The 108,754-nt window shown below is 66.8% G+C and carries 119 protein-coding genes, 1 tRNA gene and 1 other RNA gene (1 of these 121 cut by a window edge); 65 read left to right on the top strand and 56 right to left on the bottom strand.

What is annotated here, in order from left to right:
* Window positions 1-184: the end of a glutamate-cysteine ligase family protein gene (locus tag U858_RS0112875; protein WP_025137566.1), read on the top strand. It extends 1,289 nt beyond the left edge of the window; only the last 184 of its 1,473 coding nucleotides appear in the window; the start codon falls outside the window, past its left edge; the stop codon is at window positions 182-184.
* Between the two features lie 173 nt (window positions 185-357).
* Window positions 358-801, top strand: coding sequence for a CesT family type III secretion system chaperone (locus tag U858_RS0112870; protein WP_025137565.1), 444 nt, complete (start codon window positions 358-360; stop codon window positions 799-801).
* Window positions 802-832: 31 nt separating this feature from the next.
* Here the strand turns inward: U858_RS0112870 and U858_RS0112865 are convergent, their stop codons facing one another.
* Genes U858_RS0112865 through sctW form a run of 8 tightly spaced genes read right to left on the bottom strand, consistent with a single transcriptional unit; the run spans window position 833 to window position 7,211 of the window.
* Window positions 833-1,099: an EscF/YscF/HrpA family type III secretion system needle major subunit gene (locus tag U858_RS0112865; protein WP_025137564.1), complete on the bottom strand. Its 267-nt coding sequence runs from the start codon at window positions 1,097-1,099 to the stop codon at window positions 833-835.
* A 10-nt stretch (window positions 1,100-1,109) separates the two neighbouring features.
* Window positions 1,110-1,379 (bottom strand): hypothetical protein, encoded by a 270-nt coding sequence (locus tag U858_RS0112860; protein WP_025137563.1) that lies wholly within the window; start codon window positions 1,377-1,379, stop codon window positions 1,110-1,112.
* 37 nt (window positions 1,380-1,416) lie between these two features.
* Window positions 1,417-2,808, bottom strand: coding sequence for a type III secretion system inner membrane ring subunit SctD (gene sctD, locus U858_RS0112855; protein ID WP_025137562.1), 1,392 nt, complete (start codon window positions 2,806-2,808; stop codon window positions 1,417-1,419).
* A 25-nt stretch (window positions 2,809-2,833) separates the two neighbouring features.
* On the bottom strand, window positions 2,834-4,927 hold the full coding sequence (gene sctV, locus U858_RS0112850; RefSeq protein WP_025137561.1) for a type III secretion system export apparatus subunit SctV: 2,094 nt from the start codon (window positions 4,925-4,927) through the stop codon (window positions 2,834-2,836).
* A gap of 8 nt (window positions 4,928-4,935) precedes the next feature.
* The gene (locus U858_RS0112845; RefSeq protein ID WP_025137560.1) at window positions 4,936-5,295 is read right to left on the bottom strand and encodes a M48 family metallopeptidase; all 360 of its coding nucleotides are present in this window, start codon (window positions 5,293-5,295) and stop codon (window positions 4,936-4,938) included.
* Between the two features lie 8 nt (window positions 5,296-5,303).
* Window positions 5,304-5,711: a hypothetical protein gene (locus U858_RS0112840; protein ID WP_025137559.1), complete on the bottom strand. Its 408-nt coding sequence runs from the start codon at window positions 5,709-5,711 to the stop codon at window positions 5,304-5,306.
* Window positions 5,712-5,730: 19 nt separating this feature from the next.
* Window positions 5,731-6,111 carry a hypothetical protein gene (locus tag U858_RS0112835; protein ID WP_025137558.1) on the bottom strand — a complete coding sequence of 127 codons (381 nt, stop codon included), beginning with the start codon at window positions 6,109-6,111 and terminating at the stop codon, window positions 5,731-5,733.
* Window positions 6,108-7,211 (bottom strand): type III secretion system gatekeeper subunit SctW, encoded by a 1,104-nt coding sequence (gene sctW, locus U858_RS0112830; RefSeq protein WP_025137557.1) that lies wholly within the window; start codon window positions 7,209-7,211, stop codon window positions 6,108-6,110. The genes U858_RS0112835 and sctW overlap by 4 nt, the downstream gene beginning before the upstream one ends.
* A 229-nt stretch (window positions 7,212-7,440) precedes the next feature.
* On the opposite strand from sctW, the gene U858_RS0112825 reads away from it, so the two are divergent.
* The 23 genes from U858_RS0112825 to sctC all read left to right on the top strand — a co-directional run bounded on the left by U858_RS0112825 (window position 7,441) and on the right by sctC (window position 24,807).
* Window positions 7,441-8,166 carry a hypothetical protein gene (locus tag U858_RS0112825; protein ID WP_232786528.1) on the top strand — a complete coding sequence of 242 codons (726 nt, stop codon included), beginning with the start codon at window positions 7,441-7,443 and terminating at the stop codon, window positions 8,164-8,166.
* A gap of 34 nt (window positions 8,167-8,200) precedes the next feature.
* Entirely contained in the window at window positions 8,201-9,004 is an 804-nt protein-coding gene (locus U858_RS0112820; RefSeq protein ID WP_157838796.1) for a hypothetical protein, read from the top strand.
* Window positions 9,005-9,093: 89 nt separating this feature from the next.
* Window positions 9,094-9,684 (top strand): hypothetical protein, encoded by a 591-nt coding sequence (locus tag U858_RS34795; RefSeq protein WP_198529720.1) that lies wholly within the window; start codon window positions 9,094-9,096, stop codon window positions 9,682-9,684.
* 38 nt (window positions 9,685-9,722) lie between these two features.
* On the top strand, window positions 9,723-10,034 hold the full coding sequence (locus tag U858_RS0112810) for a hypothetical protein (protein ID WP_025137553.1): 312 nt from the start codon (window positions 9,723-9,725) through the stop codon (window positions 10,032-10,034).
* A 24-nt stretch (window positions 10,035-10,058) separates the two neighbouring features.
* Window positions 10,059-10,559, top strand: coding sequence for a SycD/LcrH family type III secretion system chaperone (locus tag U858_RS0112805; protein ID WP_025137552.1), 501 nt, complete (start codon window positions 10,059-10,061; stop codon window positions 10,557-10,559).
* 1 nt (window position 10,560) lies between these two features.
* Entirely contained in the window at window positions 10,561-11,379 is an 819-nt protein-coding gene (sctB, locus tag U858_RS0112800) for a type III secretion system translocon subunit SctB (RefSeq protein WP_025137551.1), read from the top strand.
* A 22-nt stretch (window positions 11,380-11,401) separates the two neighbouring features.
* Window positions 11,402-12,685 (top strand): type III secretion system translocon subunit SctE, encoded by a 1,284-nt coding sequence (gene sctE / locus U858_RS0112795; protein WP_025137550.1) that lies wholly within the window; start codon window positions 11,402-11,404, stop codon window positions 12,683-12,685.
* 25 nt (window positions 12,686-12,710) lie between these two features.
* The gene (locus U858_RS0112790) at window positions 12,711-13,190 is read left to right on the top strand and encodes a regulatory protein (RefSeq protein WP_025137549.1); all 480 of its coding nucleotides are present in this window, start codon (window positions 12,711-12,713) and stop codon (window positions 13,188-13,190) included.
* 12 nt (window positions 13,191-13,202) lie between these two features.
* Complete coding sequence (locus U858_RS0112785; RefSeq protein ID WP_029953791.1) at window positions 13,203-13,640, top strand: tetratricopeptide repeat protein; 438 nt, start codon at window positions 13,203-13,205, stop codon at window positions 13,638-13,640.
* 7 nt (window positions 13,641-13,647) lie between these two features.
* A complete protein-coding gene (gene sctI / locus U858_RS0112780; protein ID WP_025137547.1) occupies window positions 13,648-14,076 on the top strand; it encodes a type III secretion system inner rod subunit SctI in 429 nt (142 codons plus the stop codon).
* Window positions 14,076-14,912 (top strand): type III secretion system inner membrane ring lipoprotein SctJ, encoded by an 837-nt coding sequence (gene sctJ / locus U858_RS0112775; RefSeq protein ID WP_025137546.1) that lies wholly within the window; start codon window positions 14,076-14,078, stop codon window positions 14,910-14,912. The genes sctI and sctJ overlap by 1 nt, the downstream gene beginning before the upstream one ends.
* Before the next feature lie 2 nt (window positions 14,913-14,914).
* Complete coding sequence (locus U858_RS0112770) at window positions 14,915-15,571, top strand: SctK family type III secretion system sorting platform protein (RefSeq protein WP_025137545.1); 657 nt, start codon at window positions 14,915-14,917, stop codon at window positions 15,569-15,571.
* Window positions 15,541-16,179 carry an HrpE/YscL family type III secretion apparatus protein gene (locus tag U858_RS0112765; protein ID WP_025137544.1) on the top strand — a complete coding sequence of 213 codons (639 nt, stop codon included), beginning with the start codon at window positions 15,541-15,543 and terminating at the stop codon, window positions 16,177-16,179. The genes U858_RS0112770 and U858_RS0112765 overlap by 31 nt, the downstream gene beginning before the upstream one ends.
* Window positions 16,180-16,181: 2 nt before the next feature.
* Window positions 16,182-17,513 carry a type III secretion system ATPase SctN gene (gene sctN / locus U858_RS0112760; RefSeq protein WP_025137543.1) on the top strand — a complete coding sequence of 444 codons (1,332 nt, stop codon included), beginning with the start codon at window positions 16,182-16,184 and terminating at the stop codon, window positions 17,511-17,513.
* The gene (locus U858_RS0112755) at window positions 17,510-18,016 is read left to right on the top strand and encodes a YscO family type III secretion system apparatus protein (protein ID WP_025137542.1); all 507 of its coding nucleotides are present in this window, start codon (window positions 17,510-17,512) and stop codon (window positions 18,014-18,016) included. Before sctN ends, U858_RS0112755 begins: the two co-directional genes overlap by 4 nt.
* Complete coding sequence (locus U858_RS0112750; RefSeq protein WP_025137541.1) at window positions 18,013-18,579, top strand: hypothetical protein; 567 nt, start codon at window positions 18,013-18,015, stop codon at window positions 18,577-18,579. The genes U858_RS0112755 and U858_RS0112750 overlap by 4 nt, the downstream gene beginning before the upstream one ends.
* Before the next feature lie 12 nt (window positions 18,580-18,591).
* Window positions 18,592-19,656 carry a type III secretion system cytoplasmic ring protein SctQ gene (sctQ, locus tag U858_RS0112745; RefSeq protein WP_029953790.1) on the top strand — a complete coding sequence of 355 codons (1,065 nt, stop codon included), beginning with the start codon at window positions 18,592-18,594 and terminating at the stop codon, window positions 19,654-19,656.
* The gene (gene sctR, locus U858_RS0112740; RefSeq protein ID WP_025137539.1) at window positions 19,653-20,321 is read left to right on the top strand and encodes a type III secretion system export apparatus subunit SctR; all 669 of its coding nucleotides are present in this window, start codon (window positions 19,653-19,655) and stop codon (window positions 20,319-20,321) included. The genes sctQ and sctR overlap by 4 nt, the downstream gene beginning before the upstream one ends.
* A 7-nt stretch (window positions 20,322-20,328) precedes the next feature.
* Window positions 20,329-20,595 carry a type III secretion system export apparatus subunit SctS gene (sctS, locus tag U858_RS0112735; protein WP_008163300.1) on the top strand — a complete coding sequence of 89 codons (267 nt, stop codon included), beginning with the start codon at window positions 20,329-20,331 and terminating at the stop codon, window positions 20,593-20,595.
* A 15-nt stretch (window positions 20,596-20,610) separates the two neighbouring features.
* Complete coding sequence (gene sctT, locus U858_RS0112730; protein ID WP_025137538.1) at window positions 20,611-21,411, top strand: type III secretion system export apparatus subunit SctT; 801 nt, start codon at window positions 20,611-20,613, stop codon at window positions 21,409-21,411.
* On the top strand, window positions 21,408-22,466 hold the full coding sequence (sctU, locus tag U858_RS0112725) for a type III secretion system export apparatus subunit SctU (protein ID WP_025137537.1): 1,059 nt from the start codon (window positions 21,408-21,410) through the stop codon (window positions 22,464-22,466). The genes sctT and sctU overlap by 4 nt, the downstream gene beginning before the upstream one ends.
* Window positions 22,463-22,855, top strand: coding sequence for a CesT family type III secretion system chaperone (locus tag U858_RS0112720; protein WP_025137536.1), 393 nt, complete (start codon window positions 22,463-22,465; stop codon window positions 22,853-22,855). Before sctU ends, U858_RS0112720 begins: the two co-directional genes overlap by 4 nt.
* A gap of 47 nt (window positions 22,856-22,902) precedes the next feature.
* Window positions 22,903-24,807 (top strand): type III secretion system outer membrane ring subunit SctC, encoded by a 1,905-nt coding sequence (sctC, locus tag U858_RS0112715; protein ID WP_025137535.1) that lies wholly within the window; start codon window positions 22,903-22,905, stop codon window positions 24,805-24,807.
* A 73-nt stretch (window positions 24,808-24,880) separates the two neighbouring features.
* Here the strand turns inward: sctC and U858_RS0112710 are convergent, their stop codons facing one another.
* The 4 genes from U858_RS0112710 to U858_RS0112695 all read right to left on the bottom strand — a co-directional run bounded on the left by U858_RS0112710 (window position 24,881) and on the right by U858_RS0112695 (window position 29,723).
* Window positions 24,881-25,492, bottom strand: a complete 612-nt coding sequence (locus tag U858_RS0112710; RefSeq protein WP_025137534.1) for an RNA polymerase sigma factor — start codon at window positions 25,490-25,492, stop codon at window positions 24,881-24,883.
* Between the two features lie 255 nt (window positions 25,493-25,747).
* Window positions 25,748-26,317, bottom strand: coding sequence for a hypothetical protein (locus U858_RS0112705; protein WP_025137533.1), 570 nt, complete (start codon window positions 26,315-26,317; stop codon window positions 25,748-25,750).
* Window positions 26,318-26,517: 200 nt separating this feature from the next.
* On the bottom strand, window positions 26,518-27,723 hold the full coding sequence (locus U858_RS0112700; protein ID WP_025137532.1) for an ABC transporter substrate-binding protein: 1,206 nt from the start codon (window positions 27,721-27,723) through the stop codon (window positions 26,518-26,520).
* Window positions 27,720-29,723, bottom strand: a complete 2,004-nt coding sequence (locus tag U858_RS0112695) for a SpoIIE family protein phosphatase (protein WP_025137531.1) — start codon at window positions 29,721-29,723, stop codon at window positions 27,720-27,722. The genes U858_RS0112700 and U858_RS0112695 overlap by 4 nt, the downstream gene beginning before the upstream one ends.
* A 109-nt stretch (window positions 29,724-29,832) precedes the next feature.
* Here U858_RS0112695 and U858_RS0112690 point away from each other — a divergent pair, with 109 nt between their 5' ends.
* Window positions 29,833-32,301 carry an MFS transporter gene (locus U858_RS0112690; RefSeq protein ID WP_051593559.1) on the top strand — a complete coding sequence of 823 codons (2,469 nt, stop codon included), beginning with the start codon at window positions 29,833-29,835 and terminating at the stop codon, window positions 32,299-32,301.
* 36 nt (window positions 32,302-32,337) lie between these two features.
* On the opposite strand, the gene alr is transcribed toward U858_RS0112690, so the two are convergent.
* Both alr and U858_RS0112680 read right to left on the bottom strand, forming a co-directional pair.
* Window positions 32,338-33,489: an alanine racemase gene (alr, locus tag U858_RS0112685; RefSeq protein WP_025137529.1), complete on the bottom strand. Its 1,152-nt coding sequence runs from the start codon at window positions 33,487-33,489 to the stop codon at window positions 32,338-32,340.
* 134 nt (window positions 33,490-33,623) lie between these two features.
* A complete protein-coding gene (locus U858_RS0112680; RefSeq protein ID WP_025137528.1) occupies window positions 33,624-34,055 on the bottom strand; it encodes an ATP-binding protein in 432 nt (143 codons plus the stop codon).
* A gap of 194 nt (window positions 34,056-34,249) precedes the next feature.
* Between U858_RS0112680 and U858_RS0112675 the strand changes: the two genes are divergently transcribed.
* Window positions 34,250-34,585 carry an STAS domain-containing protein gene (locus U858_RS0112675; protein WP_025137527.1) on the top strand — a complete coding sequence of 112 codons (336 nt, stop codon included), beginning with the start codon at window positions 34,250-34,252 and terminating at the stop codon, window positions 34,583-34,585.
* Window positions 34,586-34,612: 27 nt separating this feature from the next.
* Here the strand turns inward: U858_RS0112675 and U858_RS0112670 are convergent, their stop codons facing one another.
* Window positions 34,613-34,843 carry a hypothetical protein gene (locus U858_RS0112670; protein ID WP_025137526.1) on the bottom strand — a complete coding sequence of 77 codons (231 nt, stop codon included), beginning with the start codon at window positions 34,841-34,843 and terminating at the stop codon, window positions 34,613-34,615.
* Between the two features lie 187 nt (window positions 34,844-35,030).
* On the opposite strand from U858_RS0112670, the gene U858_RS0112665 reads away from it, so the two are divergent.
* From U858_RS0112665 to U858_RS0112650, 3 genes are all read left to right on the top strand, one after another.
* Complete coding sequence (locus tag U858_RS0112665) at window positions 35,031-35,966, top strand: membrane protein (RefSeq protein WP_025137525.1); 936 nt, start codon at window positions 35,031-35,033, stop codon at window positions 35,964-35,966.
* A 128-nt stretch (window positions 35,967-36,094) separates the two neighbouring features.
* Window positions 36,095-36,976, top strand: coding sequence for a carboxylating nicotinate-nucleotide diphosphorylase (nadC, locus tag U858_RS0112655; protein ID WP_025137524.1), 882 nt, complete (start codon window positions 36,095-36,097; stop codon window positions 36,974-36,976).
* 30 nt (window positions 36,977-37,006) lie between these two features.
* Window positions 37,007-37,993, top strand: coding sequence for a tripartite tricarboxylate transporter substrate binding protein (locus tag U858_RS0112650; RefSeq protein ID WP_025137523.1), 987 nt, complete (start codon window positions 37,007-37,009; stop codon window positions 37,991-37,993).
* 65 nt (window positions 37,994-38,058) lie between these two features.
* Here U858_RS0112650 and U858_RS0112645 read toward each other — a convergent pair whose 3' ends face one another.
* Window positions 38,059-38,736 carry a tellurite resistance TerB family protein gene (locus U858_RS0112645; protein ID WP_025137522.1) on the bottom strand — a complete coding sequence of 226 codons (678 nt, stop codon included), beginning with the start codon at window positions 38,734-38,736 and terminating at the stop codon, window positions 38,059-38,061.
* 182 nt (window positions 38,737-38,918) lie between these two features.
* Between U858_RS0112645 and U858_RS0112640 the strand changes: the two genes are divergently transcribed.
* Window positions 38,919-39,317: an OsmC family protein gene (locus U858_RS0112640; protein ID WP_025137521.1), complete on the top strand. Its 399-nt coding sequence runs from the start codon at window positions 38,919-38,921 to the stop codon at window positions 39,315-39,317.
* A gap of 87 nt (window positions 39,318-39,404) precedes the next feature.
* On the opposite strand, the gene fabI is transcribed toward U858_RS0112640, so the two are convergent.
* The 3 genes from fabI to gloB form a co-directional block, all read right to left on the bottom strand.
* Window positions 39,405-40,190 carry an enoyl-ACP reductase FabI gene (fabI, locus tag U858_RS0112635; RefSeq protein ID WP_029953785.1) on the bottom strand — a complete coding sequence of 262 codons (786 nt, stop codon included), beginning with the start codon at window positions 40,188-40,190 and terminating at the stop codon, window positions 39,405-39,407.
* Window positions 40,191-40,324: 134 nt separating this feature from the next.
* Entirely contained in the window at window positions 40,325-41,740 is a 1,416-nt protein-coding gene (locus tag U858_RS0112630; protein ID WP_025137520.1) for a transglycosylase SLT domain-containing protein, read from the bottom strand.
* A gap of 7 nt (window positions 41,741-41,747) precedes the next feature.
* Window positions 41,748-42,569, bottom strand: a complete 822-nt coding sequence (gene gloB / locus U858_RS0112625; protein WP_025137519.1) for a hydroxyacylglutathione hydrolase — start codon at window positions 42,567-42,569, stop codon at window positions 41,748-41,750.
* 20 nt (window positions 42,570-42,589) lie between these two features.
* Between gloB and U858_RS0112620 the strand changes: the two genes are divergently transcribed.
* The 7 genes from U858_RS0112620 to U858_RS35330 all read left to right on the top strand — a co-directional run bounded on the left by U858_RS0112620 (window position 42,590) and on the right by U858_RS35330 (window position 49,631).
* Window positions 42,590-43,369, top strand: coding sequence for a class I SAM-dependent methyltransferase (locus U858_RS0112620; RefSeq protein ID WP_025137518.1), 780 nt, complete (start codon window positions 42,590-42,592; stop codon window positions 43,367-43,369).
* A 51-nt stretch (window positions 43,370-43,420) separates the two neighbouring features.
* On the top strand, window positions 43,421-43,882 hold the full coding sequence (gene rnhA / locus U858_RS0112615) for a ribonuclease HI (RefSeq protein ID WP_025137517.1): 462 nt from the start codon (window positions 43,421-43,423) through the stop codon (window positions 43,880-43,882).
* A 199-nt stretch (window positions 43,883-44,081) separates the two neighbouring features.
* Complete coding sequence (locus U858_RS0112610) at window positions 44,082-45,161, top strand: efflux RND transporter periplasmic adaptor subunit (protein ID WP_025137516.1); 1,080 nt, start codon at window positions 44,082-44,084, stop codon at window positions 45,159-45,161.
* A gap of 25 nt (window positions 45,162-45,186) precedes the next feature.
* Entirely contained in the window at window positions 45,187-48,309 is a 3,123-nt protein-coding gene (locus U858_RS0112605) for an efflux RND transporter permease subunit (RefSeq protein WP_025137515.1), read from the top strand.
* Between the two features lie 4 nt (window positions 48,310-48,313).
* Window positions 48,314-49,036 carry a DNA polymerase III subunit epsilon gene (gene dnaQ / locus U858_RS0112600; protein ID WP_025137514.1) on the top strand — a complete coding sequence of 241 codons (723 nt, stop codon included), beginning with the start codon at window positions 48,314-48,316 and terminating at the stop codon, window positions 49,034-49,036.
* Window positions 49,037-49,096: 60 nt separating this feature from the next.
* Window positions 49,097-49,171: transfer RNA gene (locus U858_RS0112595), tRNA-Val, on the top strand.
* A gap of 292 nt (window positions 49,172-49,463) precedes the next feature.
* Entirely contained in the window at window positions 49,464-49,631 is a 168-nt protein-coding gene (locus U858_RS35330; RefSeq protein WP_025137513.1) for a hypothetical protein, read from the top strand.
* A gap of 43 nt (window positions 49,632-49,674) precedes the next feature.
* Here the strand turns inward: U858_RS35330 and U858_RS0112585 are convergent, their stop codons facing one another.
* From U858_RS0112585 to U858_RS0112565, 5 genes are read right to left on the bottom strand one after another with little or no spacing between them, the layout of a single operon-like run.
* Window positions 49,675-50,142: a YaiI/YqxD family protein gene (locus tag U858_RS0112585; protein WP_025137512.1), complete on the bottom strand. Its 468-nt coding sequence runs from the start codon at window positions 50,140-50,142 to the stop codon at window positions 49,675-49,677.
* Window positions 50,142-50,405 (bottom strand): hypothetical protein, encoded by a 264-nt coding sequence (locus U858_RS0112580; protein WP_025137511.1) that lies wholly within the window; start codon window positions 50,403-50,405, stop codon window positions 50,142-50,144. The genes U858_RS0112585 and U858_RS0112580 overlap by 1 nt, the downstream gene beginning before the upstream one ends.
* Window positions 50,406-50,447: 42 nt before the next feature.
* Window positions 50,448-51,977, bottom strand: a complete 1,530-nt coding sequence (locus U858_RS0112575) for a TAXI family TRAP transporter solute-binding subunit (RefSeq protein WP_025137510.1) — start codon at window positions 51,975-51,977, stop codon at window positions 50,448-50,450.
* Window positions 51,974-53,182: a sodium/glutamate symporter gene (gene gltS, locus U858_RS0112570; RefSeq protein WP_025137509.1), complete on the bottom strand. Its 1,209-nt coding sequence runs from the start codon at window positions 53,180-53,182 to the stop codon at window positions 51,974-51,976. Before gltS ends, U858_RS0112575 begins: the two co-directional genes overlap by 4 nt.
* A gap of 33 nt (window positions 53,183-53,215) precedes the next feature.
* Window positions 53,216-53,719: a GNAT family N-acetyltransferase gene (locus U858_RS0112565; RefSeq protein WP_025137508.1), complete on the bottom strand. Its 504-nt coding sequence runs from the start codon at window positions 53,717-53,719 to the stop codon at window positions 53,216-53,218.
* Window positions 53,720-53,999: 280 nt separating this feature from the next.
* Between U858_RS0112565 and U858_RS0112560 the strand changes: the two genes are divergently transcribed.
* A complete protein-coding gene (locus U858_RS0112560) occupies window positions 54,000-55,052 on the top strand; it encodes a glycosyltransferase family 2 protein (RefSeq protein WP_025137507.1) in 1,053 nt (350 codons plus the stop codon).
* Window positions 55,052-56,641, top strand: coding sequence for a glycosyltransferase family 39 protein (locus U858_RS0112555; protein ID WP_029953780.1), 1,590 nt, complete (start codon window positions 55,052-55,054; stop codon window positions 56,639-56,641). The genes U858_RS0112560 and U858_RS0112555 overlap by 1 nt, the downstream gene beginning before the upstream one ends.
* On the opposite strand, the gene U858_RS0112550 is transcribed toward U858_RS0112555, so the two are convergent.
* Window positions 56,598-56,993 carry a GtrA family protein gene (locus U858_RS0112550; RefSeq protein WP_029953778.1) on the bottom strand — a complete coding sequence of 132 codons (396 nt, stop codon included), beginning with the start codon at window positions 56,991-56,993 and terminating at the stop codon, window positions 56,598-56,600. The genes U858_RS0112555 and U858_RS0112550 overlap by 44 nt on opposite strands.
* A 36-nt stretch (window positions 56,994-57,029) precedes the next feature.
* Between U858_RS0112550 and U858_RS0112545 the strand changes: the two genes are divergently transcribed.
* Window positions 57,030-57,896 (top strand): ChbG/HpnK family deacetylase, encoded by an 867-nt coding sequence (locus U858_RS0112545; protein WP_029953776.1) that lies wholly within the window; start codon window positions 57,030-57,032, stop codon window positions 57,894-57,896.
* A gap of 42 nt (window positions 57,897-57,938) precedes the next feature.
* Here the strand turns inward: U858_RS0112545 and U858_RS0112540 are convergent, their stop codons facing one another.
* A complete protein-coding gene (locus U858_RS0112540) occupies window positions 57,939-58,802 on the bottom strand; it encodes a LysR family transcriptional regulator (RefSeq protein WP_025137504.1) in 864 nt (287 codons plus the stop codon).
* A 103-nt stretch (window positions 58,803-58,905) separates the two neighbouring features.
* Between U858_RS0112540 and U858_RS0112535 the strand changes: the two genes are divergently transcribed.
* Window positions 58,906-59,385 (top strand): multidrug/biocide efflux PACE transporter, encoded by a 480-nt coding sequence (locus tag U858_RS0112535; RefSeq protein ID WP_025137503.1) that lies wholly within the window; start codon window positions 58,906-58,908, stop codon window positions 59,383-59,385.
* On the opposite strand, the gene U858_RS0112530 is transcribed toward U858_RS0112535, so the two are convergent.
* The 9 genes from U858_RS0112530 to U858_RS0112490 all read right to left on the bottom strand — a co-directional run bounded on the left by U858_RS0112530 (window position 59,372) and on the right by U858_RS0112490 (window position 67,812).
* The gene (locus U858_RS0112530; protein WP_025137502.1) at window positions 59,372-60,022 is read right to left on the bottom strand and encodes a GntR family transcriptional regulator; all 651 of its coding nucleotides are present in this window, start codon (window positions 60,020-60,022) and stop codon (window positions 59,372-59,374) included. The genes U858_RS0112535 and U858_RS0112530 overlap by 14 nt on opposite strands.
* Window positions 60,022-60,987, bottom strand: a complete 966-nt coding sequence (locus U858_RS0112525) for a branched-chain amino acid ABC transporter permease (protein WP_025137501.1) — start codon at window positions 60,985-60,987, stop codon at window positions 60,022-60,024. Before U858_RS0112525 ends, U858_RS0112530 begins: the two co-directional genes overlap by 1 nt.
* 1 nt (window position 60,988) lies before the next feature.
* Window positions 60,989-61,891: a branched-chain amino acid ABC transporter permease gene (locus U858_RS0112520; RefSeq protein WP_025137500.1), complete on the bottom strand. Its 903-nt coding sequence runs from the start codon at window positions 61,889-61,891 to the stop codon at window positions 60,989-60,991.
* A 115-nt stretch (window positions 61,892-62,006) separates the two neighbouring features.
* Complete coding sequence (locus U858_RS0112515) at window positions 62,007-63,212, bottom strand: ABC transporter substrate-binding protein (RefSeq protein WP_025137499.1); 1,206 nt, start codon at window positions 63,210-63,212, stop codon at window positions 62,007-62,009.
* A gap of 82 nt (window positions 63,213-63,294) precedes the next feature.
* On the bottom strand, window positions 63,295-64,044 hold the full coding sequence (locus tag U858_RS0112510) for an ABC transporter ATP-binding protein (RefSeq protein ID WP_081821597.1): 750 nt from the start codon (window positions 64,042-64,044) through the stop codon (window positions 63,295-63,297).
* Complete coding sequence (locus U858_RS0112505; protein ID WP_025137497.1) at window positions 64,037-64,792, bottom strand: ABC transporter ATP-binding protein; 756 nt, start codon at window positions 64,790-64,792, stop codon at window positions 64,037-64,039. The genes U858_RS0112510 and U858_RS0112505 overlap by 8 nt, the downstream gene beginning before the upstream one ends.
* 74 nt (window positions 64,793-64,866) lie before the next feature.
* A complete protein-coding gene (locus tag U858_RS0112500) occupies window positions 64,867-65,778 on the bottom strand; it encodes a dihydrodipicolinate synthase family protein (RefSeq protein ID WP_025137496.1) in 912 nt (303 codons plus the stop codon).
* Between the two features lie 187 nt (window positions 65,779-65,965).
* Complete coding sequence (locus U858_RS0112495; protein WP_025137495.1) at window positions 65,966-66,853, bottom strand: alpha/beta hydrolase; 888 nt, start codon at window positions 66,851-66,853, stop codon at window positions 65,966-65,968.
* 71 nt (window positions 66,854-66,924) lie between these two features.
* Window positions 66,925-67,812, bottom strand: coding sequence for a LysR family transcriptional regulator (locus U858_RS0112490; RefSeq protein ID WP_025137494.1), 888 nt, complete (start codon window positions 67,810-67,812; stop codon window positions 66,925-66,927).
* Window positions 67,813-67,906: 94 nt separating this feature from the next.
* Here U858_RS0112490 and U858_RS0112485 point away from each other — a divergent pair, with 94 nt between their 5' ends.
* Together U858_RS0112485 and U858_RS0112480 are read left to right on the top strand one after the other, a co-directional pair.
* Window positions 67,907-68,326 (top strand): CidA/LrgA family protein, encoded by a 420-nt coding sequence (locus U858_RS0112485; protein ID WP_025137493.1) that lies wholly within the window; start codon window positions 67,907-67,909, stop codon window positions 68,324-68,326.
* Entirely contained in the window at window positions 68,316-69,008 is a 693-nt protein-coding gene (locus U858_RS0112480) for an LrgB family protein (RefSeq protein WP_025137492.1), read from the top strand. Before U858_RS0112485 ends, U858_RS0112480 begins: the two co-directional genes overlap by 11 nt.
* 66 nt (window positions 69,009-69,074) lie before the next feature.
* On the opposite strand, the gene U858_RS0112475 is transcribed toward U858_RS0112480, so the two are convergent.
* Together U858_RS0112475 and U858_RS0112470 are read right to left on the bottom strand one after the other, a co-directional pair.
* Window positions 69,075-69,719, bottom strand: coding sequence for a LysE family translocator (locus U858_RS0112475; RefSeq protein ID WP_025137491.1), 645 nt, complete (start codon window positions 69,717-69,719; stop codon window positions 69,075-69,077).
* Window positions 69,716-70,642, bottom strand: a complete 927-nt coding sequence (locus U858_RS0112470; protein WP_025137490.1) for a DMT family transporter — start codon at window positions 70,640-70,642, stop codon at window positions 69,716-69,718. Before U858_RS0112470 ends, U858_RS0112475 begins: the two co-directional genes overlap by 4 nt.
* Window positions 70,643-70,779: 137 nt before the next feature.
* Between U858_RS0112470 and U858_RS0112465 the strand changes: the two genes are divergently transcribed.
* The 4 genes from U858_RS0112465 to fusA all read left to right on the top strand — a co-directional run bounded on the left by U858_RS0112465 (window position 70,780) and on the right by fusA (window position 75,575).
* A complete protein-coding gene (locus tag U858_RS0112465; RefSeq protein ID WP_042884889.1) occupies window positions 70,780-72,210 on the top strand; it encodes a PLP-dependent aminotransferase family protein in 1,431 nt (476 codons plus the stop codon).
* 50 nt (window positions 72,211-72,260) lie between these two features.
* Window positions 72,261-72,605: a TIGR01244 family sulfur transferase gene (locus tag U858_RS0112460; RefSeq protein ID WP_025137488.1), complete on the top strand. Its 345-nt coding sequence runs from the start codon at window positions 72,261-72,263 to the stop codon at window positions 72,603-72,605.
* A gap of 87 nt (window positions 72,606-72,692) precedes the next feature.
* Complete coding sequence (locus tag U858_RS0112455) at window positions 72,693-73,157, top strand: universal stress protein (protein WP_025137487.1); 465 nt, start codon at window positions 72,693-72,695, stop codon at window positions 73,155-73,157.
* A gap of 306 nt (window positions 73,158-73,463) precedes the next feature.
* Entirely contained in the window at window positions 73,464-75,575 is a 2,112-nt protein-coding gene (gene fusA, locus U858_RS0112450) for an elongation factor G (protein ID WP_025137486.1), read from the top strand.
* 43 nt (window positions 75,576-75,618) lie between these two features.
* On the opposite strand, the gene U858_RS0112445 is transcribed toward fusA, so the two are convergent.
* Window positions 75,619-76,575, bottom strand: a complete 957-nt coding sequence (locus U858_RS0112445) for a DMT family transporter (RefSeq protein ID WP_029953774.1) — start codon at window positions 76,573-76,575, stop codon at window positions 75,619-75,621.
* A gap of 243 nt (window positions 76,576-76,818) precedes the next feature.
* Between U858_RS0112445 and U858_RS0112440 the strand changes: the two genes are divergently transcribed.
* Window positions 76,819-77,289, top strand: a complete 471-nt coding sequence (locus U858_RS0112440; RefSeq protein WP_025137484.1) for an Lrp/AsnC family transcriptional regulator — start codon at window positions 76,819-76,821, stop codon at window positions 77,287-77,289.
* 58 nt (window positions 77,290-77,347) lie between these two features.
* Here U858_RS0112440 and U858_RS0112435 read toward each other — a convergent pair whose 3' ends face one another.
* Entirely contained in the window at window positions 77,348-78,157 is an 810-nt protein-coding gene (locus tag U858_RS0112435; RefSeq protein ID WP_025137483.1) for an alpha/beta fold hydrolase, read from the bottom strand.
* Window positions 78,158-78,242: 85 nt separating this feature from the next.
* On the opposite strand from U858_RS0112435, the gene U858_RS0112430 reads away from it, so the two are divergent.
* Entirely contained in the window at window positions 78,243-78,740 is a 498-nt protein-coding gene (locus U858_RS0112430) for a YbaK/EbsC family protein (protein WP_025137482.1), read from the top strand.
* Window positions 78,741-78,812: 72 nt separating this feature from the next.
* Here U858_RS0112430 and U858_RS0112425 read toward each other — a convergent pair whose 3' ends face one another.
* From U858_RS0112425 to U858_RS0112380, 10 genes are all read right to left on the bottom strand, one after another.
* Entirely contained in the window at window positions 78,813-79,619 is an 807-nt protein-coding gene (locus U858_RS0112425) for an ABC transporter ATP-binding protein (RefSeq protein WP_025137481.1), read from the bottom strand.
* Window positions 79,616-80,659, bottom strand: a complete 1,044-nt coding sequence (locus tag U858_RS0112420; protein ID WP_025137480.1) for an iron ABC transporter permease — start codon at window positions 80,657-80,659, stop codon at window positions 79,616-79,618. The genes U858_RS0112425 and U858_RS0112420 overlap by 4 nt, the downstream gene beginning before the upstream one ends.
* Window positions 80,659-81,351: a tol-pal system protein YbgF gene (gene ybgF, locus U858_RS0112415; RefSeq protein WP_025137479.1), complete on the bottom strand. Its 693-nt coding sequence runs from the start codon at window positions 81,349-81,351 to the stop codon at window positions 80,659-80,661. The genes U858_RS0112420 and ybgF overlap by 1 nt, the downstream gene beginning before the upstream one ends.
* A gap of 85 nt (window positions 81,352-81,436) precedes the next feature.
* Window positions 81,437-81,934, bottom strand: a complete 498-nt coding sequence (gene pal / locus U858_RS0112410; RefSeq protein WP_025137478.1) for a peptidoglycan-associated lipoprotein Pal — start codon at window positions 81,932-81,934, stop codon at window positions 81,437-81,439.
* 31 nt (window positions 81,935-81,965) lie between these two features.
* Window positions 81,966-83,288: a Tol-Pal system beta propeller repeat protein TolB gene (gene tolB, locus U858_RS0112405; protein WP_025137477.1), complete on the bottom strand. Its 1,323-nt coding sequence runs from the start codon at window positions 83,286-83,288 to the stop codon at window positions 81,966-81,968.
* A 20-nt stretch (window positions 83,289-83,308) separates the two neighbouring features.
* A complete protein-coding gene (tolA, locus tag U858_RS0112400) occupies window positions 83,309-84,424 on the bottom strand; it encodes a cell envelope integrity protein TolA (RefSeq protein WP_025137476.1) in 1,116 nt (371 codons plus the stop codon).
* A 39-nt stretch (window positions 84,425-84,463) separates the two neighbouring features.
* Entirely contained in the window at window positions 84,464-84,922 is a 459-nt protein-coding gene (locus U858_RS0112395; protein ID WP_025137475.1) for an ExbD/TolR family protein, read from the bottom strand.
* On the bottom strand, window positions 84,922-85,602 hold the full coding sequence (gene tolQ, locus U858_RS0112390) for a protein TolQ (protein WP_025137474.1): 681 nt from the start codon (window positions 85,600-85,602) through the stop codon (window positions 84,922-84,924). Before tolQ ends, U858_RS0112395 begins: the two co-directional genes overlap by 1 nt.
* 2 nt (window positions 85,603-85,604) lie before the next feature.
* Complete coding sequence (ybgC, locus tag U858_RS0112385; RefSeq protein WP_025137473.1) at window positions 85,605-86,027, bottom strand: tol-pal system-associated acyl-CoA thioesterase; 423 nt, start codon at window positions 86,025-86,027, stop codon at window positions 85,605-85,607.
* Between the two features lie 57 nt (window positions 86,028-86,084).
* Complete coding sequence (locus tag U858_RS0112380) at window positions 86,085-87,815, bottom strand: proline--tRNA ligase (RefSeq protein ID WP_025137472.1); 1,731 nt, start codon at window positions 87,813-87,815, stop codon at window positions 86,085-86,087.
* Between the two features lie 65 nt (window positions 87,816-87,880).
* Here U858_RS0112380 and U858_RS0112375 point away from each other — a divergent pair, with 65 nt between their 5' ends.
* The 6 genes from U858_RS0112375 to U858_RS0112350 all read left to right on the top strand — a co-directional run bounded on the left by U858_RS0112375 (window position 87,881) and on the right by U858_RS0112350 (window position 93,931).
* Window positions 87,881-88,453 (top strand): RNA pyrophosphohydrolase, encoded by a 573-nt coding sequence (locus tag U858_RS0112375; protein ID WP_006217428.1) that lies wholly within the window; start codon window positions 87,881-87,883, stop codon window positions 88,451-88,453.
* The gene (locus tag U858_RS0112370; RefSeq protein ID WP_025137471.1) at window positions 88,434-89,120 is read left to right on the top strand and encodes a response regulator; all 687 of its coding nucleotides are present in this window, start codon (window positions 88,434-88,436) and stop codon (window positions 89,118-89,120) included. Before U858_RS0112375 ends, U858_RS0112370 begins: the two co-directional genes overlap by 20 nt.
* 9 nt (window positions 89,121-89,129) lie before the next feature.
* Window positions 89,130-90,662: a sensor histidine kinase gene (locus tag U858_RS0112365; RefSeq protein ID WP_029953772.1), complete on the top strand. Its 1,533-nt coding sequence runs from the start codon at window positions 89,130-89,132 to the stop codon at window positions 90,660-90,662.
* A gap of 216 nt (window positions 90,663-90,878) precedes the next feature.
* Window positions 90,879-91,358 carry a tripartite tricarboxylate transporter TctB family protein gene (locus tag U858_RS0112360; protein WP_025137469.1) on the top strand — a complete coding sequence of 160 codons (480 nt, stop codon included), beginning with the start codon at window positions 90,879-90,881 and terminating at the stop codon, window positions 91,356-91,358.
* A gap of 6 nt (window positions 91,359-91,364) precedes the next feature.
* Window positions 91,365-92,888: a tripartite tricarboxylate transporter permease gene (locus tag U858_RS0112355; RefSeq protein WP_025137468.1), complete on the top strand. Its 1,524-nt coding sequence runs from the start codon at window positions 91,365-91,367 to the stop codon at window positions 92,886-92,888.
* Between the two features lie 113 nt (window positions 92,889-93,001).
* Complete coding sequence (locus U858_RS0112350) at window positions 93,002-93,931, top strand: glyoxylate/hydroxypyruvate reductase A (protein ID WP_025137467.1); 930 nt, start codon at window positions 93,002-93,004, stop codon at window positions 93,929-93,931.
* On the opposite strand, the gene U858_RS0112345 is transcribed toward U858_RS0112350, so the two are convergent.
* Complete coding sequence (locus U858_RS0112345) at window positions 93,925-94,863, bottom strand: LysR family transcriptional regulator (RefSeq protein ID WP_025137466.1); 939 nt, start codon at window positions 94,861-94,863, stop codon at window positions 93,925-93,927. The two genes, U858_RS0112350 and U858_RS0112345, sit on opposite strands and share 7 nt — an antisense overlap.
* A 126-nt stretch (window positions 94,864-94,989) precedes the next feature.
* On the opposite strand from U858_RS0112345, the gene U858_RS0112340 reads away from it, so the two are divergent.
* Entirely contained in the window at window positions 94,990-95,622 is a 633-nt protein-coding gene (locus tag U858_RS0112340) for an FMN-dependent NADH-azoreductase (RefSeq protein WP_025137465.1), read from the top strand.
* A 48-nt stretch (window positions 95,623-95,670) separates the two neighbouring features.
* Here U858_RS0112340 and U858_RS0112335 read toward each other — a convergent pair whose 3' ends face one another.
* The 4 genes from U858_RS0112335 to U858_RS0112320 all read right to left on the bottom strand — a co-directional run bounded on the left by U858_RS0112335 (window position 95,671) and on the right by U858_RS0112320 (window position 100,422).
* Window positions 95,671-96,576: an NAD(P)-dependent oxidoreductase gene (locus U858_RS0112335; protein WP_025137464.1), complete on the bottom strand. Its 906-nt coding sequence runs from the start codon at window positions 96,574-96,576 to the stop codon at window positions 95,671-95,673.
* A 52-nt stretch (window positions 96,577-96,628) separates the two neighbouring features.
* Window positions 96,629-98,233, bottom strand: a complete 1,605-nt coding sequence (locus tag U858_RS0112330; RefSeq protein ID WP_025137463.1) for a gamma-glutamyltransferase family protein — start codon at window positions 98,231-98,233, stop codon at window positions 96,629-96,631.
* Between the two features lie 205 nt (window positions 98,234-98,438).
* The gene (locus tag U858_RS0112325) at window positions 98,439-99,944 is read right to left on the bottom strand and encodes a tripartite tricarboxylate transporter permease (protein ID WP_025137462.1); all 1,506 of its coding nucleotides are present in this window, start codon (window positions 99,942-99,944) and stop codon (window positions 98,439-98,441) included.
* 13 nt (window positions 99,945-99,957) lie between these two features.
* Window positions 99,958-100,422 (bottom strand): tripartite tricarboxylate transporter TctB family protein, encoded by a 465-nt coding sequence (locus tag U858_RS0112320; protein ID WP_025137461.1) that lies wholly within the window; start codon window positions 100,420-100,422, stop codon window positions 99,958-99,960.
* Between the two features lie 396 nt (window positions 100,423-100,818).
* On the opposite strand from U858_RS0112320, the gene U858_RS0112315 reads away from it, so the two are divergent.
* The 4 genes from U858_RS0112315 to U858_RS0112305 all read left to right on the top strand — a co-directional run bounded on the left by U858_RS0112315 (window position 100,819) and on the right by U858_RS0112305 (window position 102,727).
* Window positions 100,819-101,349 carry a hypothetical protein gene (locus U858_RS0112315; RefSeq protein ID WP_029953771.1) on the top strand — a complete coding sequence of 177 codons (531 nt, stop codon included), beginning with the start codon at window positions 100,819-100,821 and terminating at the stop codon, window positions 101,347-101,349.
* Complete coding sequence (locus tag U858_RS0112310; protein ID WP_025137459.1) at window positions 101,349-101,660, top strand: cell division protein ZapA; 312 nt, start codon at window positions 101,349-101,351, stop codon at window positions 101,658-101,660. Before U858_RS0112315 ends, U858_RS0112310 begins: the two co-directional genes overlap by 1 nt.
* 43 nt (window positions 101,661-101,703) lie before the next feature.
* Window positions 101,704-101,888: non-coding RNA, 6S RNA (gene ssrS / locus U858_RS34790), on the top strand.
* Window positions 101,889-101,962: 74 nt separating this feature from the next.
* Window positions 101,963-102,727 (top strand): SIMPL domain-containing protein, encoded by a 765-nt coding sequence (locus tag U858_RS0112305; RefSeq protein WP_025137458.1) that lies wholly within the window; start codon window positions 101,963-101,965, stop codon window positions 102,725-102,727.
* On the opposite strand, the gene lgt is transcribed toward U858_RS0112305, so the two are convergent.
* Window positions 102,702-103,490 carry a prolipoprotein diacylglyceryl transferase gene (gene lgt, locus U858_RS0112300; RefSeq protein WP_025137457.1) on the bottom strand — a complete coding sequence of 263 codons (789 nt, stop codon included), beginning with the start codon at window positions 103,488-103,490 and terminating at the stop codon, window positions 102,702-102,704. The genes U858_RS0112305 and lgt overlap by 26 nt on opposite strands.
* Before the next feature lie 134 nt (window positions 103,491-103,624).
* Here lgt and ilvD point away from each other — a divergent pair, with 134 nt between their 5' ends.
* The 3 genes from ilvD to msrA are packed head-to-tail and all read left to right on the top strand — an operon-like array spanning window position 103,625 to window position 106,209.
* Window positions 103,625-105,310 (top strand): dihydroxy-acid dehydratase, encoded by a 1,686-nt coding sequence (gene ilvD / locus U858_RS0112295; RefSeq protein ID WP_025137456.1) that lies wholly within the window; start codon window positions 103,625-103,627, stop codon window positions 105,308-105,310.
* Window positions 105,294-105,626, top strand: a complete 333-nt coding sequence (locus U858_RS0112290) for a c-type cytochrome (RefSeq protein ID WP_025137455.1) — start codon at window positions 105,294-105,296, stop codon at window positions 105,624-105,626. Before ilvD ends, U858_RS0112290 begins: the two co-directional genes overlap by 17 nt.
* Window positions 105,627-105,654: 28 nt before the next feature.
* Window positions 105,655-106,209 (top strand): peptide-methionine (S)-S-oxide reductase MsrA, encoded by a 555-nt coding sequence (msrA, locus tag U858_RS0112285; protein ID WP_025137454.1) that lies wholly within the window; start codon window positions 105,655-105,657, stop codon window positions 106,207-106,209.
* Window positions 106,210-106,293: 84 nt separating this feature from the next.
* On the opposite strand, the gene hppD is transcribed toward msrA, so the two are convergent.
* Window positions 106,294-107,406, bottom strand: a complete 1,113-nt coding sequence (hppD, locus tag U858_RS0112280; protein ID WP_025137453.1) for a 4-hydroxyphenylpyruvate dioxygenase — start codon at window positions 107,404-107,406, stop codon at window positions 106,294-106,296.
* A gap of 156 nt (window positions 107,407-107,562) precedes the next feature.
* On the opposite strand from hppD, the gene U858_RS0112275 reads away from it, so the two are divergent.
* Window positions 107,563-108,039, top strand: coding sequence for an Lrp/AsnC family transcriptional regulator (locus U858_RS0112275; protein ID WP_025137452.1), 477 nt, complete (start codon window positions 107,563-107,565; stop codon window positions 108,037-108,039).
* Window positions 108,040-108,754 lie beyond the last annotated feature (715 nt).

Below are 108,754 nucleotides of genomic sequence, written 5' to 3'. Positions count from 1 at the left end.
GGTGCTGGCGGTGGCCGAGGGCGGCCTGGCACCCGATGAGCGGCACTGGCTGGCGTATGCCCGCTACGCGATCGATGCGCGCAGCACCGGCGCGGACCGCCTGTTGCGGCTGTGGCGCAGCCTGGAAGGCGATGCGCAGCGGCTGGCCAAGGTAGGCCGGCAGCGCGCGGCGGTGCCGCTGTGAACATGGTGTCGGCGTGACGCCGAACCGCCGCGGCAGCGATCGCGGCGGGGGCTGTCGGTGCGCGAGGTCTGGGCGGCGCGCGCAACGAATGCCATAATGCCGGCTCGTCCACCCTCTCGCATGCCGGGCTGCCACGTTACGCAGTCGGTGTCCGGTCTTGCAGAACCGCCATCGTGTCAGATCCCCATTTCGCCCGGATACTCTCCGAACTCGGCATCGCGCTGGGCATTCCCGCCTTGGCGCCGGGGGATGGCGGCCTGTGCCAACTGGCATTCGACGGACGCCACCTGGTGCAGCTGATGCTGCATGGCGCGCGTGGGCAAGTGCTGCTGTCGTGCGCGGTGGCGGGTGGCAAGATGGATGGCCCCCAGGCGCTGCACGCGGCGCAGAGCAATTTCCTGCAAGCGGGCGGTGGCGTGGTCGCGTGCGCGGCCCCCGATGGGCGCCTGCATCTGCAATTGGGCGTGCCGCGCGAACAGTGCGGCGCGCAGGCGTTGCTCGCCGCCATCGACGCGCTGCTGGGCCAGGTCGAGGCCTGGGAAAAACGCAGCGCGCGCGCCGAACCCGACGTCAACGCGCTGCGGCGCGATCCCGCCTTCATGATGCGGTCGGTCTAGGTCGACCGCCGCGCACCCTTGATTCAGGGCCTTAGCTGGCCTTCTGGATCACGCCCTTGAGCGAGTCCGCGATCTGCTTGGTGATCGTGCTCTGGATCTCGATCAGCATGGTCCATTGCTGCACCTGCTGCTGCATCTTCAGCATATCCGCCTGCGACACGCTGCCGTCGGCGTTGGTGCGCATGTTCGACAGCGTCGTCTGCAGATTGCTTTCCTGCGAGCGGATGCTGTCGTAGATCGTGTTGTTCACGCTGTTGAAATTCAGGCCGGACGAGCCGGTCAATCCGTTCAGTGCCATGGTGCGTCTCCTAGCGGGTCAAGGGAGAGAAAGCGGACGCTGGGAGAGCGCCGGCCGGGGATTCAAGAGAGCTTTCTGCCAGCACGTCGCGCGCGGCGGCCGCCGCTTGCGCCACGGCCTGGCATTGCTGGAACGCCACCGGGACCAGGCCGGAATCGAGCCGGGTGCGCGCGGACTGTTCCAGCGTGGCCAACTGCTGCATCAGCTTGGCGCGCAGGTCGGCGCCGCCGGGCGCGGCCAGGCGTTGTTCCAGTTCGGTCAGGGCGGTCGAGGTGTTCATGCGGGCTGGGGTGGTCAGTGGCGGTTGGGTGAGGGGCTCAACGGGTGACGATGGCCGTGCGCGGGCCTTCGAAGATGATGCGGGTGTTCTCCACGGCGACCAGGCGGTACTTGCGGTAGACCCCGCCCACCAGGAGCTTGCTGCCGTCTTCCAGCACCACGAAGGGCTGGGGGCCGCCCACGACGCTGCGGATCACGAACGGCACGCTGTCGGCGGCCGGCGCGGCACTGGCCGCGGCCAGCTTGGCCACGCCCAGATAGCTTTTGTTGAAGTCGTCCACCAGTTCCTGCAAGCGCGTCTGCTGGTCGTCGTCGAGCGCGCCGGGGGCGATTTCCAGGTGATCGGGCTTCCAGGCCAAGGTCACGCCCGACAGGCCGGCGTCCACCAGCTGGCTGGATAGGGTGTCGCTCAATTGCTGCGTCAGCGCGATGTCGTTGCCCAGCACCGTCATGCCGGGCAGTTGCGCGCGCAGCGCATCCAGCGCCGAGGCGCGTTCTCGGGCGCTGCTCGCGATGCCGGCAATGTTCAGGCGGCCATCGCCTTCGTAGCGCGGCTCGTAGCGCACGTTGAAGGCGCGCAGCGCGCCGCGGGCGGTGCGCACGACCTCGTCTTCGTTGCTGACGCGCATGGCCGGCATCGGCCAGATCTGCGACAGCGCCGAGGCCACCGCGTCCTGTTCGGCGGCGTTGCGCACCCAGCCCGATACCGTCACCATGCCGTCGCGCGACATCGACACGTGCAGCCGCGAGGCCAGGCCCATGCGGTCGAGCACGGCGGATATCTGGCCCACCGATTTCTCCGCGGCGGCCAGGCGCGGGTCGACTTGCGGGGCGCGCGTGGCGGTGGACGTGGGCATCAGCGCCAGGCCGATGGCCACCAGGATGGTCAGCACCACGGCGGCCAGGCCCAGCACCATCGGCCAGGAATCGCGTTTGCGACGCCGGCCCTGGGCGGGCGGCAAGGGCAGGCGCTGTTCCAGCTGGCGGTCTTCGTCGCTGGACGCGAGCGCGGCGGCGCCGGTGGCCGATGCGCGTGAATCCGCGGCGGGCGCCGGTGGGGGCGTCGCGGGCGCGGCGATTGCCGCGGCAGACTCTGCCGTCTGCGCCACGGCATCGTTGGCGGCGTCCGGCGCCTGGGCCCAGGGGTCTGCGCGCCGCGCCACGGTGATCCACACGGGGCCCAGCGGCACGGGCCGGTTGAACGGCGTGCCGGGCGGGACGCCGGCAGATTCGCCGGCCTGGCCGTCTTCCACCGCCAGGTCCCAGCCGGCCGCACCGATGCGCACACGTGCGGCGCGCGGGCTCATGCCGTCGTCGGCCAGCACGATGTCGCAGGCCGGGTCGGCGCCCAGCACCGAGCCGTCTTCGACCAGGCAGCGGGCGTCGCGGTGCAGCCCGGACAGGACTCGCAGCTCCAGCGCTTCGCTCATCTCGGGGCTCCGGTGGGGTGCAAGGTCACAGGTCCACCCTGGCCAGCGGCTGTACGTTGATTTCCTGCGTCAGTTCCTGGTAGGACAGCACCGGCAGCTCGTACAGGTCCTGCTCGATCATCTTGCGCAGGTAGCGGCGAATGTCCATCGACGTCAGCAGCACGGGTTTCTGCGCCGCGGCCGTCAGGTCGCCGGTGGCGCGCTTGATGTTGTCGACCAGCTTCTTGGAGGCGCCCGGGTCCAGGGCCAGGTAGCTGCCGGCCGAGGTCTGGCGGATGGCGCCGCGCACGGTCTCTTCCACGTTCGGCGCCAGCAGGTAGGCGGGCAGGATGTTCTGGCCGCTGGAATATTTGTAGCTGATGTGGCGCTTGAGCGAGACGCGTACGTATTCGGTCAGCAGCACCGAATCCTTTTCCTTCTGGCCCCATTCGATCAGCGCTTCCAGCACGGCGCGCAGGTTGCGCACCGAGATGTCTTCGGACACCAGCCGCTGCAGGATCTCGGCGATCTTCTGCACCGGCATCACGCGCAGCGCTTCCTTGACCAGGTCGGGGAAACGGTCTTCCATCGCGGTCAGCAGGAAGCGGGTTTCCTGGATGCCGATGAAGTCCGACGAATACTTCTTCAGCACGAAGGCCAGGTGCCAGGTCAGCACCTGATGCGGGTCCAGGAACGGAATGCCGGCCGCGGACAAGGTGGGCGCCAACGCGGCATCCACCCACAGGGTGGGAATGTTGGGCAGGAAGCGCTTGTCGGTGTCGTACGGCACTTGCAGCGCTTGCAGGTTCTGCTCGGTATCGCGCACCAGTACCGCGCCGGGCCGCAGCTTGCCTTGCGACACCGGCACTTCGGACAGCAGGATGTTGTAGGTGTCCGGCGCCAGCGCGTCGTTGAAGCGCAGCTGGATGCCCGGGAACGGCACGCCCAGGTCGAAGTACAGCGCACGGCGGATCTTGAGCAGTTCGTCGTTCAGTTCGTCGGCATTGAAGCTGCGTTGCAGGGCCGCGGCCACGTCGATCATCAACGGCAGGGTAGGCGCGAATTCGGCGCTGCCATCGGCGCGCGGCTTGGCCTGGGGCTTCTGGCCGTCGGCGGCCAGCGCCGGGATCTCGGTGATTTCGCCGGTCTTCTCGTCCACCACCTTGCGGGTGCCGCGCAGCAGCACGAAGCCGATGGTGCCCACCACGGCCGCCAGCGCCAGGAAGGTCAGGGTGGGCATGCCGGGAATCAGGCCCATGCCGACCGCGATGGCCGCGGCGATCAGCAGCGCGCGCGGCTGGGCCAACACTTGCGCGCCGATGTCCTTGCCGACGTTGGACGGGCCGTCGCCGGTCTGCACGCGGGTCACGATGATGCCGGCGCAGATGGCGATGAACAGCGCCGGGATCTGCGCGATCAGGCCGTCGCCGATGGTCAGGATGGAATACACCTGCACCGCTTCGCCCGCGGTCAGGCCGCGCTGCATGGTGCCGATCAGAATGCCGCCCAGCAGGTTGACCGCCACGATGATCAGGCCGGCGATGGCGTCGCCTTTGACGAACTTCATCGCGCCGTCCATGGCGCCGTACAGCTGGCTTTCCTTTTCCACCACCGAGCGCCGCTTGCGGGCCTCGTCCATGTCGATGGTGCCGGCGCGCAGGTCGGCGTCGATCGACATCTGCTTGCCCGGCATGGCGTCCAGCGAGAAGCGCGCGGCCACTTCGGCCACGCGCTCGGCGCCCTTGGTGATGACGACGAACTGCACGATGGTGAGGATGAGGAACACCACCAGGCCCACGATCAGATTGCCGCCCACCACGAAGTTGCCGAAGGTCTCGATGATGTGGCCGGCGTCGCCCTGCAGCAGGATCAGGCGGGTGGTGGCGATGGAGATGCCCAGGCGAAACAGCGTGGTGACCAGCAGCACCGACGGGAACGACGAGAACGCCAGCGGTGACGGCAGGTACATGGCCACCATCAGCAGAATGGCGGACAGCGTCATGTTGGCGCCGATCAGCACGTCGACCAGGGTGGTGGGCAACGGCAGGATCATCATGAAGATGATCGAGACGATCAAGATCGCCAGGACGATATCGTTGCGGCTGGTGGCGACGGCGACGGCGCGGTTCAGGGCTTGCATGGGGCGGCTCAAAGCGTTTCCGTCTCGGTGGTCGCGGGCGCCGGGGCGGGGCGCAGGGCAACATAGGCGCGCATGGCCGCGGCGGCCTCGTCGCGGCGCGCCAGGGCCAGCAGGGCCTGGGCGCGAATCAGGTGGAACGGCGCATCGACGCCGCCTTGCATGGCCAGCAGGTCCAGCGTCGACAGCGCGGCGTCGGCCTTGCCGGCGCGCAGCTGGGCCAGCGCCAGCGTGGCGAGCTGGCGCGCATCGGCCAGCCCCAGCGTCTGCAGGGCGCGCAGCACCACCGCGGTCTTCTCGGGCCGGTTGTTTTCCAGGTACACGTACGCCAGCAGGCTGAGCAGCTCGCGGGCTTCGGGCGGCAGGGGCATGGCGGCGCTCATCCCTGGTACAACGCGCTGCGGTACATGGCGACCAGGTCGCGCAGGCCGGCTTCGTCTTTCAGCAGCCGCACGGCGCGGTTCAGCGCGCGGGCGTCTTCCGGGTTGCTGCCCTGGGCCTGCTCGGCCGCCGTGGCCAGGCCGTCCAGCGCCGACTGCAAGGCCTGGCCGAACTTGCCCGGCAGCAGCAGGTCGCGGTTGGCCAGCGGCGGGCGCAACTGGCTGTCCAGGTAGCGATCGGTGCCGGGGGTGTCCAGCAATTGGGCCAGTTGAGCCTTGACGCCGTCGGTGGGCGGGGCCAGTTCGTGGCGGTCCGGCAGATGCTGGCCGGCGGCTTCACGGCCGGCGTAGGAAATGCCGTCCAGGCCCCTGTCGAAGGCGTAGCCGTTGATGCGCATATCTGACATGTCTTGGTCTCCGTCCCGGTCAGTCGGTGCGTGCGTCGTCAAGCCAGCGCGACAGGGCGTCCACCGCCTGCTTGAGCGCCGGGGCGCCGGCCTGGGCGGCAGGCAGCCGCGTCACGGCCAGCAGGCGCGGCAGGCCGTCTTGCTCGCGTAGCGCGGCCTGCACCGCATAGCCTTCCAGGCGGGAATGGTGGGCCCGCTTCCAGGCTTGCAGCAGGCGCTGCGGGGCGTCGTAGGGCACGGGTTCGGACACGTACACCAGCACTTCGTCGCCGGCGGCCTCGATGGCCACCCGGCGGCCCGATTCCAGCTGCAGCGCCACATTGCCGCGCGGGCCCAGGGCCAGCCCGTCCATGCCGATGTGCTCGCCGAAGGCGCCCAGCGCGCGGTCCAGGCTGTTCATTCGTATTCCTCGTCGATGGCCGCATCCAGGGCCAGTTGCGCCGCGTTCAGGACGGATTGGCGGGCGTCCAGGTCGGGAAACATCGGCACCGGCAGATCCTTGAGCACGGCACGTACGCCGCCCAGGAAAACGATGCGCGCACCGACCGACTCCACGCCATGGCCGGACGCCAGCGCCGAAAAGCGCGATTCCGACACCCATTTTTCGTTGCTGACGTTGACCAGGTCCTGCATCAGCCGGTCTGCCGCCAGCGTCGTGCCGTGTTCGCTGGCCAGCTTCTGGCCCAGCTCGGCGCAACCGTCCAGCACCGTGACGGCCACGCCTAACTGATACAGGTCCTGCATCAGGGCTTGCAGCCGGTCCGGGTTGGTAGACGGGCGCGCGGCGGCCAGGTCCTGGCCCAGCGCCTGGATCAGTTGCTGCAGCCCGCGGGCCACGTCCTTGCCGCCGAAGCGCTCCAGCGCCAGGCCCAGGGTCTTGGCCAGCGACGATTCGCCCAGCACCACGTCCTGGTAGGTGCGCTGGAAGTCGGCGATGCCTCGGGCATCGTCGGCGTAGCCGGCCGCAGCGCCGATGGTGTTCAGGCTGGCGCGTATCTGCGGACCGCTTTCCAGTTCCAGGTCGGCCAGCGCCTCACGCAGGCCGTCCAGCACGTCTTCGGGAGCACCTTCGCGTTCGCCCTGGCGCAGGGCGTATTGCAGGCCCAGGTATTGGCGCGCCGCGTCGCCGAACGCCTGGGCGGCCGCCTGGCGCGGGTCAGCCTGGCCGGCCAGCAGGTGGCGGGCCAGCTCGATCAGCTTTTCCTGGGCATCGGCGTCGTGGGCCTCGGCCAGGAAGGCGACGATGGCTTCGGCGCTGAGCAGTTGCAGCGGCGCTTCGCGGCCGACCTTGCGTTCGGCGTGGTGCTTGTCCTCGGCCTTCTCGGCCATGTGCAGGCTGAGCTCTTCGGCGGAATCCGCCAGTGACACCTCGCCGTCCACCTTCACCGCGGTCTGGCCCAGCATCGTGCCGACCTGCGGCTGGCCGGACTGGATATCGGCGTCGGCGGTCGAGGACGAGAAAGCGGAAGAAGCGGGCAGGCCGGTATCGATACGGTTCATGGGGACGCGGGTAGGCGGCGGGCGAGAGCCGCGCATGGTCTGGGGTAGTAACGGTTGGGGCGGGAAAGTTCCATCCCGTTTGCAGGGAACCCTGACGCGGCATCCGTTACGTACACGGGGCAGGCAGCGGAAGCGTCGAAAGCGGTGCTGCCAGACGGAATTTCAGGGTTAACCCGTGATGGATCAGGGGCGCGCCGCGGGCAGCGGGCACCCGTCAAAGGAGAATGGAATGTCTACGGTTTCCGGATTGGGAGTGGGCAACGTAGCCGGCATGGATCTGTCGGGCATGGACCTGGAGACCGCACTGATGACGGTGCAGACCCAGCGTTCGCAGATGCTGGAAGACGCCTTGCGCCAGCAGCTGGATGCGGTGAACGGCCGCAATGGCCAGATGGCGGGCATGAACGAGGCCATGAATGCCAAGACGGCCGACAACCTGAAGCTGGAGTCGGCCAATGTCAGCCTGCAGGACCAGATCGGCCAGTTGAAAGACCTGCAAGGCCGCCTGTCGGCCAGCAAGTGCCCCAATCCCGAGGGCTGGTACGGCCTGTCATGGGGGCAGGGCGACGACAAGAAGCTGTCGCACGACACGCTGGCCCAGATCAAGGCGGCCGGCCTGACGATCCCGACCGGCGACGATGCGCCGCGCGACGTCGACCGCAACGGCACCATGGACGCCAAGGGCCGGGTCGTGCAGAACTTCGTGGACCAATTGAACGGCAAGATCGCGGCGCTGGAAGCGAAGATCGTCGACAACGGCAAGACCATCGACGCCAACAAGCAGGCCGTGAACGAGATCAAGTCTTCGCTGGACAACCTGAGCAACACCCAGCAGATGGAAATGCTGCGCCTGCAAAGCCTGACCGGCAAGCGCAACGAGGCCTTCGACGTCATGACCAATTTCCTGAAGAAGATGCAGGAAAGCCGGTCGTCGATCATCGGCAACATGCGCTGAGCCCCCGGACAGCGAAAGCACAGAGGGGTGACCGATGAGCGGACCGGTAAGCGGCAGCCAGCCCATGCTGGGCGGGGTGAGCCTGGAGAGTTCCAGCGGGGTACGCGGCGCGGACCTGGTGGGCGCGGACCAGGAAACGGCCATGCTGAGCGTGCAGGGTGAGCGCGGCCGCCTGCTGGACAAGCAGATCGAGACGCAGATCCAGGAACTGCGCGCGCTCAACCGCCGGCTGGAACTGCTGAATACGGTGCAGGCCGGCTTGAAAGGGGTGCAGGCGCAGTTCAACGCCAACGCCAAGCACAACAAGGAATGGGACGACGCCAGCGGCGGCTGGAGCTTTCGGCGGGCGGACGAGATCAACCGGGCGGCGGCCGAGGCGGGCCTGAACCTGGGGTTTTCCTCGGACAGCAACACCTGGCGCCTGTTCGGCCACATGGGCGACATGAAGGAATTCGCCCACGCCTACCTGCCGCCCGACCAGGCCGACCTGCTGGTCAAGTGGCGCGACAAGGGCGACCTGCGCGGCCACTTCCTGGCCGAGACGCTGGTCAAGAAAATGGCCGGCGGCGACGGCTTCATGACGCCGGATTACCCCGGCCAGACGCTGAACCGCTGCCCCGGCGGCATCCGCTACGACTCGGACTATGGCGAGCTGCGCCAGGCCGTGCAGCGGGTGCAGGGCGCCATCGACGAGACGTCCAACCAGCAACAGGACCAGATGCTGCGCCTGCAAGCCCTGACCAACCGTCGCAACGAGTCGGCGGAAATGCTGAGCAACTACGTCAAGAAGATGCAGGACAGCAAGATGTCGATTTCGGAAAAGATTCGTGGAACCTGAGGCCGGGTTCCGTTACTTACGCTGCATCGTCGGTCAACCGTCTACATCGAATCCGGGCAGTCAGCCCGGGCCAGGAGCCCATCTTGAACATGAACGTGAACAGCGCCAACGTCGGCAACGTCGGATTGAGCAACCTCGCCGGCATGGACATCGAGACCGCCCTGATGATGGTGCAGTCCGAGCGCACCAAGCTGCTGGACAGCCAGCTCAAGAGCCAGATCGAGGAAGTGCAGAAGCGCAATGAGATGACCGGCGCCCTGAACGACATGCAGGCCAAGCTGAACGGCATGAAGGGCTCGCTGGATTCCAAGGACGCCAAGCCGGGCGACGTGGTCAAGGGCAACGTCGGCACGCCGACGAACGACAAGCTGGCGACCGACTATGCCATCCAGGCGTTCAAGCTGGGCATGGACCCGGCGCCCGTCAAGGCCACGCCGATCAAGGATGCCCAGGGCAACGTCACCGGTGCGAACGTCACCGGCCTGCCGACCCGCGAGGGCCTGGAAAAGGCGATCCCCGATCTCAAGAGCAAGCTGGACGCGGCCAGCAACAGCCAGCAGATGGACATGCTGCGTCTGCAAAGCCTGTCGAACAAGCGCAACGAAGCCTTCGACACGATGACCAACTTCGTCAAGAAGATGCAGGACAGCCGTTCGTCGATCATCGGCAACATGCGCTGATCTGCCCCCAATAAATACGCCCACCCCGGAGAACGGCAATGGCCGATACCCAAGAGCAGAACATCCAGGACATCATCGAGCGCGCCGAAGCCGCCGTGCGCGATGCCCAGCGGTCCATCGAGGAATCCGACGACAAGCTGCGCAAGCTGGGCCTGGACCCGGAAAAGGTTCGCTCGACGCTGCAGGCGCAGCCGATGGACGACCGCCAGCGCGACGAGGCCCAGGCCCTGTTTCGCCAGGACATGGAAGCGATCGACCGCGAAGTCGAGCAAGAGGCGGCCTATGCCCGCCAGCGCAGCGCACCGCGCGCCGCCGGCGCCCCGGTCAAGCGTCCGCGCACGATGGTCTGAACGACACGCACCAGGAGCCGTCCGATGACAACCGCCCAGGCGCCGATGACCGGCGAAGAGTACGCAGCGCTGCACGACCAGATCGTCGGCCAGTTGGCCCGAGGCGGCAGCCTGGGCCAGCTCAAGGGCATGACCGCCGACGAATGCGAGGCGCTCTACAGCCTGGGCTATGGCCTGTATGAAAAGGCGCGCTACGCCGACGCGCTCAAGGTGCTGGCCTACCTGGTGTCGCTGGACCACACCGAACACCGTTACCTGGTGGCGCTGGGCGCCACCGCCCAGGCCATGGGCAAGCATGCCGACGCGCTGCAGCAGTACATGGCGGCCACCCTGCTGGACCCGCTGGAGCCGGCCCCCGTGTTCTACGCCGCCCAGTGCCTGCTGGACATGGGCCAGCCTGACGCCGCGCTGCAATCGTGCGACCTGGCGCTGGCCATGTGCAAACCCGACCGCCACGCCGTGCTGGCCGAACGCGCGCAGGCCCTGCGGACCCTGCTCGCCGCGCGCGGCGCCAAGGAGAATTGACATGATCAACATCAACAACGCCGGCATCAATCCGGCGCTGCTCAATCCCCTGGCCGGCGCCGATGGCGCGCCGCCGCCCGCCGCCGGCTTCACCGAGCTGGACGCCACGCAGTACGTGGCCAAGGGTGGCGCGGCCGACAAGCTGGCCGCGCTGGGCCTGCCGCCGCCGCCGGGCAACGCGTCGGCGGGGGTGGCAGAGGCCATGAACAAGCTGATGGCGTCTGCCGACACCGATATGTATGCGGTGATGGCGCTGCTGCAGAAGATCTCGCAAGAGCAGCGCAACGCCGCCCGGGCGGATCGGGCCGCGTCGATGGATGCGCAGACCCAGGCACTGATGTCGGCGGCGGACAAGATCAAGGAAGCGGCCGAAGAGCGCTTCAAGGGCGCGCTGGCCCAGGGCATCAGCCAGATCGTGGGCGGCGCCATCCAGGCCGGTGTCGGCCTGGGCGGCATGGGCGCGATGGGCGCATCGGCGCGCATGACCACCACGTCCAGCCCGTTGACGGCGCAGCAGACGGTCACGCAGGCCAAGCTCGATGGCTTTGCCGCCAATTCGTCCGGTATCGGCCAGGGCCTGAGCGGCATGGCCGGCGGTGTGGGCGGCATCGTCCAGGCCGCCTACGACCGCAAGGCCGGCGAAGCCGACGCGGCGCGGGCGCGGCTGGAAGCGGACGCCAAGGTGTTCGAATCCGGCGCGCAGCACGCCAATGACCTGATGCAGCAGATGATGGATGTCATCCGCGACGTTCGCGACAAGCTCGGCGCCATTGAGCAGAGCCGTAGCGAAACGACCCGCGGCATCGCCCGCAACCTCTGAACCCGCCTGGGGAGCCACCACTATGGATATCCGGCCTTCTACCGGCAATGCGGGCCTGCCGCCCGCGCTGGACCCGTCCGGCGCCGGCGCGGTCGCGGGCGCCGCGGCCCAGGCCGCCTTGCAGGCCGCCAGCGGCCTGGACCTGGCGGCGCTGGCCTCGCAATGGGCCTCGAGCGTGGCGCAGGCGCGCAACAGTGCCGGCGACGGCGTCACCAATGCCAACGGCAAGCCCGCCATCGCGCCGCCGGCGCGCGAATTCTCGGCCTCGGAAATGGTGGACCTGCTGCGCGCGCTGCAAGGCAAGACGCAGGACGCGCAATTGCGCAGCGCCAAGGAAAACATCGAGAACAACCGCATCGAGCAGGCCAAGAACAACGAAGAGCAGCTGCGCAAGGTCGATGAGTGGATCCAGAAGAGCAAGGATGCCGAGAAGGGCGGCATCCTGGGCAAGATCTTCGGCTGGATCGGCGCCATCGTCGCCGCGATTGCCGCAGCCTTGATGGTGGTGGCCGCCGTGGCGGCGACCGCGGTGACCGGGGGCGCGGCGGGCCCGGTGATGGTCACGCTGGCGGCGATTGCCGTGGCGGGGGCGGTGAGCCTGCTGGCCAACCAGATATCGGCCGAGTGCGGCGGACCCGAAATCAGCATCAGCAATCTGGTCACACAGGCCGTCAGCAAGCTGTTGCAGGCGTTTGGCGTGGAACCGGAAATGGCCGAGAAGATCGGCAACATCGTGGCCGGCGCGTCCATGCTGCTGACCGGCGCGATCCTGATCGAACCCGGCGCGCTGGGCAAGATGGCCGGCGCCATCGCGGTGCTGGCGGGGGCGGACCCGCAGACCGCCGGCTATATCGCCATGGCCGTCGGCCTGGCGGCCACGATCACCGTGGGCATCGTGATGGCGGTGGCCACCTTCGGCGCGGGCGCCGTGTCGGCCGGGGCCAATGCCGCGGCCAACGTCGGCTCGCAAACCGCGCGCACCGTCGCCGATTCGGCCAAGACGGCCGGGCAGGTGGCCTCGGGGGTGGCGTCCGTGGCCAAGGGGGCGGGCCAGATCGCCACCGGCGCCGAAACCATCAAGTCTGCCCAGGCGCAAGAGGCGGCCGACAAGGTGCTGGCCGACAAGAAGGCGCTCGAGGCCCTGCTGGTCAAGCTGCAGGCGTCGATGGAAGACGAGCGCGAAAAGATCAAGAGCGTGATGCAGGCCATGGATGAGTCGATGCAGATGGTCAGCAAGATGATCAACGCCGCGGCCGACAGCATGAGCCAGGTCACCGCCAATATCGGCAAGCGCGCGATGGTCTGACCCGCGCAACATCGGAACCCACACCATGTCCCAATCTTCCTCCGCAACGACGCGCAGCCCCTTCGGGCAGCAACTGTACGACGGCCTGGCGGCGCTGCCCGGCAGCCACCGGCTGACGGCCGACCAGCTGGAAGTGATCTACGCGATGGCCTATGCCCATGTGGCCCAGGCCCAGTACGCGCAGGCCTTGCCGTTGTTTGCCTTCCTGTCGCAATACGGTCCGACCCGCAAGCATTACCTGGCGGGCCTGGCGCTGTGCCTGCAGATGCAGGCCCGCTTCGAAGAGGCGATCCGCATCCAGTCGCTGATCGGCGTGCTGTTCCCGCCGTCGCCTGAGGCGACCTTGCGCGTTGCCGAATGCCAGCTGGCGCTGGCTCAGTCCGATGCCGCGCGCGAATCGTTGCGGCTGGTGGTGGCGGCAGCAGAGGTCGACAGTGCCTATGCCCAGGCCGGCGCGCGCGCCGCTTCGTTGCTGGCGCTGGCCGACAAGGAGGCCCGCCCATGAGCGGCAAGCATCATGAACGATAGGGTGGGCGCAGGCTCGGCAACGGCCGTCTCGGGTGAGACGGCTTTTGTACTTGAAGCGGACGACGCGCGTTGCCTGGCCGAAGTCGGCTTCCTGGCGGCGGGCCGCGGCGACGTCGCACGCGCCGATGCCATCTTCCACGCCCTGCGCGCCCTGCGCCCCGGCCGCGCCTACCCCTGGTTGGGCCTGGCGGTGGCGCGCCTGAACGCGGGCCGGGCCGATGAAGCCGTGCGGCTGCTGGAGCAGGGCGAGGCCAGCGCCGCGGGCGAACGCACGCTGCTGGCGGCCTGGCGTGGCCTGGCGCTGCAACTGGCGGGCCGCAACGCCGAAAGCGTGCGCCTGCTGCAGGCGTGCGCCGATACAGATGCCGGTGGCGAGGGCGCCGCGCTGGCGCGTTCGCTGTTGGGATTGCAAACCGATCAAGGCTAGGAAAATCATGGAAATCACCGCGCTTGCCGCCGCTTTGTCGCCGGCGCTGGAGTCGGTCAAAGCCGCGCCGGCCGCCACGCCGTCCGAGCGGGTCACCGAACGCTTCAACCAGTTGATGGCCGCGCCCGAGGCGGGCGCGCCGTCGTTGACCGGCCTGCAGGCCGCGCTGCAATCGGCGTTCACGCCTGCGGTCGACGCGGCCCCGGCCACGTTGGGCAACCAGATCCTGTCCAGCCTGCGCAGCACCACTACCGAGTATTCGGAGAAGTGGCAGAACATCTCCGGCCGCCTGGACGCCATGTCCACCGAGCCGTCCATCGCCGACATGCTGCGCCTGCAAGCCGATCTGGTGCAGATCTCGGTGCAGTACGAAATGGTCGGCAAGGCCGTTTCGCGCACCACGCAAAACATCGATACGCTCGTCAGGATGTCCTAATGCACGCCGTTGCCACGTTGTCCCTTCCTGCCGATCAAGGCGCCTCACCGCTGCGGCGCCTGCGCTGGCTGCTGTTCGCCCTGGCGTTGCTGCTGGCCGCCTGCGGTTCGCGGGTCGAGCTGTTTTCGGCCGCCAATGAAAGCGAGGCCAACGAAGTGCTGTCGGTGCTGCTGGATGCCGGCATCTCGGCGCAGAAGGCCACCACCAAGACCGGCGTGGCCGTGTCGGTGGACGGCCAGCAGGTGGCCCGCGCGTTGGACATCCTGCGTGCCCGCGGCCTGCCGCGCGAACGCTTCGACGGCATGGGCCAGATCTTCCGCAAGGAAGGCCTGGTGTCGTCGCCGCTGGAAGAGCGCGCCCGCTACATCTACGCCCTGTCGCAGGAACTCACCAACACGCTGTCGCAGATGGACGGCGTGTTGGCCGCCCGGGTGCATGTGGTGCTGCCCGAGCGCGGCGGCGTCGGCGAGACCACCACGCCGTCCACGGCCGCCGTATTCATCAAGCACCAGACCGGCTACAACCTGGACGCGCTGCAACCGCAGATCCGCAAGCTGGTCACGCACGCCATTCCCGGGCTGACCGAAGACCGCGTGTCGATCGCGCTGGTGTCGGCGCAGCCGGCCGGCGCGGCGGCGGCCGCGGCCAATGCGGCGCGCCAGGCCATGGGCATCGACCCCGGCGAAGGCGCGTCCACGACGCTGACCGCGTGGCTGGTGGGGCTGGTCGTGCTGGTGCTGGCGCTGGCCGGCGTCGTCGGCTACCTGCTGTGGCGCTATGGCATGCCCAGCCGCGCCCGGCCCGAGCGCCGCGAACCCGTGTCCGAAGGGCGCTAGCCATGGCGCTGGCGTTGACCGCGCTGGACCGCCGGCTGGTTGAATTCAACCAGCTGCCCAGCCGCACCCTGCACCCCAGCCGCCATGCGGCCTATGCGCCGCCGGCCACGCTGGCGGCGATGGCCGCCGCGCCTGCGCTGGCGGCGAGTTGGCACCGGCATTGGTCGCGCGACATCCTGGACGCCCTGGGCCTGCGCCAGCGCCCCGTGACCGACCCGGAGCGCCCCGAACTGGCGCTGGCGCTGTTGGCCCCCGACGCGTTGGCGCAGTGCGCGCAGCGGCTGGGCGCCGTGCTGTGCGGCCCGCGGCTGCGCCGTGCCATTGCCGGCGACGAAGTGCGCACGCTGATCGCGGACCTGGGTGCGGACTTGCTGGACTTTACCCGGCGCACCGCCGGGTCGCTGCATGGGGGCATTGTCGCCAGCAGCGCCTGGTCGCTGGCCGAAACGACCGCCGCGGTGGACACGCTGGGGCGCGATGCGCTGCGCGCGGCCCTGGCCAGCGGCGGCCCCGAATTGGCGCAGCGCGCCGAATTGAAATTGCCCGACCTGCCCGCCGGCCCATCGCCCCTGCCGGGGCAAGAGGCGCTGTCGCTGGGCTTGTCGCTATTGAAGAAAACGGACCCCACATGGCTTTCCTCATTCCCCGCGATCCGCTGACGCCGCGGGCCGCCGCCGGCCGCATCGATCCGGCCCTGCGCGTGCTGCGGGCCGCCGACCACGCGGCCTGGGCGGATGCCGAGCAACTGCTGGCGCAGGCGCGGGCGCAGGCCGACGAGATCGTCGGCGGCGCCCAGGCGGCCTTCGAGGCCGAGCGCGAACGCGGCTACCAGGAAGGCCGAGAATCAGCGCTGCTGGACCAGGCCGAAAAGATGATCGAAACCGTGGGCCGCACGGTCGAATACTTCGCCGGTGTCGAAAACGAGATGGTCGAACTGGTCATGTCGGCCGTGCGCAAGGTGGTCGATGGCTTTGACGACCGCGAGAAGGTCATGGTGGTGGTGCGCAACGCCCTGGCGGTGGTGCGCAACCAGAAGCAGATGACGCTGCGCCTGAACCCGGCCGAAGTGGACACGGTGCGCGAGCAGATCAACGACCTGCTGGCCGCCTACCCCGGCGTGGGTTACCTGGATATCCTGGCCGACGGCCGGCTGGCGCGCGGCGCCTGCATCCTGGAAAGCGAGATCGGCATGGTCGAAGCCAGCCTGGAAGGTCAGATCCAGGCGTTGCGCCAGGCCTTCCAGCGCACCCTGGGCAGTCGGGTCTAGCCATGCGGCAATTCGACTACATCTCGGAAATGATGTCGCTGGCGCTGCAGGACACGCCGACGCTGCGCATCAAGGGCCGGGTCACGCAGGTGATCGGCACCATCATCAAGGCGGTCGTGCCGTCGGTGAAGGTGGGCGAGGTCTGCATCCTGCGCAATCCGGGCGAGAACTTCGAGATGAAGGGCGAGGTCGTCGGCTTTGCCCGCGACGCCGCGCTGCTCACGCCGATCGGCGACATGTACGGCATTTCCACCGCTACCGAGGTCATTCCCACCGGCCGCGCCCACATGGTGCCCGTGGGGCCGGGGCTGCTGGGCCGCGTGCTGGACGGCTTGGGCCGGCCGCTGGACGAAGCCGAACTCGGCCCGCTGGAGGCCAGCAAGTTCTACCCCGTGTTCGCCGAAGCGCCGGACCCGCTCAAGCGCCGCATCATCTCCGAGCCACTGGAACTGGGCGTGCGCGCGCTGGACAGCGTGCTGACCTGCGGCGAAGGCCAGCGCATGGGCATCTTCGCGGCGGCCGGTGGCGGCAAGTCGACACTGATGGGCATGCTGGTCAAGGGCGCCGACGTCGACGTGACCGTGGTGGCGCTGATCGGCGAACGCGGCCGCGAGGTGCGGGAATTCCTGGAACACGAGCTGGGCCGCGAAGGCCGGCGCAAGAGCGTGATCGTCTGCGCCACCAGCGACAAGTCGTCGATGGAACGGGCCAAGGCCGCCTATGTGGCGACCGCCATCGCCGAATATTTCCGCGACCAGGGCAAGCGCGTGCTGTTCCTGATGGATTCGGTGACGCGGTTTGCCCGCGCCCAGCGCGAGATTGGCCTGGCGGCGGGCGAGCCGCCGACCCGCCGCGGCTATCCGCCGTCGGTCTTCGCCACGCTGCCCAAGCTGATGGAACGCGCCGGCATGAACGAGCATGGCTCGATCACCGCGCTGTACACCGTGCTGGTGGAAGGCGATGACATGACCGAACCCATTGCCGACGAAACCCGCTCGATCCTGGACGGCCACATCGTGCTGTCGCGCAAGCTGGGCGCGGCCAACCACTATCCGGCCATCGACGTGCTGGCCTCGGCCAGCCGCGTCATGAACGCCGTCATCACGCCTGAACACAAGCAGGCCGCCGGCCGGCTGCGCGAGCTGATGGCCAAGTACCAGGAAGTGGAACTGCTGGTGAAGATCGGGGAATACAAGCGCGGCGGCGACGCGGTGACCGACGAGGCCATCGACAAGATCGGCGCGATCAACCAGTTCCTGCGCCAGCGCACCGACGAACGGGCCACGCTGGCCGATGCCCTGGCGCAGATGAGCGCCATCGTGGGGACGCGATGAGCGTCTTTGACGAGCTGCTCGCCATCAAGCGGTTCCGCGAGGGCCAGGCCGAGATCGCGGTGTCGCGCCAGCGCCTGCGCCAGGCCGAGGCCGATGCCGCCCGGCAGGCCTCGGAACAGGCGCTGACGGATTTCCGCGAAGCGGCCGACAGGCGCGAGCGCGAGATGTACCGCGACCTGTGCAGCCGCGTGGTGCGGGTGCGAGAAATCGAAAACGTGCTGCAGGGCGTGGCCGGCCTGCGCGAGGGCGAGCGCCAGTGCGAAACGGCGCTGGAACAGGCTGCCCAGCGCCTGCAGGAAGAAAGCCAGGCCCTGGCCGACAGCCGTGCGCGCCACCAGCAGGCGGTGCGCCTGACCGGCAAGTTCGTGGAGCTGGCCAGCATTCACCTGGCCGAGCACCTGAAGGCGCTGGAGCATAAAGAAGACATGGAAATGGAAGAGGCCGCCACGTTGTCGCGCGACCGCGAAGACTGGGAACAGCACGAGGAGTTCGAGCCGGCATGAGCATCGACCGACGCATCGGCCTGGAAACCGCGATACCCCAGGGAACCGGCCTGGCCCAATCCGATGGCCAGGCCCCCGGCCGCCACGCCAGCGACGCCGACCGGCGCGCGTTCGAGCAGGCGCTGGCGCAGGACCCCGACGCCGACGGCAAGCCGCCCGCGGCGCCTGCGGCGGCGACGCCGTTCTCGCTGTTTGGCGCCGGCGCATCGGCCGCGCCCGTGCCTGCCGAGGCGCCATCGTCGGCGTTGGCCGACGCGCTGCTGGGCAGCGCGGAGCAACTGCTGGTGGCCGATGGCAGCCAGGGCCGGCGCCAGGTGCGCGTGGAATTGAAGGACGACGTGCTGCCCGGCGTGAGCGTGTCGGTCTATGAAGAAGAAGGCCGCGTCGTCGCCGATTTCGTCTGCGCCAACGAGGCCTCGCGCGAGCGCCTGAATGCCATGGCCCGGCCGCTGGCCGAGCAGTTGGCCGACAGCCTGGCGCGGCCGGCGCGCGTGCGCGTCAGCGCCGACGATCCCGAATATCCCTGCCTGGCCGAGACCGACGCTTCGGCGCCGGCTCGTTGACCCCTGGAACCCATGACCGCAAGTCTGCAACATCCCTTGCCGCGCCTGACTGCCAACGAAGCCCGCGCCCGCTCGCTGATCGCGCGCCACGGCGCCGACCTGTCCGTGACGCTGGCGCCGTTGGCCGGCACCGACGCCGAGCCGGCGCACTGGCGCCTGGGATTCACGCCCGGCGTGCCCGACGCCCTGCGCCAATCCGCCACCCTGTCCGCCGACCTGGAATGGGCCGGGGCGCGTCTGCGCCTGGGCCTGCCGGCCAGCGCCGCCGATGCCTGGCTGGCCGCCCGGCTGCCGGGCATGGAAGCCGACGCGCTACCGCCCGCCCTGGTGTCCACCGCTATCGAGACCCTGCTGGCCGAAGTGGTGGCCGGCCTGAGCGAGGCCTCGCCTGGCGGACCGGTGCGCGTGGTGGGCCGTGACGGCCCGGCGCCCACTTTGGCGCAGGCCTGGACGGTGGCCGCGCGCCATCCGGCCACGGGCCATACTGTCTACGCCACCCTGGAAGCCGACGGCCTGGGCCTGATGCTGCTGGCCGGCCTGGTGGGCCGCGCCGCGCCCGCCGCCAACGAGATCGACGCCGACGCGGTGCCCGTGCGCATCGCCGCCTGCCTGGGCTGGACCTGGCTGCCGGCCGCGGACTTGCGCGCCCTGGCGTCGCGCGACACCGTTTTCCTGGATCACAGCCTGGTCACGCCCGACGGCGAACTGTGGCTGGGCGCCGGTGGCCAGGGGCTGCGGGTGCGCCGCCAGGATTCCTCATACCTCATCACTCAAGGCTGGACTTCCCTCATGACCGAGACGCCGCAAACCCCGGCCGATGCCGAAGCGGGCGCCCAGGCGCCGCTCGATATCGACGCCATTCCCGTTCGGCTCACATTCGAGCTCGGCGAGCGCCAGATCACGTTGGGCGAACTCAAGCTGTTGCAGCCCGGCGAGACCTTCGACCTGGAACGGCCGCTGGCCGACGGCCCCGTGCTGGTGCGCGCCAACGGCGCACTGGTCGGCAGCGGCGAACTGGTCGAGATCGACGGCCGCATCGGCGTGACCTTGCATCGCCTGGGCAAGGCGGGCGCATGAGCGGCGCGGATCCCATCAGCCTGGCGGTCGTACTGGCGCTGTTGGCGCTGGTGCCGCTGGCTGCCGTCATGACCACCTCGTTCCTGAAGATCGCGGTGGTGCTGACGCTGGTGCGCAATGCCATGGGCGTGCAGCAGGTGCCGCCGAACATGGCGCTGTACGGCCTGGCGCTGATCCTGTCGGCCTACGTGATGGGGCCGGTGGTGATGCAGATCGGCGACGAACTGCGCGCCCCGCCTGCCGTGGTGGCGCCGGGCCAGCCCCAGCCTGACCGGCTGGAAGGCATCCTGGATGCCGTGGCGCGCGGCGCCGAGCCGATGCGCGCCTTCATGCTCAAGAACAGCCGCCCCGAGCAGCGTGACTTCTTCATGCGCACCGCGCGCGGCCTGTGGGGCGAGCAGCAGGCGCGCAACCTCAAGCAGGACGACCTGCTGGTGCTGATACCGTCGTTCCTGCTGTCGGAACTGACCGCGGCATTCCAGATCGGCTTCCTGCTCTACCTGCCATTCGTCATCATCGACCTGATCGTCTCCAACATCCTGTTGGCGATGGGCATGATGATGGTGTCGCCGGTCACGATCTCGATGCCCCTGAAGCTGTTCCTGTTCGTCATGGTCGACGGCTGGACGCGGCTGATCCAGGGCCTTGTGCTGTCCTACGCCTGAGGCCGCCATGGGAACCGTCGACCTCGTCTCCTACATGACCCAGGCGCTGTACCTGGTGCTGTGGCTGTCGCTGCCGCCGATCGCCGTGGCGGCGATCGTGGGTACGCTGTTTTCGCTGTTCCAGGCGCTGACGCAGATCCAGGAACAGACGCTGTCCTTCGCCGTGAAGCTGATCGCCGTGTTCGCGACCATCATGCTGACCGCGCGCTGGCTCAGCGCCGAGCTCTACAACTTCACGATTTCCGTGTTCGATCTCTTCTACAAGATCCACTAGGAGCGACACGCGGCCATGATCTCGGGCATCACCTACGTCGAAGCAAAAGTCTTCCTGGGCACGCTGGCGCTGACGCAGCCGCGGATCCTGGCGCTGTGCGCGATGCTGCCCCTGTTCAACCGCCAGCTGCTGCCCGGCATGCTGCGCTACGCCATCTGCGCGGCCATCGGCATCGTGCTGGTGCCGGCGCTGTCGCCGCGCTACGTGCAGATGGACCCGTCCGCCATCGAACTGGTGCTGCTGGTCGTCAAAGAAGTCTTCGTCGGCCTGGTGATGGGCTTCCTGGTGGCGATTCCGTTCTGGATCTTCGAGGCCGTGGGCTTCGTGGTGGACAACCAGCGCGGCGCCAGTCTGGGCGCCACCATCAACCCGGCCACGGGCAACGATTCGTCGCCGCTGGGCATCCTGTTCAACCAGGCCTTCATGGTGTTCTTCCTGGTGGGCGGGGGCTTCACGCTGATGCTGACGATGCTGTACGACAGCTTTCGGCTGTGGGACCTGTGGGACTGGGCGCCTACGCTGCGCCGCGAAAGCGTGCCGCTGATGCTGGATCAGCTGGGCCGCTTCCTGCGGCTGACGCTGCTGTTTGCCGCACCGGCGATCGTCGCCATGTTCCTGGCCGAAGTCGGCCTGGCGCTGGTCAGTCGTTTCGCGCCGCAGTTGCAGGTGTTCTTCCTGGCGATGCCGATCAAGAGCGCGCTGGCCCTGCTGGTGATGGTGCTCTACATGAACACGCTGTTCGAGTATGCCGCCGAGGCTACGGGCCAGATCAGTTCGGCCCTGCCGTTCCTGGACAACCAATGGCGGGCGCCATGAGCGGCGAAAAGACCGAACAGCCAACCACCAAGAAACTGCGCGACGCCCGCCAGAAGGGCGACGTCGCGCACAGCAAGGACTTCACCCAGACGTTGCTGGTGCTGTCGCTGTTCGGCTACATGCTGGGCAACGCCCACGGCATCGTCGAGGCGCTGGGCCGGCTGATCCTGATTCCTTCGACGCTGGTGGGGCAGCCGTTCGAGCAGGCGCTGCCGCTGGCGCTGGACGCGGCGCTGCGCGAAGCGGTGTACCTCGTGCTGCCGTTCGTGCTGATCGTGCTGGTGGTGGGCATGTTCTCGGAATTCCTGCAGGTGGGGGTGGTGCTGGCATTCGAAAAGCTCAAGCCCTCGGCCAAGAAGCTGGACGTGATGAGCAACCTGAAGAACATCTTCTCGAAGAAGAACCTGGTCGAACTGATCAAGTCCATCGTCAAGATCGCCTTCCTGTCGGTGCTGGTGACGCTGGTGGTGCGCGACGCACTGCCGGAACTGATGGCGGTGCCGCACAGCGGCCTGGCGGGCCTTGAGGCCGGCGTGGGCGGCATGATGCGCACGCTCATCATCAACATCGCCGTTGCCTACGTGGTGATCTCGCTGGCCGATTTCGTCTGGCAGCGCATGCAGTACCGCAAGGGGCTGATGATGAGCAAGGAAGACATCAAGCAGGAATTCAAGGAGATGGAGGGTGACCCCCACATCAAGCACAAGCGCAAGCACCTGCACCAGGAAATGGTGATGCATGGCGCGGTGGCCAATACCCGCAAGGCGTCGGTGCTGGTGACCAACCCGACCCACCTGGCGGTGGCGATCTACTACGAGCCCGGCGAAACGCCGTTGCCGATGGTGCTGGCCAAGGGCGAAGGCGCCCTGGCCGAACAGATGATGCAGGCCGCACGCGAAGCCGGCGTGCCCGTGATGCAGAACATTCCCCTTGCGCGCGCGCTGATGGCGTCCGCGCAACCCGATCAATACATTCCCAGCGAGTTGATCGAGCCCGTTGCCGAAGTCTTGCGGCTCGTCAGGAAACTGGCTGGCAATCCGGACGCCCCGACATGAACGCACATCCCCTGATTTCCGCCTATGCCACGCGTCACGGCCTGGCACCGTCCGCCCGCCCCGACGGCCGCGTGACGATGGTGATCGACGACACCTATCGGGTGCACCTGCAACCGGGCCGCGACGGCTGGCTGGCCATGAGCGCGCGGCTGTGCGCCTTGCCCGCCAGGAACGCGGGCCGCGACGAGCTGGTGCAGGAAATCGGCAAGCTCGCCGCCGGCATGCTGGCGCGGCATGCCGCCGCCTGCGTGGTCGATCCGCAAGGGCGGGCGCTGTGGCTGCAGCAATCGCTGCGCCCCGGCAGCAGTGAACTGGACCTGGACGAAGCCATGGGCGCGTTTGCCAACGCGCTGTCTTTTTGGGCCGGCGCCGTGCGGCGGCTGGCATGAATATGCGATACGGGCGCAGCGCCCGAGGAGAAAGCGTGTTGAAGCGGATGATACTGGCGACCGCGTTGTCGCTGGGCCTGGCGGCAGGCGCGCAAGCCGCGCCGAACTGGCCGAACGTGCCCTATAGCTACTATGCCCGCGATGAAAACCTGCAGACGCTGCTGCGCGAATTTGCCGGCGGCTTCAGCCTGTCGCTGCAGCTCGGGCCTAACGTCACGGGCACGGTCAACGGCAAGTTCAACGCGAATACGCCTACCGAATTCCTGGACCGGCTGGGTGGCGTCTACGGCTTTAACTGGTTCGTGTATGCGGGCACGCTGTTCGTCAGCCGCACCAACGACATGAAGACGCGTTCGGTCAGCGCCATGGGCAGCTCGATCAGCGCGTTGCGCCAGGCCTTGCAGCAGCTGGGCGTGCTGGACCCGCGCTTCGGCTGGGGCGAGCTGCCGGACCAGGGCATTGCGCTGGTGTCCGGCCCGCCGGGGTACGTGGATCTGGTCGAGCGCACCGTGGCCGCCTTGCCGATGGGTGCCGGCGGCCAGCAGGTGGCGGTGTTCCGGCTCAAGCACGCTTCGGTCAACGATCGCACCATCAGCTATCGCGACCAGAAGGTGGTGACGCCGGGGCTGTCCACCGTGCTGCGCAACCTGATCACCGGCGGCGGCGGCGGGGCCAACAACGAAACGCTGGCAGCCATCGCCGCGCCGCTGCGCGACAACCCGCCGGCCTTTCCGCTGGTGGGCGGCGACAGCGCCGCGCCGGCAGCCAATGGCGGCGGGGGCCAGGCGCCCGCGCCGTCCGGCGCGGGCAAGTCGGGCCTGCGCCTGCGCGAACCGACGGTGCAGGCCGATGCGCGCCTGAACGCCATCATCGTGCAGGACATTCCGGACCGCATTCCCATCTACCGCAGCCTGATCGAACAGCTGGATCTGCCCAGCACGCTGGTCGAGATCGAGGCCATGATCGTGGATGTGAATTCCGATCTGGTCAGCGAGCTGGGCGTGACCTGGGGCGCGCGCGCCGGCACGACCTCGTTCGGCTACGGCAACCTGGGCCTGGGGCCCAGCGGCGGCCTGCCGCTGGAAAGCGGCGCGGCGCTTTCGCCCGGCACCATCGGCATCAGCGTGGGCAACACGCTGGCGGCGCGCCTGCGCGCCTTGCAGACCAAGGGCCAGGCCAACATCCTGTCGCAGCCTTCCATCCTGACGGCCGACAACCTGGGCGCCATGATCGACCTGTCGGACACCTTCTACATCCAGACCCGCGGCGAGCGCGTGGCGACCGTCACGCCGGTCACCGTGGGCACGTCGCTGCGCGTGACGCCGCGCCATATCGAATCCAAGAGCGGTTCACGGGTGGAACTCACGGTGGACATCGAAGACGGCCGCATCCAGGAAGAACGCCAGATCGACAACCTGCCCACCGTCAGGAAGAGCAACATCAGCACCCTGGCCATCGTCGGCAACGACCAGACGCTGCTGATCGGCGGCTACAACAGCAGCCAGAATTCCGAGCAGGTCGACAAGGTGCCGATCCTGGGCGACATCCCGGGTCTGGGCATCCTGTTCTCCAACAAGTCCAAGACCGTGCAACGGCGCGAACGCCTGTTCCTGATCCGCCCGAAGGTGGTGGCGATCAATGGCGAAATGGTGGCTACGCCGGGCGGTGCTGGCACCGGGCCGATGCTCAACGCCACCTGGGGCAGCGACGGCCGCATGACGGCGGGGCAGTACCTGGACCTGGCGCAGAGCCAGCGCACCCGCATCCAGTTCGGCCCGAACGTGGAATTGCGGCGTTCGTCCGGCCCGTTGCGGGCGTCGGAATGGCTGGAAGGCACGCCCAGCGCCGACCCCGTCGCCACGCCCGTGCTCGAAGGCAAGTCCAGCGCGCGGCAGGGGCCGGTGATCCAGATCGAGCCGGTGGCCGCGCCGGGAACGGGCAGGGCGCCGTGAGGAGTGGAGCGTGACGAACGAACGCAGGCGCGAAGACGTCTCGTGCGGCGGCACGGCCGCCCGCCGTCCGCGCTCAGTCGTCCAAGTGCAGGCCTTTTTCGGCCAGCTTGTCGCGCAGGGCGGAACGCGCGCGCGACAGGCGGCTGCGCACGGTGCCGATCGGCACGGTCAGCAGGGCGGCGGCTTCTTCGTAGGAAATGTCGTCCAGGCCGACCATGAGCAGGATGTCGCGCATGTTCGCCGGCAGTTCTTCCAGCGATTCCTGCAGCAGCGCCATGGTCTGGTTCTGTTCCAGGATGCGGTCGGGGGTGAGGTCGCAGGAGGCATGCTCGGCCAGCACGCTGTCGCTGACGAAGTCATGGCGTCGTTCGGGGGCCCGCGACAGGTAGTTGCGCACCAGGTTCAGCGCAATGCCGTACAGCCAGGAAGACAGTTGTGATTCGCCGCGAAAGCTGCGGTAGGAGCGTGCGGCTTCGACGAACGCCTGCTGGGCCAGGTCTTCGGCCTCGGTGGTGTTGCCGATGTGCTTGATGATGAAGCGCTGCAGCCGGGTGGAATGTTCCCGCACCAGGTCCCGCAGCAGGTATTCCTCGCCCGTGTCCCAACCCGGCCCGTCGCCGTCAGCGCGAATGGGCCGCAGATCCGCTTTCGGGGAAGCGGTTGTGCAATCGCTGGGGTTGGTCATGGAAGGGGAAAAGAAACGTGTATTAAGCTACAAGTTACTACCGGTATGACGCGAATTATCGCAGCATAGCGGTGTCACAATATTTCGAAAATAGAAATATTGAGGCAAAAGTAGCTTTTTTTTAGTCAAAAATGTAAAGATAAGTAAACCACTTCGACGTGGTTTTTCAGTCTGATAATCGGGGACGCAATACGGCGAAGGCGCACACCGTGCCTTGAGGGGGCTGGGGCGGCGGCGTCCAGGCGCGCCGAATGCCTACGACTTGAGCAATTCGCGCAGCCAACCGGCCGCGGTGCCCAGCGCAACCGGGCTTTGGCCGGATTGGGCGGCGTGTTCGAAGCGGGCTTGCATCGCCTGATCCAGCGCGCCTCGGCGGGCGGCATCCAGGCTGGCCGGCGCAATGCCGGCGTCGGCACAGGCCTGCTGGAAAGCCGGTGCGCCATGGGCGGCCGACAAAGCCAGCCGCGTCAGGAAATCCACGCCGGAAAGCGCATCGCTGGACGTCTGCGCCATGTCGAGCGCCAAGGCGACGGTGCGAGCCGACAACGGTTTTCCGGGGTTGGGTTCCAGGCCCAGTTCGCGCGACACGGCGCTGGCGATGCCTTGGCCGTAGCTGCGGGCCAGTGCCTGGGCGAACATTTCGGTCGTGTCGACATTGGGTGCGACCCATGCCACGCTGCGGCCGCCGGGCGTGGTGCCCATGCCCAGGACCTGAAGCTTTTCGCCCGCGATGTCGACATAGATGTCTTGACCGCTCTCGGCGGCCTTGGCAAAGGCGTCGAGGGAGACGAATGACGACGAAGGGGTAACCGATGAGATTGTCATGCAGCCAATAAATCCGGCGTGTCCGAAATCCGGCCAGAAAGAGGTCTTAACGGCGGGGTCTGATTGCCCCTGTGATTAAGTAACCCCGATGGCGCTTTAGTTCCATCGCCAGGACACGTACGCGAATTTTAAGCTATTGCGAGCGCCCGGACGGGCGCTGCGAAACAGGGCGTTACCGGCTTCGCACGCGCAACCGTGCGTCATTGCGCCTCGTAGACCTCGTCCGCGGCCAGCAGGATATCCACGGGCGGGTCAAAGCCGATGACCCGCGCGGTCTGCAGGTTCAGCGCGATCTTGGCCGGATCGATCCACACCTGGCTCAGTTCGCGGGCCTTGGCACCGTTGAAGATGCGGGCCATCGTCTCGGCGTAGAACAGGCCCACGTACGAGTAGTCCGCCTGGGCCAGGCTCAACAGCAGCCCGTGCTTGACCTCTTCCGACCCCAGCATCGAAAAGCTGGGCACGCGCGCCTGGCGCAGGATCTCGGCCACCGTGTCGACCGACGCGGGCGTCACGCCCCGGTGCACCGTCACGTAGGCCGCATCGATCTGCGGCGCCAGCTTGGCATAGCATTCCAGCGCGTTGCGGGTGGCGACTTCGGGGGCGATGCCGTTGGACGGCGCATTGCACGTCAGCACCTTGAAACCCTGTTCGCGCGCCACCTGTTCCACCGCATCGACCGCGCTGTAGGTGCGGCCTTCGGGGCTGTCTTCATAGACCAGGCCCAGCCGTTTGAACGGCACGATCTCGTGGAACAGGCGTACCTGGCGCTGGTAGCGTTCGGGCTGCACGCGGGCGTGCAGGTTGTCCAGCCCGCTGTCCTGCGCCGACCGGGTGATGCGGGCGCCGACGGCATCGCTGGTCGAGGCTACGATGGTCGGCACCGGCGCGCCCATGCCCGCCATGTCCTGGCCGGCCCAGGTGCCCATGGCGATGATGAGGTCGATGTCCTTCTTGCCTTGCAGCCGCTGCTTGATCGATTCGCGCACGGCCGGGCGCTGGGCGGCGTCGAAATTGCCGGGCTGCCACCAGGCATCGCGCACGAATTCCAGCGTGTCGCTGCGGGTGTTGTCGGCCAGGAACTCCCACATCTGCTTGCCGTTCAGGCCGTCGGGAATGGTGGGCACGGTGATCCAGCCCAGCTTCTGCAGGCCGTCCACGGTCACGCGCAAGGTGCGGGGATATTCGCTGTAGTCGCCGCTTTCGAAATAGCCGATGCGCCATTTCTTGCCATCTGGCCGGGGCACGGGCTTGGTGGGAAACACTTGCGGGGCCGCAGCCGGCGTGGCCGCAGCCGGCGTGCCGGCGGGGGCGGCCGATGCGCCAGACGCTGCGGCCTGGGCCAGGCACGTGGCGGGCGCCAGCAGGGCCAGGCTCAGCAAAAGGGTGGGCAGCGAAGTCTTCATGGGCGGCGGATCACGATCAAGGTGATGTCATCGGATTGTTCCGCGCCGTCGGCAAAGGCCTGCACGTCTTCCAGCAGACGCTTGGCCAGGTTGGCCGCCGGCACGGGGGGATTGGACAGCACGGCCAGCAGGCGCGGGTCGCCATACTGCGCATTCTGCGGATTGACGGCCTCGGTGACACCGTCGGTGTAGCCCACCAGCATTTCGCCGGGCGCCAGCAGCGTCGACAGGCAGCGGTATTCCAGGTCTTCCTGCACGCCGCAGGCAGGGCCGCTGCGGCCCTGCAGCAGCCGCACCACGCCGTCGGCGCCCACCACTGCGGGCGGCAGGTGGCCGGCATTGGCCCACTGCAGGTCGCCCGTGGTCATGTCCAGCACGCCGATCAGCAGCGTGACGAACATCATGTTCGGGTTGTTCTCGGACAGCCGGTTGTTGATCTTCTGCATCATCAACGCCGGGTCGGTCTCGTCCTCGGCGGTGGCGCGGATCAGCGTACGCGTGACCGCCATGAACAGCGCGGCCGGCACGCCCTTGTCCGACACGTCGCCGATGGCCAGGCACAGCCGTCCGTCGGGCAGCGTGAAGTAGTCGTACAGGTCGCCGCCCACTTCCTTGGCCGGCAGCATCACGGCGTTCAGGTCGATGCGTTCGCGCGTGATGGCCGACAGCGGCACCGGCAACAGGCCCAGCTGGATCGCGCGGGCGATGTTCAGTTCGCTTTCGAAGCGTTCGCGCGCCGTGGTTTCGCGCATCAGGCGGGCGATGTTCTCGCGCAGCTTGCGGTCCATGAACAGGAACGACGACGCCAGCCGGCCGACCTCGTCCTTGTGCCTGGCCGGCAGCGCCGCGATATGGGCGGGCACGCTGGATTCGGCGGTCAGGTCCTGCTCGGGCAGCAGGCGGGCATAGCGGGTCAGCGTTTCCAGGGGGCGCACGATGCGCGCGGCCACCAGCCAGGCGCAGACCAGCGCCACCAGCATCATGCCCACGAAGATCAGCGCCTGGCGGTTCAGCAGTTCGCGCGCCGGGGCGGTCAGGTCGCTCTCGGGCACCACCGCCACCACCGTCCAGCCCAGCGGCGCGAAGCGCGCGCTGTCGATCTGCCAGGGGCCGTCGCCGCCATCGAAGCGCAGGCTTTGCAGCTTGCCTCCATTATCTTGCCGGGCCAGCAGGGTGCGCAGCGTTTCGCCGCCGCTGTCCTTGGCGTCCAGCAGGCCGGCGCGCGCCTGCGGCGGGGGCACCACCATGCGGCCGTCGTCGGTGGCGATGAAGATGAAGCCCGATTGCGCCAGCGTCAGTTTCGAGAGCGTGTCGCGCACCGAATTCTCGAGCTGGGCGCGGCGGGTGTCGATCTGCTCGATCACGTCCTGGGCGCTGTCCGAAATGGCGAACACCCAGTTCCACGGGCGGAAATAGCCGAAATAGGCGTAGCGCGTCTCGCCATCGCCGCGCTGGGCTGACGGCGGCCAGCGATAGATGGCAAAGCCGTAGCCGGACGTGCGGCTTTCTTCCAGCAGCGCCTGCGCCAACGGTCGGTTCTTGAAGTCGGACAGTGTCGACAGGTCCCGGTCGACCATGTCGGCGTTGCCGCTGGCCAGCACCTGGAAGTCGGCGTCGTAGACAAACGCGTAGCGCCGGTCGTCCAGTTTCAGGCGGTTGATCCAGGCGCGGGCCATGCCCTTGGCCGCGCCAGGGGTGATGATGCCGCGCTCGGCCAGGTCGGCGTAGGCGCCCAGCGCCGCCGCCACCACCGTGCCGCTCTGCATCAGCTGGCGCCGGCCGCTGCGTACGGTGGATATCTTGTCCGACAGCAGCGCGCCCCAGCGGGCCTCGGCATCGCGCAGCACCAGCTCCATCACGTTGCTGACGGCGTGGCGTTCGCTGTTCATCACCGTGCGCGTGACGTTGCGCTGCGTCGTCAGCATCACGAATGCCGCCACCGCCAGGAGCAGCGCTACGACCAGTAGAAAAATCTTGCTACGGAGCGAGCGCAACGACATGGGGGATAGTGGGGGCGGGTGAGGTGATGACGTGAAATAAGATGCAATTTGCATTAATTGTAAATACCATTAGTGCCCGTGTGTAAATACTTTGCGGCGGCGGGGCCCCATGCGTAGCGAACCAATACAAATAGTGCTCGATGGGTTGCGTCGCCGCCCCGTGCTGGAAGTCACATTGGCCTGTCTGGCCGTGCTGCTGCTGGCGCAGGCGCTGATCGGCGCCCTCAGCCTGTCGGCCCTGAACCGGTTGGTGGTGGACACCACTGCCGACCGCGTCGAAGTGGTGGCGCGGCGCGTCGCCGGCAATATCGAAAACGGCTTGCGGCTGGGCAAACCCCTCGAACAGTATTTCGGCCTGCGCGACACGTTGCGCGACGGCGTGGCCGGCTCGCGCGGCGTGCAGGGCGCGGCGGTGCTGCTGGCCGATGGCCAGTCGTTGGCCGCTCAGGGCGAGCTGCCCGAGGACGCGGCCGAACTGGCCCGCACGCTGGACACGCGCGGCACGCCCGGCGCCGGCCTGGCGCGGCGCGGCTCGGGCGCCATCGTGGCGGTGGCCGACGATCGCGTCACCGTCGCCGTGCCCTTGACCGCCGCGGGCGGCAAGGCAGTGGGCGCGGTGGTGCTGTCGGCCGCCAAGGATGGCGAAGCCAGCCGCCGCCTCATCATCGACAACCTGCAGGTACTGCTGATCGTCACGGTGCTGGTCGGGTTGGGCCTGGCCGCGGTCTTCAAGTACGTCGTGCCGCTGACCTCGCTGGCTGCCGGCGGCCGTGCCCGCTTCGTGGTGCCGCTGCTGGCGCTGGTCGTGGCGCAGGGCGTGTACGCCGCCTACACCATCCATACCTTTCGCAGCGGCTGGCTGGAAGTCACGCGCAATAACGTAGGGCTGCTGGCCGAAGGCCTGCAACGCGACCTGAACCGCGTGCTGGGCTATGGCCTGGAAGTGGATCGGCTGCGCGGCGTGGACGCGCCGTTCTCGCGGCTGGCCGGCACCTTCCCGGCAGTGGCGCAGATCGAACTGGCCGACCGCAACGGCCGTGTGCTGTACGGGGCCGACGCGCGCGGTCCGCTGGATGTCTCGACGCTGCCGCAGACGCGTCCGCAGCCCGACGACCTGACGCTGGTGCTGCCGCTGGGGGCGGCGCTGGCCGACCCCAAGGCGCATGGCGACCTGGTGCTGCGGCTGTCCAGCGACGTGATCGCCGCGGGCGTGCGCAGCCGCGCGCTGGATGCGGTGACAGTGGTGGGCGTGGCGCTGGTGGCCGCCATTGAAATGTTGTTGCTGCTGTCTTTGCTGATGAATCGTGCGTTCGCCGCGCGGGCCACGCTGCCGGATGGATCGCGCGTGGGGCCCGACGACGAATCCGAAGTGGGCCGCATCGCGCGGCCGGTGATGTTCGGCTTTCTGTTTGCCTGGGCGTTGCCGCTGGGCTTTCTGCCGCTGTACGCGCGCAGCTTGTCCGCGGGCGGCCTGGACCTGCCGGCCAACCTGCTGCTGGCCTTGCCGATCTCGGTGGAAATGGGCTGCGGCCTGCTGACCTCGCTGCTGGCGGGCCGCCTGACCGACCGCAAGGGCTGGCAGGTGCCGGTGCTGGCCGGGCTGGGCGTATCCGCCGCCGGCATGCTGGCCTGCGCCGCCGCCACGAATCTGTTGATGTTCAGCGCGGCCCGCGGCCTGGTGGGCCTGGGCTACGGCCTGACCTGGATGGGCCTGCAGGGCTTCATCGTCACGCGCAGCCCGCCGCAGTTCCGCGGCCGCAACATGACCGGCGTGATCGCGGGCTTGTTCGCCGGCCATCTGTCGGGCGCCGCGGTCGGGGCGATGCTGATGGAACAGGTGGGCTTTCGCGCCGTGTTCGCGGTGGGCGCCGTGATGCTGGCCATGCCGCTGGCCGGCGTGCTGGTGCTGATGCGGCCTTACATGGATCGCGGCCGCAAGCTGGCCGCGCAGGCGTCGGGGCGCGCACGCGCGCACTTCTCTGACACGCTGAAGCTGCTGTTCACACGCGATTTCGGCTTGCTGCTGCTGGGCAGCGTGATTCCGTTCTCGATCGCGCAGGTCGGCCTGCTGTCGTTCGCGTTGCCGCTGTACCTGGAAGCCGAAGGCGTGGCCGCGTCCAGCATCGGCCGCGTGCTGATGATCTACGGCCTGTGCGTGATCTACGTCGGCCCATTGATGGGCCGCGTGGTGGATCGCAGCCGCATCAAGAAAAGCTGGATCGTGCTGGGCGGACTGGTGGGCAGCATCGGCATGCTGGGCCTGTACTTCAACAGCGGTCTGCTGGCGGCCGCGGCGGCTGTGCTGTTGCTGGCGCTGGCCAGCTGCTTTGCCGGCGCCTCGCAGTCGCCCTACATGCTGGCGTTGCCGGATGTGCAGCGCTACGGCGCGGCCGGCGCTACCAGCGTCATGCGCGCGGCCGACAAGCTGGGCCAGATGGCCGGGCCGCTGGTGGTTGGCGCGATGTTCGGCGCCGCCGGCATGGGCGCGGGCCTCGCCGCGACCGGCGTTATCTACCTGTGCGCGACGTTGCTGTTCCTGCTGTTCGCACCGGCCCGGCCGCGCGAAGAGACGGCCTGATCGAAGGAGGGCGCCGCGATGCGTGGGCGCCGCCATTCAGCGCGCCGGGCCCGCGCCGGCCTGCGCCACCGGCACCCGGGCCGACAGGCCCGTCAGCAATTGCGCGGCGATGGTGCCCGCGGACGACGCCACTTCTTCCACTGACAGACCGTTCGCTCCCCATAGCGTGACGGGCGCGCCGATGGCCGCTTGCGGCACGGGGCCCAGATCCACCGCCATCATGTCCATCGACACGCGTCCCAACAGGCGGGTGCGCGTGCCCGCCACCACCACGGGCGTGCCGGTCGGGGCATGGCGTGGATAGCCGTCCGCATAGCCGCAGGTGACGATGCCGACCGCCATGTCCTCGGCCGCCAGGAAGGCGCCGCTGTAGCCCACGCCGGCGCCGGCCTTCACGCGCTGCACGCCCACCACCTGCGAGTGCAGCGACATCGCGGGCAGCAGGCCCAGGTCGGACGAAGCGCGATCGGCGAACGGACTGGCACCATACAGCGCCAGGCCCGGCCGCACCCATTGCGTGGCGGCCGCCTGCACGCCATGACGCAGCACGGCGGCGGAATTGCTGGTCGATACCGGGCCCGGCAGGCCGCGGATCACCTCGCGGAACTGGGCATCGGCGGTGGCAACGCCATCGGCCTCGTCGGCGCGGGCGTAGTGATTCAGGTGGCCGACTTCGCCGATCACGCCGCGCGTCGCCAGATCCGTGGCGACCTCGAACGCCGCGCGGTAGTCGTCGGCGCTGAAACCGGTGTGGTGGATATCGCCCGCGAAACGCAGCCACACCGCGGGCCGTTCGGCCGCAGGCGATTGCGCCAGCCATTGCAACTGCGCCGCATGGGTAATGACCAGGTGCAGGCCGGGCGTGTCCAGCAGCAGCGTATCGGCCTGCGAATACAGGCCGCCGTACACCAGCACCGGGCCGCGCCAGCCCAGGCGGCGGCAGTTGCGCGCCTCGTCCAGGTGCAGCACCGCCAGGCCGTCCGCATCGCGCAGCGCGGGCAGCACGCGCGCCAGGCCATGGCCATAGGCGTCGGCCTTCACGGTGGCCCACAGGCGCGGCGCGCCAGCAGCCGGCAGCGCCGCGCGCAGGCGGGCAAGGTTATGGGCCACGGCGCCCGCGTCGACGCGGGCATACAGGGGGCGGGCAAGCAATCCTTCTGGACGATAGGGGGCGTTCACGGGCGGCATCTGGGCGTGGGCTGCACGCAGGTACGCGCGCAGTCTATGCATGAGTGACAGATCGACCGGTTTTGTTCGGTACTTTCTGTCTATGCATTGCAAGTTGTCGATAGCGCGTCTTGATCGGGCGCGCCGGGGGAAGGTCACGCGGCGCGCATGATGAGCGTCAGGCGGTTTTCGTCGCCGTGGCGCAGGTAGCGCAGGTCGTGCAGATAGTGCTGCATCAGCCGCACGCCGTGGCCGCCGATCTCGGCGTCATCAAGCGTCGCAGCCAAAGGCGGAGGCGGAGTCTGGGTGGGATCGTACGGCCGGCCATTGTCGATTATCTCCAGCGATATCCATTCGCCGTCCTGGCGGCAGGCAAGGCTGACGCGGGCGGGGTCCGGGGCAAGAAGGGGATCGTCGAAGGCGTATGAAACGATGTTCGTCAGCGCTTCGTCCAGGCTCAAGGACAGACCGAAACTCAGCTTGGGCGACCAGGTGTCGCGCTCGGCGATGGCCTCGATCCATTGCATGGCGGAGGCAACGGCGTGGGCGTCGGGAACGAGGTCAAGCGTATCGGGCTGAGAGGGCATGGTCGCCTTGCGTTCAGTGGTACACGTGCAGGTGCAAGTATGCCCGATTGCTGGCAGGTGGCGTAACGGGCGGCGCTGTCCGGCGTATGGAAGATTGCGTTTGGCTGCGCGGGCGCCTCGCGTATCATCTCGGCATCGCGCCGCCACCCGCATGGGCCGGGATCGGGGGCGCCGGTCACTTATCGGGAACCACTATGAATCTCGCAGTCGAGAAAGTCGGAGAAGTGCTGGTTGTCTCGCCCGAAGGCCAGATCAACAGCGGCAACGCCGCGGGCATCGAAGCCGACCTGCTGGCGCAGGTCGAAAAAGGCGAACGCCGCTTCGTGCTGGACATGTCCAACCTGAACTACATCTCAAGCGCGGGCCTGCGCGTGGTGCTGGTGCTGGCCAAGCGCCTGAAGCAGGGCTCGGGTGCGCTGGCGCTGTGCGCCATGCAGCCGCATGTCCGCGAAGTGTTTGACATCAGTGGTTTCCTGGCCATCCTGACCGTGGTCGACACGCGCCAGGAAGCCGTGGCCAAGGTCGCCTGAGCGGCCCCTGGCCAGGCTTTGCCGGGCTCAGCCCTTGCGGTTTTCGTAAGACGTGTCCAGCACGTCGTCTTCGGGCGTGATGATGCCCGGATCGCCAGGTTCTTCGATGGCGCGGCCGCGCCGCGGCATGCCGGCCACCGTCTCGCTTTGATCGGGCATCGGCAGGATGCCGGTGCCTTTGCGAGGGTCGACGGGCGGGGGGTGTTCGGCCGGCGTGGCGGGCTTGGTGGCGGCGGGATCGGGCGTGTTTTTCAACATGGTCTCGGCTCCGGTTGCGGGCGTCCCAGGATGGCGGCGCACCGACATTCACGTCCCATGTTAGGGCCGTGCGCCCGCCATCAGGGGCTTTGCGCTGTCACGTTTGCAAGGGGCTGTTGCAGGGCCCGAACCTTATAATGCCGAGCGCCTCGCAGCGCCCGGTTTCCACCCTTTTGCCACACCTACCTTGACCGAATCCGTCGAACGCTCCGTGCATGCCGAACTCGTCGCCGTCCTCGTCGCCGTCACCAACGGCGAACCGCGGGTCCTGACGACCGACGACGCGCGGGCCTTGCCGGCCGGGCCGTTCGAACTGTCCCACCGATCCTTGCAGGCGGGCTTGCGCGCCTGGGTCGAAACCCAGACGCATCATCCGCTGGGCTATGTCGAGCAGCTCTACACCTTTGCCGACGGCGATCGTTCCGACGAATCGGGCGCGCGCGTCATGTCGGTCAGCTACCTGGGCCTGACGCGCGAGGCCGGCGAAACCGGCGTGGCGCAGGTGGGCTGGCAGGATTGGTACCGCTATTTCCCCTGGGAAGACCGGCGTGCGGGCACGCCCGCCCTGGTCGACGCGCAGATCGTGCCGCGCCTGCTGGCCTGGTGCGACGACACGGCGGACGTCGCCACCCGCAACCGCCGGCGCCAGCGCGCCGCCATCACGTTCGGGCTGGACGGCGCGGCCTGGAACGAAGACATGGTCTTGCAGCGCTACGAGCTCCTGTTCGAAGCCGGCCTGGTGCCCGAAGCCGCCCGCCGCCAACCGGGCGCCGCGATGGCCGTGCTGCCGGGCGAGCCCATGCGCCACGACCATCGCCGCATTCTCGCCACCGGCATCGCGCGGCTGCGCGCCAAGATCAAGTACCGCCCGGTGGTGTTCGAACTGATGCCGGCGCAATTCACGCTGCTGCAATTGCAGCTGGCCGTCGAAGCCCTGGCCGGACGCGGCCTGCACAAGCAGAACTTTCGCCGCCTGATCGAACAGCAGGCGCTGGTGGAAGAAACCGGCGACATGGCTACCGGCACGGCGGGCCGGCCCGCCAAGCTGTTTCGCTTTCGCCGCGACGTGCTGCTCGAACGCGCCATTGCGGGCAGCAAACTGCCCTTGTCACGCGGTCTCTGACGCGTCACCCCTCCCGACGCGGTGCCAGTCCGGCATGCTGCGCCGCAGCTTGACAAGCAATATGCTCATCTCTAGCATAAGTAGTGCGCATTCCTTGCGCGCCTTTTTTTAACTACTAAATACTCAAAATGAGCATAAAAGGTGAAGTGCCCGCTGCCGCCCGTTTGGCCATTCCCGCCTTGCCGGATGTGATGCTCGAGCCGTTGGTGCGCGCGGCCTTGCTCGAAGACCTGGGCCGTGCCGGCGACCTGACCACCGACGCCATCGTGCCCGCCGACGCCGTTGCCGAGACGCGCCTGGTGGCGCGCCAGGAAGGCGTGCTGGCCGGGCTGGACCTGGCGCGCCTGGCGTTTCGCGCCATGGACCCCGCCATCGAATTCACCGTGGCGCAGCGCGATGGCGCCGCGCTCGAGCCCGGCATGGAAATCGCGCGCATCCGCGGCAACGCCCGTGCCATGCTGACCGCTGAGCGGGTGGCGCTGAACTTCCTGTGCCACCTGAGCGGCGTGGCGACCGCGACGGCCTCCATCGCCCGCGCCATCGAAGGCCATGGCGCCCGCGTCACCTGCACGCGCAAGACCCTGCCGGGCCTGCGCGCCGTGCAGAAGTACGCGGTGCGCGTGGGCGGCGGCAGCAACCATCGCTTTGGGCTGGACGACGCCGTGCTGATCAAGGACAACCACATCGCCCTGGCCGGCGGCGTCGAAGCCGCGGTGCAGCGCGCCCGTGGGGGCGTCGGCCACATGGTCAAGATCGAGCTGGAAGTCGACACGCTGGCCCAGCTGGAAACCGCGCTGGCGCTGGGCGTGGACGTGGTGCTGCTGGACAACATGAGCCTGGACGAACTGCGCCAGGCGGTCGCCATGGCGCGCGGCCGCGCCATTACCGAAGCGTCCGGCCGCATCACCCCCGACACCGCCGCCGCGGTAGCCGCCACCGGCGTCGACCAGATCGCCGTGGGTTGGCTGACCCACAGCGCCAAGGTGCTGGACATCGGCCTGGACGCCTGAGCCCGGCCCCGCCATGACAGGCAGAAAACCATGAAACGCGCGCTTTTATCCCCGGCCCTGCTCTTGACCCTGGCGCTGGGCGCCTGCGGCAATCCGCCCTCTGGCGATACGCCGTCCGATGCGTCCTACCCGACCCATCCCGTCACCATCGTCGTGACGTTTCCGCCGGGCGGCGGCACCGATCTGCTGGCGCGCCGCCTGGGCGCCAGCCTGCAAGAGCAGTTCGGCCAGCCCGTGGTGGTGGAAAATCGTCCCGGCGCCAGCGGCAATATCGGCGCGCGCATCGTGGCCGAATCGCCGCCCGACGGCTACACGCTGCTGATGGTCAACAGCTCTTTCGCCATCAATCCTGGCGTGTATCGCAACCTGGGTTTCGCACCCAAGCGCGATTTCGCGGCGGTGATCAACGTGGCCTTCGTGCCGTCCGTCTTCGTGGTGCCGGCGGCATCGCCGCTGCACAACCTGGACGACGCCCTGAACGCCGGCCGCGTCGACAAGCCCCTGCCGTTCGCCTCCTGCGGCAACGGCACGCCCCAGCATCTGGCGGGCGAAATGCTGGCGCGCGCCACCGGCGCGTCGTTGCAGCAGGTGCCTTACAAGGGTTGCGGTCCGGCGCTGACCGATGTGATGGCTGGCCAGGTGGGGATGGGTGTCGTCACGGCCTCGAGCGCCGCGCCGCTGATCGCGGCGGGCAAGCTGCGGGCGCTGGCGGTCACCTCGCCGCAGCGGTCGCCGCTATTGCCCGAGGTGCCGACGGTGGCCGAACAAGGGGTGCCGAATTACGCGCTGGACCAGTGGCATGGCCTGCTGGCGCCTACCGCCACGCCGCCCGCGGTGGTCGCCAAGCTGAACGCGGCAGTTGCCCGGATCGTGCAGCGGCCGGATGTGCAGGCGTCGCTGCGCGAGCAGGGTTTCACGCCGACCATCAGTTCGCCAAGGGCGTTCCAGGACATGATCAATGCGGACATCGATCGCTATACGGCGCTGACTGAGGCGATCGGGCTGCGCGCGGACTGAGAGAGTGGGATCGAGGCCTCGGGAAGCAAACCCGAGGCCTGGATTGCACGGCCCTCAACCTGGCCTCAGGCCACCGCCGCGCGGGCGTGCTGTTCCAGCTGTTCCTTCAAACCGGGCTGCAACTGCAGCCGGCGCGCCAGCTCGTCCAGATAGGCGCGTTCCATGTAGCTTTCCTCGTCCACCACCAGCAGGCTGGCCAGATACATCTCGGCCGCCATTTCAGGGGTCTTGGCCGACTGCGCGATCGCGGCCGGGTCCAGCGGACGGGCCAGCTCGGCCTCCAGCCAGCGGCGGTCCTGCGCGTCGGACGACAGCTTGCCCATCTCGGTTTCCAGCAGGGCGCGTTCCTCGGGGCCGATATGGCCGTCGGCCTTGGCCGCGCCGATCATGGCCGTCAGCACCGCCGAGCTGTGCTGCTCGGCCTCGGGCGGGGGCAGGCGGTCCAGCGTCTGCGGCGGCCCGGACGGCGCGCCGGCCTGGTTGCGCTGCCAGTCGCCATAGGCGCGATAGGCCAGGGCGCCCAGCGCCGCCATGCCGCCGTACATGGCGACTTTGCCGCCAATATTGCGGGCCTTCTTGCTGCCCAGCAGCAGGCCCAGCGCGCCGGCGCCCAACGCGCCGCCGCCCAGCCCGGTCAGGAACGAGCCCTTGCCGCCCGTGGCGCCCTGCACCTTGGAACTGGCGTCGGACAGCAGGCCCTGGCCGGATTGCAGCAATTGATCGAGAAGTTGTCTGGCGCTCATGTGGCCCCCCTGTTGAATGCGAATGGTCTTGCGGACAGGAATATCCGACCACGGCCGCAGCAGGAAGTTCAGCTTACAGTCAGAAATGGATGTAGCGCGCCCGGGCGGGCGAGCGCGGCGGATGCTACAACTTGGGCAGAGGCGGTGCGCGCGCGCCGCCCGCAACGCAAGGAACCCCGCCCATGACGATCCACGTGCGCCAGAACGCGCCCAACACCCTGCAATTCACCGCCACGGCCGAAGGCCACGACCTGCCGCTGGACATGCCGCAGCCGCAGGGCGCCGGCCCCGATCCGCACGACTATTTCGATACCGCATTGGGCGGCTGCAAGGCCATGACGCTGATGGTCTATGCGCAGCGCAAGGGCCTGCCGCTGGAATCGGTGGGGGTGGACGTGGTGCGCGATGCCGGCGAAGAGCGCAAGGGCATCTACCGCCTGACGGCCAAGCTGACGCTGCACGGCGAACTGACCGACGCGCAGATCGATGAATTGCTGGCCGTGGCCGAAAAGTGCCCGATCCACAAGCTGATGACGGCGGTGGACGTGCAGGTGTCCACGCTGATCGTGCGGCCGGCCTGAATCAAAAAAAACGGACCCGCAGGTCCGTTTTTTTATCCTGCCAAGGCAGGCTGGGCCGACCCGTGCCGGGTCAGGCCCCGTCCGGTATCAGTCTTCCATGCCCGGGACGACGGTCGAGAAGCCCGCGTCCACGTGGGTGATCTCGCCGGTGACGCCAGCGGCCAGGTCCGACAGCATGAAGGCGGCCACGTTGCCGACGTCGTCGATGGTGACGTTGCGGCGCAGCGGCGCCTGGGCCTCGACGAACTTCAGGATCGCCGAGAAGTCCTTGATGCCGCTGGCGGCCAGGGTCTTGATCGGGCCGGCCGAAATGCCGTTGGCGCGGATGCCGCGCGGGCCCAGCGCCGTGGCCAGGTAGCGCACGCTGGCTTCCAGCGAGGCCTTGGCCAGGCCCATGGTGTTGTAGTTGGGCACCACGCGCTCGGCGCCCAGGTAGGTCAGCGTCAGCACCGAACCATTGCGGCCTTCCATCAGCGGCAGGGCGGCCTTGGCCATGGCGGCGAAGCTGTAGGCGGAAATGTCGTGGGCGATGCGGAAACCTTCGCGCGACAGGCCATCCAGGAAGTTGCCGGCAATGGCTTCGCGCGGCGCGAAGCCGATGGAGTGCACCAGGCCGTCCAGGCCGTCCCAGCGCTTGGCCAGGTCGGTGAAGGTGGCTTCGATCTGGCTGTCTTCGGCCACGTCGCACGGCAGCACGATGTCGCTGCCGAATTCGGCGGCGAATTCGCTCACGCGGTCTTTGAAGCGGTCGCCCACGTAGGTGAACGCCAGTTCGGCGCCTTGCTGGTGACAGGCGCGCGCGATGCCGTAGGCGATGGAGCGGTTCGAAAGCACCCCGGTGACCAGGATGCGTTTGCCGGCGAGAAAGCCCATGTGTGGTTCCTTTGAATTTTTTCCTTCTGGAGACCGCCTATTTTAAGGAGTTTGGCGGCTCCGCGGATAAAACGCCGCGGCGCCCTGGTGGGCGCCGCGAGATATGACGGGGGGCCGGGTCTCGGCCCCGGACTTCAACCGCGGGCGTTGGTGCCCGGCACGCGCAGCTGGGCGCCGATCTTGAGCGCATTGCCCTTCAGGTTGTTCAGGGCACGCAGCGCATCCACCGAGGTGCCGTACTGCTTGGCCAGCGAGAACAGCGTGTCGCCCTGGCGGACCTTGTGGGTGCGCACATTGGGACGAGCCGACGCGCCGCGGGCGGCGGGGGCCGCGGCCTTGCCGCGCGGGGCCGGCGTCTTGGTGCTGGCCGGGGCCGAATCCAGCGCGCCCACGGGGGCGGCCAGCGAGGCCAGCTGCACGCCGCCCGTGCCGGGATCGCCCGGCACCAGCAGCGACTGGCCCGACGCGACCTTCTGGCGCGAGCCGATGTCGTTGGTCTCACGCAGCTTGGCTTCGGTGACGCCGAAACGCTTGGCGATCGACGCGTACGATTCGCCGCGGCGCGAGTGGTAGACCTTCCAGGCGCTCAGGTCGCCCTTGTAGTTGGTCAGGTTGGCGTTGAAGATCTCGACGCGGTCGGCCGGCAGCAGCAGGGTGGGGCCGTGGTCGCCGCGGATGACGGGGCGGTTGAACGACGGGTTCAGGGCCTTGAATTCGTCCAGCGGCATTTCGGCCAGCTTGGCGGCGATTTCCAGGTCGATGTCGCTGTTCTTCTGCACCGTCACGAAGTAGGGCGTGTTGCCTACCGGGGGCAACGCCACCGCGTAGCGCTGCGGGTCGGCGATGATGTTCTTGATGGCCTGCAGCTTGGGGACGTAGTTGCGGGTCTCGTCCGGCATGTTCAGCGACAGGTAGTCGGTGGGCTGGCCGGCGGCTTCGTTCTTGGCCATGGCGCGCTGCACCGAGCCTTCGCCCCAGTTGTACGAGGCCAGGGCCAGGTACCAGTCGCCCTGCATTTCAAACAGCTTTTCCAGGTAGTCCAGCGCCGCGTTGGTCGAGGCGATGGGGTCGCGGCGCTCGTCGCGCCACCAGTCCTGCTTCAGGTTGAAGTGCTGCCCGGTGGCCGGCACGAACTGCCACAGGCCGGAGGCCTGGGCGCGCGACAGGGCGGTCGGGTTGTAGGCGCTTTCGACGAAGGGCAGCAGGGCCAGCTCGGTCGGCAGGCCGCGGCGGTTGATTTCGTCGACGATGAAATACAGGTATTTGCCGGCGCGCTCGGCCATGCGCTGCACCGCCTCGGGGTGGGACGCGTAATAGTCGGTCCACTGCTGCGAGAGGTCGGTGTTCAGGTTGGGGATGGCAAAGCCGCGCCGGATGCGGTCCCAGGCGTCGGCCGGCGGGTTGGTCAGGTCAACCGTGCGGGACGTGTCGCGGGCGATGTAGCGCCCTTGGGAGTTGGTGGTGAGGTTCTTGCTGTCGGGGGATTTGGTTCCTGCGCAACCGGCGAGGACTGCCATCAGTAGTGGCAGAAGGAGTCGGGATAGCTTCATCGGGCGGTCACTTGAATTCGTTCTTCCATTCACGAAGGGAGGCAAAAACCTCTACCGGCGTAGTTTGGTCGCGGCCGGCCCAGTCAATTGCGGCGCGGACGACGTCAGCTTGCTGCGTACGCAAAAACGGGTTGGTCGCGCGTTCCTGACCGATGGTCGAGGGAAGCGTGGGAAGACCTTCTGCGCGTAATTGCTGGGCCCGCTGATACCACTGTTGCAGGGTGCGGTTGGCGGGTTCGACTGCCATGGCCCAGCGCAAGTTCGCTAGAGTGTACTCGTGTGCGCAAAAAACCTGTGTATCTGGCGGTAAAACAGAAAATTTTTCCAAGGAATCATGCATTTGCGCGGGAGTCCCCTCGAAAAGCCGGCCGCACCCCCCCGCAAACAATGTGTCCCCACAGAACAGCACAGGCTGTTTTCCCGCCGCCCGGCCGACGTAGGCGATGTGTCCGGCGGTGTGGCCGGGCACGTCCAGCACGGTCAGGTCCAGGTCCAGTTCGGGGATTTCCACCCGATCGCCCTCGACCAGCGGCACGTCGCAGCGCGGCAGCGTCTCGCGGGCGGGCCCATATACCGTGATGCCGCCAATGCGGGACAATTCCAGGACGCCTCCCACATGGTCGCCGTGGTGGTGCGTGAGTAGAATGGCGCGCAGCGTCAGGCCTTCGCGGGCCAGCCATTGCAGCACGGGGCCAGCTTCGCCGGGGTCGACCACGGCGGCCTGTCCGTCGCGGACGATGGCCCAGATATAGTTGTCGGTGAAGGCGGGCAAAGGCAAGACCGCGGCAGTGCTTTCGCGGCCGCCTGCGGGGGCGGTCAAGGCTTGCATGAGATTCGAAGGAATAAGACGTGGCAGAAGAGACTGCGCCGATTGTAGAACTGGCTGAATGGTTCCAGACGCCGCCCGGGCAGTATGCCCTGGCCTGGGAACGCGCGCAGTTCGACGCGGCCGTGGCGGACGTGTTTGGATATTACGCCTGGCAGGTCGGGCTGGCCGACATGAACCTGCTGCGCGCCAACCGCATGCCCTTCAAGGGCTATGTCGGCACCGAAGCGCCCACCCCCGAGAGCATCGCCGGCTGGCAGTCGCGGGTGGTGCTGGCCCAGCCCGAGGCCCTGCCGTTCGAATCCCAGAGCGTCGACCTGTTGATCCTGCCGCACGCGTTCGAATGCGCGGCCGAACCGCACAACGTGCTGCGCGAGGTCGAGCGCGTGCTGGTGCCCGAAGGGCGGGTGGTGATTTCCGGCTTCAACCCCTGGAGCATGTGGGGCGCGCGCACCCGCATGCCCGGCATGGAACCCTGGCTGCCGCAGCCGCCGTCGTCGCAAGTCTCGCTGCCGCGCCTGAAAGACTGGTTCAAGCTGCTGTCGCTGGAAGTCGAGCAAAGCCATTTCGGCTGCTACGCGCCGGCCTGCCGCAGCGAAAAATGGCTGCAGCGCTGGGGCTTCCTGGAATCGGCGGGGGCGCGCTGGTGGAGCCTGGGCGGCGCCGTCTACCTGGTGTCGGCCGTCAAGCGGGTGGCCGGCATGCGTATCATTGGGCCCGCCTGGAAGACCAAGCCCAAGCGCGCCCGCGCGGCGTCGGTGGTGGTCAATCGCCAGGCGGACGACGGTTTCGACCGCTCCTGAAGCGGCCCCGCCGGTTTCACTGTGACAGTACAAGGACATACCAGCAGCACCATGCAGGACAACAACGCGAACGACCAGAAAGTGGAAATGTGGACCGACGGCGCCTGCAAGGGCAACCCGGGTCCGGGCGGTTGGGGGGTGCTGATGCGCGCCGGCGCGCACGAAAAGACCATGCACGGCGGCGAGGCCCAGACCACCAACAACCGCATGGAACTGCTGGCCGTCATCGAAGGCCTGCGAGCGCTCAAGCGCCCGTGCATCGTCACGATCCACACCGACTCCCAGTACGTCATGAAGGGCATGACCGAATGGCTGGCCAACTGGAAGCGCCGCGGCTGGATGACGGCCGACAAGAAACCGGTCAAGAACGCCGAGCTGTGGCAGGCACTTGACGACCAGGTGCGCCGCCACACGGTGTCCTGGCGCTGGGTGCGTGGTCACGCGGGCGACCCCGGCAACGAACGCGCCGACCAGCTCGCCAACCAGGGCGTGGAATCCATCAAACGCGGCTGATCGGGCCGCAACTGGGCCGGCGGCGCCCATGCCGCATCGGGATATACCCTGGGTCGGGTGGTTTAGTGCTTTCAGCGCGCTACAGGATTGTTCCAGTATGTAAATCCGGGTGCTAAAGTGCCAAGCCTTATTCCAGATCCAGCGGCGCCGCCCCTGCGGGGCATGCGTGGCGCGCGCCGCGATACCGCCACATTCGCGCATGAAAAAAGCTGTACTGTTGGCCGCCGTCGCGGCCGGGTTGGCCGCGGGGGCCGCGCTTGGCGTATTCGTGCCGCGCTGGCTTGCGCCGGGCGCCGTCGAATCCAAGGCGGCCGCCAAACCGGTGCCCAAGGCCGCCGCCGCGCGGGTCGAGGTCGCCGCCGTCACTGAAATTCCGTTCGCCCGTGGCCTGTCGGCCGTGGGCAGCCTGCGTTCGGACGAGGCCGTCGTGCTGCGGCCCGAAGTGGCCGGGCGCATCCAGTCCATCGAATTCAAGGAAGGCCAGCCCGTCAAGCGCGGCCAGCCCCTGATCCGGCTGGATGACTCGGTGCCGCGCGCCGAGCTGGCCCAGGCCCGCGCCAACCTGACGCTGGCGCAGAGCCACTACCGCCGCGCCGTGGCGCTGCAAGGCAAGGGCTTCGTCAGCCAGCAGGCGCGCGACGAATCGGCCAGCACGCTCAAGGTACAGGAAGCCGCCGTGGCGCTGGCGCAGGCGCGCCTGGACAAGATGACCATCACCGCGCCCTTCGCCGGCTTTGCCGGCCTGCGCAGCGTGTCGGTGGGAGACTACGTCAACCAGGGCCAGGACCTGGCCCCGCTCGAAGCCATCGACCCGCTCAAGGTGGATTTCCGGGTGCCGGAAATGTATCTGAGCAAGGTCGGCGTGGGCCAGCAATTGACGCTGCGCCTGGATGCGCTGCCCGGCCAGGAACGCCAGGGCCTGGTGTACGCCGTCAGCCCGCTGATCGACGCGGGCGGGCGCTCCATCCTGCTGCGGGCCACGGTGGCCAACCAGGATTCGGTGCTGCGCCCGGGCATGTTTGCCCGCGTGCAACTGATGTTCAACCAGGACAAGGCGCTGGTCGCGCCCGAAGCCGCGCTGTCGCCGTCCGGCGAAACGCAGTACGTCTACCGGGTCAAGGACGGCGTGGCCGAGCGCCGCGAAGTCACCATCGGCGAACGCCGCGAAGGCCGCGTCGAGATCCTGACGGGCGTGGCCCTGGGCGACCAGCTGGTGGTGTCCGGCCTGCAGCGCGTGACCGACGGCGGCGCCGTGCAGGTCGTGAACAACGGCGCCTGACGCCACCTCCGCGAGCGGCTGCCCCATGCGTATCTCCGAAACCTGTATCAATCGGCCGGTGTTCGCGTCGGTGCTGTCGCTGATCATCATCCTGATCGGCCTGATCTCGTATTCCCGCCTGTCGGTGCGCGAATACCCCAAGATCGACGAACCCATCGTGTCGGTGGACACCACCTACAAGGGCGCCTCGCCCGAGGTGATCGAATCGCAGGTGACCAAGCCGCTGGAAGACCAGCTGGCCGGCATCGAAGGCGTGGACGTGATGACGTCCCGCAGCCGCTCAGAGCGCAGTCTCATCAACATCAAGTTCAACCTGTCGCGCAACCCGGACGCCGCCGCGGCCGAAGTGCGAGACAAGGTCTCGCGCGCGCGGCGCTTCCTGCCCGACGAGATCGACGAGCCCATCATCGGCAAGGTCGAGGCCGATTCCCAGCCCATCATCTACATCGCGGTGGAATCCGGTTCGTACTCGGCGATCCAGACGTCCGACTACATCAACCGCTACATCAAGACGCGCCTGTCGGTGCTGCCGGGGGCGGCCGAAGTGCGCGTGTTCGGCGAGCGCTTGCCGTCCATGCGCATCTACGTGGACCGCGACAAGCTCGCCGCCTACGGCCTGACCGTGCAGGACGTCGAGACCGCGCTGCGCAGCCAGAACGTCGAAATTCCCGCCGGCCGCATTGAATCGCGGGCCCGGGAATTCTCGGTGGTGTCATCCACCGACCTGCAGACCCCGACGCAGTTCGAGAACGTCATCGTCGCCAACGTGAAGGGCTATCCGGTGCGGCTGCGCGACGTCTCCAAGGTCGAGATCGGCGCCGCCAACGACCGCGTGCTGTCGCGGTTCAACGGCAAGCCGGCCATCAACATCGGCGTCACGCGCCAGTCCACCGCCAACCCGCTGGAACTGTCCAAGGCGGCACGCGAGGAAATCGTGCGCCTGAACGAGAATCTGCCGGCCGGCATGAAGCTCACCATCGCGTATGACTCGTCGGTGTTCATCGAGCGGTCCATCGATTCGGTGTTCCACACCATCGGCGAAGCCATCATCCTGGTGGTGCTGGTGATCTTCTTCTTCCTGCGCAACCTGCGGGCCAGCATCATCCCCATCGTCACCATTCCCGTGTCGCTGGTGGGCGCCTGCGCGCTGATGTACCTGTTCGGCTTTTCCATCAACACGTTGACGCTGCTGGCCATGGTGCTGGCCATCGGCCTGGTGGTGGACGACGCCATCGTGGTGCTGGAAAACATCTTCCGCCACATCGAAGACGGCATGCCGCGCAAGGAAGCCGCGCTGCGCGGCTCGCGCGAGATCGGTTTCGCGGTAGTGGCCATGACCATGACCCTGGTCACCGTGTACGCGCCGCTGGCGTTTGCCACCGGCCGCACCGGACGCCTGTTCATCGAATTCGCGCTGGCGCTGGCCGGCGCCGTGCTGGTGTCCGGCTTCGTGGCCCTGACGCTCACGCCCATGATGTGCTCGGTGCTGCTGCGCCACCAGAGCAGCCACAGCCGCTGGTACAACCTGATCGAAGGCTGGCTGAATGGCATGAGCAACGGCTACCGCCGCCTGTTGGGCGCATCGCTGCGGCATCGCTGGCTGGTGGTGGTCATCGGCGTGGCCGTGGCCGCCGGCAGCGGCGTGCTGTTCAAGGTGGTCAAGAGCGAACTGGCGCCCATCGAAGACCGCGGCGTGGTGTTCGGCATCGTCAGCGCGCCCGAAGGCGCCACGCTGAACTACACGCTGGACAGCATGCAGGGCATCGAGGGGTTCTACGCGGCCATTCCCGAAGCCAGCGGCAGCCAGGTTACGGTGGGCTTTCCCACGGTCACCGACGGCACGGCCATCCTGCGCCTGAAGCCCTGGGAAGAGCGCGGCCGCAAGCAGCAGGCCATCACGCAGGAATTGCAGCCGCTGTTCTCGTCGCTGCCCGGGGTGCGCGCGTTCCCCACCAATCCGCCGTCGCTGGGCCAGTCCGCCCGGTCCAAGCCGGTGGAATTCATCATCATGAGCCAGGCCTCGTATGAAGAGCTGGCCCGCCTGACCGACGTGTTCCTGACCGAGCTGCGCAAGTATCCCGGCCTGATGAACCTGGACACGGACCTGCGCCTGAACACCCCCGAACTGCGGGTGCGGGTGGATCGCGACAAGATGGCGGACGTGGGCGCCAACGTCGACACCGTGGGCCGCACACTGGAATCGATGCTGGGCGGCCGCCAGGTCACCCGCTACAAAGACCAGGGCGAGCAGTACGACGTGATCGTGCAGGTGACCCCGCGCGACCGCGCCAACCCCACCGATATTTCCGGCATCCACATCCGGGCGCGCGACGGCAGCATGGTGCAGCTGGACAACCTGCTTGGCGTGCACGAAGGCGTGTCGCCGCAGTCGCTGAACCACTTCAACCGCCTGCGCGCGGTCAAGATCGACGCCGCCGTGGCGCCCGGCTACGCGCTCGGCGAAGTGCTGACCCACATGCACCAGGTGGCCCGTGAAGTGCTGCCCAACACGGTCGTGACCGACCTGGACGGCCAGTCGCGCGAATTCCGCGATTCGTCCGGCAGCATCTACCTGGTCTTCGCCATGGCGCTGGCCTTCATCTACCTGGTGCTGGCCGCGCAGTTCGAAAGCTGGCGCAACCCTTTCATCATCATGCTGTCGGTGCCGCTGTCCATGACCGGCGCGCTGCTGGCGCTGTATCTCACCGGCGGCACGCTGTCGATCTACAGCCAGATCGGGCTGATCACGCTGGTGGGGCTGATTACCAAGCACGGCATCCTGATCGTGGAATTCACCAACCAGCTGCGCGACGAGGGCAGGGAACTGTTCGAGGCCGTCACCGAGGCCAGCGTGCTGCGCCTGCGGCCTATCCTGATGACCACGGGGGCCATGGTGCTGGGCACGGTGCCGCTGGCGCTGTCGACCGGCGCGGGCGCCGAATCGCGCCAGCAGATCGGCTGGGTTCTGGTGGGCGGGCTGATGCTGGGTACACTACTGACCTTGTTCGTCGTGCCGGTGGCCTACACCCTGATCGCCACCGCACGCAAGAAACCCGGCCCCGCCGGCAGCGCAGCGCATCCCCCGGCCGAGCCGGGCGCCCCGGATGCGCACTCGCGGCCGACGTCTGCGGCCCAAGCGTCGGAATAGCTTTATGCGCCAGATCATCTTTGACACTGAAACCACCGGGCTGGACCCGGCCCAGGGACACCGCATCGTCGAAATCGGCTGCGTCGAACTGGTCAACCGGATGGCCACCGGCAACAACCTGCACATCTACCTGAACCCGGACCGCGACAGCGACCCCGAGGCGCTGGCGGTACACGGCCTGACCACCGAATTCCTGTCCGACAAGCCGCGTTTCGCGGAAGTGGCCGACGAATTCGTGAAGTTCATCCAGGGCGCCGAGCTGATCGCGCACAACGCCGCGTTCGACGTGAAGTTCTTCAACGCCGAACTGGCCAAGACCGGCCGGGGCGTCATCACCGAATACTGCGACACGGTCACCGACTCGCTGCTGCACGCGCGCTCGCTCTTCCCGGGCAAGCGCAACTCGCTGGATGCGCTGTGCGACCGCTTCGGCATTTCCAACGCCCACCGTACGCTGCACGGCGCCTTGCTGGACTCGCAGTTGCTGGCCGAAGTCTGGCTGGCCATGACTCGCGGGCAGGACGCGCTGCTGATCGATGTGGACGACAACGACCAGGGCGCCAATGGTGGCATGGTGCTGGCCCGCTTCGACGCCTCCGGCCTGCCGGTGGTGAAGGCCAGCGAGGCCGAACTGGCCGAGCACGAAACCTACCTGGCGGCGCTGGACAAGTCGGTGGGCGGCGAATGCGTCTGGCGCAAAATGGACGCGCCGGCGGCGGTCAACTGAAGTATTTCACAGGCGACTTGCACACTTCCAAAAAAGCGTGCTAATATTTCGCCTCTTTCGGGGTGGTTAGCTCAGTGGTAGAGCACTGCCTTCACACGGCAGGGGTCACAAGTTCGAAACTTGTACCACCCACCAAAGACCCTCGAAGAACCTGGCCTGGCTGCAAAGCGGGTAAGCGTGATTCGAGATAGCAGTGCAAAGCAAGGCAGCAGTACAAAGCAATAAAGCCAAAGCATTAGAGCCAACCCCGCGGTTGGCTTTTTTGTTTTCTGCGCCTGCTTTCTGCGTCTTCCTTGACGTGGCGCAAGCCACGCGGTGGCGCTTGCGCGCTATCGTCCCCGGGGTTGTCTATGATGGAAGCTGATGTATCGAAGCCGAGATCGACGCTGACCGATCGAAGCTGAAACCCACGCTTCGGGAGACCCTTATGCACCCCAGCACCAACACCATGTTGATCATCATCGTCACGGGCGTGGCGCTCATGCTGGTCGGGTTCGGACTGCGGGACCGCAATATCGGCATGGGCTTGATGGGCATCGGCCTCATCACGGCCATCGGCACGATCATCTACAAGGCGTACATCACGTTCTATTGAGGTTCGCGCCGGCCGCGCGCCGGCGGGCAGGGGCCTGCCGTGTTCAGCCCTTGGGCGCTGCCTGGCGCGCCACCCGTGCCAGCAAGGTATCGAGCTGGTTGGCGAAGGCCTTGCGATCCGCCTGGCTGAACGAGGGCGGTCCGCCCGTATCCACGCCGCTGGCGCGCAATTCTTCCATCATGTCCCGCACCGCCAGCCGTTCGCGGATGGTTTCCGGCGAATAGCGTTCGCCGCGCGGGTTCAACGCCATCGCACCCTTTTCCAGCACCTGCGCCGCCAGCGGAATGTCGCCGGTGATGACCAGGTCGCCCGCGGCCGCGCGTTCGACGATATGCGCGTCGGCCACGTCGAAGCCGCGCGGCACCTGCACCGCGCGGATCAGCGGCGACGGCGGGGTGTGCAGCGCCTGGTTGGCCACCAGGGTCAGCGGCACCTGCCAGCGCTGCGCGGCGCGAAACAGGATGTCCTTGATGACCCCGGGGCAGGCGTCGGCATCGACCCAGATATGCATCAGCCCAGGGCCTTCTGCAAGGCTTCGGCGACGAGGTCGTTGGTGGTGATGCCGCGTTCGGCGGCCGCCGCGCGCAGCGCGTCGGCTTGCGCCTGCGACAGCTTCAGCGGAAACGGCACCAGGCCGGCGGCCTGGTCCAGCTTGCGCTGCTCGCGACGGTCGGGCGCCTGCGACGCCGTGCCGAAGCGGTCCGGCGTAGCGGCTTGCTTGAGTTGGCCGGCCAGTTTCAGCGCCTGGTTCTTTTGCAGATCGAATTTATTCATGAAGATTCCTGATTGGGATCGCAATCATAAGCGCAAGCGCGCTCAAGGCTTGCCGGGTTCGGTGGGCCCCGGACGGGGTTTGGGGTGTTCCAGCGCCGCCAGCCCTTCTTCGGCGCCATCGTGCAAAGGCACCGTCAGGCCGCGCCGGGCGGTCGCGACGCTGACCTGGGCGCCCTGGGCCGAGCCGGCCGCCAACAGGTCCTGGCCGGTCTGGTAGACCGCGCGCACCACCTGCAGGGCCTCGTCGCGGGTCAGGTCGGACGTGGTCAGCAGCAGCGCGGCCATGCCGACGGTAGCGACCGGTTCGGGCTGGTTGGGGTAGGTGCCGGCTACGATATCCATCGGCATCAGCGCGCTGTCCTGCGCCGCCAAGGTCTTGATCGCGGCGGGATCCAGCGGCAACAGTTTCAGGTGCGCCTGGGTCAGCGCATCGCGCAGCGGCGTGGCGGGCACGCCGATCACCTGCGCCGCGGCGTCGATTGCGCCGGAATTCAGCGCCGACAGCGAACCGGCGAAGGGCGTGGGCACGGCTTCATAGTCGCGGCCCGCCTGCAGCCCATGCGCCGCCAGCACCGTTTCCAGCGTGGCACGCACCGCAGAGCCTTCGGCGCCCAGCGCGATCTTCTTGCCCTTCAGGTCGCGTACCGTGCGTACCTTGGCATCGTCGCGCACGACGAGGTGCACCAGTTCGGGATACAGGCTGCCCAGCGCGCGCAGCCCCGTGAACGGGCCTTGCGAAGCGAAGGGGCCGCGGCCTTCGTAGGCCAGCTTGGCCGTGTCGGCCTGGGCCAGCCCGACCACCGCATCGCCGCTGCGCAGCAGGGCGATGTTCTCGGCGCCGCCGCCGGTGATGAGCGGCGTGACGCGGATCTGGCGGGCCTGGCCCACCGCGCCCAGCGCCCTCGCGAAGTTGACGTACTCGCCCCGGTCGGGGCCGCCCGCCAGCGGATAACCCTGCTGCATCCGGGCCAGCCGGCCGTTGATGCGGGCGACCGAGCGTTCCAGTTCCTGCTGCACCACGTGCTGGGCGGTGCTGGATGCGCTGTAGGCGACCGAATGGGTGATCTGGTCCAGCGTATCCAGCAAGCGCTGGGTCACGGGTGGCGGCGCGCCGGTATCCAGCGACGGCGCCTCGGCGGCCTTGAAGCCGGCCGGCGTCACCAGCGTCCACGCGTCGCCATCCTGGCGGTAGATGGCGCTGGCGTGCGCCACGATGCGGTCGCCGGCCTGGTTGCCGTTGGATTTGACGCCGCTGATGCTGCGCGGGCCGGCGCCCAGCAGCGTCACCAGGGCGGCCGCGCCGGGCTGGTCCCAGGCGCCCAGAGAGATGTCGCGGGTCACTTCCAGGCGCAGGTCGTAATACACCACGCGGCGGGTCTCGCCGGCTGGCGCGCTGCTATCGGCGGCCGAGCCCATGCGCTTGAGGTCATCGATGCGGAACAGGCCCGCGCCATAGGTGGCGGCCAGGCCGCGTTCGACGTCCGCGCGCAGCGCATCGGTGTCGGGCGCGCGGCCGCAGGCGGCCAGCAGCAGGCACAGAGCGATCAGCAGAAAGCGTTTCAGCATGCTCACATCCCCCCCACGAACGGCAAGGAGATCAGGGACGTCAGCACGATCACGTTCAGAATGTCCACCAGGAAGGCGCCGGTCACCGGCACCACGATGAAGGCCTGCGGCGCCGGGCCGTGGCGGCGCGTCAGCGCCTGCATGTTGGCGATGGCGGTGGCCGTGGCGCCCAGCGAAAAACCGCAGAACGCGGCCGACATGATGGCGGCCTCGTAGTCGCGCTTGAGCAGCCGGAACACCACGCAGGCCGCGTACAGTGCGCAGAACAGCGTCTGCACGGCCAGGATCAGCGCCAGCGGTCCGGCCAGCCGCGCTACGCTGGTCAGGTCCAGCGTCATCATCGTCATGGCCAGGAACAGCGACAGTGTGATGGTGCCGATGATTTCGGTGGCGCGGTCGTCCAGCTTCAGGCCAAGGTGTTCACCGCCGTTGCGGATCAGCACGCCGGTCGCCAGGCACCACAGGAAGTTGGGCAGGCTGACGGGCGCGCCTTCCACCAGCGTCGCCAGGAAGCCGCCCGCCACCAGGCAGACGAAGGCGGCGGTCATGGACGTGATGAACGAGGCCGCGGTCGAAGGCGCCTGCGCCTCGGTCAGGTCGGCGGCCTCGTGGCCGCCGTCGGCCTGCGGGTCCAGGCTGCCGCGCAGCTTGTGGCGCCGCATGATCCATTCGGCCACCGGGCCGCCCACCACGCCGCCCAGCACCAGGCCGATGGTGGCTGCGGTCATGGCCAGCGCCATCACGTCCTGGATGTTGTTGACGTCGGCAAAGCGCGTGGCATAGGCCGCGCCCGTGCCGTGTCCGCCCACCAGCGTGATGGTGCCGCCCAGCAGGCCCATCAGCGGATGCATGTCCAGCAGCCAGGCCATGCCCAGCCCCACCGCGTTCTGCAGCACCAGGAAGGGGATCAGCGCCAGCAGGAACGCGATCAGGCGCGGGCCGCCCTTGGCCAGCAGTTTCAGGTTCGCGGTCAGGCCGATGCAACCGAAGAACAGCAGCAATAGCGTCGGCTTGATGCTGGTTTCCAGGGCTACCGACACGCCGCCCCAGGTGGACAGCAAGTAGGCGGCCACGGCGAACAGCAAGCCGCCGACGATCGGGTCGGGGATGCTGTAGCGCGCCAGTACGCCGATCCGGGAGGTCAGTACGCGGCCGATGGCGAGCACCAGGCAGCAGGCCAGCAGGGATTGGACTGGGGAAAGCGAAATCATGGATACCTTCGCGCCCCGCGGGGCGCAGTGAATTCAAAGCGGAAATGCACGCGCCATGTAGCTGGCTTGCGGCCCGTAACCTTCAAGCTTGGCCGCCAGGTCTTGCCCGCCGGCGGCAACGGGCGCGTAGCCGTGGCGGACCCAATACCCCACCGCCGAACCCAGCGACACCAGGCTGGCCCGCTGTAAACCGCACTGCATGGCGCCTTGGGCCGCGGCTTGCAGCAGCGCCTGCCCGACGCCCAGGCCCTGGGCCGACGGCGCTACCGCGCAGTCGTGCAGGAACCAGTGATCGGCCGGTTCGGGCAGGGCAGCCAGCGGCGCGTCCAGCGCCGGGGGCAGGCCGGCGTCCCAGGGGTACGACACCAGATAGCCCAGCAAGGCCGATGCCGCTGGCGGCGCGGCGGCCTGAGCCACCCAGCAATGGGCAGGCGCAAGCGTCAGCCGGTTCAGGAAGAAGCCAGCGCTTTCCAGCAGGAAATCCGGGTAGGCCACGGCCTGGACCTGCAGGATGGCGTCGACGTCGCTGGCCAGCATGGGGCGAACTCGATAGTGCATAACCACCTTGTAAAACAAGAACTTCGCGCATTTTACCGGCGCGGGAAACCGGGGGCGGATGGCGTCCGGCCCCCTGCTTTACGTCCCTTCACATATCGGGGACAGAGATTCACGCGGCTTCATACATTTGGCCCGATCGGCTGCCTAGAATCGGTGGCAGGGACACCGCCATGGACTACGAAACATTTCATGAAAATTCGACGAGCCCCTGCGCATACTGCTTGCCATACCGTCCCGCATTCCAGTTTTTCAGAGCCTTATGCACATCCAATTCCGGTCCGAGCCCATGGGGCAGCAAGTCCTGACCAAAGCGTTTCCCGTGGAAACGGTCTGGCCGACGGCTGCCGCCAACGTGCCCTACGACACCTGCGTGACTTGCGTCATTCCCTGCCTGAATGAATGCGAGAACCTGCGCGTGCTGCTGCCGTTGCTGCGCAGCCGCCTGGCCGCGCTGTGCAGTGGCTGGGAAATCATCGTGGCCGATGACGGCAGCACGGATGGCACCGAAGCGCTGATGGCCGAATGGACCCAGTACGACGGCTTTCGCTATGTGCAGCTGTCGCGCAATTTCGGCAAGGAAGCCGCGCTGAGCGCCGGCCTGGAAAGCGCCACCGGCGACGTGGTCATCTGCCTGGATGCCGACATGCAGCATCCGCCCGCGCTGATCGAACAGATGCTGGCCCGCTGGGCCGCCGGTGCCGAGATGGTCTACGCCGTGCGCGAGACCCGCAACGATGAATCGTGGATCAAGCGCACGGGCGCCCGCTGGTTCTACAAGCTGCTCAGCGGCGCCCGCGGCGTCGATGTGCCGGCCCATGCCGGCGACTTCCGCCTGATGGACCGCGGCGTGGTGGATGCGCTCAATGCGCTGCCCGAACGCACCCGCTTCATGAAGGGCCTGTACGCCTGGGTGGGCTTCAAGGGCGAAGCGCTGCCCTACACGCCCGACGAGCGCATGCACGGCAACAGCCGCTTCGGCAACATGCGCCTGGCGCGCCTGGCGCTGGACGGCCTGACCGCCTTCACCACCTGGCCGCTGCGCCTGGTGAGCCTGGTCGGCGTGCTGTTCGCTGTGATTGCGATGGCGTACGCAGGCTATCTGGTGGTCGAATACCTGGTGTCCGGCAATGAAGTGTCGGGCTGGACCACGATCGTGACGGCCGTGCTGTTCTTTGCCGGCGTCAACCTGATTTCGCTGGGCGTGGTGGGGGAATACGTCGCCCGCATCTTCGACGAGGTCAAGGGACGCCCGCTGTTCGTGGTGCGCCGCCGCCAGGGGCATGCTGCCCGTACCGACAAGGCCGCACACTGATGAGCACCGCGATGCAACGCCCGGCGCGCTCCGAATGGACCCCGCCGGCAGGATGGTTCCTGCTCGCGATCGGCTTCTGGCTGATCTTCCTGGCCTGGGTGCGTCCGCTGACGCTGCCCGATGAAGGCCGCTACGCAGGGGTCGCCTGGGACATGCTGCGCAGCGGTTCGCATGCCGTGCCGCTGCTCGATGGCATGCCGTATTTCCACAAGCCGCCGCTGTACTACTGGATGACCGAGCTGTCGTTCACGCTGTTCGGCGTGCACCCGTGGGCCGCGCGCGTGCCGTCGCTGCTGGCGTCCTGGGCCGCCATCGCCGCGCTCTACGCGTTCGTGCGCCGCTATCGCGACGCCACCAGCGCGTCGATCACCGCGCTGGTGCTGGCCACGCTGCCGTTCTTCTACGGCGGTTCGCAATTCGCCAATCTGGACATGCTGGTGGCCGGCCTGATCACGCTGTGCGTGCTGGCCGCGGCCGATACCGTGCTGCGTGCCGAACGTGGCCAGGCCTATCGCTGGATGTCGCTGGCGGCCGCCGCCCTGGCGGGCCTGGCGGTGCTGGCCAAGGGGCTGATCGGCCTGGTGCTGCCTGGCGCAATCCTGTTCATCTGGCTGGTGTGGTCCCGCCGCTGGCGCGGCCTGGCCGCATTGGTGTGGCCGCCGGCGCTGCTCGTTTTCGCGGTGGTCGCGGTGCCGTGGTTCGTGCTGATGCAGATCCGATACCCGGGCTTCTACGACTACTTCTTCGTCTACCAGCACTTCCAGCGTTTCGCCGAGGGCGGCTTCAACAACGCCCAGCCGTTCTGGTTCTACCTGCCGGTGGTGGTGGGGCTGGCGCTGCCCTGGTCGTTGTGGGGCGGCGGCATCCTGCGCAAGGCCTTCTGGGCCGAAGGCCCGCAGCGCGACCTGCGCCGCCTGGCCCTGGTCTGGTTCGTCGTCGTGGTCGGCTTTTTCTCGCTGCCCAGTTCCAAATTGGTCGGCTACGTGCTGCCTGCACTGCCGGCGCTGGCGTTCCTGCTGGCCGAAGTCATCGTGGCCGCCTGGCGCCAGAAGGGCGACACGCTGGCGCCCCGGCTGGTGCGCATCTGCGTCGGCGTCGGCGCGGGCATCTGCGTGCTGGCCATCGGCATCGCCGCGCACAGCGCCCGTGGCAGCGCCGGCCCCCTGGCCGCCGTGATCCGCCCGCTGGCGCAGCCCGGCGATACCTATGTGTCGCTGCACACCTATCCGTTCGACCTGGCGCTGTATGCCCAGGCGCCCCAGCCGTCATGGGTAGTGGACGACTGGCTCAATCCGGATGTGCCGGTGCGCGACAACTGGCGCAAAGAACTGTACGACGCCGCCAAGTTCGAACCGCAGATCGGCAAGCAGGTGCTGATCAGCCAGCAGGAATTCGATGCCCGCCTGTGCGCTGCGCCGCAAGGCTCGCGCTACTGGGTCTGGGGTACCAGCTCGGACGGCGGCAACTACCGGGCGCTGCAAGGCTTGCAGCCGGTGGCGACCAGCGTGAAATACGTGATCTGGCAGGTGGTGACGGACGCCGCCTTCAAGCAGCGGGTTTGTGGCGAAATGCCCAAAGCCGGCTCGTGATGAAGGTGGCGACCGCCAAGGCGACAAGAATGAGGGCCAGCAGGATGTCGTAGCGTACCGCCGTTACTCGCAGCAACCAGGCGTAAGCGGATTCATTGATGATGAAGCCCACGGCTGAAATGAAGAAGAAACGGCGGACTGCTATGGTCCAGGGTGTGTGGGAATGTCTGAACGTAAGCCGGTAGTGCCCGCTGAAGGAAACCACGAACGCCACCAGCCAGCCGATGAGGTTGGCCAGGAGCGGCGCGGCGCCCAGGGCCTCGACGCAGGTGACGGCCACGCCCCAGTGGGTAGCGGCCGCTGCGCATCCGACGGCGATGAACAGACTGACTTGTTGAAGCAGGGCGCGCATGTGGGGCGTGTCGACGAAGAGTGGCGGGGTGAAAACATGACCAGACGCATAGTGGTCTGCGGTGACGATTTTGGCATGAATGCCGACATCGATGAAGGCATGATTGCGCTGGCCGGCATGGGCCGCCTCAGCGCCGTCAGCTGCCTCGTCCAGGGCCCGACCTTTGCCGCCAACGCGCCGCGTCTGGCGGCGTTGGACGTCGACATCGGCCTGCACCTGAACTTCTCCGAATCGCTGGGCCCGGACGATGCCGACGTGCCGTCGCTGTCGCGCTTGATCCTGCGCGCCTATGCCCGCCGGCTGGATGCAGCCTGGGTCGAGCAACGCCTCGAACGCCAGTTCGACGCGTTCGAAGCCGCGTTTGGCGGTGCGCCCGATTATGTCGATGGCCATCAGCATGTGCACCAACTGCCCCTCATTCGCGAACGTCTGCTGAGCCTGCTCAAGCGCCGCTACGGCGCCAGCATGCCCTGGCTGCGCCAGACCGCGCCGGGCGCGCTCTGCGGCATTCCCGCCAAGGAATCCATCAAGGCCCGCATCATCGGCGCGCTGGGCGCGGCCGAACTGGGTCGCCAGGCCCGCCAGGAAGGCCTGCGCACCAATCGCCGGCTGCTGGGCGTGTATGGCTTCGAAGGCGGCAAGCGGCGCTATGCCGATTTGCTGCAGAACTGGCTGTTCAACGCCCACGATGGCGATCTGCTGATGTGCCACCCAGCGCTGGACACACAGGGCGCCAGCGTCATGGCGCGCCAGCGCCGCGCCGAATACGACGTGCTGGCCAGCCCCAAGCTGGGCGAATGGCTGGCTGCCAATGGCGTGCGCATCACGCGCCTGCCGCTGGTGCTGGCTGGCGCCGCCGCGCGCACACCACGCACGCCACGCCGCCAGGCCGCGCCGGGCTAGGGCGCAACGTTCATCCCGGCAGCCTGGTGACGACGCCGCCGCCTAGGCCTGCGTCAGATTCTGCAGCAACCACGCACCGGCCGGTCCCAGCGGCCGCCGGGTCGACCAGACCGCATCCACCCGGATCTGCCGCGGCCAGCCCGGCACCGCCAGTTCCACCAGCTGCCCGCGGCCAAAGCGCTGCAGCATCCAGCGCGGCAGCTCGGCCCAACCGAAGCCCAGGTTGGCCATTTCCAGCAACATCAGATAGCCCGGCGCCGACCAGGTCGACTGCGAGGGCGCGGGGTCCTTGTCGTCGAGCTCATAGGTGCTCAGGCGCAGTTCGCGCTCGCTTTTCAAGTGGTCGGCCGTGACGCCCTTGAGCGCGGCCAGCGGATGGCTGCGCCCCACGCACAGCACGATCTCGGACGCATCGCGCAGGCTGGCATGCGCCATGTCCGGCGGGTAGGTGTCCTGCGCCGCCATCAGCCCCAGGTGGGCGCGGCCCTGCTGCACCAGCGCCACTACGTCCTCGTATTCCGCGATCAGGCATTCGAAGCGCAGCGCCGGATAGCGCTGGTCGATCTGGCTGAGCATGTTTTCAAAGGTTTCGGACTGAAACGTGTCCGACAGCACCACGGTCAGGCGCGGTTCCAGCCCGGCCGATAGCTGGCTGGCGCTGCGGTTCAGGCGGTCGTTGGCGGCCAACACCTGCAAGGCCTGGGTCAAGAGCACCTGGCCGGCCTCGGTCAGCGCCGGTTGGCGCTGGCTGCGGTCGAACAGGGTCACGTTCAGGTCGACTTCCAGATTGGCGATGGTTTCGCTGACGGTGGATTGGCTTTTGCCCAATTTGCGGGCCGCGGCGGAAAACGTGCCTTCGGCGGCCACCTGGGCGAAGGTGGCCAAGGATTCCAGGGAGTGGCGCATAAGGGGTTTTTGTATCGGTTTTTCCGATGGATATTATCTTTATCGTACCGGAAATATCGTCGAAAATCGCTCCGTTACTCAAGCAACCGACCTCAGGTGGGTCATGACGCAAGCCAAGAAAACCCTCAAAGAACGCTTTTTCCACGCTTTCCTGTTCGAAATCCTCGCCATCGGCCTGTGCGCGCCCATCGCCGCCTGGGCCATGGGCAAGTCCCTGTTCGAAATGGGCGTGCTGACCGCGGTGATCGCCTGGATCGCGCTGGTCTGGAACATGATCTACAACGCCGCATTCGACCGCCTGGAAAACCGCCTGGGCATCACCCGCAACCTGCGGGTGCGGGTGGTGCATGCGTTCGGCTTCGAGGTGGGGCTGATCCTGATCGTCATCCCGCTGGCGGCCTGGTGGCTGCAGATCAGCCTGTGGCAGGCGTTCGTGCTGGACATCGCGCTGGTGCTGTTCTACCTGCCCTATGCGTTCTTCTACAACCTGGGCTACGACCGGGCCCGCCCGCGCGTCATGGCCTGGCTGACGCGGGGCGCCACCGACGCGGCCGAGCCGGCCGCCGCCGCTACGCGTCAATGACCTTGCGCGTGAACATCTCCAGGTAGTCCATCAGCGAATCGGCGCCGCGGATGGCCGCGGCGGCATCGCCCGTGGCGATGCCCTCGGCCATGGCCATGTGGCGCCGCGCGCCTTCCGTAATGTCGCCTTCGTGCTGGTAGGCATACCAGAAGCGGCGGCACTGGATGATCAGCGGTTCCACCGCATTCACCGCCGACACATTGCGACAGGCGTTGTGGCAGACGTGGTCCAGCGATTGGTCGGCCTGCATGTAGTCATCCAGGTTGCCGCCTTCGGCCGCACGGATCATCTGGGCCGCGCATTCCACGATCTGGCTGCGCTGGGCCGGCGTGGCGCGGCGCGCGGCGCTGGCCGCGATCAGCTGTTCCAGCGCCCGGCGGGTCTGGATCAGGTCCATGTGGTCGGCCAGCTGGATCATCGACACCCGCAGCCCGCGGCGCGGTTCCTGGCGGATCAGCCCGGCCGCCACCATGCGCAGCAGCGCTTCGCGCAGCGGGGTGCGGCCCAGGCCGGTTTTCTCGACCAGGTCGGCCTCCACCACCGCGCTGCCCGGCTGCAATTGCAGCGTGGCGATCATGCTTTCGATCTGGTCGTAGGCGACGTCGGCGGCGCGCCGTTTGGGTTCTGCTCCGGCCATCAATTATTGTTTTCCTTCGTTTTGCGCCACTGCGTGTAGGCCAGCCATTCGCCGACGAACCCGCGCCGGAAGAACGATACGCACAACACGAAAATCAACCCGATGACGATGGTGACGACATCGCCCAGGGTGGCAAGGTAGTTCTGCAGGCTGACCACCAGGGTGGCGCCCACCACGGGGCCCCACACGGTGCCGATGCCGCCCAGCAGCGTCATCAGCAGCACCTCGGTGGAGGTGGCCAGCGACACGTCGTTCAGCGCCACCAACTGCAGCACCAGCGCCTTGAGCGAGCCGGCCAGGCCGGCGACCGAGGCGGACAGCACGAAAGCCAGCAGCTTGCACCGATCCGTATCGTACCCCAGTGAAATCGCCCGCGGCGCGTTGTCGCGGATGGTCTTGAGCACCTGTCCGAAGGGCGAATGGATCACCCGATACACGAACAGGAATCCCAGCACGAAGACCCCCAGCGCGAAGTAGTACATATGGGTGTCCGAGCTCAGGTCCACCAGCCCCAGGAACTTGCCGCGCGGGATGCCTTGCATGCCGTCCTCGCCGCGCGTCCACTTCACCTGCACCGCCATGAAGTACGCCACCTGCGACAGCGCCAGCGTGATCATCGCGAAATAGATGCCGGTGCGGCGGATGGCCAGCCAGCCGATCGCATAGCCGATGGCAGCGGCCATGGCCACGCCGCACAGCATGGCCAGTTCGGGCGGCAGGCCGGCCGCGCCGTACAGGATCATCATCTGGCCGGCGGCGTAGCCTGCCCAGCCGAAGAACGCGGCATGACCGAACGACACCAGGCCAGTGAAGCCGGTCAACAGGTTGAAGGCCAGCGCGAACAGCGCGAAGCACAGCACCTTCATGACGAACACGGGGTAGACGACCTGTGGAAAGAACGGCACCAGCAGGGCCGGCACCAGCAACAGGGCCAGGATACGGATCGAAAGCGGGAAGCGGGACACCTTATTTCTCCTTGCCGAACAGGCCCGCGGGGCGCATCAGCAGCACCACCGCCATCACGATGAACACGACCACGGTGGACGCTTCGGGGTAGAACACCTTGGCCAGCCCTTCGAGCAGGCCCAGCGCCAGGCCGGTGACGATGGCGCCCATGATCGAGCCCAGGCCGCCGATCACCACCACCGCGAACACAATGTTCAAGAGGTTGGACCCCATCAGCGGATTGATCTGCATCACCGGCGCGGCCAGCACCCCGGCCACGCCGGCCAGCGCCACGCCAAAGCCGTAGGTCAGGGTGATCATCACGGGCACGTTCACGCCAAAGGCCTGCAGCAGCCGGGCGTTCTCGGTGCCGGCCCGCAGCAGCGCGCCCAGCCGGGTGCGTTCGAACAGGTACCAGGTCACCAGGCACAGCGACAGCGACGCCACCACCACGAAGGCGCGGTACGCCGGCAGGAACATGAAGCCCAGGTCGAAGCCGCCTTGCAGGACCTCGGGCGGCTCGTAGCCCACGCCCGAAATGCCGTAGAAGTAGCGAAAGCCGCCTTCCATCATCAGCGCGATGCCGAAGGTCAGCAGCAGCCCGTACAGGTGGTCCAGGTGGTAGAGCCGCTTGAGCAGCGTCTTCTCGATCACCACGCCGACCGCGCCGACGATCAGCGGCGCCAGCACCAGCGCGGCCCAGAAGTTGACCTGGACGCCGGGGCCCAGCAGCTGCGGCAATTGGGTAAAGCCGATCCACGCCAGGAAGGCCGCCATCATGAACTGGGCGCCGTGGGTGAAATTGACGATGTTGAGCAGGCCGAAAATGATGGCCAGCCCCATGCTGAGAATGGCGTAGAAGCAGCCGTTGATCAGCCCCACCAGCAGTTGGGCGAGCAGGGCGGGAAGCGAGATGTCGAACATAGTGGGCGGCAGGCGGACACGCGGACGCGTCGGTTTCCAGGAAGGTGCGCAGACGGCGCGCGCCTCGTGCGGGTCGAACCGGCGCCGGGCTTGGCCGCCCGGCGCCGGCCACGCATTACGACTTGTTCAACGGGCAGGCGGCCTGCGGCTTGGGAAACACCTCGTCGCCCTTGAGCACCGATTTCACGTGGTAGTAGTCCCACGGCGCTTTGGATTCGGCCGGCGCCTTCACCTGCAACAGCAGCATGTCGTGCACCAGCGCGCCGTCGGCGCGCAGCTTGCCGTTGCGGATCACGGCATCGTTGATGGTCATCTCGCGCAGCTTGGCCATCACGGTCGGGGCGTCGTCGGTGCCGGCCGCTTCCACTGCCTTCAGGTAGGACAGCGTGGCCGAATACACGCCTGCCTGCGAGGCCGTGGGCATCTTCTTGGCCTTGTCGAAGAACTTGCGGGCCCAGGCGCGCGAGGCGTCGTCGAAGTCCCAGTAGAACGCCTCGGTCAGGTACATGCCCTGCGCCTTGGCCAGGCCCATGCTGTGCACGTCCGAGATATAGGTCAGCAGCGGCGCCACGATCTGCGTCTTGGTGATGCCGAATTCATTGGCCTGCTTGACCGCGTTGACGGTGTCGTTACCGGCGTTGGCCAGTGCGATCACGTCGGCCTTGGATGCCTGCGCCTTCAGCAGGAACGACGAGAAGTCGTTGCCGGGGAAGGGGTGGCGCGACACGCCGACCACGCTGCCGCCGTTTTCCTGGATCACTTCGGTGGCGTCTTTTTCCAGCGAGTGGCCGAAGGTGTAGTCGGCGGTGATGAAGTACCAGGTCTTCTTGCCTTCCTTGACCAGCGCGCGCGCCGTGCCGGCCGCCAGGGCGTAGGTGTTGGTGGTCCATTGCGCGTTCAGCGGCGAGCATTTCTCGCCCAGGATGGCCGTGGACAGGCCGGCCGACGGCATCGTCACGCGGTTTTTCTGCTTGGCGATCTCCATCACGGCCAGCGCGGTCGACGCGGTGGGAAAGTCGGTGATCATGTCGACCTTGCCCTGGTCGAACCATTCACGCGCCAGGTTGGCTGCGACGTCGGGCTTGTTCTGGTGGTCGGCGGCCACCACTTCCACGGGCTTGCCCAGCACCTTGTTGCCCATTTCCTCGGCCGCCATGCGGGCCGCGATCACGGAGCCGTTGCCGGCCAGGTCGGAATACACGCCCGACAGGTCGGTCAGCACGCCGATCTTGACGACGTCATCGCTGATGCCGCCCTGGGCGTGGGCCACGCCTGCCAGGCCAAGGGTGCACAACGCTGCTGCGATTCGATTCAATTTCATCTGACTACGCTCCGGATAGGAATTGGGGGAACTGCGGTCGGAAAACCACGGGACACTGCAACGACGGGAACTGCGCGAACTGTCAGATGCCGAGCAGCGCGTTCAGCCGGTCTTGCGACTGCTGCACTTCGGCGCGGTCGATCACGGCGGCCACCTGGCCATGCTCGATGACGTAATGGCGGTCGGCCAGGTGCTGGGCGAAGCGGAAGTTCTGCTCGACCAGCACGGTGGTGTAGCCACGCTCTTTCAATTGCCGGATCACCCGGCCCAAGGCCTGCACGATCACGGGGGCCAGGCCCTCGGTGATTTCATCGAGCAGCAGCAGGCGCGCGCCGGTGCGCAGGATGCGCGCCATCGCCAGCATCTGCTGCTCGCCGCCGGAAAGCCGCGTGCCGGGGCTGTGGGCGCGCTCTTTCAGGTTGGGGAACATGGCGTAGATCTCATCGATCGACATGCCGCCCGGCCCCACCGAGGGCAGCAGCATCAGGTTTTCCTCGGCGGTCAGCGACGCATAGATGCCGCGCTCTTCCGGGCAGTAGCCGATGCCCTTGCGGGCGATCTTGTGCGGCGGCAGGGCGATGGTTTCCTGCCCCATCACCTTGATCGAGCCGCTGCGGCGTCCGACCAGCCCCAGTACGGACTTCAGGGTCGAACTGCGGCCGGCGCCGTTGCGCCCCAGCAGCGTCACGCATTCGCCCGCCCGCACGTCCAGGTCGATGCCGTGCAGGATGTGCGATTCGCCGTACCAGGCGTGCAGGTTGCGGATTTCCAGCATGGCTTGCGACGGGGCGGCGCCCTGCGTGGCAGTGTCGATCGCCGGGGTCTCATTCATCTTCCGCTCCCATGTAGGCTTCGCGCACGGCCGGGTTGGCCGCGACCTCGGCATACGGCCCTTCGGCCAGGATTTCGCCGCGCTGCAGGACGGTGATGGCATCGCAGATGTCGGCCACCACCTTCATGTTGTGTTCCACCATCAGGATGCTGCGGCCGGCAGACACCTGCTTGATCAGGTGCTTCACGCGGTCCACGTCTTCGTGGCCCATGCCTTGCGTGGGTTCGTCCAGCAACAGCAGTTCGGGTTCCAGCGCCAGCGTGGTGGCGATTTCCAGCGTGCGCTTGCGGCCGTAGGGCAGATCGCCGGCCGCCACGTCCAGCTGGCCGCGCAGGCCAACCTGGTCCAGCAATTCGTCCACGCGCTGGTGCAGCCGTTCCAGCGTGCTTTCCGAGCGCCAGAAGCAGTAGTCCACGCCCAGCTTGCGTTGCAGCGCCACGCGCACGTTCTCGCGCACCGACAGTTGCGGGAACACGGCGGAAATCTGGAACGAACGCACGATGCCGCGGCGCGCGGTCTGCGCCGGCCGTTCGGCGGTGATGTCCACGCCGTCGTAGACGATCTCGCCGCGCGTGGGAATATGGAATTTGGTAAGCAGGTTGAAGACCGTGGTCTTGCCGGCCCCGTTCGGCCCGATCAGCGCATGGATCGCCCCGCGCCTGACGCTCAGGTTGACGTCGTTGACCGCCACGAAGCCGCGGAATTCCTTGGTAAGGCCCCGGGTCTGAAGGATGATGTCGCTTTGCATGGTGTCCGAGAGGCTGCGGGAGGACCGCGCGGCCTTCGCGGGCCGCGCCTGTCCTTCGTCCGGGGCTGGGTGGCTTACTTCGACTGATATTGGCGCGGCCGCTTGGCCAGTTGCGCCTCGATGATGGCGGTGCAGCGTTCGCGTTCGGCGCCCACCAGCGGCAGGCGCGGGCGGCGGACGTTCTCGTTGCCCACGCCGGCCAGCGTTTCGGCCAGCTTGATGTTCTGCACCAGCTTGGTCGAGACATCCAGGTGCAGGAGCGGCGTGAACCACTGGTACAGCGCCAGCGCTTCCTGCCACTTGCCGGCCTTCATCAGGTCGTACAGGGCCACGGTTTCGCGTGGGAAGGCGGTCACCAGGCCGGCCAGCAGGCCGTCGGCGCCCAGCGCCAGAGCTTCGAACGACAGGTCGTCCACGCCGATGAACAGCTGGTAGCGGTCGCCCAGCGCATTGCGCAGGTCGGTCACGCGGCGGATGTCGTCGCTGCTTTCCTTGATGGCCACCAGCCACTTGCAATCGGCCAGCTCGGCCATGTGCTCCGGCTTCAGGTCCACCCGGTAGGCCACCGGGTTGTTGTAGATCATGCAAGGCTTGGCGGCGGCTTCGGCCATCGTGCGGATGCTCTGCATCGCTTCGCGCGAATCGGCCACGTAGATCAGCGACGGCATCAGCATGAAGCCGTCCACGCCCAACGCCACGGCTTCCTTGATGAAGCGCAGCGCCTCGCGGGTGCTGGTTTCGGACACATTGGCCAGCACCGGAATGCGGCCGGCGCTGACTTCCACGGCGCAACGCGTCACGGCCAGCTTTTCTTCCAGCGTCAAGGTGCTGGCTTCGCCCAGCGAACCGCAGGTGACAAGGCCATGTACGCCGTTGTCGATCAGGAAGCCGAAATGCTTGCGCATGGCTTCGAAGTCGAGGGTTTCGTCGGCATGGAACTTACTGGTTACGGCAGGAAAGACGCCCTGCCAACGCACGTTACTCAACTTGGTTCTCCTCGTAAGGCCGGCGCCGCGAGGGGGGAGCGGCGGGCAGGAGAAAGTCTAATATCGGTTAAATATATTTAGAAGATATTTTGATTTGGGAGTTTCCCGAGAGCGGATTTTCCCCGGGGCAGGCGATAGAAAGGAATGCGGCGGCAGGGCGGCACCTGCCATCCAGAGGGCGGGCTGGTCAGCCCGACTTGCGCTGGTACGCCCGGCTGGCGTCCTGCATGAAGGTCTTCACGGCCTTCTCGTACTGGGCGCCGCTGCGGAATGCGCCCGAGTGGGTGGCGCCTTCGATCTTGACCAGCCGCTTCAGGTCCGGCGCGACGCTGCGGGCGGCGGCATACAGCTCGTCGCTCATGGTGTGCGGCACCACACGGTCGGCGGTGCCATGCATGAACAGCATCGGCGTGTGCAGGGCGGCCAGCTTGTCGACCGAGTCGAACGGCTGCGTGACCAGGAGGCCGGCGCCGGGCACCCGGCCCCATTTCATGGTCGCCAGCATGGCGCCGATGCTGGTGAAGCTGGATTCGACGATCAGGCCGGCGAAGTCGGGCTGTTCCGGCCGCGCGGCCAGGTCGATGGCGATGGCGCCGCCCAGGCTGTGGCCGTAGACGAAGCGGCGGGACGCGTCCGGCTGCAGCCGCGCCAGTTCCTTCAGGCCGGCCATGGCGTCTTCCAGCGCGCTGGCCTCGGACGGCAGGCGCGGCGTCGACGCGCCGAAGCCGCGGTAGTCGATCGCCAGCACCGAATAGCCCATGCGGGTCCAGCCGTCGATGCGAAAGGCGCTGCCGTTCAGGTTCCAGCGCGCGCCATGCAGGTACAGCACGGTGGGTGCATTGGCCTGCGGGCTTTGCCAGTACCAGGCGCGCACCTTGTCGCCGTTGGCCAGCGCCAGGTCATACACCTGGGTGCCCGTGGCAGGCTCGCGCCACCAGGTCTGGGGTTCGGCTTGCGGCGAAAAAATGGTCTGCCGCTGCCAGGAATCCAGCTGCGAGCAGCCAACCACGCCGGCGGCGGTCAGCAGGGCGGCGCCGAACAGGCGGCGGTAAGTGAATCGGGGCAGGGCAGGCATGGAGAATATGACTCGCGCGAACGGATGCGGTTCCGCCGGCAGCTTACAACGCGGCCCGCCGGCCGATCGCATCAAGCCGTATCCGGATGCATCTCGCGGGCCAGCGCCAGCCAGGCCTGCGCGGCCTGCGACAGGTAGCCGCCGCGGCGCCACACCAGGCCCATCTCCCATTCCGTGCGGGCATCGCGCAGCGGCACCTGCGCCACGCCCGCGCAGCGTTCCTCGTCGGCCTTGATGCGCGGCAGGAAGGCCACGCCCAGGCCTGCCGTCACCAGCGCCACGATGAAATCGATCTGTCCGCTGCGGGCCGCGACGGCGGGCGCAAAACCCGCTCGCAGGCAGGCGTCCTGGATGATGCGGTTCAGCGCAAAGCCGCTTTCGAACAGGATGAAAGGCGAATCCCGCAGGTCGGCCAGGCTGACGGATGTCGCGTTGGCGCAGGGGTGGTCGGCGGGCAGCAGCGCGATCAGCGGCTCGCGCGCCACCGGTTGCCATTCGAAGTTGGCGGATTCTGGCCGCAGCGAAGCGGCAAGCTCGATGTCGCCGGCCATGACCATCTCTTCCAGCCGGTGGCCGCCGTGTTCCAGCAGACTGATCTCGATGCGCGGATAGCGGCTGCGAAAGCGCGCAAACATCGGCGCGAACAGCGCGTTGCTGCCCAGCGGCGGCAAACCCAGGCGCAGCGAGCCGCGCGCCAGGCCGCGCAATTCGTCCAGCTCGGCGTACAGATCGTCGCGTTCGGCCAACATTTTCACGGCGCGGCGGTAGACGATGTCGCCGGCTTCGGTGAGGCGCGGCGGCTGGGCCTGGCGGTCCAGCAGGGGCATGCCGATTTCGTCTTCCAGCTGGCGCACAGCCTTGCTGACCGTGGGCTGGGTGGCGAACACCGTCTTGGCGGCCTGGGAAAAACCGCCCTGGCGAACCACCTCCACCAGCGCGCGCAAGGTACGCAGATCCATGGTTATGCCTAATTGGAATAGAGTGAATTCAACAAATTCATTTTATCTATAGCGTGCGCAAGCGTAAAACGTTTCCATCCGCTGGAATCGCCCCATGTCACCGCTGCTCTTGCTCCCCACCCGCACCCCCGTCCGATTGCGCAGCCTGCTGCGCCGCAGCCGCGTGCTGCAGATCACCCTGCTCATCCTGTTCTCGCTGCTGGGCCAGGCGCTGGCCAATGCCGCCGGCCTGCCGGTGCCGGGCGGCGTCATCGGCATGGCGCTGGTGCTGGCGCTGCTCGCCAGTGGCCTCCTGCGGGTGCGCAACGTGCATCGCGGCGCCAACTGGCTGCTGGGCGAGATGCTGCTGTTCTTCGTCCCCGCGGTGATGTCGCTGCTGGACCACCGCGAATTCCTGGGCGTGCTGGGCCTGAAACTGCTGGTGGTCATCCTGGTGGGCACTGCACTGGTCATGGCAGGTACCGCGCTCACGATCGATCTTTGCTACCGCTGGATGAATCGCCATGCGGGCTGAATTCAATCTGCTGTTCTGGCCGCTGGCGACCGTGCTGGCCTACGTTTGTGCCCGGCTGTTCTACCGCCGTTATGCCTACTGGTGGACGTCCACGCTGGTGGTGGCGCCGGCCTTGCTGCTGGCTCTGGCCCTGGCGTTGCACACCGGCTATCGCGACTACATGTCCGGCTCGCACTGGCTGATGATGATGCTGGGCCCGGTCATCGTCGCGTTCGCGCTGCCGCTGTACGAGCAGCGCGCGTTGATCCGCCGTTACTGGCCGGTGCTGGTGGCCGGCGTGGCGGTGGGCAGCCTCATCGCCGGCGCCAGCGCCTGGTTGCTGGGCAGTCTGCTGAATCTGCCGCCCGACCTGCGCCTGAGCCTGCTGCCGCGGTCGGTGGCCACGCCGTTCGCCATTGCGGTGTCAGCCCACGTCGGCGGCGTGCCGGACCTGACCGCGGTATTCGTGATCGTCACGGGGGTGTTCGGCGCAGCCATCGGCCAGTTGATGCGCGGCTGGCTGCCCTTGCGGTCGGCGCTGGCGCGCGGCGCGCTGTTCGGCATGGGCGCCCACGGCGCCGGCACTGCCAAGGCCCGCGAACTGGCGGCCGAAGAGGGCGCCGTGGCAGGCCTGGTCATGGTGATGGCGGGCCTGTTCAACGTGCTGGTCACGCCCGCCGTGGTGGCGGGTCTGCTGGCCTAGGCGCGGCGCCGGGTCGGGTCGGCCGGCCGTGGGGCGCGGCGCCGACGCCGGGCAGCCATTGACGGGTCAGTGCAGCGCTTCGAGCACCACGGGGTACAGCGAGGCCACCAGCAGCAGCGCCATGCCGATGTTGAACGCGCGGATCGCCCAGGGCTTGTGCAGCACGCGGCGCAGCGCCGTGCCGAACGTGACCCAGATGCCGATGCTGGGCAGGTTGACAATGCCGCACACCACGGTGGCGATGACCAGGTTGGCAAAGAAGCCGGCCTGCGGCGTGTAGGTGGCCACCACGCCCACCGCCATCACCCAGGCCTTGGGGTTGACCCACTGGAACGCCGCCGCCTGCAGAAAGGTCAGCGGCTTGGCGCGGGCCTCGCCTTCTTCCATGCCGCCCGAATTGGCGATTTTCCAGGCCAGGTACAGCAGGTAGGCGGCGCCCACGTACTTCAGCACCGTGTACAGCACGGGCACTTGCTGGAACACCGAGCCCAGCCCGACGCCCACCAGGAAAATCATCAAGGTAAAGCCCAGGTTCACGCCCAGCAGGTGCGGCATGCTGCGGCGGAAACCGAAATTCAGGCCGGACGAGGCCAGCATCACGTTGTTCGGGCCGGGCGTGATCGAGCTGACCAGGGCGAACAGCGCCAAGGGACCCAGCAACGATAACGAGGCAAGCGGCACATCGGCCAGATTGGCGGGGAACAGCGTCATTTCTTGACTCCAACGATCGCGCGGCGTCCGCCCGCGATGACAACGATGACGGCGGCGGCAAACAGGAACGTCGCCAGGTCCACCGATTCACCAAAAAACAGGGCAGCGGCCAGCACCGTCAGGAACGGTTGCAGCAGCTGGATCTGGCCGACGCGCGCGATGCCGCCCGCGGCCAGGCCGCGGTACCAGGCAAAGAAACCCAGGAACATCGACCCGAACGCCAGGTAAGCGCAGGCCGAGACGACGTGCGCGCCGGGCCAGGCGGCCTGCTGCCACGCCATCCAGCCCACCGGCGCGGCGATCACTGGCGCACTGACCGCCAGTGCCCAGCAGATGGTGCGCCAGCCGCCCAGGGTGCGCGCGGCGCGGGCGCCTTCGGCATAACCCATGCCGCCCAGCACCACGGCCAGCAACAGCCAGAAGTCGCCCACGGCCAGCGTGCCGTGTCCCTGGCGCAGGGCGAACGTGCACACCAGCGCGGCGCCCACCAGTGCCCAGGCCCAGAACGACGGCGAGGGTCGCTCACCGCTGCGCCAGGCCGCGAAGGCTGCGGTCGACAGCGGCAACAGACCGTTGAACACCGCGCCGTGCGACGACGACACGCTCTGCATGGCCAAGGTCGAGGCCAGGGGCCACCCCACCACGATGCCCACCGCGGCCAGCAGCACGCCGGGCCACTCCCGGCGGTCGGGCCGGCGGCTGCGCGTGAGCCAAAGCAAGGCCAGCGCCGGTACAGCGGCCAGCAGGGCGCGTCCCAGACCCACCAGCAAAGGCGGCAGTTCGGACACCGCCACGCGGGTCATCGGCAGGGTCAGCGAAAAGATCAGTACGCCCAGGAAGCCATAGCCATAGCCCTCCCAGGGCGACGCCACCGGCGCGGCGGGCGCGGTCTGGGCCGACGGGTACAGCACGGAGGGGCGCATGGAGATCATCCAGAAAACAGGGTCCCATGGCCGCCACTTGCGGGCCTGGGGCATTGCTGTCACTCTACGCATAGTTATCGGTACAGTACCGGTACACTTTGGCATATCACTTTAACCACTGGCCTGGTGAAATCCCCATGACAGTTGCTTCCCCCGCTATGCCCTGGCAGCCCGTGCGCCAGGCCGACGCCACCCTGGTGGCGCAATTGGCCGACGGCCTGGCCCGCCGCATCGACGAGCAGGGCCTGCGCCCGGGCACCCGTCTGCCGTCCATCCGCAAGATGGCCGAGCAGTCCGGTGTCAGCCGCTTCACGGTGGTGGAAGCCTACGACCGGCTGGTGGCGCGCGGCCTGGTGCAGTCGCGCCGCGGCGCCGGCTTTTTCGTGCGCGCCCGCAGCGGCCCGCTGGCCCCGGCCGCCACCCAGGTGGTGCAGCCGTTCGCGGCGCCCGCGCGCATCGACGTGGCCTGGCTGCTGCGCAGCATGTTCCGCGCAGGCGGCGGCCCGGGCATGCCGGGCGGCGCCGGCCTGTTGCCGGCCGAATGGCTGGACCCGGACATGGTTGCCGGCGCCGTGCGCGCCGTCGGCCGTTCGGTGCGGGGCCAACTGGTGTCGTATGGGCATCCCCAGGGCTTCGCGCCGCTGCGCCAGCAGGTCGCCGCCTCGTTGCAGAGCGAAGGCGTGCCGGCGCACCCCGAACGCAATCTGCTGACCACCAACGGCGTCACCCATGGCCTGGACCTGATCGCCCGCCACCTGGTGCAGCCGGGCGACGTGGTGCTGGTCGAAGACCCCGCCTGGTTTGTCATCTTCGGCCGTCTGGCCGCGTTCGGCGCCCGCCTGATCGGCGTGCCGCGCGGCCCCAATGGCCCCGACGTCGCGCTGCTCGAGCAATTGGCCGCGCAGCACAAGCCCAAGCTGTTCATCGTCAACAGCGCGGTCCACAACCCCACCGGCCATACCTTGTCGGCCGGCGTTGCCTACGACATCCTGCGCATCGCCGAGCGCCACGATTTCATGGTGGTCGAAGACGACACTTACGGCGACCTGCACCCGGGCGGCGCCATGAAGCTGGCCGTGCTGGACCGGCTCAATCGCGTCATCCTGGTCAGCGGCTATTCCAAGATGCTGGCGGCCAGCCTGCGGGTCGGCTATGTCGCCGCCAACCCTGACATCCTGCAGAAACTGGCCGACCTGAAAATGCTGGCGGGGCTGACCTCGCCCGAGCTGGGCGAGCGGGTGGTGCACCGCGTGCTCATGGAAGGGCAGTACCGGCGCCACATCGAGCGCGTGCGCCTGCGCGTGGACGAAGCCCGCCAGCGCTGCGTCAAGGGGCTGCTGAAGCTGGGCCTGACGATTCCGCACGAGCCGCACGCCGGCATGTTCGTCTGGGCCGATTGCGGCCGCGACAGCGAAGCGCTGGCCCGCGCCGCCGCCGACCGGGGCATGCTGCTGGCCCCGGGCACGCTGTTTTCGCCGTCGCAGGCGCCGTCCACCATGTTGCGCTTTTCCGTGTCCATGGCGGACGACCGTGGCGTCTGGAACGTCCTGGAAAAACTGTTCGCCTGAAACCGCCCCGACAAGCAATAATATTTAGCTGTCCCCATCAAGGAATCGCCATGTCCGCACCCATCAAGCCCCTTACCGAGAACTTCGCCGTCGCCCCGCAACTGGGTCCCGACGACATGGCCGACGTGGCCGCCGCCGGCTATAAAAGCGTCATCATCAACCGCCCCGATTTCGAAGGCGGCCCCGACCAGCCCACCGCAGCCGACGTCTCCAAGGCCGCGGCCGCCGCGGGCCTGAAAATCGAATACCAACCCGTCGTGGGCAGCGCCATGACCGCCGCCGACGTGGTCCGGTTCGCCGAGCTGCTGCGCACCCTGCCGGGCCCGGTGCTGGCGTACTGCCGCACGGGCACCCGCTGCACCAACCTGTTCGCCGCCGCCCAGCAGCTGGGTTGACGCGCATCAAGCGCCCCAGGTTCGCTTGATGTGAACCTGGCGGGTTTCCGGTAGCATGGAGCTTCCTCTCAAACAGGAGCAGGCAAGATGTTCAAGAAGATCCTGATTCCCACCGACGGCTCGCCGCTGTCGGCCCAAGCCGCCAACGCCGGCATTTCCTTCGCACGTTCCGTGGGCGCCGACGTCGTCGCGCTCTACGTGACGCAGCCTTTCGCCGCCACCATCGGTTTTGACGGCATGGCCGCCGCCTACGCCATCACCGACGAAGACTACGAAAAGGCCTCCGCCGAACAGGCCGACAAGTACCTCAAGCAGATCACCGACCGCGCCGACACCGGCGGCGTGAAGGCCGAGGCGCGTGCTGTGTCCAACTTCAACGTGGCCGACGGCATCGTCCAGGCCGCCGCCGACGCCGGCTGCGACCTGATCTTCATCGGCAGCCACGGCCGCAGCGGCCTGTCGCGCCTGCTGCTGGGCAGCGTCACCGCCAAGGTGCTGTCGCTGGCCAGCACCGCCGTGCTGGTCTACCGCGTCAAGGAAGAAAAGAAGTAATCGCCAAAGCGTCAGGCGGCTGTCAGGCCGCCCGGCGTTGCCAGGCCGCAAACCTGGCCGATGCATGGCTAAGCCCCTTGTCTTGCGAGGGGCTTTTTTCATGCCCGGCCCGCCGTGCGCGCCATCCCCTATGGCGCTTATGGCTAAAGCTTGTAAACGCGCCTGCGGCGCGTAATATTTACGGATAAGTGCGGGCGCGATTTCGCAACATCCCGAGCACACCTCTCACGCGGCATGGCGCCCGCCGCGGCAGCGTCCGGTCGGACCCTGCCGTTCTTCCTGGTGATTACTGCAAGGAACGAGGCCATGACTCGCAAGACGCCTATCGAGCTATACCGGAACATCGGCATCAGCGCCCACATCGACGCGGGCAAGACGACGACCACCGAGCGCATCCTCTTCTATACCGGTATCACCCACAAGATCGGCGAAGTGCACAACGGCGCCGCCGTGATGGACTGGATGGAACAAGAGCAGGAACGCGGCATCACCATCACGTCCGCCGCCACCACGGCCTTCTGGAAAGGCATGGCTGGCAACTATCCCGAACACCGTATCAACATCATCGATACACCGGGCCACGTCGACTTCACGATCGAGGTCGAACGCTCGATGCGCGTGCTGGATGGCGCCGTGATGGTCTACGACGCCGTGGGCGGCGTGCAGCCGCAATCCGAAACCGTCTGGCGCCAAGCCAACAAGTACCGCGTGCCGCGCCTGGCGTTCGTGAACAAGATGGACCGCGTCGGCGCCGACTTCCTGCGCGTGCAGCGCCAGATACACGAACGCCTGAAGGGCGATGCCGTGCCGGTGCAGCTGCCGGTGGGCGCCGAAGACGGCTTCGAAGGCGTCATCGACCTGGTCAAAATGAAGGCCATCATCTGGGACGACGCCAGCCAGGGCGTGCGCTTCGAATACCGCGACATTCCGCCCGCGCTGCAAGCGCAGGCGCAGGAATGGCACGACAAGATGGTCGAGAAAGCCGCCGAGGCCAACGAGGCGCTGCTTGAAAAGTACCTGGGCGGCGAAGCGCTTACCGAAGCCGAGATCAAGCAGGGCCTGCGCCAGCGCACGGTCGCCAACGAAATCGTCCCCATGTTGTGTGGCAGCGCGTTCAAGAACAAGGGCGTACAGGCCATGCTGGACGCGGTGATCGACTACCTGCCGTCGCCGGTCGACGTGCCCGCCATCAAGGGCCACGACGAACGCGACCATGACATCGAACGCCATCCCACCGACAAGGAACCGTTCTCGGCGCTGGCCTTCAAGATCATGACCGACCCCTTCGTCGGCCAGCTGGTCTTCTTCCGCGTGTATTCCGGCGTGGTGAAGTCCGGCGACTCGGTCTACAACCCGATCAAGGAAAAGAAGGAACGGCTGGGCCGCATCCTGCAGATGCACGCCAACGAACGGCGCGAGATCACCGAGGTCTACGCGGGCGACATCGCCGCGGCCGTGGGCGTCAAGGACGTCACCACGGGCGACACGCTGTCCGATCCCGCGCACGTCATCGTGCTCGAACGCATGGTCTTTCCCGAGCCCGTCATTTCGCAGGCGGTCGAGCCCAAGACCAAGGCCGACCAGGAAAAAATGGGCATCGCCCTGGGCCGCCTGGCGCAGGAAGATCCCTCGTTCCGCGTGCGCACCGACGAAGAATCGGGCCAGACCATCATCTCGGGCATGGGCGAGCTGCACCTGGAAATCCTGGTCGACCGCATGAAGCGCGAGTTCGGCGTCGAGGCCACGGTGGGCAAGCCCCAGGTGGCCTACCGCGAAACCATCCGCAAGACTTGCGACGAGGTCGAAGGCAAGTTCGTCAAGCAGTCCGGCGGCCGCGGCCAGTACGGCCACGTCGTGCTCAAGCTTGAGCCGCAAGAGCCGGGCAAGGGCTACGAATTCGTCGATGCCATCAAGGGCGGCGTGGTGCCGCGCGAGTTCATCCCCGCGGTGGACAAGGGCATCCGCGAAACGCTCAACGCTGGCGTGTTGGCGGGCTACCCGGTGGTGGACGTCAAGGTGACGCTGTTCTTCGGTTCGTACCACGACGTCGACTCCAACGAAAACGCCTTCAAGATGGCGGGTTCGATGGCCTTCAAGGACGGCATGCGCCGGGCCGACCCGGTATTGCTCGAACCGATGATGCAGGTCGAGGTCGAAACGCCCGAAGACTTCACCGGCAACGTCATGGGCGACCTGTCGTCACGCCGCGGCATGGTGCAGGGCATGGAAGACATCGCCGGGGGCGGCGGCAAAGTGGTGCGCGCCGAGGTGCCGTTGGCCGAGATGTTCGGCTATTCGACCTCGCTGCGTTCCCTGACGCAGGGCCGCGCCACCTACACGATGGAGTTCAAGCACTACGCCGAAGCGCCGCGCAACGTGGCGCAGGAAGTCATCGCGGCCCAAGGCGCGGGCCGCTGATCGGCAACGGCCGGCAGCGTAGCCGCTGCCGGTCGTCCCGGCTTCACGCGGGGGCGGCGGCCGTCGCTGTGCGGGCGCGCAGCCGCGTCGACGCCAGCTTCACGCCCAGCAGGATCATCACGAAGCCGTAGGCGTGGAACAGCTGCGGCGCCTCGCCCAGCAGCGGCCAGGCCAGCAGCGCGGCATACACCGGCACCAGGAACATCGACAGGCCCGCCGTCGCCGGTCCGGCACGGCTGATCAGCCGGCCATAGACGTAATACGCGCCCAGGCTGGGCACCACCGCCAGAAACAGCAGCACCGCCGCCAGGCGCGGATCGGTCCAGGGCGGCGTGGCGCCGGCCGCAGCCTCGATGCCGGCAAACGGCGCCAGGGCAATCACGCCGCCCAGCATCATCGTCGCCAGGCGCGCGCTGTCCGGCACCGCCGGCAGCGTCAGGCGCTTTTGCAGCACCGTGTAGAACGCCCAGCCGGTGGCGGCCAGCAGCACCCACAGGTCACCCTGGCCGAACGCCAGCCGCGCCAGGGCGTGGGCATCGCCGCGCGTCAGCACGACCAGCACGCCGCCCAGCGCCAACGCCAGGCCGGCCGCGCGCAGTGGCGGCAAGGGCTTGCGCCACAGCAGGGCTTCCAAGAGCGCCACCAGGATCGGGCTGCAAGAGAAGATCAGGGCGATGTTGGTGGCGCTGGTCGATTGGGCGCCGATGTATTGCGGCGCCACGGCCACGCCCATGCCCAGCACCGCCAGCGGCAGCAACGCGGGCAGCCCGCGCCACAGCGCCTGGCGATGCCGCAGCAGGGCCGGCGCAGCCAGCGGCAGCAGGATCAACAAGGCGATCAGCCAGCGGCCGAAGGCCAGGAAAACGGGGGGAAGGGCGGCGTCATGGGCCCAGCGGGCGGCCACCATGTTCGAGGCGAATAGCGCCGGTGCGGCCAGGAGCATGGCGGTGCCGGACAGGCCCAGGCCGGTTCTTGCGGGTACTGCTGCTGCGTGAGACATGATTTTCCACCGCGCGGATCGACGCGCGGCCTGCTGCGGGAGACGCCCGGCGCGGGCGCCGGGTTGTGCCGCGGCGCTTCACGCTGGATACGACGGGCGGGGTGGTGCCCGTCTTGCTGGAAAGTCTACGGCCAGACCGGGAAAATAGGTTTCCTGATTCCCGTCAGATTACGTGAAAAAGGAAAAGGCTTATCCTCTAAAATCGTCTTTTGCAGGGAAATTCTCTTTTACGGATCCGCTGCCGTGTCCACCGCCCCGAAAATCGACGAAACCGACCGCAAGATCCTGCGCGCGCTGCGCACCGACGGCCGGCTCACCAATCTCAAGCTGGCCGAACAGGTCGGCCTGTCGCCCACCCCGTGCTGGAACCGGGTCAAGGCCCTGGAAGATGCCGGTGTCATCGAAGGCTACGCGGCGCTCCTGAACCAGAAAGCGCTGGGCCTGCCCGACACGGTCATGATCGAGGTCACCCTCGAACACCACGATGACGACACCCTGGCGCGCTTTGGCGAGGCCATCACCCGCTTGCCGCAGGTGGTCGAGGCGTTCCTGGTCACCGGCGAATACGACTACCTCATCAAGGTGGCCGTGGCCGGTACCGAGGGCTATGAAGAATTCCTGCGCAAACGGCTCTACAAGCTGCCCGGCGTGCGGCACAGCCGCTCCACCTTCGTGCTCAAGCGCCTGAAGCACACGCCGTCGGTCGAACCCTGACGGCGCGGGCGGGCCAGGCGGCTGGCAGCCGCGCGCAGGCCGATGATCGGCTACCCGCCTAGCCGCGCAGAAAGGCTTCGATGGCGCCGTTGAAGGCGCGCGGATTGCCCAGGTTCATGCCGTGCGACGAGCCCGCGATGGTCACGCGCTGCGATTGCGGCAGCCATTGTTCCAGCGTGTCGAGCAGGGCCGGGTAGGGGGCAGGGCTGAGCGCGCCGCCGATCAGCAGCGTGGGCAGCGCAATCGATCCGATCTCGGCGGCGCCCAGCGCGGCCGGCGTTTCGCGGGCCTGGCCGAACAGTGTGCCGACGTTGTCGCGCACCATGTCCTTGAACCACGGCACCATGCGCTGCCAGGTGTCCGGCCCGGTCACCGTATCCACGAACAGCGCCAGGCCTTCCTCGATGGCGCCGTCGCGGATCAATTCCAGCGCACGCTGCCGAAAACCGCCGCGCGCATCGTCATCGCCAGGCAGCGCCAGGCCGGGGTCGGCCAGTGTCAGGCTGCGCAGCGCGTCCGGCCGCGTCAAGGCGGCTTCCAGCGCCACGCGGCCACCACGCGAATGGCCCACCAGATGGGCGGGTTCGCCCGCCACGCGATCAATGAATTCCAGTACGTCGGCGGCATGCTGGGCTACCGAGAAGCCGTCGCCTTCGCCATTCCAGGTTTCGGGCCAGTAGCGCCGCAGGCACACCGCCAGCACCCGGAACGAGCGCCCCAGCGGTGCCATCTGCGATTTCCAGTAGCGGCTGTCAGACAGCGAACCGTGCACCAGCACCAGGGGCGCACCCTCGCCGTATTCGGTGTAGGACAGGGCGTAGCCGCCGATTTCGGCGGTCTGCAGGGGCAATACGGGTTCGGAACGCATGGGGTACGGGTAGGAAAAGCCAGGCCCGCATTTTAGGCTGATACACTCATTTCCCGATTTCTTCCCTACGAACGGAGTCCGCCCGATGTCATCCGCCACGCCCGCCGAGCTTCCCGAGTCCGCCCAGCGCGTCGCCCGCCTGCTGCAGCAACTGGGCCACGACAAGCCCGTGGTGGTGCTACCGCAGACCGGCAAGACCTCGGCGGAAGCGGCGGCGGGCCTGGGCTGCGAAGTGGCGCAGATCGCCAAGTCGATCATCTTTCGCCGCGCTTCCGATGACGCGCCGGTACTGGTCATCGCCAGCGGCGTGAACCGTGTCGACGAGGTCAAGGTGGCGGATCAGGTCGGCGCACTGGCCAAGGCCGACGCCAAGTTCGTGCGCGACATGACGGGCTACGCCATCGGCGGCGTCTGCCCCATCGGCCACGCCGTCAAGCCGGTCATGCTGCTCGACCAGGATCTGTTCCAGTACGACAGCCTGTGGGCCGCCGCCGGGCATCCGCACGCCGTGTTCAACCTGACCCCGCAGCAACTGGCCGCCATGACGGGTGCGCCCGTGGCCGACGTGGCGCTGCGCGCCTGAGACGGCGCAGGGCGCGCGGCTCGGGCGCTTCATGTCGGGGCAAGGCCTGCACCCGGCTTCGCCCAGACCGCGTCAGTGCGGCCGCGCTTGCAGGTCGTCGATCAGCACTTGCAAGCGGCCGCGCGAGCAGGCCTCGACCCGGCCCTGCACCCCGTACACCGTGGCCAGCGCGGCCGGCGTGATCACCTCGGCAGGCGCGCCAGCCGCCACCAGCCGCCCGCCATGGATCATCACCGCGCGGTCGGCGTGCTGCAACGCCACGTTCAGGTCGTGCAGCACGATCACGGTGATCAGCCCGTGGTCGTCGGTTTCCTGCTTCAACAGCCGCATCACATGGAACTGGTAATTCAGGTCCAGCGCCGATAGCGGTTCGTCCAGCAGCAGCACCCGCGGTCGGCGCACCAGCGCCTGGGCCAGGCCCACCAGCTGCTTCTGTCCGCCGGACAGCGCATCCAGGTAGTGCAGGGCCAGGTGGCCGATGCCCAGCCGTTCCAGCAGGCGGTCGATATCGTGCAGGCTGGCCGGCGGCCCCACGGCCTCGCTGGCGCGAGCCGCCACCAGCACCGACTCGAATACCCGCAGGTGCACCGCGGCGGGCAGGCTTTGCGGCAGGTAGACCAGGTGCCGCGCGCGCGTGGCGAAATCCAGGTGCACCAGGTCCAGCCCATCCAGCCTCGCGTGGCCGGTACGCACCCGTATCAGGCCGGCCAAAGCCTTGAGCAACGTCGACTTGCCGCTGCCGTTCGGGCCCAGCAGGGCGGTGACTTCTCCCGCCGTCAGATCAGGCAGCGACAGGTCGTGCAGCACGTCCGCGCCGCCATAGCCGGCGCTGATGTGGCTGACCGCCAGCGCGGGGTGCGGGGCAAGCGCCGCCGTCACGGCATGCTCCGGCGCAGCACCACCGCCACGAAAAAGGGAATGCCGATCAACGAGGTCACGATGCCCACCGGCACGATCACGCCTGGCGCCAGGTTCTTCGATGCCACCGACGCCAGCGACAGGATGACGCCGCCCACCAGGGCGCTGCCCGGCAGGAAAAAACGGTGGTCTTCGCCCACCAGCCGGCGGGCGATGTGCGGGGCGATCAGGCCGATGAACCCGATCGTGCCGACGAACGCCACGGCCAGCGCCGACAGCAGGCTGACGCGCGCCAGGGCGGTCACGCGCACACGCCGCACGTCGACGCCGAAGCTGGCTGCGCGTTCTTCGCCCAGCCGCAGCGCCGTCAGCTTCCAGGACTGCCGCATGGCCAGCGGCAACGCCAGCGCGAATGCCAGGCCGAGCGCGGCCACCGTGGTCCAGCTGGACCGCGACAGGCTGCCCATGGTCCAGAACACCAGGTTCTGCAACGCCTCGGCGCTGGCCGTGAACTGCACCAGCGACACCAGCGCATTGAAGGTGAACACCATGGCGATGCCGAACAGCACCACGCCGGACGTGTTCATGCCGCCGCGGCGCGCCACGAAATCCAGCAGCAGGGCGGCCAGCATGGCAAACAGGAATGCATTGCCGGCGATCAACCAGCCGTCCGGAATGCCGGGAATGCCCAGCCCCAGCACGATCGCCAGCGACGCGCCAAAGGCGGCGGCCGACGACACGCCCAGGGTAAAGGGGCTGGCCAGCGGGTTGTTCAGGATGGTCTGCATCTCGGCGCCGGCCAGGCCCAGCGCCATGCCCACCAGCGCGGCCATCAGTGCGTAGGGCAGCCGGATGTCCCAGACGATGACCCGCAAGGTCGGGTCGGCCGTGGCCGGCCCGGTCAGGGTGCGCCACAGCTCGCCCCAGCCCAGGCCCGAGGGCCCCAGGGTGAAATCCAGCAGCAGCCCAATGAAAATCGCCGCCAGCAGCAGGGCAATGAGCCCTGCGCGGCGGCGCAGGATGTGCCGGTAAGCGGCGACCGCGGATGCGGCGTCGGCCATTACTGCAGCAGTTGCAGGCGGCTCTTGGCCGTGCTGGCGGCCGGTGCGGTGGGGTAGTCGCGAACAATGCGCTGCAGCGTCGTCTTGGCGGCGGCGCGGTTGTTCATTTCGATCTGGCTGCCGGCAATGACCAGCAGCGCATCGGGCGCGCGGCCGTTGTCCGGGGCCTTCTGCACCATGGCGTTCAGCTGTTCGATCGCGCCCTTGAAGTCCTTCAGGGCATAGCGGCTGCTGCCCAGGTAGAACTGGGCGCTGGGGGCCAACTGGCTGGCGGGGTAGAGCGCGGTAAAGGCGGCCAGCGATTCGGACGCTTCCTTGTACTGGCCCTTGCGGAACAGGTCGATGGCGCCGTCGTAGGCGGCCTGTTCTTGCGGATCGCCGGCGGTCGCGCCCGGCGGGTTGGCGCCACCCGCGGCGCCGCCCGGCTTGTTGGCGCTGGGCTGCTGGCGCGACACCAGCTCGAGCTGGTCACGCAGTTGGGCAACTTCCTGCTGCAGGGCTTGAATCTGGTCGGCCAATTGGAGCTTGGCGCGTTGGCTCTGCTCGTTCTGCTGCTGTACTTGCTGGCGCAAATCCAGGATGGCCTTGCGGGCCTCATCATCGGAAAAAGCGTGGGCGGGCGCCGTCAGGGCCGCAAGCACCAGGCCGGTGGCCGCAATCAAAGGACGCAGGGACAGAACGTTATCGCGCATGAAAATTCCCGGGTATAAAAACAAACGTCGGGACGGCCGGCTGACCGTCCCGACGCGTGGTGGGGCACTTAGCTATACGGAAAGCTTAACGCTGATATTCGATATCGGCGCGGCGGTTTTCCGCAAAGTCGGCTTCCGACGTACCAGTCGCCTTCGGCTTTTCTTTACCAAAGCTGATGGTCTCGATCTGGTTGTCGCTGACGCCCAACAGGGTCATCATGCGACGCACTGCGTCGGCACGGCGCTGGCCCAGGGCCAGGTTGTACTCGGCGCCGCCGCGTTCGTCGGTGTTGCCTGCGATCTTGATTTTCTGCTGCTGGTGCGAAGCCAGGTAACGGGCGTGGGTTTCCACCAAACCGCGGTACTGGTCGGACACCGTGTAGCTGTCGAAGTCAAAGTACACCGAGCGCTGTTGCGCCAGGATGCTTTGGGGGTTGAAGGGATCAAGGATCTGGCCAGAGGCCGATCCTTGGCCAGCGCCTCCGCCCTGACCCGCTTTATCGTCGAGAGGGACGGAGCTGCAAGCTGCCAGGGTGGCGGCCAGAGCGGCGATGGTTAGGCTTTTGGCAATGCGCGACTTCATGATAGTTCCTTTGCAAAGAGAGTCACACGTGTTATCGGGTAAATGGGCCCCAAGTCGGTTCACGTATTTCCCCGTTCAGTACCGAAAGCGTTTGTCGTACGCGGCCATCGCTCGAGACGCCAGCAAGCACGCTACGGCCATTTTGGATGGCGGCGTAAAGGACTTGCATGCCGTTCGGCGCGAAGCTTGGCGACTGATCGTCACGACCATCGGTCAACAAGTTCTCCGAGCCGGAGGACAGGTTCAACGATGCGATCCGGAACGCGCCGTCGCGTCTGGCAACGTACAGCAACGTCGATCCATCGGGGGAAATTCGGGGTGAGATGTTGTAACCACCATTAAACGTGAGGCGGCGAGCATCGCCACCGTCCAGGCCGGTTTGATAAATCTGCGGCCCGCCGCTGCGGTCACTGGTAAAGATAATGGAACGGCCGTCTGGCGTAAAGCTCGGCTCGGTGTCAATCCCGGGAGAACGCGTAACTCGCTTCATATTCGAGCCGCCGGCCGCGCTAACGATGTAAATTTGCGACAAACCGTCACGCGTCAGGGCCACGGCCAGCTGGGTGCCGTCGGGCGACCAACCGGGGGCGCTGTTGTTGCCCTTGAAGTTGGCGACCGGCACGCGGGCGCTGGTGGCCAGGGTGTGAACGTACACGACCGGCTTGCCGGATTCGAAGCTCACGTAGGCCAGCTTGGCGCCATCCGGCGACCAGGCCGGCGAAATGATCGGCTCGCGCGAACGCAGGGCAACCTGCGGGTTCTGGCCGTCGGCATCTGCCACTTGCAGTTCGTAGGTCGGGCCTTGCTTGAGCACGTAGGCGATGCGGGTCGAGAACACGCCGCGCACGCCGGTGATCTTTTCGTAGATGCGGTCGGCGATCTGGTGGGCGACGCGGCGCAGTTCCTGCTCGGTACCCGAGAACGCGACGCCGTCCAGCTGGCCCTTCTTGACCGTGTCGGCCAGGCGGTAGCGCACGTCGTAGCGGCCATCGCTGCCACGCACGATGCTGCCGTAAGCGATGAAGTCGGCGCCCTTGCCGCGCCAGTCGTCGTGGGCGATGGGCGAATCGACGTTCAGGCCCGAACCGGCGGCGCTGATCAGGCGGAACTGGCCCGTGCGGGTCAGGTCGGCGCGGATCACTTCAGCCAGGGCACGGCCATGGGAGTCATCCACCGCGAAATCGGCGATGGCGACGGGATATTGGGTCGCGCCGGTCCCCGAGATGTCGACACGAAGCTGCGCCTGGGCGGGCTTCATGGCCATCAGGCAGGCCAGCGCGAGCAGCAGCAGTCCGAGTCCGTACAGTCGCCACAGGGCGGGTTGGGGGGCTCGTCGGCTAGGGGCGGGAGTCATAATCAGCAATCTCCTGTCTATTAGTACATGCTGTACTCACCGTAGATACTCGGTTCGTAGCGGCCATTAGAAGGTTTCGGGAACGGGTTGCAGCGGCGGATGCCGCTTTCGATTGCGCGGTCAAATGCGGGAATACCCGAAGATCTGGTAATCGTAACCGCAGTGACCTTTCCGTCTGAGGTATTCAACTTTACTTGGTATTCGGCCGTCGGGTTATCGGCGCCGCTGCGAGGTGGGGTCGGATAGGCCACACCGGGCTGCACGCAAGCGCGCACCTTGGCGCCGTAGCCGGCATCGCGGCCACCCGCGCCACCCGTCTGGTTGCGGTCGGCGGTGCCGCCGGGGATGCCGGCTGCGCCCAGGGCGTCGTTGCGGAACGCGTCCTTCAGCGCCTTGTCGGCGGCGGCCTTCTTGGCGGCTTCTTCCTTGGCCTTCTTTTCGGCGGCAGCCTTCTCGGCAGCGGCCTTGTCGGCAGCGGCTTTTTCCGCCGCAGCCTTGTCCGCAGCCGCCTTGTCGGCCGCGGCCTTGTCAGCGGCGGCTTTTTCGGCAGCCGCCTTCTTGGCGGCGTCGTCCTTGGCCTTCTTTTCGGCAGCGGCCTTCTCAGCCGCGGCCTTGTCGGCGGCAGCCTTCTCGGCGGCCTGGCGTTCCTGCTCCAGGCGCTTCTTTTCCTTCAGTTCAGCCTGCTTGCGCTCGTCTTCCAGGCGCGCCTTTTCCTTGGCGGCCTCGGCGGCCTGGCGGGCTTGCTCTTCCTGTTCGCGCTTTTTCTTGGCTTCCTGCAGCGCGATTTCCGGATCCACTTCTTCGGTCTTGGGCTGGACCTGGGGGTCCGGCTTGGGCGGCGGGGGCGGCGGCTCGGGCGCCTTTTCAGGCTCGGGCTGGGGCTGCGGCTTTGGTTGAGGCTGCGGCTTGGGCGGTTCGGGCTGGGGCTTGGGCGGGGTCGCGTCCGGCGACACGCCGTCGGCCCATAGCTGGACTTCCACGGGGCCCGGGGTCTCGGTGCGCCAGTTCAGGTTGAAGATCAACACGGCCAGCAGCAGGGCGTGCACCAGCAACGCCAGGATCAACGCGATCCGGTTGTCGTTGTTGGGCGGGGTGGCCGGCGGGCCGCTGTGGTGTCGAATGATGGGTGGCGTCATGAGCGTTGCAAGCCGGCAGAGCCGGCGGAGGGCGTCGCGTTAGCGTCTTTTCGCGGGGGCAGGCTGATTGCCGCCGGCGGACTGGTCCACCAGCAGGCCCAGGCGGGTAATGCCATTGGTACGCAGTTCGTCCATGACCTTCACGACCGTCTCGTAGGGCACCTTGCCGTCGGCGGCGATCACCACCGGCGTTTCGGCGGTGATGCGCGAACGCACCTGCGCCACCAGTTCGGGGCGGGCGATGTCCTGCAGGGTGGCGCCGGGCTCGCGCATGCGCAGCGCGATCTTGCCGTCTTCCGAAATCTGGACTTCCAGCGGTTTGACCGGCACGTCGGATGCCGCGCCGACCGAAGGCAGCTGGATCAGGCCCGGTGTGATGAGAGGCGCGGTCACCATGAAGATGACCAGCAGCACCAGCATCACGTCGATGTACGGCACCACATTGATGTCGGCCTTCATGCGGCGGCCGGACCTGCCGCGCGAGCTTACCGAGGGCATTAGCGCACCTGCCGTTGCAGAATGTTCAGGAATTCATCGACGAAGCTGTCGAAACGGATCGAGATGCGGTCGATGTCGTTGGTGAAGCGGTTGTAGGCGACGACGGCCGGGATGGCGGCGAACAGGCCGATGGCGGTGGCGATCAGCGCTTCGGCAATACCGGGGGCCACCGAGGCCAGCGTGGCCTGCTGCATGTTCGACAGGCCGATGAAGGCATGCATGATGCCCCACACGGTGCCGAGCAGGCCGATGTACGGCGATACCGAACCGGCCGAGGCCAGGAAGTTCAGGTGCGATTCCAGCGCGTCCATTTCGCGCTGGTAGGCCGCGCGCATGGCGCGGCGCGGGCCGTCCAGCAGGGCGGTGGCGTCGCTGCCGGCGTTGCCGCGGCGGGCTTTCAGGAATTCGGTCATGCCGGCATCGAAGATGCGGGCCAGGGCGCCTTGCTCGTCGCGGCGCGAGGCCACGGCCTGTTGCAGCATGGACAGGTCGCCGCCCGACCAGAAGTCGTCTTCGAAACGGCGGGTCTGGGCGTGGGCGCGCTTGATGGCGAGCCGCTTGGCGAAGATGTACGTCCAGGACATGATCGAGATGCCCAGCAGCATCAGCATGATCAGCTGGACGGGCACGCTGGCGTGCGAAATCAACGAAAGCAACGACATGTCGTTGGTGGCTTGCATGGTTATTCCTGAATTGATTCCAGTTTGGCGCGGACGTCGGCCGGTAGTTCCACCGGCCGCATGTTGACGGCATCGACGCAGCAGACTTGGATGTTGCCTTCGGCAAGCAGTTCCCCGTCCCGTTCTGCGCGCTGCGCGAAGTGTATCGAAGCGCGGCCCAATTTTGTGACCCGGCTGCGAATAGTTAGCAAATCGTCCAGTTTGGCGGGTTTGCGGTAGGACATGTCCAGCGAGCGGACAACGAACAGGCGTTGCTCGCCGGTGGCCAGGTCGGATTGGTTGACGCCCAGGTCGCGCAGCCACTCGGTGCGGGCGCGTTCCAGGAATTTCAAGTAGTTAGCGTAGAAAACCACCCCGCCCGCATCCGTGTCTTCGTAGTAGACACGGACTTGCAGGCGGGATTCGGCGGACTTCGGATCGGTCACGATGCGGGCTTTGATAATGCGGGTCGGGACGCGAAAAGTCCGTAGTTACTTTAGGGTTTACAGCGTGTCGAGTTTCGTCAGCACGGCTTCAAGCGCGGACTCTACCGGAATCTTGGCCGCTTCGGTTTCCCGACGGGCCTGCAATTCCACCACACCGTCGTTCAATCCGCGTTCTCCAACTGTTACGCGCAGCGGAGCGCCGATCAGTTCCCACTCGGCAAACATCACGCCGGGGCGGGCATCGCGGTCGTCCAGAATGACGTCCACGCCGCGCGCCAGCAGCGATTCGTACAGCTTCAAGGAGGTGTTACGCACGGTTTCGCTTTTGCCCCAACCCACCGGGCAGATCACCACTTCGAACGGCGCAATGGCACGGGGCCAGATGATGCCGCGGGCGTCGTGGTTCTGCTCGATGGCGGCGCCGACGATGCGGGTCACGCCAATGCCGTAGCAGCCCATTTCCAGGGTGGCCGGCTTGCCGGTTTCGTCCAGGAAGGTGGCCTTTAGGGCTTCGGAGTACTTCTTGCCCAGGTAGAACACGTGGCCCACTTCGATGCCGCGCTGGATGGACAGCGTGCCCTTGCCGTCCGGCGACGGGTCGCCCGCGACCACGTTGCGCAGGTCGGCCACGAGCTCGGGCTCGGGCAGGTCGCGTCCCCAATTGACGCCCTGGATGTGGAAGTCTTCGCGGTTCGCGCCGCAGACGAAATCGGCCATGTTGGCCACGGTGCGGTCGGCAATGACGTGCACCGGGCGCACGGTGCGGACCGGGCCCAGGTAGCCCGGCTTGCAGCCGAAGTGCTCGACGATCTCGGTTTCCGTGGCGAAACGGAAGCCCGCCAGGCCCGGCAGCTTGCCAGCCTTGATTTCATTGAGTTCGTGGTCGCCGCGCAGCAGCAGCAGCCAGACGTCGACCTTGCCCTTTTCGCCGTCGGTGGCCAGGACGATGGACTTCACCGTCTGTTCGAGCGGGATACCCAGCAGGCGGGCCACGTCTTCGCACTTGGCTGCACCCGGGGTGGCCACGTCGGCCATCGCCTGGGTGGCGGCGCCGCGCGTCGGGTACAGGCTGACCGCCTCGGCCAGCTCGATGTTGGCGGCGTAGTCCGTCTCGGCGTTGTAGACCAGCAGGTCTTCGCCGGTGTCGGCAATGACCTGGAATTCATGGCTGCGGGTGCCCCCGATCGAGCCCGTATCGGCGGCCACGGCGCGGAATTCCAGGCCCAGGCGGCCGAAAATGCGCATGTAGGCGGCATACATGATGTCGTAGCTGCGCTGGGCGCCGGCTTCGTCGCGGTCGAAGGAGTAAGCGTCCTTCATGGTGAATTCGCGGCCGCGCATCAGGCCGAAGCGCGGGCGGCGTTCGTCCCGGAACTTGGTCTGGATGTGATAGAAATTCAGCGGCAGCTGGCGGTAGCTGTGGATTTCATTGCGGGCGATGTCGGTGATCACCTCTTCCGAGGTGGGCTGCAGCACGAAATCGCGCTGGTGCCGGTCCTTGATGCGCAGCAGTTCGGCGCCGTATTGCTCCCAGCGGCCCGATTCCATCCAGAGCTCGGCCGGCTGGACTACCGGCATCAGCAGCTCGATCGCGCCGGAGGCGTTCATTTCCTCCCGGACGATGGCCTCGACCTTGCGGATGATCTTCAGGCCCAGGGGCATGTAGGTGTAGATGCCGCCCGCGAGCTTGCGGATCATCCCGGCCCGGGTCATCAGCTGGTGGCTGGCGACTTCGGCTTCGGAAGGGGCTTCTTTGAGGGTGTTGATGTGGTAGTTGGATGCGCGCATGTTTAAAGGTGGCAGCAGATACGTATAATCGACTGTAATTGTATTGAATTCGGTGGGGGTGGCCCATGCTTGACCGCGAAGGCTACCGCCCCAATGTCGGCATCATTCTCGTCAATAGCAGAAACGAGGTCTTTTGGGGCAAGCGTATCAGGGAACATGCCTGGCAGTTCCCTCAGGGTGGCATCAAGTACGGCGAAAGCCCGGTGCAGGCCATGTATCGCGAGCTCCATGAAGAGGTGGGCCTAAAGCCCGAGCATGTCCGTATTTTGGGGCGTACACGCGATTGGTTACGTTATAACGTGCCCGATCACTTCGTCCGGCGTGAGTGGCGTGGCCACTATAAAGGACAAAAACAGATTTGGTTCTTGTTGCGCCTGGTGGGACGTGACAGCGACGTGTGCCTGCGCGCGACGCAGCATCCGGAATTCGATGCCTGGCGCTGGAGCCAGTATTGGGTGCCCCTGGATGCCGTCATCGAGTTCAAGCGAGACGTCTATACCCAGGCGTTGAACGAGTTGTCAGCAATCCTCTTTCGGCGTCATCACGAAACCCGCTACCTGCGTCAGCGCGTGCATGGGCAGCGGGCGGCAGAGAACTTGCCCGAAGGAACGGACGGTCATGCGCATATTGTTGGTTGAAGATGAACGGGACATGGCGTCCTGGCTCATGCGCGCGCTTGCGCAAAGCGGGTTCGTGCCCGATCACGCGGCCGATGCCCGCACGGCGGAAGCCTTCATGGCGGGCACCGAATACGATGCCATCGTCATGGACCTGCGCCTGCCGGACAAGCACGGCCTGGTCGTGCTGCGCGAAATGCGCAACCGCGACGACCGCACGCCGGTCCTGCTGCTCACCGCCCAAGGCGCGCTGCAGGACCGGGTGCGGGGCCTGAACTTGGGCGCCGACGACTTCCTGACCAAGCCGTTCGCTCTCGAAGAACTCGAAGCCCGCCTGACCGCCCTGGTGCGCCGCAGCCGCGGCCGCCAGCATCCGCGGCTGCAGTGCGGCTCGCTGTCCTACGACAGCGAAAGCCGCGCCTTCACGCTCGACGGCTCGCTGCTGTTCCTGACCCCGCGCGAACACGCCGCCCTGGCAGCCCTGCTCACCCGCAGTGGCTACCCCGTGGACAAATCGCAGCTGTTCGGCAAGGTGTTCACGCACGACAGCGAGGCCAATCCCGACGCGATCGAAGTGGTGCTGCACCGCCTACGCAAGAAATTGGCCGGCAGCGACGTCCGCATCGTGACCGTGCGCGGGCTGGGCTACATGCTGGAAAGCGTCGCCAGCGAAGCCGCCGACACCTGATCGGTCCCCGTGAGCCTCCGGATCCCTGGACTGCCGCGGGTCGGCATTCGCGCCCTGCTGATCATCCTGCTGCTGCCCGGCGTGGTGGCGCTGCTGGTCATCGACAGCCTGAACGACTACCGCACCCTGTCCGAGATCACCAACGAGGCCTACGACAGCGCGCTGGTCGAACCCGCCCGGGTACTCGAAAGCAGCCTGGAATTCACGCCCGACGGCTCGCTGCAGGTGGCTACGCCCCTGTACGCCCAGGTCATGCTGGAATCTCGGGCGGGCCTCCGCAAGTATTTCCGCATCGAACAGATCGATCCGCCCCTGCCTGACGATTCACCCGTGCCCACCGAGCAGGGCAAGACGCTTCTGGGCATGCCCGAGCTGCCGCGTCCGCCCACCTGGCCACGCGCCAATGGCCAGCCCGTGTTCTACGACGGCGTCTACCGCAACGACCCGGTACGGGTCGTGTCGGTGGTGCGCGACCTGTATTACCAGGGCAACCACCGCCAGGTGCTGGTGCTGGTCGCCGAAAGCACCGGCAAGCGCATCGAGGCCGAAAACAACGCGCGGCGCCAGGAAATCCTGCGCGACGCCCGCATGCTGGCGCTGGTCGTGCTGCTGGTCTGGTGGGGCGTGTCGTGGGCCTTGAAGCCGCTGCGGCGCCTGCGCGCCGACATCCGTAACCGGCGCCCCGACGACCTGACCCCGCTGGACGCCGCGCGCGTCCCCAGCGAAGTGGCGCCGCTGGTCGATGCCGTCAATCACCATATCGCCCGCTACCGGCGCGTGCTCGAAGAACAGTCGGGCTTCCTGGCCGACGCTTCGCACCAGCTGCGCACCCCGCTGGCCATCATGCTGACCCAGGCCCAGTACGCGCTGCGCGAACGCGACCCCGCGCGGGCCCAGGAAGGCCTGCGCGCCATCGTCGACCAACTGGGCCGTACCCGCCGCCTGACCGAACAGCTGCTGTCGCTGGCGCATGCCAACCAGGCCGATCCGCTGCCGCGCCAATTGCTGGACATGAATGCCGTCTCGCGCGAAGTGGTGCTGCAGTACCTGCCGCTCGCGCACGAAAAGCAGCAGGACCTGGGTTGGGTGCAGGCCGTCAACGAACAGGGCCAGGAGGTCGGCGCGCCCGTGTCCGGCAACGAGGCCGAACTGCACGAGGCCTTGTCCAACCTGGTGCACAACGCCATCCACTACGCGCCCGAGGGAGCGCGCATCACGGTTTCGGTCAGCCGGATCGACAACCGCGCCGAAGTCGCCGTGTCCGACAACGGCCCCGGGCTCGAGCCGCTTCTGCGCGCCCGCGCCTTCGCCCGCTTCGAGCGGGTCGGCACCGACAAGCCCGTGGCCTCGTCCGGATCGGGCCTGGGCCTGGCGATCGCCCGCGCCTACGCCCGCCGCAACGACGGCGACATCGAACTGCGCGACGGCGAGTCCAACGACCAGGGCGGGGTGGGCCTGGCGTCCGTGCTGTGGCTGCCCTTGGCCCCCACGGTGTCGCAGTATCCGCGTCCCACCGACGTCGAGTTCACGGGCGAACAGTAGATTTGTCCAACTCAGCTTTCATTCTTTCCTCCTAGCCATCATTGCCGAAGCGGCCTGTTTCCATCAGGGATAACCCCTGGATTCAGGAATGCGACAGCGCATAGAAAGCGGATTAGCAGCTTGCTTCCGTAATCTGCGAGCCGGTCTGTCGTAAAGGGCCGGGTGGCGCTCGATCTGAGCGGCGCCTCAAGGGCTGCACGGCCCTGCTTCAGGAGGATGGAAGTGCAAAAAACAATTAACAGAAAGGACTACTACGGCGGCGCGCTGATGGTCCTTATCGGATTGGGGGCGATTTACGGTGGTACGGACTATCACATCGGATCGCTCAGCCACATGGGCCCGGGGTTCTTTCCCGCGGCATTGGGCGGCCTGCTGGCGCTGACCGGAATACTGATCGCGATCTCCGCGCGTTCGGGCGAGGCGACCCCGCCGGCGCCGGGCGACGGCCACGCGCACGGCCTGCCGGATTTCCGCGGCGGCGCCTGCATCCTGCTGGGCACCTTGGCGTTCCTGGTGCTGGGCCACTGGGGCGGCCTGCTGCCCGCCACGTTCGCCATCGTCTTCATTTCTGCCCTGGGTGATCGCAAGAACACGATCAAGCAGGCATTCGTACTGTCGCTCGGCATGTCCGCCATCGCGGTGGTGGTTTTCTGGTGGGCGCTGCAACTGCAGCTGCCGCTGTTTCGTTGGGGTTGAAGCGCCATGATCTCTCAATCTTTGATGGACCTCTGGTACGGCTTCGGCGTCGCGTTCCAGTTCCACAACCTGATGTGGTCGTTCTTCGGCGTGCTGGTGGGCAACCTCATCGGCGTGCTGCCCGGCATGGGCGCGCTGTCGGCCATTTCCATCCTGCTGCCGCTGACCTACGTGATGCAGCCGGTGCCCGCCATCCTGATGCTGGCCGGTATCTTCTACGGTTCGCAATACGGCGGCGCCATTGGCGCGATCCTGCTCAACCTGCCTTCGCATCCGCCGCACGCGGTGACCTGCCTTGACGGTTATCCCCTGACCAAACAGGGCAAGGGCGGAACCGCGCTGGGCATCACGATGATCTGTTCGTTCTTCGCGGCTTCGGTCGGGATCATCGTCATGATCTTCGCTTCGCCCTTGCTGGTCGAAGTGGCGTTCAAGTTCGGTCCGACCGAGATCTTCTCGATCATGCTGCTGGGCCTGCTGGCCGGCGCGACCATGTCGCGCGGCTCGCCCCTGAAGGGCGTTGCCATGACGCTCTTCGGCCTGATGTGCGGCGTGGTGGGCACCGACGTCAACACCGGCACCATCCGCTTCTCGTTCGGCCTGCTCGACCTGTCCGACGGCCTGGAACTGGTGGCGATCTCGATGGGTCTGTTCGGCGTGGCCGACTTCCTGATGAGCGTCAACCGCATGACCATCATCGGCAGCGGCGCCAAGCTGCGCCTGCGCGACATGCGGCCCAGCAAGCAGGAACTGAAGACGGCCTTCTGGCCCATGGTGCGCGGCACCGCGGTGGGCACGCTGTTCGGCGCCATGCCCGGCACCGGTCCCACCATCACCACCTTCGTGGCCTACGCGCTGGAACGCAAGATCTCCAAGACGCCCGAGAAGTTCGGCACCGGCATGATCGCCGGCGTGGCCTCGCCCGAAGCGTCGTCGCACTCGAAGACGCAGGTCGACTTCATCCCGACGATGAGCCTGGGCATTCCGGGCGACGCCGTGATGGCGCTGATCCTGGGCGCGCTGCTGATCCAGGGCATCCAGCCCGGCCCGCAGCTCATCACCGAGCATCCGGACATCTTCTGGGGCCTGATCGCCAGCTTCTGGGTCGGCAACGTGCTGCTGATGGTGCTGAACGTGCCGCTGATCGGCGTGTGGGTCAAGCTCTTGCAGGTGCCGTACCGCTACCTGTTCCCGTCCGCGCTGTTCTTCATCGCAGTGGGCGTGTTCAGTACGCAGAACAGCCTCTTCCAGATCTGGGAAGTGCTGGCCTTCGGTGTGATCGGCGCCATCCTGATGACGCTGGAATTCTCGGTTGCGCCCATCCTGCTCGGCTTCGTGCTCGGCCCCATGGTCGAAGAGAACTTCCGTCGCGCGCTGCTGTTGTCGCGCGGTGACCTGGCGGTGTTCGTGCAGCGCCCGATCAGCGCCTGGTTCATCGGCGCCAGCGCACTCTTGATCCTGTTGCAGGTGTGGGCCTTCCTGCGCCGCAACAAGGGCAAGAACAAGCCGCAGGTCACGCAGACGGCCTGATCCGGCTGGCGGTACCTGATGTGCGCACGGCCCGGCTTTCAAGCCGGGCCGTTTGATTTACGGGCCGCCTTGCCGCATGCTTGTGGTTTCTCCAGCCCGCACAGATCACCGTCATGCACATACTCTTTGCCTGCCCCCTGCACGATCCCGATGTCTGGGTCCCGCGCCTGGAAGCCGCCATGCCCGGTTGCCGCATTTCCGTCTGGAATCCCGATGGCCCGCCGTCGGGCGCTGAAGTCGCCCTGGTCTGGCGGCCGCCGGCAGAACTGTTCAGCCACGAAACCGGCATCACCACCTTGTTCAATCTGGGCGCGGGCGTGGACGCCTTGCTCAAGATGCCCGAGATTCCGCCGCAGGTGCGCATCGTGCGCCTCGAAGATGCCGGCATGTCGGTGCAGATGGCCGAATACGCGCTCTACGCCTTGCTGCGCGTGTCGCGTGATTTCCAGGCCTTCGACGAAGCCCAGGCGCGCCAGCACTGGGACACCCGCGAAGGCACGCGCCAGGCCGACTGGCCGGTCGGCGTGCTGGGCCTGGGGCAAGTCGGCGCCCGCGTGGCGCAGACACTGGCCGAATTCGGCTACCCCGTGGCCGGCTGGTCGCGCACGCCGCGCGATATCCCCGGCGTGCAGACGTTCTCCGGGCAGGACGCCTTGCCGGCCTTCCTGGCCCGCACGCGTTTCCTGGTCAACGTACTGCCGCTCACGCCCGATACTCGCGGCATCCTCAACCGCAGCACCTTGGGCCAATTGCTGCCCGAGGCGCATCTGGTCAACGTCGGCCGGGGCGAACACCTGGTCGAAGAAGACCTGGTGCAGATGCTCGAAGAAGGCGAGATCGCCGGCGCCACACTGGATGTCTTTCACACCGAGCCGCTGCCCAAAGACCATCCGTTCTGGCGCGACCCGCGCGTGCACGTCACGCCGCACATCGCCGCGCGCACTCTGCGCGACGAAAGCATCGAGCAGATCGCGGCCAAGGTGGCGCTCTTGATGCGCGGCGAGCCCATCACGGGCGTGGTCGAACGCTCGCGCGGTTACTGAGCAGGCAGCGCAGTGCCTTGCTTTTCCAGCCGTTGGTAGGTGGCGGGCAGGCGCTGCGACAGGAAATCCAGCAGCGTGCGCACCGCGGGCATCATGCCGCGGCGCGACGGATAGATGCAGTGCACGATGCCTTCCGGCGATTGCCATTGCGGCAGCACCGGCACCAGCTGGCCGCGCCGCAGTTCCTCGTGCGTCGCAATGGAGGGCAGCAGCGCGATGCCGCGGCCGCGCACCGCGGCCTCCACCAGCACGATGAAGTCGTTGCATGACAGCTGCGGCTTCAATTCGACGTGCACCTCTTCGCCCTTGTCATTGCGCAGGGGCCAGCGCACTTCGTTCTGCGGATCGCTGAAGCTCAGCGTCGTGTGCGAGGCCAGGTCCTGCGGCGTATCGGGCGTGCCGTGGCGTTGCAGGTAGCCTGGGCTGGCCACCAGCGTGCCGCGCGCCGTGCCCAGGTGGCGCACCACCAGTTCGGCATCGGTATCCAGCTTGGTCCGCACGCGCAGCGCCAGGTCCACGCCTTCGCGGATCAGGTCCACCCGGCGGTTGGTCACCAGCAGCTGCACCGAAATCGCCGGCCAGGCATCCAGGAATTCGGGCAGCAGCGGGGCCAGCACATCCTGCGCGATCGACACCGGGCAACTGACGATCACCGGGCCGGACGGTTCGGACTGCAACTGGCGCATGGCGTCGTCCGCCGCACGGGCCGACGCCGCCATCTCGCGGCAGTAGTGCAGATAGCGTTCGCCCGCGGCCGTCAGCCGAAGCCGGCGGGTCGTGCGTTGCAGCAGCCGCACGCCCAGGCTTTCTTCCAGGTGGGAAATGCGGCGCGACAGGCGCGATTTGGGGATATCCAACGCCCGGGCCGCCGCGCTGAAGCCGCCCTGCTCGACGACTTGGGAGAAGTAGTAGAGGTCGTTCAGATCTTGCATGATTGTTCTATGTGTGGAACGAGTAGTTCATCATACAGGGGTTTATGTGATCAATTAAGCGATCTACAGTGAGGCCATGCATTCAGGACCTGCCCCCTCCGCGCGGTCCCCACTGGAGATTAAGACATGAAGACCCTGGTAATCCTTTCCTCGATTCTCGGCGATCGCTCGCACAGCAAGCAATTGGCCGACCACCTGGTCGCCCGCGTCAAGCAGGCCGAGCCCGCCGCAGTCATCACCACCCGCGATATCGGCGCTGCGCCGCTGCCGTACTTCGATGGCGCCACCGCTGGCGCGTTGTTCACCCCGGCCGACGCACGCACGCTCGAACAACAGCGCATCGTCGAACTCAGCGATACGCTGGTGGCCGAACTGAAGGAAGCCGACCGCATCGTGTTCGCCGTGCCGGTCTACAACTTCAACCTGCCCGCGCAGTTCAAGAGCTATCTGGACTACGTGGCTCGTGCCGGCGTCACGTTCCGTTATACGCCGGAAGGGGTGCCCGAGGGCTTGGTGAAGGGTAAGCAGGTGTTCGTGTTGACCGCGCGTGGCGGCAAGGCCGAAGGCACCCCGTCGGACACCATGACGCCGTACCTGCGCCAGATGCTGGCCTTCCTGGGCATGACCGACGTCACCTTCATCGCCGCCGAAGGCATGGCGATGGGCGAGACCGCTGCGCTGGAAGGCGTGGCGCTGGCCCGTGAGCGTATCGACGCGCTGCTGCAAGCACCGGCCTCGGCCGCGCAGCAAGCGGCCTGAATGAAAAATGCGGACCCGAGGGTCCGCATTTTTTTCAAGTCGGCCGGATCAGTCGCGCAGGCGCTTGATCAGGCTGGACGTATCCCAGCGGCCGCCGCCCAGTTTCTGCACGTCGCCGTAGAACTGGTCGACCAGGGCCGTCAGCGGCAGGCGCGCGCCGTTGTGGCGGGCCTCGGCCAGCACCAGGCCCAGGTCCTTGCGCATCCAGTCCACCGCGAAACCGAAGTCGAACTTGTCGTCGACCATCGTGCCGCCGCGGTTTTCCATCTGCCAGCTCTGGGCCGCGCCCTTGCTGATCACGTCCAGCACCAGCTTCATGTCCAGGTCGGCGGCCTGGCCGAACGCCACCGCTTCCGACAGACCCTGCACGATGCCGGCGATGCAGATCTGGTTGACCATCTTGGCCAGTTGCCCGGCGCCCGGAGGGCCCACGCGGGTGACCGCGCGGCCGAAGGCCTGCGCCACCGGCTTGATGGCATCGAACACGGCCTGTTCGCCGCCGCACATGATGGTCAAGACGCCATTGACCGCCCCGGCCTGGCCGCCGGAAACCGGTGCATCGATGAAATTCAGACCCAGGTCCTTGGCTTGCGCGTAGAGCTCGCGCGCCACGTCGGCCGACGCGGTGGTGTGGTCCACGAACACGGCGCCCGGCGCCATGCCCGAGAAGGCGCCGTCAGGGCCCAGCACCACGCTGCGCAGGTCGTCGTCATTGCCCACGCAGGCAAACACGATCTGCGCGCCCGCCACGGCCTCGCGCGGCGTCATGGCGCTGTGGCCGCCGAATTCCGCGGCCCAGGCCTGGGCCTTGGACGGCGTGCGGTTGTAGACGGTGACGTCGTGCCCGGCGCGGGCCAGGTGGCCGGCCATGGGCAGGCCCATCACGCCCAAACCGAGGAATGCGACTTTCTGGGCCACGACCGCGTCGTAGCTCTTGGTACCGATCGATGCCATGCAGGGGACTCCGCAGAGGAAAGGAAAACCTGAGGCAGTAACCTTAACGCAATCAAAAGCCGGCGGCGAGTCCATCGCGACGGCTGTCGCTGGCGCTGACGTAGCCGTCGACCGCCGGGTCGCCCAGGCGCCAGATGAACTGGCCCGAGCCAAAATCCATGTAAGGGTCTTCGATGCCTTCCAGCACATGGCCGCGCGCGCGCAGGCCGTCGGCTACCGAAGGCGCCATCGAGGGCTCGACGTCCACCGCCAGCCCCTGGTTCCATTTCCAGCGCGGCGCGTCGCACGCCGCCTGGGGTTGCTGGCCGTAGTCCAGCAGGCGCACCAGCGTCTGCACCTGGCCCTGCGGCTGCATGTTGCCGCCCATCACGCCGAAGCTCATCACGGGCGCGCCGTCGCGCATCAGGAAGCCCGGAATGATGGTGTGGAAAGGGCGCTTGCCGCCCGCCACGACATTGGGATGGTCGGGCAGGGTACTGAAGCAATGGCCGCGGTTCTGCAGGCTGACGCCCGTGCCCGGCACCACCACGCCCGAGCCGAAGCCCATGTAGTTGGACTGGATGAAGCTCACCATCATGCCGTTGCGGTCGGCGGCCGTCAGGTAGACCGTGCCGCCTTGCGGCGCATGGCCACAGGCGAACGCCTGCGCCACATTCGGGTCGATCAGCCGCGCGCGTTCGGCCAGGTAGTCCGCGCGCAGCATCTGCGCCACGGTCAGGCGCATGTGGCGCGAGTCGGCCACATGCGTGTAGACGTCGGCGAACGCCAGTTTCATGGCCTCGAGCAGCAGATGCTGGGTCTCGGGGTGGTCGACCGGCCTGGATGCCAGGTCGAAATTCTGCAGGATGCCCAGTGCGATCAGGGCGGCGATGCCCTGGCCGTTGGGCGGAATCTGGTGCAGCGTATGGCCGCGATACAGCTGGCTGATCGGCGTGACCCATTCGGGCGCGTAGTCGCGCAGGTCGGCCAGGGTCAGCGCCGCATCATGGGCCTGCGCATGCGCCACCAGCTTGTGGGCGGTTTCGCCTTCATAGAAATCGCGGCCCCCGCTGGCCGCAATGCGCTTGAGCGTCGCGGCGGCGCCTTTCAGCACGAAATGCTCGCCTACGTGCGGTGCGCGGCCGCGCGGCAGGAAGTGTTCGGCAAAGCCCGGTTGCGGCTGCAGCACGTCCGCTTGCGCGGCCCACTTCTGATGCACCATCGGGCTGATGGCAAAGCCCCGCTCAGCATAGTCGATCGCGGGCGCCAGTACATCGGCGAACGCCATGTTGCCCAGCCTTTCATGCAGCGCGGCCCAGCCGGCCACGCAGCCGGGCACCGTGACGCTGTCCCAGCCACGGGTCGGAATCGCGCCCTGGTGGCGGCGGCGGAAATAATCCAGGTTCCAGGCGGCAGGTGCGGGGCCCGAGGCGTTCAGGCCATGCAGCTTGGATCCGTCCCACACGATGGCGAAGCAATCCGATCCCAGGCCGTTGCTGACCGGCTCGGTCAACGTCAGCGTAGCCGCTGCCGCGATGGCGGCGTCCACGGCGTTGCCGCCATTGGCCAGGATGCGCAGGCCCGCCTGCGCCGCCAGCGGCTGCGAGGTGGCCACGACGTTGCGCGCGAATACCGGCGTGCGCGTGGTGGGATAGGGGTTGTTCCAGTCGAAATTCATGTCGAATCGTCGCGTGGGGTAAACCCGTAGCTTAACGTAGAAGATCGACGTTGCCGCGCATTCTGTAGCGCGTTGTAATTTTTAGTAGCTTTTTTCGTGCCAGGCTTGCCGCGGCGGGGTAGCGCGCGGGCAAAGAAAAACCCCCGGCAAGCCGGGGGTCTGGAAGGAGGGTGCAACCGCTGCCGCGCGGGCAGCGGTCAAGGCATCACTCTTCTTCGACGAAGGTCTCTTCGCGCTTCTTGCGGATGGCCGGCAGGGCCACCAGGATCACCAGGAACACAGCCACGGCCAGCAGCGATGCCGACAGGGGGCGCGTCACGAAGGTGGTGAAGTCGCCGCGCGACAGCAGCAGGGCGCGACGGAAGTTCTCTTCCATCATGGGGCCCAGCACCAGGCCCAGCAGCAGCGGGGCGCCTTCGCACTTCAGCTTCGACCAGACATAGCCCACGATGCCGAACATGGCGGTGGTGAAGATGTCGAACGCGTTGTAGTTCAGCGAATACACACCGATGGTGCAGAACACCAGAATCGCCGGGAACAGGATGCGGTAGGGCACCTTGAGCAGCTTGACCCACAGGCCGATCAGCGGCAGGTTCAGCACCACCAGCATCAGGTTGCCGATCCACATCGAGGCGATCAGGCCCCAGAACAGCTCGGGGTGGCTCGTCATGACTTGCGGGCCGGGCTGGATGTTGTGGATCGTCATCGCGCCCACCATCAGCGCCATCACGGCGTTGCCCGGGATGCCCAGGGTCAGCAGCGGAATGAACGACGTTTGCGCGGCGGCGTTGTTGGCCGATTCCGGGCCTGCCAGGCCGGCCGGGTGGCCCTTGCCGAAGCGTTCCGGATTGCGCGAGATCTTCTTTTCCAGCGTGTACGACGCGAACGACGACAGCACGGCGCCACCGCCCGGCAGGATGCCCAGGGCCGAACCCAGGGCCGTGCCGCGCAGGACGGCGGGGTACGATTCCTTGAATTCCTGCTTGTTGGGATACAGCGAGCCGATCTTGTCGGTGATGTCGACGCGGTTTTCCTTCTGCTCCAGGTTGGTCATGATTTCGGCAAAGCCGAACACGCCCATAGCCACGATGGCGAAGTCGATACCGTCTTGCAGTTCCGGCACGCCGAAGTCGAAGCGGGCAACGCCCGAGTTGACGTCGGTGCCGACCATGCCCAGCAGCAGACCCAGGATGATCATCGCGATGGCCTTGGGCAGCGAGCCCGAGGCCAGCACCACGGCGCCGACCAGGCCCAGGCACATCAGCGAGAAGTACTCGGCGGGGCCGAACTTGAAGGCGACTTCAGCCAGCGGGGGCGCGAAGGCGGCCAGCAGCAGCGTGGCCACGCAACCGGCAAAGAACGAACCCAGGGCGGCAATCGCCAGGGCGGCGCCAGCACGGCCATTGCGGGCCATCTGGTGACCGTCCAGCACGGTCACCACCGCGGACGTTTCCCCTGGCAGCGCCACGAGAATCGCCGTGGTCGAGCCACCGTATTGGGCGCCGTAGTAAATACCGGCCAGCATGATCAGGCCGGCCACCGGCGGCAGCACGTACGTGATCGGCAGCAGCATGGCGATGGTCGGGACGGGGCCGATACCCGGCAGCACGCCGATCAGCGTACCCAGGACGCAGCCCAGCAGCGCGTACAACAGGTTTTCGGGCGTGAACGCAACCGCGAAACCCAACATCAGGTTGTCAAACAATTCCATGACCGGTTGCTCCTCAGTTCATGCCCAGAAACGACGGCCACAGCGGGAAAATCAGCCCCAGCCCCTTGACGAATGCGAGATACGAGAACACCACCAGGAAGATGCCGTTGGCGACGGCGACCTTCAGGCTGAACTCGTGGCTCGCCAGGCTGCTGATGACAACCAGAATGAACACCGAGATATAGATGCCCAGCAGCTTGAGGACCAGACCGTAGATGACCACGGACCCGACCACCAGCAGGACGATGCGCCAGTCGAACTTGTCGACGCGGGTCTCCTGGGCCTTCTTGGACATCGAGCCAAGCAGCACGATGGCGCCCAGCAATGCCAGAACAATGCCTAGCCAGAAAGGAAAATACCCGGGGCCCATCCGGGCGGCAGTACCCATTTGGTAGCTGCTGGCTTGCCAGGCGAATCCCAGTCCAAGGGCGATGAACATCACCCCCGACCAGAAGTCCTGTCGATTGCGTAGCTGCATGATTGGTTGGCTCCTGTTTACAGCATGTAGATAAAAAAGGGCTTGTGATCTGCCAGGCGGGCCGAAAGGCGAGTGACAGGCACAAAAAAGGCACGTCGCGGTGCCTTGGGTCTTTTGAAAGCGTCGGCGAGGCTTCTTGAAAGGCCGAATGGTAATGGACGCCCGCGGCGATGCAAACCCTGTAAGCTCGGTGAAAGCCTGGGGTTTTCCCTAGAATTGGGGAACTCCCGATCCCCAGATGTAACGGGCCGGGCAGATTGATGGCGTTTTGAAAGCTAAGTGAAAGTTTATAGAAAGAAATGCGAAAGCGGATCAGGGCGATCCGCCGAATTCCAGTCGCGCGGGACTTTTCTAGTTGGTCCTGATCGGTTATGTTGCCGGCCGCTGGAATGACAGCTGCATTTCCTACTGAATATTGCCGTGTTTCTCACCTTGCGTGAAGAGGCCCGATTCCCACCTGGATGGTTTACGATAGCGCCCATGCTGCAAGACCTAGACCAACTCGCCGCCCGTATCGGGCAACTGGTGCAACGCACCCGGCACCTCCACGCCGAGCGCGATGCCCTGCGCGCGCGCCTGAATGACTCCGAAGCCGAACAGCGCGTGCTCAAGCAACGCGCTGCCGAGCGCGACGCCGACATCGCCGCCTTGCAGCACAAGCTGCAAGACAATGACGGCGCCGTCACCGCGATGCTCGAGCAGGCGCAGAAGGCCGAAGTGGCCTTGCGCGAACAGCTCGCCCGCGAAACCGCCGAGCGCCACTCGCTCGAAGTGCGTTTCGCCGCCCGGGAAACCGAGCTGCAGGGCAGCCTGCAAGTGCGCGACACCGAACTACAGCGCTTGCGCGCGGCCGCTGCCTCGGCCCGCGAGCGCATCGACGCCGTCCTGGCCCGCTTGCCGGGTGCGCCGTCCGGAGAGCAACACTGATGGAACGCGTTGACGTAACCATATTGGGGCGCGACTACTCGCTGGCGTGCTCCGCCGAAGAAAAACCCACGCTGATGGCCGCAGTGCGCCACGTCGACCAGCTCATGCTGCGCATCCAGGGCACCGGCAAGGTCTCCAGCAACGAACGCATCGCCGTGATGGCCGCGTTGCAGGTCGCTGGCGAGCTCCTTGCCATGAAAGCGCCCGACGGTCCACTGGGCGGTTTGGCGGTCGGCGACTTCAAGCGTAGAATTGAGGACATGAACGCAGTCCTCGACGATGCCTTGTCGGGCCAAGAAAAACTGCTCTAACGTTCATACGCGGTTTTCACCAGTTTTTTTCAGTATTTTCAGTTTGTCCCTGCCGTGTCCGTGACTTGGCCATACATTCTCTGAACCTATGTCTTATGGCATATTGGTTGCGGGAGTGCAGAGCTGGCGTGATTGTCTCTCGTAGATGAACCCAAGGCTCTTCGGAACGCGACCACCTTGAACCTCAGGGTTCGAGATGCCGGCCTTGACGGCACAGGCGGGGCATCTATCCCAGCGGGCCTGCCACGAGCGCAGGTCCGCGTCGGGCGCCTCCCCATCGTCCTCCCTCATAGGACCAGTCCATGTTCAAACCCCCCGTTTTTTCGCTGACCAAACTTGGCGCGGCGTGCGCAGCCGTGGCCGCTCTGTCCGTGGCACAGCCCGTTTTCGCGCAGGCCCAGACGCCCGCGCCCACGGAAGCCACGGCTAACCGCTCGCCCGAGTTGACCCTGCAGGCCACGGCCTCGTCCGAGGTCAAGCAAGACACGGTGCGTATTTCGCTGTCCGCCGAGGTCGAAGCCGCGGATCAGCCCACGGCTGGCCAGAAGCTGACCGCCATGCTGGACGACGTGGCCAAGCGGGCCCGCGATACCAAGGGGGTGGATGTGCGCACGGGCAGCTTCAATGTCTGGCCCAATTCCAGCAGCGGCAGCAAGGTGTCCAAGAATGCCGGCTGGCGCGGCCAGGGTGAGATCATCCTGGAATCCAAGGACTTCGCGGCCGCGGCCGCGCTGGCCTCCAAGCTGTCCGACAAGACTGCCATTTCGAACATCAGCTTTTCGCTGTCGCGCGAAGTGCGCGAAGCCGAAGAACGCAAGCTGCTGAAAGAAGCCGCGCAGGCTTTCAAAGACCGCGCGCTGGCTGCATCGAACGCCTTCGGCTTCTCGGGCTACCGCCTGAGCAAGCTTGAGCTGGGCGGCTCGGGCGGCGTCACGCCGATGCCGCGCATGATGGGCGCGATGGCCAAGGATGCCTCGGGTGGCGCCGGCTTCAGCGCAGACGTCCCCCTGGAAGCGGGAGACGTCACGGTCAGCATCTCGGTCAACGGGACGATCGTTTTGCAGTAAGGCTGAACATGATGGCGCCCAGGGCGACCATCGGCAGGGACAGCCACTGTCCCATGCTCAATCCGCCCGCGAGCAGGCCCAGGAAGTTGTCCGGCTCGCGGGTGAATTCCACCAGGAAACGGAACGTTCCGTAGCCCATCAGGAATACCGCGCTCACCTGCCCCAGGGGACGCGGCTTGCTCGAAAACCACCACATCAGCGCGAACAGCACGATGCCTTCCAGGCCCAGCTCATAGAGCTGCGACGGATGGCGCGGCACGCCGTCGCCGCTGCTCGGGAACACCATCGCCCATGGCACGTCGGTGGGGCGGCCCCACAGTTCGCCGTTGATGAAATTGCCCAGGCGGCCAAAGCCCAGCCCCAGCGGAATCAGCGGTGCGATGAAATCGCTGACTGCGAAAAACGGCAGCTTTTTCTTGCGGGCGAACAGCAGCATCACCAGGATCACCCCGATCAGGCCGCCGTGGAACGACATGCCGCCTTCCCACAGGTACAGCACTTCCAGCGGGTGCGACAGGTAGTAGCCTGGCTTGTAGAACAGCACGTAGCCCAGCCGCCCGCCCAGCACCACGCCCAGCACGCTGTAGAAGATCAGGTCTTCCAGGTCGCGTACGTTCAGCGACGTGGTGTGGCCGCGCGTGATACGCCGGCGGCCCAGAAAATACACCAGGGCGAAGCCCAGCAGATACATCAGCCCGTACCAATGGATAGCCAAGGGCCCGATCTGCAGGGCAATGGGGTCGAATTTTGGATATTGCAGCATGTTCCGCCCGACACAATGAAGTTGAATGATAATAACCGGCGAGCCTTGAAGATTCGCATGCGAGCGAGCCAGGCCACCCTCCCGGGTGCGGCCGCCATGTCCGCGCCCTGACGGCCGACAGGAGACAACAGACCATGTCGCACAACGAACGTTCCCGCCATATCACCCACGGCGTTGCTCGGGCGCCCAATCGCGCCATGTATTACGCGCTGGGCTACCAGGAAGCCGACTTCGAGAACCCGATGATCGGCGTGGCCAACGGCCATTCCACCATCACCCCCTGCAACAGCGGCCTGCAGCGCCTGGCCGACGCCGCCATCGAGGCCATTCGCGGCGCCCGCGCCAACCCGCAGGTATTCGGTACGCCCACCATCTCGGACGGCATGTCGATGGGCACCGAAGGCATGAAGTATTCGCTGGTGTCCCGGGAAGTCATCGCCGACTGCATCGAAACCGCCGCCCAGGGCCAATGGATGGATGGGGTGGTGGTCATCGGCGGCTGCGACAAGAACATGCCCGGGGGCATGATCGCCCTGGCGCGCATGAACGTGCCCGGCATCTACGTCTATGGGGGCACCATCAAGCCGGGCCACTACAAGGGCAAGGACCTGACCATCGTGTCGGTCTTCGAAGCCGTGGGCGAATACACCATGGGCCGTATGCCCGAGGCTGACTTCAAGCAGATCGAGAAGTGCGCCATCCCCGGGTCGGGCTCCTGTGGCGGCATGTACACCGCCAACACCATGAGCTCGTCCTTCGAAGCCATGGGCATGAGCCTGCCGTACTCCAGCACCATGGCCAACGAAGACGACGAAAAGGTCGTGTCCGCGGCCGAATCGGCGCGGGTCCTGGTCGAAGCGGTCAAGCGTGGCCTGCGCCCGCGCGACATCATCACCCGCGAATCCATCGAAAACGCCGTCTCGGTCATCATGGCCACGGGCGGCTCGACCAACGCTGTACTGCATTTCCTGGCCATCGCGCACGCCGCCGAAGTGCCCTGGACCATCGACGATTTCGAACGCATCCGCAAACGCGTGCCCGTGCTCTGCGACTTGAAGCCTTCCGGCAAGTACGTCGCCACCGACCTGCACCGCGCCGGCGGCATCCCGCAGGTCATGAAGCTGCTGCTCAATGCCGGCTTGCTGCACGGCGATTGCATGACGATCACCGGCAAGACCATCGCCGAGACCCTGGCAGGTATCCCGGATGCGCCCCGCGCCGACCAGGATGTGATCATGCCGCTGGACCGCGCCCTGTATCCGCACGGCCACCTGGCCATCCTCAAGGGCAATCTGTCGCCCGAGGGCTGCGTGGCCAAGATCACCGGCCTGAAGAATCCGGTCATCACCGGCCCGGCGCGCGTCTTCGATTCCGAAGACGATGCCATGGCCGCCATCATGGCGCGCCAGATCAAAGACGGCGACGTGGTGGTGATTCGCTACGAAGGCCCCAAGGGCGGGCCCGGCATGCGTGAAATGCTGGCACCGACTTCGGCGCTGATCGGGCAGGGCCTGGGCGAAACCGTCGGCCTCATCACCGACGGTCGCTTCTCCGGCGGCACCTGGGGCATGGTCGTGGGCCATGTGGCGCCCGAAGCCTTCGTAGGCGGCCCGATCGCGCTGATTCGCGAGGGCGATTCGGTTACCATCGATGCCCACAAGCTGCTGTTGCAGCTCAATATCAGCGACGAAGAAATGGCGGCTCGTCGTCAGGCCTGGGTCCAGCCCAAGCCGCGTTATACACGCGGTGTGCTTGCCAAGTTCGGCAAGCTCGCCAGCACCGCGAGCCGTGGGGCAGTAACCGATGCATTTGATACGTAGTTTGTGGGTGGCCGCCGCCCTGTTGGGCGCCGGCGCGGCCCAGGCGCAGACCACCGGCCTGGACCTGGCCAAAAGCAAGGCCTGTATGGCGTGCCACCAGGTGGACGCCAAACGCGTGGGCCCGCCGCTGGCTAGTGTGGCCGAGCGTTATGCCGGGCAGGGCGATGCGATGGTCGATTATCTGGCCGGCAAGATCCGCGGCGGCGGCCGTGGCGCCTGGGGCGCCGTCCCCATGCCCGCGCAAACCCACGTCAGCCCTGAAGACGCGCGCCTCCTGGCCGAATGGATCTTGTCGCTCGCGCCGCCCAAGCAGTAGTCTTATCGTCTTCTAGAAAGGAATCGTCATGGCAGAACAACCTTCCCCGGGCAATGAAGTCGCCGTTCTTGGCGGCGGCTGCTTCTGGTGCGTCGAAGCGGTCTTCGAGAATCTGCGCGGCGTCAAGAGCGTGCTGCCCGGCTATAGCGGCGGCCACGTGGACAACCCCAGCTACGAGCAGGTCTGCGGCAAGGACACCGGGCACATCGAAGTGGCCCGCGTCGAATTCGATCCGGCCGAGCTTTCCTACAGTGACCTGCTGCGCGTCTTCTTCGCCACCCACGACCCGACCACCCCGGGCCGCCAGGGCAATGATATCGGTCCGCAGTACGAATCGGCCATCTTCTGGCAGAACGACGCCCAGCGCGAACAGGCCGAAGCCGTCATCGCCGAAGTCGATGCGCAGAAAATCTACGATGCGCCCATCGTCACCAAGGTGTTGGCACCCGCCAAGTTCTGGCAGGCCGAAGACTATCACCGCAATTATTTCGCCCTGCACCCCGAGCAAGGCTATTGCCAATTCGTCATCGCGCCCAAGGTGGCCAAGTTCCGCAAGCAGTTCCAGGACCGCCTGACGAAATAACACCGGCGAAAAAAAACCTCACGCAAGGTGAGGTTTCAAGGCCAGCGCGCGGCGCAAGACGCCGGGCGCTGGAGGGGGAAGCGGTCAGTCGACGGTTTTCACCACGCCGCGGCGCATCTGGTCCAGCTCGATCGATTCGAACAGGGCCTTGAAATTGCCTTCGCCGAAACCATCGTTGCCCTTGCGCTGGATGATCTCGAAGAAGATCGGGCCGATCTGGTTTTCGGTGAAGATCTGCAGCAGCAGGCCACCGTCGGGCGCGCCATCCAGCAGGATGCGGTTCTTTTGCAGGCGGGCCACGTCTTCGCCGTGGTTGGGCAGGCGGCGGTCCAGCAGCTCGTAATAGGTTTCCGGCGTATCCAGGAACACCACGCCGTTGGTGCGCAGCGCCTCGATGGTGCCGTAGATGTCTTCGGTGGCCATGGCGATGTGCTGGATGCCTTCGCCGCGGTACAGGTCCAGGTATTCCTGGATCTGGCCTTTCTCTTCCGTGCCTTCCTCGTTGATCGGAATGCGGATATTGCCGCAAGGCGACGTCATCGCCTTGGACTTCACGCCCGTCACCTTGCCTTCGATGTCGAAGTAGCGCACTTCGCGGAAGTTGAACAGGCGCTCATAGAACTCGGACCATTCGGCCATCCGGCCCTTGTGCACGTTGTGCGTCAGGTGATCCACCAGCGTCAGGCCCGCGCCGCGATGGTTCAGGTCGGCCTGCGCGTTGTCCGGGTCCACCGGCACGAAGTCCACGTCATAGATGCTGATGTCGCCGATGCCGCCGTGGCCTTCCTTGCCCTGCCAGCGATCCACCAGGTAGATCAGCGAATCGCCGATGCCCTTGATGGCGGGAATGTTCAGTTCCATGGGGCCGCTGTGCGAATCAAAGCCCCAGGCGCCCAGTTCCAGCGCGCGCTTGTAGGCGGCCGCGGCATCTTGCACGCGAAAGCCGATGGCACAGATGGACGGGCCATGCAGGCGGGCAAAGCGCTGGGCGAACGAATCGGGTTCGGCATTGATCAGGAAGTTCACGCCGCCCTGGCGGTACAGCGTCACGTCCTTGTGGCGGTGCTTGGCGATGGCCTTGAAGCCCAGCAGTTCGAACACCTTGCGCAGCGCGGCGGGGTCCGGCGCGGCGTACTCGATGAATTCGAACCCGGCGGTGCCCATCGGGTTGTCCCAGGGTTGGAAAGCGCTGCTCATAGGTCTGCTCCCTTGAATCGTTGTGCGGTCGACTTGTTCTCCAAGTCCAGGATGAAGATTGTAGGGAGGAACCGCAGGCAGACAATTGCAAACATGTCGCGAAAGCGGCAAGGTTGGGCAATAATATTGCCGAAGATAAAACATCTGGGGCTAAATATGTCTGACTTGGAGCTTGATAGGACAGATCTCAGGATTCTGGCCGAGTTGCAACGCGATGGCCGGCTCAGCAATCAAGAGTTGGCCGACCGCGTATCCCTGTCGCCCAGTCCCTGCCTGCGCCGGGTCCGGCGCCTGGAAGAGAAGGGCTTCATCAAGAAGTACGTGGCGCTGATCGACGCCGAAAAGGTGGGACTCGGTCTGCTGGCCTACGTGAACATCCGCCTGAACAAATACAGCGGTTCCAGTCACGCCCCGATGAGCGACTTCGCCCGCGACGTGCAGCTCTGGCCCGAAGTGGTCGAGTGCTACGCCATGTCTGGCGACATGGACTACCTGCTGCGTATCCAGGTAGCCGACCTGGCCCACTTCTCCAAATTCGCCATGGACACCTTGATGCGCCACCCGGCGGTGGTCGACATGCGATCCTTCTTTGCGCTCCAGCAGATCAAGGAAACCACCGAACTGCGGCTGTAGCCCATGGGGGCGAGGCATGGCTGTCGCGTGCTCTATATATAAGGGGGGCGGAAGGGTGGCCGGCGTGGGGAGGGCGGGCCAGGGTAGAACTCCTATATAGATAGGGGGGAGGGGCGGCTTGGATAAGACGTCGGTCGGCGTGGGCGTAAGGCGGGAGAGCGCTGGATAGGATGGGTTTCTATATATAGGCTCAGCCCTCTATATAGAGGGAACCGTTCCCGCCAGGCTTCTCCTCTATATAGAGGAGAAGCGACAAGAACGACCCGTCGCGAGGGGTGCGTCCCCTGAAAACATCATCTTTCTGCAAAGTGGGTGTCATCCTGACGTGACAAGCCAAAAATCTGTGCTATAGTCTCGCTCCTTCGCAGTTCAAGCAGTTTTGTGAACCGCGAGGCCAAGCAAGTGCAACGGATCTGGACGCAAAAGCGAACGGATCTGCCGCAGGGCTCCAAGGTGATGAGCGGGTCAGCAGTTTGTGACCTGATTCTCGAACCAGCAGTCAGCGGGTTTTGCAAAAGATGGTGCAAATCAGGCAGAAGCCAGTTGCACAATCTGCAAAAATTGTGCTATAGTCTTGGGCTTGGTTGGTGACAGCGAATCAGGGTTTACCCGGTAGGGTGGTCTGAATCAAGTTGCTAGCCGACTGAGCGGTAACCAACCTCTGGGGTTTCCCGGGGCTGCTGGAAAGTGAAGTGATTCACCGGAAAGCGGGGTT

The sequence above is a fragment of the Achromobacter sp. DH1f genome, from assembly GCF_000633435.1.
Classification (GTDB): domain Bacteria; phylum Pseudomonadota; class Gammaproteobacteria; order Burkholderiales; family Burkholderiaceae_B; genus Achromobacter; species Achromobacter deleyi.
Note: the sequence above shows the minus strand (reverse complement) of the source record. Positions and strands in the feature narration are given on the sequence as shown.

Bases quoted from the DNA above. Each gene is read 5' to 3' on its own strand.
- U858_RS0112480 (WP_025137492.1), top strand. From the start codon at position 68,316: ATGCGGGCTGAATTCAATCTGCTGTTCTGGCCGCTGGCGACCGTGCTG.
- sctD (WP_025137562.1), bottom strand. From the start codon at position 2,808: ATGAGCGAAGCGCTGGAGCTGCGAGTCCTGTCCGGGCTGCACCGCGAC.
- U858_RS0112340 (WP_025137465.1), top strand. From the start codon at position 94,990: ATGAAGACCCTGGTAATCCTTTCCTCGATTCTCGGCGATCGCTCGCAC.
- U858_RS0112845 (WP_025137560.1), bottom strand. From the start codon at position 5,295: ATGCCCCTGCCGCCCGAAGCCCGCGAGCTGCTCAGCCTGCTGGCGTAC.
- U858_RS0112320 (WP_025137461.1), bottom strand. From the start codon at position 100,422: ATGCAGCTACGCAATCGACAGGACTTCTGGTCGGGGGTGATGTTCATC.
- fusA (WP_025137486.1), top strand. From the start codon at position 73,464: ATGACTCGCAAGACGCCTATCGAGCTATACCGGAACATCGGCATCAGC.
- U858_RS0112630 (WP_025137520.1), bottom strand. From the start codon at position 41,740: ATGAAGCTATCCCGACTCCTTCTGCCACTACTGATGGCAGTCCTCGCC.
- U858_RS0112640 (WP_025137521.1), top strand. From the start codon at position 38,919: ATGACGATCCACGTGCGCCAGAACGCGCCCAACACCCTGCAATTCACC.
- msrA (WP_025137454.1), top strand. From the start codon at position 105,655: ATGGCAGAACAACCTTCCCCGGGCAATGAAGTCGCCGTTCTTGGCGGC.
- U858_RS0112555 (WP_029953780.1), top strand. From the start codon at position 55,052: ATGAGCACCGCGATGCAACGCCCGGCGCGCTCCGAATGGACCCCGCCG.
- U858_RS34795 (WP_198529720.1), top strand. From the start codon at position 9,094: ATGAACGTGAACAGCGCCAACGTCGGCAACGTCGGATTGAGCAACCTC.
- U858_RS0112345 (WP_025137466.1), bottom strand. From the start codon at position 94,863: ATGCAAGATCTGAACGACCTCTACTACTTCTCCCAAGTCGTCGAGCAG.
- U858_RS0112710 (WP_025137534.1), bottom strand. From the start codon at position 25,492: ATGACCAACCCCAGCGATTGCACAACCGCTTCCCCGAAAGCGGATCTG.
- U858_RS0112765 (WP_025137544.1), top strand. From the start codon at position 15,541: ATGGCTTTCCTCATTCCCCGCGATCCGCTGACGCCGCGGGCCGCCGCC.
- U858_RS0112490 (WP_025137494.1), bottom strand. From the start codon at position 67,812: ATGGATCTGCGTACCTTGCGCGCGCTGGTGGAGGTGGTTCGCCAGGGC.
- sctE (WP_025137550.1), top strand. From the start codon at position 11,402: ATGGATATCCGGCCTTCTACCGGCAATGCGGGCCTGCCGCCCGCGCTG.
- U858_RS0112705 (WP_025137533.1), bottom strand. From the start codon at position 26,317: ATGACAATCTCATCGGTTACCCCTTCGTCGTCATTCGTCTCCCTCGAC.
- tolQ (WP_025137474.1), bottom strand. From the start codon at position 85,602: ATGCAAGCCACCAACGACATGTCGTTGCTTTCGTTGATTTCGCACGCC.
- U858_RS0112820 (WP_157838796.1), top strand. From the start codon at position 8,201: ATGAGCGGACCGGTAAGCGGCAGCCAGCCCATGCTGGGCGGGGTGAGC.
- U858_RS0112840 (WP_025137559.1), bottom strand. From the start codon at position 5,711: ATGTCAGATATGCGCATCAACGGCTACGCCTTCGACAGGGGCCTGGAC.
- U858_RS0112420 (WP_025137480.1), bottom strand. From the start codon at position 80,659: ATGGCCGACGCCGCATCCGCGGTCGCCGCTTACCGGCACATCCTGCGC.
- U858_RS0112275 (WP_025137452.1), top strand. From the start codon at position 107,563: ATGTCTGACTTGGAGCTTGATAGGACAGATCTCAGGATTCTGGCCGAG.
- U858_RS0112560 (WP_025137507.1), top strand. From the start codon at position 54,000: ATGCACATCCAATTCCGGTCCGAGCCCATGGGGCAGCAAGTCCTGACC.
- U858_RS0112540 (WP_025137504.1), bottom strand. From the start codon at position 58,802: ATGCGCCACTCCCTGGAATCCTTGGCCACCTTCGCCCAGGTGGCCGCC.
- U858_RS0112430 (WP_025137482.1), top strand. From the start codon at position 78,243: ATGTCATCCGCCACGCCCGCCGAGCTTCCCGAGTCCGCCCAGCGCGTC.
- fabI (WP_029953785.1), bottom strand. From the start codon at position 40,190: ATGGGCTTTCTCGCCGGCAAACGCATCCTGGTCACCGGGGTGCTTTCG.
- sctC (WP_025137535.1), top strand. From the start codon at position 22,903: ATGATACTGGCGACCGCGTTGTCGCTGGGCCTGGCGGCAGGCGCGCAA.
- U858_RS0112485 (WP_025137493.1), top strand. From the start codon at position 67,907: ATGTCACCGCTGCTCTTGCTCCCCACCCGCACCCCCGTCCGATTGCGC.
- U858_RS0112535 (WP_025137503.1), top strand. From the start codon at position 58,906: ATGACGCAAGCCAAGAAAACCCTCAAAGAACGCTTTTTCCACGCTTTC.
- gloB (WP_025137519.1), bottom strand. From the start codon at position 42,569: ATGCAAGCCTTGACCGCCCCCGCAGGCGGCCGCGAAAGCACTGCCGCG.
- U858_RS0112835 (WP_025137558.1), bottom strand. From the start codon at position 6,111: ATGAACAGCCTGGACCGCGCGCTGGGCGCCTTCGGCGAGCACATCGGC.
- U858_RS0112770 (WP_025137545.1), top strand. From the start codon at position 14,915: ATGGCGCTGGCGTTGACCGCGCTGGACCGCCGGCTGGTTGAATTCAAC.
- U858_RS0112335 (WP_025137464.1), bottom strand. From the start codon at position 96,576: ATGGCATCGATCGGTACCAAGAGCTACGACGCGGTCGTGGCCCAGAAA.
- U858_RS0112675 (WP_025137527.1), top strand. From the start codon at position 34,250: ATGAATCTCGCAGTCGAGAAAGTCGGAGAAGTGCTGGTTGTCTCGCCC.
- tolB (WP_025137477.1), bottom strand. From the start codon at position 83,288: ATGACTCCCGCCCCTAGCCGACGAGCCCCCCAACCCGCCCTGTGGCGA.
- U858_RS0112865 (WP_025137564.1), bottom strand. From the start codon at position 1,099: ATGGCACTGAACGGATTGACCGGCTCGTCCGGCCTGAATTTCAACAGC.
- U858_RS0112375 (WP_006217428.1), top strand. From the start codon at position 87,881: ATGCTTGACCGCGAAGGCTACCGCCCCAATGTCGGCATCATTCTCGTC.
- U858_RS0112455 (WP_025137487.1), top strand. From the start codon at position 72,693: ATGTTCAAGAAGATCCTGATTCCCACCGACGGCTCGCCGCTGTCGGCC.
- U858_RS0112495 (WP_025137495.1), bottom strand. From the start codon at position 66,853: ATGCCTGCCCTGCCCCGATTCACTTACCGCCGCCTGTTCGGCGCCGCC.
- U858_RS0112395 (WP_025137475.1), bottom strand. From the start codon at position 84,922: ATGCCCTCGGTAAGCTCGCGCGGCAGGTCCGGCCGCCGCATGAAGGCC.
- tolA (WP_025137476.1), bottom strand. From the start codon at position 84,424: ATGACGCCACCCATCATTCGACACCACAGCGGCCCGCCGGCCACCCCG.
- U858_RS0112550 (WP_029953778.1), bottom strand. From the start codon at position 56,993: ATGCGCGCCCTGCTTCAACAAGTCAGTCTGTTCATCGCCGTCGGATGC.
- U858_RS0112350 (WP_025137467.1), top strand. From the start codon at position 93,002: ATGCACATACTCTTTGCCTGCCCCCTGCACGATCCCGATGTCTGGGTC.
- U858_RS0112720 (WP_025137536.1), top strand. From the start codon at position 22,463: ATGAACGCACATCCCCTGATTTCCGCCTATGCCACGCGTCACGGCCTG.
- sctS (WP_008163300.1), top strand. From the start codon at position 20,329: ATGGGAACCGTCGACCTCGTCTCCTACATGACCCAGGCGCTGTACCTG.
- U858_RS0112585 (WP_025137512.1), bottom strand. From the start codon at position 50,142: ATGCATATCTGGGTCGATGCCGACGCCTGCCCCGGGGTCATCAAGGAC.
- U858_RS0112470 (WP_025137490.1), bottom strand. From the start codon at position 70,642: ATGCGCCCCTCCGTGCTGTACCCGTCGGCCCAGACCGCGCCCGCCGCG.
- U858_RS0112520 (WP_025137500.1), bottom strand. From the start codon at position 61,891: ATGTTCGACATCTCGCTTCCCGCCCTGCTCGCCCAACTGCTGGTGGGG.
- sctR (WP_025137539.1), top strand. From the start codon at position 19,653: ATGAGCGGCGCGGATCCCATCAGCCTGGCGGTCGTACTGGCGCTGTTG.
- U858_RS0112475 (WP_025137491.1), bottom strand. From the start codon at position 69,719: ATGACGCTGTTCCCCGCCAATCTGGCCGATGTGCCGCTTGCCTCGTTA.
- U858_RS0112515 (WP_025137499.1), bottom strand. From the start codon at position 63,212: ATGAAATTGAATCGAATCGCAGCAGCGTTGTGCACCCTTGGCCTGGCA.
- ilvD (WP_025137456.1), top strand. From the start codon at position 103,625: ATGTCGCACAACGAACGTTCCCGCCATATCACCCACGGCGTTGCTCGG.
- U858_RS0112445 (WP_029953774.1), bottom strand. From the start codon at position 76,575: ATGTCTCACGCAGCAGCAGTACCCGCAAGAACCGGCCTGGGCCTGTCC.
- U858_RS0112565 (WP_025137508.1), bottom strand. From the start codon at position 53,719: ATGCTGGCCAGCGACGTCGACGCCATCCTGCAGGTCCAGGCCGTGGCC.
- U858_RS0112825 (WP_232786528.1), top strand. From the start codon at position 7,441: ATGTCTACGGTTTCCGGATTGGGAGTGGGCAACGTAGCCGGCATGGAT.
- sctT (WP_025137538.1), top strand. From the start codon at position 20,611: ATGATCTCGGGCATCACCTACGTCGAAGCAAAAGTCTTCCTGGGCACG.
- U858_RS0112645 (WP_025137522.1), bottom strand. From the start codon at position 38,736: ATGAGCGCCAGACAACTTCTCGATCAATTGCTGCAATCCGGCCAGGGC.
- rnhA (WP_025137517.1), top strand. From the start codon at position 43,421: ATGCAGGACAACAACGCGAACGACCAGAAAGTGGAAATGTGGACCGAC.
- U858_RS0112700 (WP_025137532.1), bottom strand. From the start codon at position 27,723: ATGAAGACTTCGCTGCCCACCCTTTTGCTGAGCCTGGCCCTGCTGGCG.
- sctU (WP_025137537.1), top strand. From the start codon at position 21,408: ATGAGCGGCGAAAAGACCGAACAGCCAACCACCAAGAAACTGCGCGAC.
- lgt (WP_025137457.1), bottom strand. From the start codon at position 103,490: ATGCTGCAATATCCAAAATTCGACCCCATTGCCCTGCAGATCGGGCCC.
- ybgF (WP_025137479.1), bottom strand. From the start codon at position 81,351: ATGCGCGATAACGTTCTGTCCCTGCGTCCTTTGATTGCGGCCACCGGC.
- sctV (WP_025137561.1), bottom strand. From the start codon at position 4,927: ATGCAAGCCCTGAACCGCGCCGTCGCCGTCGCCACCAGCCGCAACGAT.
- U858_RS0112755 (WP_025137542.1), top strand. From the start codon at position 17,510: ATGAGCGTCTTTGACGAGCTGCTCGCCATCAAGCGGTTCCGCGAGGGC.
- U858_RS0112790 (WP_025137549.1), top strand. From the start codon at position 12,711: ATGTCCCAATCTTCCTCCGCAACGACGCGCAGCCCCTTCGGGCAGCAA.
- pal (WP_025137478.1), bottom strand. From the start codon at position 81,934: ATGAAGTCGCGCATTGCCAAAAGCCTAACCATCGCCGCTCTGGCCGCC.
- U858_RS0112380 (WP_025137472.1), bottom strand. From the start codon at position 87,815: ATGCGCGCATCCAACTACCACATCAACACCCTCAAAGAAGCCCCTTCC.
- U858_RS0112360 (WP_025137469.1), top strand. From the start codon at position 90,879: ATGGAAGTGCAAAAAACAATTAACAGAAAGGACTACTACGGCGGCGCG.
- alr (WP_025137529.1), bottom strand. From the start codon at position 33,489: ATGCCGCCCGTGAACGCCCCCTATCGTCCAGAAGGATTGCTTGCCCGC.
- sctB (WP_025137551.1), top strand. From the start codon at position 10,561: ATGATCAACATCAACAACGCCGGCATCAATCCGGCGCTGCTCAATCCC.
- U858_RS0112680 (WP_025137528.1), bottom strand. From the start codon at position 34,055: ATGCCCTCTCAGCCCGATACGCTTGACCTCGTTCCCGACGCCCACGCC.
- U858_RS0112310 (WP_025137459.1), top strand. From the start codon at position 101,349: ATGGAACGCGTTGACGTAACCATATTGGGGCGCGACTACTCGCTGGCG.
- sctQ (WP_029953790.1), top strand. From the start codon at position 18,592: ATGACCGCAAGTCTGCAACATCCCTTGCCGCGCCTGACTGCCAACGAA.
- U858_RS0112605 (WP_025137515.1), top strand. From the start codon at position 45,187: ATGCGTATCTCCGAAACCTGTATCAATCGGCCGGTGTTCGCGTCGGTG.
- U858_RS0112305 (WP_025137458.1), top strand. From the start codon at position 101,963: ATGTTCAAACCCCCCGTTTTTTCGCTGACCAAACTTGGCGCGGCGTGC.
- U858_RS0112355 (WP_025137468.1), top strand. From the start codon at position 91,365: ATGATCTCTCAATCTTTGATGGACCTCTGGTACGGCTTCGGCGTCGCG.
- U858_RS0112510 (WP_081821597.1), bottom strand. From the start codon at position 64,044: ATGAATGAGACCCCGGCGATCGACACTGCCACGCAGGGCGCCGCCCCG.
- U858_RS35330 (WP_025137513.1), top strand. From the start codon at position 49,464: ATGCACCCCAGCACCAACACCATGTTGATCATCATCGTCACGGGCGTG.
- U858_RS0112785 (WP_029953791.1), top strand. From the start codon at position 13,203: ATGAACGATAGGGTGGGCGCAGGCTCGGCAACGGCCGTCTCGGGTGAG.
- U858_RS0112290 (WP_025137455.1), top strand. From the start codon at position 105,294: ATGCATTTGATACGTAGTTTGTGGGTGGCCGCCGCCCTGTTGGGCGCC.
- U858_RS0112750 (WP_025137541.1), top strand. From the start codon at position 18,013: ATGAGCATCGACCGACGCATCGGCCTGGAAACCGCGATACCCCAGGGA.
- U858_RS0112610 (WP_025137516.1), top strand. From the start codon at position 44,082: ATGAAAAAAGCTGTACTGTTGGCCGCCGTCGCGGCCGGGTTGGCCGCG.
- gltS (WP_025137509.1), bottom strand. From the start codon at position 53,182: ATGATTTCGCTTTCCCCAGTCCAATCCCTGCTGGCCTGCTGCCTGGTG.
- U858_RS0112460 (WP_025137488.1), top strand. From the start codon at position 72,261: ATGTCCGCACCCATCAAGCCCCTTACCGAGAACTTCGCCGTCGCCCCG.
- dnaQ (WP_025137514.1), top strand. From the start codon at position 48,314: ATGCGCCAGATCATCTTTGACACTGAAACCACCGGGCTGGACCCGGCC.
- U858_RS0112435 (WP_025137483.1), bottom strand. From the start codon at position 78,157: ATGCGTTCCGAACCCGTATTGCCCCTGCAGACCGCCGAAATCGGCGGC.
- U858_RS0112580 (WP_025137511.1), bottom strand. From the start codon at position 50,405: ATGAATAAATTCGATCTGCAAAAGAACCAGGCGCTGAAACTGGCCGGC.
- U858_RS0112670 (WP_025137526.1), bottom strand. From the start codon at position 34,843: ATGTTGAAAAACACGCCCGATCCCGCCGCCACCAAGCCCGCCACGCCG.
- U858_RS0112325 (WP_025137462.1), bottom strand. From the start codon at position 99,944: ATGGAATTGTTTGACAACCTGATGTTGGGTTTCGCGGTTGCGTTCACG.
- U858_RS0112370 (WP_025137471.1), top strand. From the start codon at position 88,434: ATGCGCATATTGTTGGTTGAAGATGAACGGGACATGGCGTCCTGGCTC.
- sctJ (WP_025137546.1), top strand. From the start codon at position 14,076: ATGCACGCCGTTGCCACGTTGTCCCTTCCTGCCGATCAAGGCGCCTCA.
- U858_RS0112690 (WP_051593559.1), top strand. From the start codon at position 29,833: ATGCGTAGCGAACCAATACAAATAGTGCTCGATGGGTTGCGTCGCCGC.
- U858_RS0112860 (WP_025137563.1), bottom strand. From the start codon at position 1,379: ATGAACACCTCGACCGCCCTGACCGAACTGGAACAACGCCTGGCCGCG.
- U858_RS0112505 (WP_025137497.1), bottom strand. From the start codon at position 64,792: ATGCAAAGCGACATCATCCTTCAGACCCGGGGCCTTACCAAGGAATTC.
- hppD (WP_025137453.1), bottom strand. From the start codon at position 107,406: ATGAGCAGCGCTTTCCAACCCTGGGACAACCCGATGGGCACCGCCGGG.
- U858_RS0112695 (WP_025137531.1), bottom strand. From the start codon at position 29,723: ATGTCGTTGCGCTCGCTCCGTAGCAAGATTTTTCTACTGGTCGTAGCG.
- sctN (WP_025137543.1), top strand. From the start codon at position 16,182: ATGCGGCAATTCGACTACATCTCGGAAATGATGTCGCTGGCGCTGCAG.
- U858_RS0112810 (WP_025137553.1), top strand. From the start codon at position 9,723: ATGGCCGATACCCAAGAGCAGAACATCCAGGACATCATCGAGCGCGCC.
- U858_RS0112530 (WP_025137502.1), bottom strand. From the start codon at position 60,022: ATGGCCGGAGCAGAACCCAAACGGCGCGCCGCCGACGTCGCCTACGAC.
- U858_RS0112545 (WP_029953776.1), top strand. From the start codon at position 57,030: ATGACCAGACGCATAGTGGTCTGCGGTGACGATTTTGGCATGAATGCC.
- sctI (WP_025137547.1), top strand. From the start codon at position 13,648: ATGGAAATCACCGCGCTTGCCGCCGCTTTGTCGCCGGCGCTGGAGTCG.
- U858_RS0112650 (WP_025137523.1), top strand. From the start codon at position 37,007: ATGAAACGCGCGCTTTTATCCCCGGCCCTGCTCTTGACCCTGGCGCTG.
- sctW (WP_025137557.1), bottom strand. From the start codon at position 7,211: ATGAACCGTATCGATACCGGCCTGCCCGCTTCTTCCGCTTTCTCGTCC.
- U858_RS0112805 (WP_025137552.1), top strand. From the start codon at position 10,059: ATGACAACCGCCCAGGCGCCGATGACCGGCGAAGAGTACGCAGCGCTG.
- U858_RS0112465 (WP_042884889.1), top strand. From the start codon at position 70,780: ATGACAGTTGCTTCCCCCGCTATGCCCTGGCAGCCCGTGCGCCAGGCC.
- U858_RS0112330 (WP_025137463.1), bottom strand. From the start codon at position 98,233: ATGAATTTCGACTGGAACAACCCCTATCCCACCACGCGCACGCCGGTA.
- nadC (WP_025137524.1), top strand. From the start codon at position 36,095: ATGAGCATAAAAGGTGAAGTGCCCGCTGCCGCCCGTTTGGCCATTCCC.